This is a genomic window from Streptomyces sp. NPDC093795 (genome assembly GCF_044764665.1).
GTDB lineage: Bacteria > Actinomycetota > Actinomycetes > Streptomycetales > Streptomycetaceae > Streptomyces.
The window spans coordinates 229441-344783 of record NZ_JBIWIO010000009.1; the positions used below are offsets into that span (position 1 = coordinate 229441).

97 protein-coding genes, 1 tRNA gene and 3 pseudogenes (1 of these 101 running past the window's edge) are annotated in these 115343 nt (G+C 70.9%); 49 read left to right on the top strand and 52 right to left on the bottom strand.

Features of this window, described 5'->3' with window-relative positions; translation table 11 throughout:
- Positions 1–121 precede the first annotated feature (121 nt).
- Positions 122–1252 (bottom strand): MFS transporter, encoded by a 1131-nt coding sequence (locus ACIRB7_RS24320; protein WP_403602366.1) that lies wholly within the window; start codon positions 1250–1252, stop codon positions 122–124.
- 208 nt (positions 1253–1460) lie between these two features.
- Between ACIRB7_RS24320 and ACIRB7_RS24325 the strand changes: the two genes are divergently transcribed.
- The 3 genes from ACIRB7_RS24325 to ACIRB7_RS24335 all read left to right on the top strand — a co-directional run bounded on the left by ACIRB7_RS24325 (position 1461) and on the right by ACIRB7_RS24335 (position 4704).
- Positions 1461–2648 carry a low temperature requirement protein A gene (locus ACIRB7_RS24325; protein ID WP_403602369.1) on the top strand — a complete coding sequence of 396 codons (1188 nt, stop codon included), beginning with the start codon at positions 1461–1463 and terminating at the stop codon, positions 2646–2648.
- Between the two features lie 67 nt (positions 2649–2715).
- The gene (locus ACIRB7_RS24330) at positions 2716–3804 is read left to right on the top strand and encodes a P1 family peptidase (RefSeq protein ID WP_403602371.1); all 1089 of its coding nucleotides are present in this window, start codon (positions 2716–2718) and stop codon (positions 3802–3804) included.
- 51 nt (positions 3805–3855) lie between these two features.
- The gene (locus tag ACIRB7_RS24335; RefSeq protein WP_403602374.1) at positions 3856–4704 is read left to right on the top strand and encodes a DUF6227 family protein; all 849 of its coding nucleotides are present in this window, start codon (positions 3856–3858) and stop codon (positions 4702–4704) included.
- Between the two features lie 95 nt (positions 4705–4799).
- Here ACIRB7_RS24335 and ACIRB7_RS24340 read toward each other — a convergent pair whose 3' ends face one another.
- Positions 4800–5888 carry a glycosyltransferase gene (locus ACIRB7_RS24340; protein WP_403602377.1) on the bottom strand — a complete coding sequence of 363 codons (1089 nt, stop codon included), beginning with the start codon at positions 5886–5888 and terminating at the stop codon, positions 4800–4802.
- A gap of 289 nt (positions 5889–6177) precedes the next feature.
- Between ACIRB7_RS24340 and ACIRB7_RS24345 the strand changes: the two genes are divergently transcribed.
- Entirely contained in the window at positions 6178–7308 is a 1131-nt protein-coding gene (locus tag ACIRB7_RS24345; protein WP_403602379.1) for a hypothetical protein, read from the top strand.
- 103 nt (positions 7309–7411) lie between these two features.
- Here ACIRB7_RS24345 and ACIRB7_RS24350 read toward each other — a convergent pair whose 3' ends face one another.
- Complete coding sequence (locus ACIRB7_RS24350) at positions 7412–8950, bottom strand: MFS transporter (protein ID WP_403602382.1); 1539 nt, start codon at positions 8948–8950, stop codon at positions 7412–7414.
- A 62-nt stretch (positions 8951–9012) separates the two neighbouring features.
- Between ACIRB7_RS24350 and ACIRB7_RS24355 the strand changes: the two genes are divergently transcribed.
- The gene (locus tag ACIRB7_RS24355) at positions 9013–9972 is read left to right on the top strand and encodes a helix-turn-helix transcriptional regulator (protein ID WP_403602385.1); all 960 of its coding nucleotides are present in this window, start codon (positions 9013–9015) and stop codon (positions 9970–9972) included.
- A gap of 35 nt (positions 9973–10007) precedes the next feature.
- On the opposite strand, the pseudogene ACIRB7_RS24360 reads toward ACIRB7_RS24355, so the two are convergent.
- Positions 10008–10205 (bottom strand): annotated as a pseudogene (locus tag ACIRB7_RS24360) (sensor histidine kinase); the annotation flags it as partial.
- Positions 10159–11160: an RNA polymerase sigma factor RpoD/SigA gene (locus tag ACIRB7_RS24365; protein WP_403602387.1), complete on the bottom strand. Its 1002-nt coding sequence runs from the start codon at positions 11158–11160 to the stop codon at positions 10159–10161. The pseudogene ACIRB7_RS24360 and the gene ACIRB7_RS24365, both read right to left, overlap by 47 nt.
- Before the next feature lie 553 nt (positions 11161–11713).
- Here ACIRB7_RS24365 and ACIRB7_RS24370 point away from each other — a divergent pair.
- Positions 11714–12721, top strand: coding sequence for a questin oxidase family protein (locus tag ACIRB7_RS24370; protein WP_403602390.1), 1008 nt, complete (start codon positions 11714–11716; stop codon positions 12719–12721).
- Positions 12722–12736: 15 nt separating this feature from the next.
- Here the strand turns inward: ACIRB7_RS24370 and ACIRB7_RS24375 are convergent, their stop codons facing one another.
- On the bottom strand, positions 12737–13525 hold the full coding sequence (locus ACIRB7_RS24375; RefSeq protein WP_403602392.1) for a dioxygenase: 789 nt from the start codon (positions 13523–13525) through the stop codon (positions 12737–12739).
- Positions 13526–13630: 105 nt separating this feature from the next.
- On the opposite strand from ACIRB7_RS24375, the gene ACIRB7_RS24380 reads away from it, so the two are divergent.
- Positions 13631–14149, top strand: coding sequence for a MarR family winged helix-turn-helix transcriptional regulator (locus tag ACIRB7_RS24380; RefSeq protein ID WP_403602395.1), 519 nt, complete (start codon positions 13631–13633; stop codon positions 14147–14149).
- A gap of 81 nt (positions 14150–14230) precedes the next feature.
- Here the strand turns inward: ACIRB7_RS24380 and ACIRB7_RS24385 are convergent, their stop codons facing one another.
- Positions 14231–15766 carry an MFS transporter gene (locus tag ACIRB7_RS24385; RefSeq protein WP_403602398.1) on the bottom strand — a complete coding sequence of 512 codons (1536 nt, stop codon included), beginning with the start codon at positions 15764–15766 and terminating at the stop codon, positions 14231–14233.
- Positions 15767–15878: 112 nt separating this feature from the next.
- Positions 15879–16559, bottom strand: coding sequence for a TetR/AcrR family transcriptional regulator (locus ACIRB7_RS24390; RefSeq protein ID WP_403602401.1), 681 nt, complete (start codon positions 16557–16559; stop codon positions 15879–15881).
- 303 nt (positions 16560–16862) lie between these two features.
- Here ACIRB7_RS24390 and ACIRB7_RS24395 point away from each other — a divergent pair, with 303 nt between their 5' ends.
- Entirely contained in the window at positions 16863–18134 is a 1272-nt protein-coding gene (locus ACIRB7_RS24395) for a M6 family metalloprotease domain-containing protein (protein WP_403602404.1), read from the top strand.
- Here ACIRB7_RS24395 and ACIRB7_RS24400 read toward each other — a convergent pair.
- Positions 18121–19908, bottom strand: a complete 1788-nt coding sequence (locus ACIRB7_RS24400; protein WP_403602407.1) for a class I adenylate-forming enzyme family protein — start codon at positions 19906–19908, stop codon at positions 18121–18123. The genes ACIRB7_RS24395 and ACIRB7_RS24400 overlap by 14 nt on opposite strands.
- Before the next feature lie 81 nt (positions 19909–19989).
- Positions 19990–20481, bottom strand: a complete 492-nt coding sequence (locus ACIRB7_RS24405; RefSeq protein ID WP_403602410.1) for a hypothetical protein — start codon at positions 20479–20481, stop codon at positions 19990–19992.
- Positions 20482–20915: 434 nt separating this feature from the next.
- Here ACIRB7_RS24405 and ACIRB7_RS24410 point away from each other — a divergent pair, with 434 nt between their 5' ends.
- Positions 20916–21386 carry a hypothetical protein gene (locus tag ACIRB7_RS24410; RefSeq protein ID WP_403602412.1) on the top strand — a complete coding sequence of 157 codons (471 nt, stop codon included), beginning with the start codon at positions 20916–20918 and terminating at the stop codon, positions 21384–21386.
- 112 nt (positions 21387–21498) lie between these two features.
- Here the strand turns inward: ACIRB7_RS24410 and ACIRB7_RS24415 are convergent, their stop codons facing one another.
- The 7 genes and pseudogenes from ACIRB7_RS24415 to ACIRB7_RS24445 all read right to left on the bottom strand — a co-directional run bounded on the left by ACIRB7_RS24415 (position 21499) and on the right by ACIRB7_RS24445 (position 31146).
- Positions 21499–22611, bottom strand: coding sequence for an EcsC family protein (locus tag ACIRB7_RS24415; RefSeq protein WP_403602415.1), 1113 nt, complete (start codon positions 22609–22611; stop codon positions 21499–21501).
- 175 nt (positions 22612–22786) lie between these two features.
- Positions 22787–26193, bottom strand: a pseudogene (locus ACIRB7_RS24420) (HelD family protein).
- A gap of 93 nt (positions 26194–26286) precedes the next feature.
- On the bottom strand, positions 26287–26661 hold the full coding sequence (locus ACIRB7_RS24425) for a hypothetical protein (RefSeq protein ID WP_403602418.1): 375 nt from the start codon (positions 26659–26661) through the stop codon (positions 26287–26289).
- Positions 26658–29090 (bottom strand): AAA family ATPase, encoded by a 2433-nt coding sequence (locus ACIRB7_RS24430; protein WP_403602421.1) that lies wholly within the window; start codon positions 29088–29090, stop codon positions 26658–26660. Before ACIRB7_RS24430 ends, ACIRB7_RS24425 begins: the two co-directional genes overlap by 4 nt.
- Before the next feature lie 325 nt (positions 29091–29415).
- Entirely contained in the window at positions 29416–29976 is a 561-nt protein-coding gene (locus ACIRB7_RS24435) for a hypothetical protein (RefSeq protein WP_403602424.1), read from the bottom strand.
- Positions 29973–30533, bottom strand: a complete 561-nt coding sequence (locus ACIRB7_RS24440; RefSeq protein ID WP_403602427.1) for an RNase H family protein — start codon at positions 30531–30533, stop codon at positions 29973–29975. The genes ACIRB7_RS24435 and ACIRB7_RS24440 overlap by 4 nt, the downstream gene beginning before the upstream one ends.
- Before the next feature lie 151 nt (positions 30534–30684).
- The gene (locus ACIRB7_RS24445) at positions 30685–31146 is read right to left on the bottom strand and encodes a hypothetical protein (RefSeq protein ID WP_403602429.1); all 462 of its coding nucleotides are present in this window, start codon (positions 31144–31146) and stop codon (positions 30685–30687) included.
- A gap of 385 nt (positions 31147–31531) precedes the next feature.
- Here ACIRB7_RS24445 and ACIRB7_RS24450 point away from each other — a divergent pair, with 385 nt between their 5' ends.
- The 5 genes from ACIRB7_RS24450 to ACIRB7_RS24470 all read left to right on the top strand — a co-directional run bounded on the left by ACIRB7_RS24450 (position 31532) and on the right by ACIRB7_RS24470 (position 40449).
- The gene (locus ACIRB7_RS24450) at positions 31532–33670 is read left to right on the top strand and encodes an N-6 DNA methylase (RefSeq protein WP_403602432.1); all 2139 of its coding nucleotides are present in this window, start codon (positions 31532–31534) and stop codon (positions 33668–33670) included.
- 17 nt (positions 33671–33687) lie between these two features.
- Positions 33688–35310, top strand: a complete 1623-nt coding sequence (locus ACIRB7_RS24455) for a type I restriction-modification system subunit M (protein ID WP_403602434.1) — start codon at positions 33688–33690, stop codon at positions 35308–35310.
- A 55-nt stretch (positions 35311–35365) separates the two neighbouring features.
- Positions 35366–36535 carry a restriction endonuclease subunit S gene (locus ACIRB7_RS24460; RefSeq protein WP_403602737.1) on the top strand — a complete coding sequence of 390 codons (1170 nt, stop codon included), beginning with the start codon at positions 35366–35368 and terminating at the stop codon, positions 36533–36535.
- Entirely contained in the window at positions 36532–39810 is a 3279-nt protein-coding gene (locus ACIRB7_RS24465) for a type I restriction endonuclease subunit R (RefSeq protein WP_403602437.1), read from the top strand. The genes ACIRB7_RS24460 and ACIRB7_RS24465 overlap by 4 nt, the downstream gene beginning before the upstream one ends.
- A gap of 186 nt (positions 39811–39996) precedes the next feature.
- Positions 39997–40449, top strand: a complete 453-nt coding sequence (locus ACIRB7_RS24470) for a hypothetical protein (RefSeq protein WP_403602440.1) — start codon at positions 39997–39999, stop codon at positions 40447–40449.
- Positions 40450–40578: 129 nt separating this feature from the next.
- Here ACIRB7_RS24470 and ACIRB7_RS24475 read toward each other — a convergent pair whose 3' ends face one another.
- Positions 40579–42003 (bottom strand): hypothetical protein, encoded by a 1425-nt coding sequence (locus ACIRB7_RS24475; protein ID WP_403602443.1) that lies wholly within the window; start codon positions 42001–42003, stop codon positions 40579–40581.
- A gap of 390 nt (positions 42004–42393) precedes the next feature.
- On the opposite strand from ACIRB7_RS24475, the gene haaT reads away from it, so the two are divergent.
- The 4 genes from haaT to haaN all read left to right on the top strand — a co-directional run bounded on the left by haaT (position 42394) and on the right by haaN (position 47186).
- Positions 42394–45171, top strand: coding sequence for a cyclophane-containing RiPP biosynthesis TPR protein HaaT (haaT, locus tag ACIRB7_RS24480; protein WP_403602445.1), 2778 nt, complete (start codon positions 42394–42396; stop codon positions 45169–45171).
- 107 nt (positions 45172–45278) lie between these two features.
- Positions 45279–45470: a HaaA family cyclophane-containing RiPP peptide gene (haaA, locus tag ACIRB7_RS24485; protein WP_403602448.1), complete on the top strand. Its 192-nt coding sequence runs from the start codon at positions 45279–45281 to the stop codon at positions 45468–45470.
- A 13-nt stretch (positions 45471–45483) separates the two neighbouring features.
- Positions 45484–46638, top strand: coding sequence for an FxsB family cyclophane-forming radical SAM/SPASM peptide maturase (locus ACIRB7_RS24490; RefSeq protein WP_403602451.1), 1155 nt, complete (start codon positions 45484–45486; stop codon positions 46636–46638).
- Between the two features lie 74 nt (positions 46639–46712).
- Positions 46713–47186 carry a cyclophane-containing RiPP N-acetyltransferase HaaN gene (gene haaN / locus ACIRB7_RS24495; RefSeq protein ID WP_403602454.1) on the top strand — a complete coding sequence of 158 codons (474 nt, stop codon included), beginning with the start codon at positions 46713–46715 and terminating at the stop codon, positions 47184–47186.
- Between the two features lie 490 nt (positions 47187–47676).
- On the opposite strand, the gene ACIRB7_RS24500 is transcribed toward haaN, so the two are convergent.
- Positions 47677–48027, bottom strand: coding sequence for a helix-turn-helix domain-containing protein (locus ACIRB7_RS24500; RefSeq protein ID WP_403602457.1), 351 nt, complete (start codon positions 48025–48027; stop codon positions 47677–47679).
- Positions 48028–49265: 1238 nt separating this feature from the next.
- Here ACIRB7_RS24500 and ACIRB7_RS24505 point away from each other — a divergent pair.
- The 5 genes from ACIRB7_RS24505 (at position 49266) to ACIRB7_RS24525 (ending at position 53051) form a co-directional block, all read left to right on the top strand.
- Positions 49266–49559, top strand: a complete 294-nt coding sequence (locus ACIRB7_RS24505) for a hypothetical protein (RefSeq protein WP_403602460.1) — start codon at positions 49266–49268, stop codon at positions 49557–49559.
- A 241-nt stretch (positions 49560–49800) separates the two neighbouring features.
- Complete coding sequence (locus ACIRB7_RS24510) at positions 49801–50730, top strand: hypothetical protein (RefSeq protein WP_403602463.1); 930 nt, start codon at positions 49801–49803, stop codon at positions 50728–50730.
- Entirely contained in the window at positions 50727–52232 is a 1506-nt protein-coding gene (locus tag ACIRB7_RS24515; protein WP_403602465.1) for a hypothetical protein, read from the top strand. The genes ACIRB7_RS24510 and ACIRB7_RS24515 overlap by 4 nt, the downstream gene beginning before the upstream one ends.
- Positions 52233–52423: 191 nt before the next feature.
- Positions 52424–52496 (top strand) — tRNA-Arg (locus ACIRB7_RS24520).
- 114 nt (positions 52497–52610) lie between these two features.
- The gene (locus ACIRB7_RS24525; protein WP_403602466.1) at positions 52611–53051 is read left to right on the top strand and encodes a hypothetical protein; all 441 of its coding nucleotides are present in this window, start codon (positions 52611–52613) and stop codon (positions 53049–53051) included.
- Between the two features lie 16 nt (positions 53052–53067).
- On the opposite strand, the gene ACIRB7_RS24530 is transcribed toward ACIRB7_RS24525, so the two are convergent.
- Entirely contained in the window at positions 53068–54753 is a 1686-nt protein-coding gene (locus ACIRB7_RS24530; RefSeq protein ID WP_403602739.1) for an MFS transporter, read from the bottom strand.
- Between the two features lie 551 nt (positions 54754–55304).
- On the bottom strand, positions 55305–57590 hold the full coding sequence (locus tag ACIRB7_RS24535) for a D-alanyl-D-alanine carboxypeptidase (RefSeq protein WP_403602741.1): 2286 nt from the start codon (positions 57588–57590) through the stop codon (positions 55305–55307).
- Positions 57591–57785: 195 nt separating this feature from the next.
- Here ACIRB7_RS24535 and ACIRB7_RS24540 point away from each other — a divergent pair, with 195 nt between their 5' ends.
- The 3 genes from ACIRB7_RS24540 (at position 57786) to ACIRB7_RS24550 (ending at position 59925) form a co-directional block, all read left to right on the top strand.
- Complete coding sequence (locus tag ACIRB7_RS24540; RefSeq protein WP_403602468.1) at positions 57786–58484, top strand: GPP34 family phosphoprotein; 699 nt, start codon at positions 57786–57788, stop codon at positions 58482–58484.
- A gap of 197 nt (positions 58485–58681) precedes the next feature.
- Entirely contained in the window at positions 58682–59542 is an 861-nt protein-coding gene (locus ACIRB7_RS24545; protein WP_351216571.1) for a helix-turn-helix transcriptional regulator, read from the top strand.
- 182 nt (positions 59543–59724) lie between these two features.
- Positions 59725–59925 (top strand): DUF397 domain-containing protein, encoded by a 201-nt coding sequence (locus ACIRB7_RS24550; protein ID WP_403602471.1) that lies wholly within the window; start codon positions 59725–59727, stop codon positions 59923–59925.
- 131 nt (positions 59926–60056) lie between these two features.
- Here the strand turns inward: ACIRB7_RS24550 and ACIRB7_RS24555 are convergent, their stop codons facing one another.
- Complete coding sequence (locus tag ACIRB7_RS24555) at positions 60057–60896, bottom strand: hypothetical protein (protein ID WP_403602474.1); 840 nt, start codon at positions 60894–60896, stop codon at positions 60057–60059.
- A gap of 83 nt (positions 60897–60979) precedes the next feature.
- Between ACIRB7_RS24555 and ACIRB7_RS24560 the strand changes: the two genes are divergently transcribed.
- Both ACIRB7_RS24560 and ACIRB7_RS24565 read left to right on the top strand, forming a co-directional pair.
- Positions 60980–61762, top strand: a complete 783-nt coding sequence (locus ACIRB7_RS24560; protein ID WP_403602476.1) for an SDR family oxidoreductase — start codon at positions 60980–60982, stop codon at positions 61760–61762.
- Positions 61763–61948: 186 nt separating this feature from the next.
- Entirely contained in the window at positions 61949–63520 is a 1572-nt protein-coding gene (locus ACIRB7_RS24565; RefSeq protein WP_403602479.1) for a sodium:solute symporter family protein, read from the top strand.
- Positions 63521–63547: 27 nt separating this feature from the next.
- On the opposite strand, the gene ACIRB7_RS24570 is transcribed toward ACIRB7_RS24565, so the two are convergent.
- The 6 genes from ACIRB7_RS24570 to ACIRB7_RS24595 form a co-directional block, all read right to left on the bottom strand.
- The gene (locus ACIRB7_RS24570) at positions 63548–64666 is read right to left on the bottom strand and encodes an ADP-ribosylglycohydrolase family protein (protein ID WP_403602481.1); all 1119 of its coding nucleotides are present in this window, start codon (positions 64664–64666) and stop codon (positions 63548–63550) included.
- A 75-nt stretch (positions 64667–64741) separates the two neighbouring features.
- On the bottom strand, positions 64742–67366 hold the full coding sequence (locus ACIRB7_RS24575; RefSeq protein ID WP_403602484.1) for a bifunctional FO biosynthesis protein CofGH: 2625 nt from the start codon (positions 67364–67366) through the stop codon (positions 64742–64744).
- A 58-nt stretch (positions 67367–67424) separates the two neighbouring features.
- On the bottom strand, positions 67425–67556 hold the full coding sequence (locus ACIRB7_RS24580) for a hypothetical protein (protein WP_403602487.1): 132 nt from the start codon (positions 67554–67556) through the stop codon (positions 67425–67427).
- Complete coding sequence (locus tag ACIRB7_RS24585) at positions 67553–68014, bottom strand: prevent-host-death family protein (RefSeq protein WP_403602490.1); 462 nt, start codon at positions 68012–68014, stop codon at positions 67553–67555. The genes ACIRB7_RS24580 and ACIRB7_RS24585 overlap by 4 nt, the downstream gene beginning before the upstream one ends.
- A 40-nt stretch (positions 68015–68054) precedes the next feature.
- Positions 68055–68885 (bottom strand): LLM class F420-dependent oxidoreductase, encoded by an 831-nt coding sequence (locus ACIRB7_RS24590; protein ID WP_403602492.1) that lies wholly within the window; start codon positions 68883–68885, stop codon positions 68055–68057.
- 96 nt (positions 68886–68981) lie between these two features.
- Entirely contained in the window at positions 68982–69635 is a 654-nt protein-coding gene (locus ACIRB7_RS24595; RefSeq protein ID WP_403602495.1) for a hypothetical protein, read from the bottom strand.
- Positions 69636–69742: 107 nt separating this feature from the next.
- On the opposite strand from ACIRB7_RS24595, the gene ACIRB7_RS24600 reads away from it, so the two are divergent.
- Entirely contained in the window at positions 69743–70495 is a 753-nt protein-coding gene (locus tag ACIRB7_RS24600; protein ID WP_403602497.1) for a GNAT family N-acetyltransferase, read from the top strand.
- Between the two features lie 80 nt (positions 70496–70575).
- Here the strand turns inward: ACIRB7_RS24600 and ACIRB7_RS24605 are convergent, their stop codons facing one another.
- The 6 genes from ACIRB7_RS24605 to ACIRB7_RS24630 form a co-directional block, all read right to left on the bottom strand.
- Positions 70576–72141, bottom strand: a complete 1566-nt coding sequence (locus ACIRB7_RS24605; RefSeq protein ID WP_403602500.1) for an APC family permease — start codon at positions 72139–72141, stop codon at positions 70576–70578.
- Positions 72142–72403: 262 nt separating this feature from the next.
- The gene (locus ACIRB7_RS24610) at positions 72404–73855 is read right to left on the bottom strand and encodes an aldehyde dehydrogenase family protein (RefSeq protein ID WP_403602503.1); all 1452 of its coding nucleotides are present in this window, start codon (positions 73853–73855) and stop codon (positions 72404–72406) included.
- The gene (locus ACIRB7_RS24615) at positions 73852–75591 is read right to left on the bottom strand and encodes an amidohydrolase family protein (RefSeq protein ID WP_403602505.1); all 1740 of its coding nucleotides are present in this window, start codon (positions 75589–75591) and stop codon (positions 73852–73854) included. Before ACIRB7_RS24615 ends, ACIRB7_RS24610 begins: the two co-directional genes overlap by 4 nt.
- Positions 75592–75724: 133 nt before the next feature.
- Positions 75725–76849, bottom strand: coding sequence for an LLM class flavin-dependent oxidoreductase (locus ACIRB7_RS24620; RefSeq protein ID WP_403602508.1), 1125 nt, complete (start codon positions 76847–76849; stop codon positions 75725–75727).
- Between the two features lie 109 nt (positions 76850–76958).
- The gene (locus ACIRB7_RS24625) at positions 76959–77756 is read right to left on the bottom strand and encodes an SDR family NAD(P)-dependent oxidoreductase (protein WP_403602511.1); all 798 of its coding nucleotides are present in this window, start codon (positions 77754–77756) and stop codon (positions 76959–76961) included.
- 11 nt (positions 77757–77767) lie between these two features.
- Positions 77768–78685 (bottom strand): LLM class F420-dependent oxidoreductase, encoded by a 918-nt coding sequence (locus ACIRB7_RS24630; RefSeq protein ID WP_403602514.1) that lies wholly within the window; start codon positions 78683–78685, stop codon positions 77768–77770.
- Between the two features lie 195 nt (positions 78686–78880).
- Between ACIRB7_RS24630 and ACIRB7_RS24635 the strand changes: the two genes are divergently transcribed.
- Entirely contained in the window at positions 78881–79102 is a 222-nt protein-coding gene (locus ACIRB7_RS24635; RefSeq protein WP_403602517.1) for a type II toxin-antitoxin system VapB family antitoxin, read from the top strand.
- Positions 79099–79509 carry a PIN domain-containing protein gene (locus tag ACIRB7_RS24640; RefSeq protein WP_403602519.1) on the top strand — a complete coding sequence of 137 codons (411 nt, stop codon included), beginning with the start codon at positions 79099–79101 and terminating at the stop codon, positions 79507–79509. Before ACIRB7_RS24635 ends, ACIRB7_RS24640 begins: the two co-directional genes overlap by 4 nt.
- 54 nt (positions 79510–79563) lie before the next feature.
- Here ACIRB7_RS24640 and ACIRB7_RS24645 read toward each other — a convergent pair whose 3' ends face one another.
- A complete protein-coding gene (locus tag ACIRB7_RS24645; protein ID WP_403602522.1) occupies positions 79564–80781 on the bottom strand; it encodes an amidohydrolase family protein in 1218 nt (405 codons plus the stop codon).
- Positions 80782–81062: 281 nt separating this feature from the next.
- Between ACIRB7_RS24645 and ACIRB7_RS24650 the strand changes: the two genes are divergently transcribed.
- The 5 genes from ACIRB7_RS24650 (at position 81063) to ACIRB7_RS24670 (ending at position 87175) form a co-directional block, all read left to right on the top strand.
- Complete coding sequence (locus ACIRB7_RS24650; RefSeq protein ID WP_403602525.1) at positions 81063–84305, top strand: BTAD domain-containing putative transcriptional regulator; 3243 nt, start codon at positions 81063–81065, stop codon at positions 84303–84305.
- 215 nt (positions 84306–84520) lie between these two features.
- Positions 84521–84763, top strand: a complete 243-nt coding sequence (locus ACIRB7_RS24655) for a hypothetical protein (protein ID WP_403602528.1) — start codon at positions 84521–84523, stop codon at positions 84761–84763.
- Positions 84764–85069: 306 nt separating this feature from the next.
- Positions 85070–85906, top strand: coding sequence for a helix-turn-helix domain-containing protein (locus ACIRB7_RS24660; RefSeq protein ID WP_403602531.1), 837 nt, complete (start codon positions 85070–85072; stop codon positions 85904–85906).
- A gap of 82 nt (positions 85907–85988) precedes the next feature.
- Positions 85989–86459, top strand: coding sequence for a cupin domain-containing protein (locus ACIRB7_RS24665; protein WP_403602534.1), 471 nt, complete (start codon positions 85989–85991; stop codon positions 86457–86459).
- Entirely contained in the window at positions 86456–87175 is a 720-nt protein-coding gene (locus ACIRB7_RS24670) for an SGNH/GDSL hydrolase family protein (protein ID WP_403602536.1), read from the top strand. The genes ACIRB7_RS24665 and ACIRB7_RS24670 overlap by 4 nt, the downstream gene beginning before the upstream one ends.
- Positions 87176–87252: 77 nt before the next feature.
- Here the strand turns inward: ACIRB7_RS24670 and ACIRB7_RS24675 are convergent, their stop codons facing one another.
- Together ACIRB7_RS24675 and ACIRB7_RS24680 are read right to left on the bottom strand one after the other, a co-directional pair.
- Positions 87253–87924, bottom strand: a complete 672-nt coding sequence (locus tag ACIRB7_RS24675; RefSeq protein ID WP_403602539.1) for a hypothetical protein — start codon at positions 87922–87924, stop codon at positions 87253–87255.
- 178 nt (positions 87925–88102) lie between these two features.
- A complete protein-coding gene (locus tag ACIRB7_RS24680; RefSeq protein ID WP_403602542.1) occupies positions 88103–89653 on the bottom strand; it encodes a FadD3 family acyl-CoA ligase in 1551 nt (516 codons plus the stop codon).
- An 83-nt stretch (positions 89654–89736) separates the two neighbouring features.
- Here ACIRB7_RS24680 and ACIRB7_RS24685 point away from each other — a divergent pair, with 83 nt between their 5' ends.
- Genes ACIRB7_RS24685 through ACIRB7_RS24695 form a run of 3 tightly spaced genes read left to right on the top strand, consistent with a single transcriptional unit; the run spans position 89737 to position 92102 of the window.
- Positions 89737–90879 carry a lipid-transfer protein gene (locus ACIRB7_RS24685; RefSeq protein ID WP_403602544.1) on the top strand — a complete coding sequence of 381 codons (1143 nt, stop codon included), beginning with the start codon at positions 89737–89739 and terminating at the stop codon, positions 90877–90879.
- Between the two features lie 9 nt (positions 90880–90888).
- Positions 90889–91320: an OB-fold domain-containing protein gene (locus tag ACIRB7_RS24690; RefSeq protein ID WP_351216512.1), complete on the top strand. Its 432-nt coding sequence runs from the start codon at positions 90889–90891 to the stop codon at positions 91318–91320.
- Complete coding sequence (locus ACIRB7_RS24695) at positions 91317–92102, top strand: enoyl-CoA hydratase/isomerase family protein (protein WP_403602548.1); 786 nt, start codon at positions 91317–91319, stop codon at positions 92100–92102. The genes ACIRB7_RS24690 and ACIRB7_RS24695 overlap by 4 nt, the downstream gene beginning before the upstream one ends.
- Here the strand turns inward: ACIRB7_RS24695 and ACIRB7_RS24700 are convergent.
- Positions 92089–92712: a hypothetical protein gene (locus tag ACIRB7_RS24700; RefSeq protein ID WP_403602551.1), complete on the bottom strand. Its 624-nt coding sequence runs from the start codon at positions 92710–92712 to the stop codon at positions 92089–92091. The two genes, ACIRB7_RS24695 and ACIRB7_RS24700, sit on opposite strands and share 14 nt — an antisense overlap.
- A gap of 127 nt (positions 92713–92839) precedes the next feature.
- Between ACIRB7_RS24700 and ACIRB7_RS24705 the strand changes: the two genes are divergently transcribed.
- Positions 92840–93433: a hypothetical protein gene (locus ACIRB7_RS24705; protein WP_403602554.1), complete on the top strand. Its 594-nt coding sequence runs from the start codon at positions 92840–92842 to the stop codon at positions 93431–93433.
- Between the two features lie 5 nt (positions 93434–93438).
- Here ACIRB7_RS24705 and ACIRB7_RS24710 read toward each other — a convergent pair whose 3' ends face one another.
- On the bottom strand, positions 93439–95889 hold the full coding sequence (locus tag ACIRB7_RS24710) for a PQQ-binding-like beta-propeller repeat protein (protein ID WP_403602556.1): 2451 nt from the start codon (positions 95887–95889) through the stop codon (positions 93439–93441).
- 213 nt (positions 95890–96102) lie between these two features.
- On the bottom strand, positions 96103–96897 hold the full coding sequence (locus ACIRB7_RS24715) for a VOC family protein (RefSeq protein WP_403602559.1): 795 nt from the start codon (positions 96895–96897) through the stop codon (positions 96103–96105).
- Positions 96898–97273: 376 nt separating this feature from the next.
- On the opposite strand from ACIRB7_RS24715, the gene ACIRB7_RS24720 reads away from it, so the two are divergent.
- Complete coding sequence (locus ACIRB7_RS24720) at positions 97274–97921, top strand: TetR family transcriptional regulator (protein WP_403602561.1); 648 nt, start codon at positions 97274–97276, stop codon at positions 97919–97921.
- Positions 97922–98061: 140 nt separating this feature from the next.
- Here ACIRB7_RS24720 and ACIRB7_RS24725 read toward each other — a convergent pair whose 3' ends face one another.
- Together ACIRB7_RS24725 and ACIRB7_RS24730 are read right to left on the bottom strand one after the other, a co-directional pair.
- A complete protein-coding gene (locus ACIRB7_RS24725; protein ID WP_403602564.1) occupies positions 98062–98538 on the bottom strand; it encodes a nitroreductase family deazaflavin-dependent oxidoreductase in 477 nt (158 codons plus the stop codon).
- A complete protein-coding gene (locus ACIRB7_RS24730) occupies positions 98539–99834 on the bottom strand; it encodes an acyl-CoA dehydrogenase family protein (RefSeq protein ID WP_403602566.1) in 1296 nt (431 codons plus the stop codon). It abuts the gene before it with no gap.
- A 105-nt stretch (positions 99835–99939) separates the two neighbouring features.
- Here ACIRB7_RS24730 and ACIRB7_RS24735 point away from each other — a divergent pair, with 105 nt between their 5' ends.
- The 3 genes from ACIRB7_RS24735 (at position 99940) to ACIRB7_RS24745 (ending at position 102119) form a co-directional block, all read left to right on the top strand.
- Positions 99940–101109, top strand: a complete 1170-nt coding sequence (locus ACIRB7_RS24735) for a thiolase C-terminal domain-containing protein (protein ID WP_403602568.1) — start codon at positions 99940–99942, stop codon at positions 101107–101109.
- 66 nt (positions 101110–101175) lie between these two features.
- Positions 101176–101838: a pyridoxal 5'-phosphate synthase gene (locus tag ACIRB7_RS24740; RefSeq protein ID WP_403602571.1), complete on the top strand. Its 663-nt coding sequence runs from the start codon at positions 101176–101178 to the stop codon at positions 101836–101838.
- Positions 101839–101870: 32 nt separating this feature from the next.
- Positions 101871–102119, top strand: a complete 249-nt coding sequence (locus ACIRB7_RS24745; RefSeq protein WP_351216492.1) for an SCO4226 family nickel-binding protein — start codon at positions 101871–101873, stop codon at positions 102117–102119.
- Positions 102120–102161: 42 nt separating this feature from the next.
- Here ACIRB7_RS24745 and ACIRB7_RS24750 read toward each other — a convergent pair whose 3' ends face one another.
- The 4 genes from ACIRB7_RS24750 to ACIRB7_RS24765 form a co-directional block, all read right to left on the bottom strand.
- Positions 102162–103997, bottom strand: coding sequence for an AMP-dependent synthetase/ligase (locus ACIRB7_RS24750; protein WP_403602743.1), 1836 nt, complete (start codon positions 103995–103997; stop codon positions 102162–102164).
- Positions 103998–104151: 154 nt separating this feature from the next.
- Positions 104152–104826 carry a TetR/AcrR family transcriptional regulator gene (locus tag ACIRB7_RS24755; RefSeq protein WP_403602574.1) on the bottom strand — a complete coding sequence of 225 codons (675 nt, stop codon included), beginning with the start codon at positions 104824–104826 and terminating at the stop codon, positions 104152–104154.
- Between the two features lie 132 nt (positions 104827–104958).
- Positions 104959–106305 (bottom strand): dicarboxylate/amino acid:cation symporter, encoded by a 1347-nt coding sequence (locus ACIRB7_RS24760; RefSeq protein ID WP_403602578.1) that lies wholly within the window; start codon positions 106303–106305, stop codon positions 104959–104961.
- Between the two features lie 359 nt (positions 106306–106664).
- Positions 106665–106931 carry a DUF4229 domain-containing protein gene (locus ACIRB7_RS24765; RefSeq protein ID WP_403602580.1) on the bottom strand — a complete coding sequence of 89 codons (267 nt, stop codon included), beginning with the start codon at positions 106929–106931 and terminating at the stop codon, positions 106665–106667.
- A 159-nt stretch (positions 106932–107090) separates the two neighbouring features.
- Here ACIRB7_RS24765 and ACIRB7_RS24770 point away from each other — a divergent pair, with 159 nt between their 5' ends.
- On the top strand, positions 107091–107624 hold the full coding sequence (locus ACIRB7_RS24770) for a GNAT family N-acetyltransferase (RefSeq protein ID WP_403602583.1): 534 nt from the start codon (positions 107091–107093) through the stop codon (positions 107622–107624).
- A gap of 120 nt (positions 107625–107744) precedes the next feature.
- The gene (locus ACIRB7_RS24775) at positions 107745–108611 is read left to right on the top strand and encodes a helix-turn-helix domain-containing protein (RefSeq protein WP_403602586.1); all 867 of its coding nucleotides are present in this window, start codon (positions 107745–107747) and stop codon (positions 108609–108611) included.
- Between the two features lie 48 nt (positions 108612–108659).
- Here ACIRB7_RS24775 and mqnE read toward each other — a convergent pair whose 3' ends face one another.
- Entirely contained in the window at positions 108660–109823 is a 1164-nt protein-coding gene (gene mqnE, locus ACIRB7_RS24780; RefSeq protein ID WP_403602745.1) for an aminofutalosine synthase MqnE, read from the bottom strand.
- A gap of 64 nt (positions 109824–109887) precedes the next feature.
- Positions 109888–110343, bottom strand: coding sequence for an Lrp/AsnC family transcriptional regulator (locus ACIRB7_RS24785; RefSeq protein WP_351216478.1), 456 nt, complete (start codon positions 110341–110343; stop codon positions 109888–109890).
- Between the two features lie 114 nt (positions 110344–110457).
- Here ACIRB7_RS24785 and ACIRB7_RS24790 point away from each other — a divergent pair, with 114 nt between their 5' ends.
- Positions 110458–110595 carry a hypothetical protein gene (locus ACIRB7_RS24790; RefSeq protein ID WP_167537137.1) on the top strand — a complete coding sequence of 46 codons (138 nt, stop codon included), beginning with the start codon at positions 110458–110460 and terminating at the stop codon, positions 110593–110595.
- Here the strand turns inward: ACIRB7_RS24790 and ACIRB7_RS24795 are convergent, their stop codons facing one another.
- From ACIRB7_RS24795 to ACIRB7_RS24805, 3 genes are read right to left on the bottom strand one after another with little or no spacing between them, the layout of a single operon-like run.
- Positions 110596–111264, bottom strand: a complete 669-nt coding sequence (locus ACIRB7_RS24795) for a UbiX family flavin prenyltransferase (RefSeq protein ID WP_403602747.1) — start codon at positions 111262–111264, stop codon at positions 110596–110598.
- A 31-nt stretch (positions 111265–111295) separates the two neighbouring features.
- Positions 111296–112198: a menaquinone biosynthesis prenyltransferase MqnP gene (mqnP, locus tag ACIRB7_RS24800; protein WP_403602590.1), complete on the bottom strand. Its 903-nt coding sequence runs from the start codon at positions 112196–112198 to the stop codon at positions 111296–111298.
- The gene (locus ACIRB7_RS24805; protein ID WP_403602593.1) at positions 112195–113652 is read right to left on the bottom strand and encodes a menaquinone biosynthesis decarboxylase; all 1458 of its coding nucleotides are present in this window, start codon (positions 113650–113652) and stop codon (positions 112195–112197) included. The genes mqnP and ACIRB7_RS24805 overlap by 4 nt, the downstream gene beginning before the upstream one ends.
- Positions 113653–113741: 89 nt before the next feature.
- Here ACIRB7_RS24805 and ACIRB7_RS24810 point away from each other — a divergent pair, with 89 nt between their 5' ends.
- Together ACIRB7_RS24810 and ACIRB7_RS24815 are read left to right on the top strand one after the other, a co-directional pair.
- Positions 113742–114128: a PLD nuclease N-terminal domain-containing protein gene (locus ACIRB7_RS24810; RefSeq protein ID WP_403602596.1), complete on the top strand. Its 387-nt coding sequence runs from the start codon at positions 113742–113744 to the stop codon at positions 114126–114128.
- A gap of 34 nt (positions 114129–114162) precedes the next feature.
- A pseudogene (locus ACIRB7_RS24815) lies at positions 114163–115041 on the top strand (LysR family transcriptional regulator); the annotation flags it as partial.
- Here the strand turns inward: ACIRB7_RS24815 and ACIRB7_RS24820 are convergent.
- Positions 114950–115343: the final stretch of a DMT family transporter gene (locus ACIRB7_RS24820; protein ID WP_403602599.1), read on the bottom strand. It continues 590 nt past the right edge of the window; 394 of the gene's 984 nt are visible here — the last part of the coding sequence; its start codon lies off the right edge, out of view; it ends in the stop codon at positions 114950–114952. The pseudogene ACIRB7_RS24815 and the gene ACIRB7_RS24820 overlap by 92 nt on opposite strands.

Consider the following 115343-nt stretch of genomic DNA (forward strand, 5'->3'; position numbering starts at 1 on the left):
GAGCGGGGCGCCGGGTCGGTCGCGGAGCGGGGCGCCGGGTCGGTCGCGGAGCGGGGCGCCGGGTCGGTCGCGGAGCGGGGCGCCGGGTCGGTCGCGGAGCGGGGCGCCGGGTCGGTCGCGCTCACTTGAAGCCCTTCTTGACGTGGTCGAGGTAGGCGGTGCCGCGCAGGACGCGCTTGCAGCGGGGGCAGTACTCGGTCCACTCGTCGAAGCCGAGGTCGAGGTCGCGCATGGTGCCCTTGAGGTTCTCCACGTACGGGGCGGTGTCGATGGGCTCGTGGCAGCGGCGGCAGGTGAGCGCCTCCTCGTCCTTGCGGCGGGAGGTGTACTTGAAGAGCTGCATGCCGACGGCGGCGGGCCGCTGCACGATGTGGAAGAACTTCCCGAAGGGGATGTAGATGAGGGTGAAGACGACCGACACCATGTGGAGGATCGCGAGGAACTCGTAGCCTCCGCCGTGCAGGAAGATCGACGAGAAGGTGAGCAGGAGCCCGGTCACGGAGATGACGACGAGGGCGATCAGCGGCACCAGGTCGTAGGCGAAGCGCTGGCCGGTGACGGCCCCGCGGTCCTTCATGCGGCGCCGGAGGAAGTAGGCGGCGCCCGCGATGACGAGGACGGCGGCGATGTCGAGGCCGTGGAACATCAGCCAGCCGAGGACGCCGAGGGCGTCGAAGCCGATGATCTTGAGGCCCCAGATCCGCATCTCGTAGCCGGGGCCCGAGCCGGTGGCGGAGGTGAAGGTGAACCAGCCCCAGGTGAGCGGGAAGGTGATCGCGGCGGCGAGCAGGCAGCCCCAGAAGATGAGCTGGTGGGCGGCCCAGCGGGCGTGGGAGCGGGCGCCGAGGAACTTCTGGAAGCCGAGGTAGGTGGCGATCATCCTGGGCAGGGCGGTGGGCGCCTTGCGGAAGTTCGCGACGGAGAAGAAGGAGCGCCAGCCCTGCTTGAAGAGACGGCGGGCACCGGGTGCGGAGATCCAGACGGTGTAGCGGTAGGCGATGCCGAAGGCGAGGAAGACAGTGGCGACGGCGTAGGGCAGGAGGGCCGAGTCGAAGTCGCGGAGCAGACGGCTGCCGAAGACGATCGCGAGGATGAGGAGGGCGGAGACGACGACGCCGGCGAGGGTGGCGCGGCGGCGTACGGCGGCCGGAGTCTGCGGCGCGGGGGTGCCGGCGGCCGTGCTGCCGGGTGCGGGGCCTTGGGCGGGGCCCGGTGCGGGGGTCGGCTCGACTGTCTGCGGTGGCTCGGTCACGCGGATACGGTACGACCGTATGCCCCTTTTTGCCCTGTTTTACGGGGTGCCGGGGTGAGGGCGCGTCGCTCGGACGGCGGTCAGACGGGATGACATGGCGACCGGGCCTGGGTCCCGTCGCCGCGGGCGCCGGCTCCTCCGCGTGGCAGCGGGCTCCTCCGCGTGGCAGAGGAACAGGAGGGTCTCCGGCTCTGGTGTGCTGGGGCCCATGACACAACCGTTCCTGCCCCTCACCGCACGCTCCCGCGAGGAGTCCCACCGGGCCGCCACGCCCCTGGAGCTCTTCTTCGACCTGTGTTTCGTCGTCGCCGTCGCCCAGGCGGGCGCGCAGCTCGTGCACGCCGTGGCCGAGGGGCACGCGGGCGAGGGGATCATCAACTACGCGATGATCTTTTTTGCCATCTGGTGGGCTTGGATGAACTTCTCCTGGTTCGCCTCCGCTTACGACAACGACGACGTTCTCTACCGGGTCGTCACCCTCGTCCAGATCGCCGGGGTCCTCGTCCTCGCCGCCGGCGTCTCGCGCGCCTTCGAGGAGCACGACTTCCTCGTCGTCTACCTCGGCTACCTCGTCATGCGGCTCGCGCTCGCCACCCAGTGGCTGCGCGCCGCCCACCACGCCGCCGACAGCGCGGAACGGACGATGTGCCGGCGGTACGCGGGCGGGGTCGTCGCCTGCCAGGTCGGCTGGCTCGGGCTGCTCCTCGCGCCGGAGCCGGCCCGCCCCTGGGTGTTCCTCGTGATGGCGCTGGCCGAGATGGCCGTACCCGTGTACGCGGAGAAGGACGCGCCGAGCACCTGGCACCCGCACCACATCGCCGAGCGGTACGGCCTGTTCACCATCATCGTGCTCGGGGAGACCGTCGCCGCCGCGACCGTCGCCGTGAAGTCGGGCATCGTCGAGAACGACGCCCTCGGCGAGCTGCTGCCGATCGCCGCCGGCGGTCTGCTGCTCGTCTTCGCCGCCTGGTGGATCTACTTCGTCGTCCCCGCCCACGACCGGCTGACGTCGAGCCGCCAGGGCTTCCTGTGGGGCTACGGCCACTACGTGATCTTCGCGTCGGCCGCCGCCGTCGGCGCGGGCCTCGAGATCGCCGTGGAGCAGGCCGTGGGCAAGGCGCACCTCTCCACGCTCGCCGCCTCCGCGTCGGTGACGATCCCGTCGGCGATCTTCCTGCTGTCCGTATGGCTGCTGCACGCGCGCTACTTCAAGGTCGGCATCGCGCAACAGCTCGTCCTGCCCGTCTCGGCGGGCGCGATCCTGCTGTGCTCGTTCGCGGGCCGCTGGGCGGTCCTGGCCGCCGGCCTGGTCGCGGCGGCCACGGTCGCGGTGGGGGTGACGCTGACGGCCCGCAACCCGGCGACGAAGGCCGACGCGGGCCCGGAGAACGGCTGAACCGGCGCACCCACGACGGCTGAATCGGCGCACCCGCGGCGGCTGCCCCCCGTGGTAGGCAGGGGACATGACACAGCCCGAGGGGAAGAACGGCCGCGACTCGATCACCGACGTCGGCGGAGTGCGTGTGGGGCACGCGCGCGTGGAGGGGGGCGGGGCACTCAGTGGCACCACCGTGGTCCTTGGACCCGAGGGCGGGGTGGTCGCCGCCGTGGACGTACGGGGCGGGGGGCCGGGCACGCGGGAGACGGACGCCCTGGATCCGCGGAACGTGGTCCAGCGGATCGACGCGGTCGTCCTGACCGGCGGCAGCGCGTACGGCCTGGATGCCGCCGCCGGCGTGATGGCCTGGCTGGAGGAGCGGCACCGGGGCGTGCGGGTGGGGCCCGACCCGTCCCACGTGGTGCCGGTGGTGCCCGCCGCGTGCGTCTTCGACCTGGGCAGGGGCGGCGACTTCACGGCCAGGCCGGACGCGGCGACGGGTCGGGCGGCGGTCGAGGCGGCCGACGCGAGCGGCGACCACGCGCGCGTGGAGACGGGCGCGGTCGGCGCGGGCACGGGCGCGGTGGTCGGCGGCCTCCGGGGCGGCGTCGGCACGGCGAGTACGGTCCTGGAGTCGGGCATCACGGTCGGCGCCCTCGTGGTGGTGAACGCGGTGGGCTCGGCCGTCGACCCGGCCACGGGCGCGTTGTACGGGAGTTACCACGCCGCCGGCGGTCCGCCCGCCTTTCCCGACCCCGACGTGCACGCGGCGGCCGTGTCGCGCCTCGCGGAGGCGCACGCGGCGAGCGCCCCTCCCCCGCTGAACACCACGCTCGCCGTCGTCGCGACGGACGCGGTGCTGACCCGCGCCCAGGCGCAGAAGGTCGCGGGCACGGCCCACGACGGCATCGCGCGGGGCCTGCGCCCGGTGCACCTGATGAACGACGGGGACACCGTCTTCGCCCTCGCCACCGGCGTCCGGGACCTGCCGGAGGGCCCTGGTCCGCTCGCCCTGAACGAGATCCTGGCGGCGGGGGCGGACCTGGTGACCCGGGCGATCGTACGGGCGGTGCTCGCCGCCCCCGGCGGCCTGCGCGGGCCCGGCGGGGACTTCCCCTCGTACGGCGAGCTGTACGGGCAGAGGAGTGTCCGTACTCCCGGCGAGGGGCGGTGAGTTGGGGGAACTTCCCCCGCGCGCCCTTCGTTTTCCGGAACCCCGGACACGATGTCAGACCCAGGGACTACGTTAAGCAAGCACCGAGTGACATGCGGCGACGGCCTGGAGACCCTCTTGAACGATCCGCAGGATCCTCACGATCCGTACGAGACGACCGAGACGCACGTTGAGCGCCTCCTCGGCCGGGCGCTCAACTCCTTCGACCTGCCCGACTCGACCGTCGAGCGCCTCGGCACGGCGCTCGCCCACTCCAGCGCGCTGCACTCCTCGCACCACAGCGCGTCGCTGCACCGCTCCACCTACCGCCATACGTATCTGCTCGGCGACGGCAGCGCGCTCTCCCTCTGGGAGCTCACGCACAACGCCGGCCGGGACGGCGCCGAGCAGCACGAGCTGTACGCCGAGGAGTCCGAGGCCCGGCTCGCCGCCTCCCGGCTCCCGACCGGGCCGCTGCCGGGCTGGAGCGCGGAGCGCTCCGACGGCGGCGCCCTCGACGAGGGCGACGACGACGACCTGGCGCTCCTCGGGGCCCTGCTCGCCCGCCCGATACCCGCCCAGCCCCGGATGTACGTGCCGGACAACTCCGCCGACCACGCGCGCCGCGTCCTGCGGCGCGCGGAGAACGCGGACCGGCCGGGCGAGGGGACGGCCCGCAGGCTCCGGCTGGCCTTCGCCCACCACATCACGCAGGCCTTCGGGCGCCACTGCCCCGTGGAGGGGGGCCGGGACGCCGGCTTCACGCTCTACGAGCACCAGTTCCTGCTGCTCGACGGCAGCGAGGTCAGCCTCTGGGAGGTGGAGCACACGTCGACGCCGGACGGCCGACACATGTGCGAGGTGTACGAGTCGGAGCGCGCCGCCCGCGACGCGATGGAGTCCCGCTCCCGGGTCCGCTGACATCCCGCGCGTACGTGCTGACGCACGCGACCTCGCGCCGGTCCGCCTCCCGGGGTCGGACCGGCTCGGGGACGGACCGGCGCACCGGTATGGGGTCAGACCGGTGCGGGAGCGGCGGTCTCGGCGAGGCGGTCGACGGCGAACGCCCGGTTGGCCCGGGTCTGTTCGCGGTACTTCTCCGGCAGGTCGGGCAGGGCGAGCAGCCGGTCGCAGGCGGCGAGGGAGGCGGCGTGGTCGCCCACCCAGTACGCGGTGATCGAGTACTCGAAGAGCAGCCCCCACCGGTACACCCACGGCTGGGTGAAGAGCAGGTCGTCGGGGTGCTCCCGGTCCAGGACGGAGGAGACCACGGCGTGGGCGGCCCGGTAGCGGCCCATCCCCCGGAGTCGCGCCGCCAGCTCGTAACAGGCCTCGAGCCGCCCCGGCCGTGACTCCCAGGCGCGGGTGAGGGCGTCCATCGCGGCGGGCCAGTCGCCGGCGTCGGCGCGCAGGACGCCCGACTGGAGCAGGGAGTAGTAGACCTCCTCGCCCCAGCCGCCCATGGCCGCGCGCCGCTCGTAGAGGGCGACGGCCTCACCGGGGCGGCCCAGGTCGCGCAGGGTCTGCGCGAGGTAGAAGACCGTACGGGGGTTGGTCGGGTCCCGGTCGAGCTCGGCGCCCAGGAGCCGGGCGTCCCGCTCGAACTTGTCGTGCCGTGAGCCTCCGTCGGCGTAGTCCTCGACGACGAGGGCGTCCAGGTTCTCCTGGACGTGGTCCCGGTCGGCCGTCAGGTACTCATGGGTGACGCCCTCGTACCGCCACGGCAGATCGCCCCTGACCAGGCGTTTGATGCGGTACTCCAGGGCGCCCTCGTGGCGGATCATGTACGCGTCGGCGGTCAGCGCGGGCAGCGGTCCCTCCTGCCGGAGGACGAGGTCGGCGTCGAGGAGCAGCAGGTGGCCGGCCCGGCCACGGGCGTGCGCGATGTTCAGGCTGCGGTTGTGGCCGAAGTTCACCCACGGCTCCTCGTACAGCTCGCCGGGGATGCCGTCGAGGGCGGTCCGGATCAGCTCCTGGGTGCCGTCGGTGGACCCGGTGTCGGAGATGACCCAGGTGTCCACCAGGCCACGGACGGAGGCGAGGCAGCGCTCGATGACGGCGGCCTCGTTCTTGACGATCATGCACAGGCAGATGGACGGCTGCACGGCAACACCACTTCCGGTGGGGGCGGGAGGAGCGGTCGGTGGAGCGATCGGGGGGCGACCCTACGGAGGGCCCGCCGACGCGTTCGGGCGGCGCGCCGCCGGGCCGTTCGAAGTTCGCCGTGGCGTACGCATCCATTCGGTTGTCCGCGATAGGCCATGGCGTTGAGAGTGCCGCGCGACCGTCAAGACCGGGCCTGCGCGATCCGATGATCCGATTGTGGGAGCGACCATCGCTCCCCTCTCGATCTCGCTCACACCGGCCGTGAAGCCGGTGGAGGAAGGAGCATGCATGCGTCCTGATGCCAGGACCCGGTCCAAGCTCGGTCCCCTGCCCCGACGTCGCTCATGGCTCGGCGGCGGCGCCGCCGCCTCGCTCACCCTCGTGCTCACGGGCTTCGCGTCACCGGCGGTGGCCGGCACGTGGGAGGACGCCCCCCGTACGACGATCGCGGGGCCGTCCACGGGCGACCACTGCGAGGAGCGGCCGCCGCACCACCCGGACGGACCGCCCCCGCACCACCCGGACGGACCGCCGCCGCAGCACCCGGACGGGCCGCCGCCGTGGGAGCACCAGAACGGCCCGCGTCACATGGGCCAGGACGGGTCGGCGCCGACCGGTGACCTCCAGGCGTTCCTGGACCAGCACATCAGGCCACTGGTGGAGGGCCCGCAGTTCCGGACCCTGCCCGCGGCCCCGGCCGGCGGGGACGAGTGCCCGGTGGGCCCGACCGGACCGACCGGCCCGACCGGACCTCCCGGTCCTGAAGGACCGACGGGTGACACGGGCGCGACGGGCGCTACGGGTGCGACCGGGGCAACGGGTGCGACCGGCCCGACCGGGCCGGCGGGCGAGACCGGGCCGACCGGCGCCACGGGCGCGACCGGAGCAACCGGCGCCACAGGAGCGACCGGCGCGACCGGGCCCACGGGGCCCACTGGCGCCACAGGTGCCGCGGGTGTCACAGGAGCGACGGGAGCCACGGGCGCCACCGGAGCCACCGGCCCCTGCTCCGACATCGACGCGTTCAGCCACTCGAACAACGAGGACTTCCAGGCGGTGCTCACCGGCGGCAAGGCCTTCGTCGGGAAGGCGAGCGTGCTGGGCGGGACGATCGCCTGGCAGGACCTCACCAACGCCGTCGCCACCATGACGGACCCCGCGAACGCCAACTACCCGACGGGCGTCTGCGCCATCGCCATCGAGGCCAGGGGCAGCGACGCTTTCGTCAAGGTCGTCACGACCGGCGGCCAGGTCTGGCAGACGCACGGCGACCTCATGAGCAACACCTTCGTCTGGGACGAGGGCTGGTTCCAGCAGTCGACGCCCACCCCGCTGGCCCTCCGCGCGAACAAGTTCACGCGCGCGCTGCCTTCCGGGGCGGCACGGAACCTCGCCCTGCCGGAGGCGGCACGCCCCTGACGGGCTGATCCGGCCATGACGAAGGGCCCTGGCCACGGGAGTCCTCCCGCGACCAGGGCCCTTCGGACCGTTCAAGGCCCTTCGGCCCTGTCGTCGACGGACCTCAGTGCGTCAGCACCGGCTCCTTCTCGACCGCCACGCCGGTGTCACCCTCCTCGTCACCGCCGCCCTCCAGGTGCTGCTTCGGCTTCGACGGAAGCGCGAACATCACCAGGAAGATCACGGCGAGGACACCCGCGACCCAGCCCATCGCGTTCTGGAAGGCGTCCGTGAACGCCGCCCCCGCCTCGGCGGGCGACGTCGGGGCGGGCTTGTCGTCGATCACGCCGAAGAAGACCACCGACACCAGGCCGAGCCCGAGCGCGTTGCCCATCTGGCCCGTCGTGTTGATCAGGCCCGAGGCCGAACCCGCGTGCTCCTTCGGCACGTCCGAAAGGACCGCGTCCGTCAGCGGCGCCACGATCAGACCCATGCCGAGACCCATGACCACGAGCGGCGGGATCATCTGCCAGGACGCGATCCCGGTCCCGTAACGCCCGGCCTCGAAGAGGTAGAGCAGGACACCCGCGACCATCGTCAGCGCGCCCGCCTGGAGCACCTTCCGGCCGAAGCGCGGCACCAGCTTCTGCACCGAGATCCCGGCGGCCACCGACACGGCGATCGAGAACGGCACCCCGGTGAGACCGGCCTTCAGCGCGCTCCAGCCGAGCCCGACCTGCATGTACAGCGTCCACACCAGGAAGAAGATGCCCATCACGACACCGAAGGTCAGCTGCACGGCGATACCGGCGGCGAAGCTCTTCACCTTGAACAGCGACAGCTCGACGAGCGGCGAACCGTCCTTCTTCGTCTTGTACTTCTCGTACGCGACGAGGGCGCCGAAGACGAACACGCTGCCGGCCATCATCAGGTGGCCCCACAGCGGCCAGTCCAGCTCGCGGCCGCGCGTCAGCGGGTAGATCAGCATCAGGAGCGCGCCCGTCACCAGGAGCACACCGACCATGTCGAGCCGCAGCGCCTTCGGCGCCTTCGACTCGGTGATGAACTTCCGGCCGAGGAGCAGGCCCGCGATGCCGACCGGCAGGTTGATGAGGAAGATCGGCCGCCACTCGAGGCCCGCGATGTTCCACTGCGTGAGGAGCGCGCCGAGCAGCGGTCCCGAGACCGCGCCGAGGCCGATGATCGCGCCGAACATCCCGAAGACCTTGCCGCGCTCGTGCGCGGGGAACGTGACGTGGATGATCGACAGGACCTGCGGCACCATCATCGCGGCCGCCGCGCCCTGGAGGAGCCGGGAGGCGACCAGCATCTCCGGGTTCACCGCGAAGCCGCAGAGCGCGGAGGCGACGGTGAAGCCCGCCGTGCCGAGGAGGAAGAGGCGCTTGCGGCCGTAGATGTCACCGAGCCGGCCGCCGGTGATCAGACCCGCCGCGAAGGCGAGGGCGTACCCGGCGGTGATCCACTGGATGGCCCCGAAGTCGGCGCCGAGGTCCCGCTCGATGCTGGGGATCGCGATGTTGACGATCGTGGCGTCGACCAGGTCCATGAAGGCGGCGGTCATGACGATGGCGAGGGCGATCCAGCGCCGCTTGCCGTTCGCTTCGGTGGGGGCCGCGTCCGTGACGGCGTCGTGTGAACTCATACGAAGAAGATAGAAGTCATCTAGGTCAGCTCGTGTCCTAGATCGGCCGCATCCTGGAAGACATGACGGACACTCCGGCACGACTCCTGAATCTGCTCTCGCTCCTCCAGACCCCGCGCGAGTGGCCCGGAAGCGAACTCGCCGACCGGCTCTCGGTCTCCCCGCGCACCATCCGCAGGGACATCGACCGGCTCCGGGACCTCGGCTACCCCGTCGAGGCGACGCTCGGCGCGGTCGGCGGCTACCGGCTCGTCGCCGGTACGGCCATGCCGCCGCTGCTCCTCGACGACGAGGAGGCCGTCGCCATCGCGGTCGGCCTGCGGGCCGGGGCCGGGCACGCCATCGAGGGCGTGGAGGAGGCATCCGTACGGGCCCTGGCGAAGCTGGAGCAGGTGCTGCCCGCGCGCCTCAGGCACCGGGTCTCCACCCTCCAGAACGCCACGATCCCGCTGACGCGCGGCGACGGAGCCACGGTCGCCCCGGCCACGCTCACCGCCCTCGCGGGCACGGTCACCGGCCGGGAGAAGCTCCGCTTCGGCTACCGCGCGGGCGACGGCGCCGAGACGAAACGCCTGGTCGAGCCCTACCGGCTGGTCTCCACCGGGCACCGCTGGTACCTCGTGGCGTACGACCTCGGGCGCGAGGACTGGCGCACCTTCCGGGTCGACCGGGTGAGCGAGCCGCTCGCCACCGGGGCCCGCTTCACCCCGCGCGAGCTGCCGGCGGGGGACGCGGCGCAGCTCCTGCTCCGCTCCATGTCCCGCGCCCAGGCCGAACTCGACCTGGACGTCAGCTTCGAGGCCCCCGCCGACTTCGTCGCCGCGCGCCTCCCCTCCCACCTGGTCCCCACCGCGACGGGCCCGACCACCTGCCGCCTCCACGCGCGCGTGACGGACTCGGTCGAGTGGCTGGCCCTCCGCCTCGCCCTGGTGGACGCCCCCTTCACGATCCACGGCCCCGCCCCCCTCCATGACTACGTGGAGGACCTGGCGAGCCGCCTGGCGGCGTCGACACGGCGGTAGGCCCGTCAGGGCGCCCGGGGGGCGGCATGCCAGGGTCATGCCGGGGTCAGCGGGACAGCTGCGGTCAGTACGGTGCCCTCGCCGGGGGTCGATTCGACGGTGAGCGTGCCGCCGAGCTGCTGGACGCGGGCGCGCAGGCCGTGGCCGCGTACCCCGGGGTCCGGGGTACGCGGCCGAGCGAGCCCGCTAGGCCACCGCGTCGAAGCCCGTGTCGCGGGCCATCCTCTTGAGTTCGAGCAGCGCGTGCTTCTCGATCTGGCGGATCCGCTCCCTCGTCAGACCGTGCTGCTTGCCGACCTCCGTCAGCGTCCGCTCGCGGCCGTCCTCGATGCCGTACCGCATACGGATGATCGACGCCGTCCGGTGGTCGAGCTTGCCGATGAGGTCGTCGAGCTCCTCGCTGCGCAGCAGCGTGAGCACCGACTGCTCCGGGGAGATCGCCGAGGTGTCCTCAAGGAGGTCACCGAACTGCGTCTCGCCCTGGTCATCCACCGACATGTTCAGCGAGACCGGGTCACGCGCCCAGTCCAGCACGTCGACGACCCTCGCGGGTGTCGAGGCGAGCTCCGTGGCGATCTCCTCGGGCTCGGGCTCCCGCCCGTGCTCCCGGTTGAACTCGCGCTGCACCCGACGGATCCGGCCGAGCTCCTCCACGAGGTGGACGGGGAGCCGGATCGTGCGGGACTGGTCCGCGATGGACCGGGTGATGGCCTGGCGGATCCACCAGGTCGCGTACGTGGAGAACTTGAAGCCCTTCGCGTAGTCGAACTTCTCGACCGCGCGCACCAGGCCCGCGTTCCCCTCCTGGATCAGGTCGAGCAGCGGCAGTCCGCTGCGCGGGTAGCGCCGGGCGACGGCCACGACGAGCCGCAGGTTGGACTTGATGAAGAGGTCCTTGGCACGCTCACCCTCGGCGACCAGCGCTTCGAGCTCCTCGGGGGACGCGCCGCCCGCCTCGCTCTCCACCTGCCCGTCGAGGACCTGCTGGGCGTACACACCTGCCTCGATCGTCTGGGAGAGCTCGACCTCCTTGGCGGCGTCGAGCAGGGGCGTGCGCGCGATCTCGTCGAGGTACATGCCGACCAGGTCGCGGTCGGCGATCTCCCCGCCCACGGCGCGAACGCTGCTTGCCCGTGCGGCCCCGCTCGTGGCGGAGGTCTGACGACGGGCGACGGCACGGGTTGCCATGCGTGCTCCCTTGCTGAGTAGGTCGCGACACCCTTACGGGTGCCCTGCATCCGACGGAAACAACGACTGGAATCAGGACAGAATTCCCACCGGGCACATGGATTTTCGCGATCATGCAGTATCCTGCGCGGCCGCCGCCCCTGCGGGCATGGCTCCGACACCCACGGAGGCGCAGGTCAGACCGGGCACGGAGGGTGATCCGGCGCCGCTCGCGGGGTGCCCGACCACACTGTCGGTGAGACCGCGATCACATGCGGCGCCGTCTTTCCAGACGCCCGGACGGAGCAGACGGTTGCTTCGGGGCGCGGCCGGGGGGGCGACCCCCCGTCCTAGTCGCCCGGGGGCGCGGCCACCCGGCCCAGCCACCGCGCCCCGGCCGTCCCCGGCCCAGCCACCCCGCCCCCAGCCGTCCCCGGCCCAGCCACCCCGCCCCCAGCCGTCCCCGGCCCAGCCACCCCGCCCCCAGTCATCCCCGGCCTAGTCCTCCTCGGCCTCGCGGACTAGGTCCCGCGCCCGTTCCGCCCCGCCCCGCCCCCGCCCTAGCGTCCTCGTCATGTGCGACACCACCGGCACCCTCGACGAAGCCCTCGAACGCCTCCACGCCACCGGCCCCGAGCGGCACGGCCGCCTCACCAACCACGCCCCCATGGCCGTCGAGGCCCTGGTCCACCGCGGCCAGGCCCCGGCCGTGCACCGCTGGCTCGATCGCTACGCGCACAAGCTGGAGGAGCCACCGCCCCCGTCGCGCCCCGTCACGGCCGCCGACTGGCGCGAGGCGCTCGGTGACCCGGCCCGGGTCACCGACTGGACCACGTTCTTCACCCGCGAACTCGACGGGCGCCCCTGGCGGGAGGTCCTCGCCGAGTGGTGGCCCCGGCTGCTGCCCGGGATCGCGGGTGGTTCGGCGCATCCCGTGATCCGTACCGGTCATGCCGTACGGACCCTCCTGACGTCCCCGGAGACGGCCCCGCGCCGCGCCGAACTCGCACACGCCCTCGGCTACTGGGCGGCCCGCCACCTGCCGCTTCCCCCGCTCACCCCGCTGGCCGCGGCGCCGACGGCGGCGGCTGCCCTGGAGGCCGTACCGCCGGTCCCCGAGCAGGACGGCCCGCTGCTGGGGCGGCTCGGTCAGCTGACGGCGTTCCCGGTGTGGGGCACGGCACCGGACCCGGACACCGCGCGGGCGCGGCTCGTGGAGCTGGTGACGGCGGCGACGCACCGGTACGCGACGCACGGCCACGGCGAGCCGATCATGCTGGTGCACGCGGCGACCGCGCCGAACGCGGTCCTGCGCGCCCTGCCCGCGCTCCCCCGCGCGCTGTGGGCGCCGAGCCTGGCGGCGGCGTGGGCGGCGGCGGCCGCGGTGACCGCCGCGTACACACCGGCGGCGGCGGAGCCGTACGCGCCCACGTCCCTCACCCCACTGGAGGTCTTCGAGCGGGCGGCGGCGCACGGCGACGACCACACGATCAAGTTCACCGACACGGCACTCGACGTGGGCGACCCGCTGGCACTCGCCGCGGCGGTCCGCTCGGTCGAGCTGAACCCGCCGGTGTTCTGACGACCGTGTCACCCCTTACCCGAACTGCACCGACCGCTTCGCAAGCCCCATCCAGAACCCGTCGATCACCGACCGCTCCGCGTCGAGGTCCCCGGCCGCGTCCGCGGCGCCCATGGTGACGAAGAGGGGGGCGAAGTGCTCGGTTCGCGGGTGGGCGAGGCGTCCGGCGGGCGACTTGTGCGCGAAGTCGAGCAGGGCGTCGACGTCGTGCGCGGCGAGGGCCTCGTGGCCCCAGGCGTCGAACTCGGCGGACCAGCCCGGCACCCCGCCACCGGTGTGGCGGAGGGCGGCGAGGTTGTGGGTGAAGAAGCCGCTGCCCACGATCAGGACGCCCTCGTCGCGCAGCGGGGCGAGCCTGCGCCCGATGTCCATGAGCCGGCGCGGGTCGAGGGTGGGCATGGAGATCTGGAGTACGGGGATGTCGGCGCCCGGGAACATCTCGACGAGCGGCACGTAGGCGCCGTGGTCGAGGCCCCGGTCGGGGATGTCCTGCACGGGTGTGCCGGGCGTCCGGAGCAGTTTGCGGACCGTCTCGGCGAGGGCGGGCGCGCCGGGAGCCTCGTACTGGACCTGGTAGTAGTGCTCGGGGAAGCCCCAGAAGTCATAGACGAGGGGGATGGTCTCGGTGGAGCCGAGCGCGAGCGGGGCCTCCTCCCAGTGGGCGGAGACCATGAGGATGGCCGTGGGGCGCGGGAGGTCCGCGGACCAGGCGGCGAGCTGGCCGGGCCAGACCGGGTCGTCGGCGAGCGGCGGGGCGCCGTGGGAGAGGTAGAGGGCGGGCATCCGTTCCGGCGTGGTGTCCATGGCGACGGCCTCCGGCTTCACTTCCGACGTGGTTATTGAAACTTCAAGCTCACTCTCTCCGCAGCATAAGCCGACATAGTTCAACTTTCAAGGATGAGTCGTACGATGGGAACCATGGGAGACATGACCGAACCCCGCTGGCTCAGCGACGAGGAGCAGCACGTCTGGCGCGCCTATCTGCACGCCACCACGCTCCTCGAGGACCACCTCGACCGCCAGTTGCAGCGCGACGCGGGAATGCCGCACATCTACTATGGACTGCTCGTCCAGCTCTCCCAGGCTCCCCGCCGCCGCCTCCGCATGACGGAGCTGGCCAAGAGCGCCAAGATCACCCGCTCCCGGCTCTCCCACGCGATCGCCCGTCTGGAGAAGAACGGCTGGGTGCGGCGCGAGGACTGCCCCTCCGACAAGCGCGGCCAGTTCGCCGCGCTGACCGAGGAGGGGATGGACGTCCTGCGCCGGACCGCGCCGGGCCATGTGGCGGCCGTACGCCAGGCCCTCTTCGACCGGCTCTCCGCCGAGCAGGTGGAGCAGCTGGGCGCGATCATGCGGGTCATGGCGGAAGGCCTCGAACACCAGGGGCCGGACGCGGGCCCGGACGCGGACCTGCCCTGGCTCCGCTGAGCACACGGCTCGCGGAACCAGGGCAGGGAAGACCCACGGCGTACGGGGTCAGTGCACGACGACCGGCACCCTCAGCACGCGTCAGTGAACGATGACCGGCACCTTCAGCTCGTCGTCCGCGCCCTCGCCGGAGCCCGAACCGGCGAGGGCCCCGGTGTCCGGCTTCCCGGTGTTGATCAGGACGAAGGCGATCGCGGCCGAGACGACCAGGATGCCGACGGCCCACCAGATGGCAGCGGTGTAGCCCTCGACCATGCCCTGGAGCTGGAGCAGCTTCTGCCCGGCCGGGGTGGTCGCGCCCGCCGCGTTGTCGGTCAGGTACGCGGTGGTCGCCGAGGCGGCGATCGTGTTCAGGAGGGCCGTACCGATGGCGCCGCCGACCTGCTGCGAGGTGTTGACCATCGCGGAGGCCACACCGGCGTCCCGCGGGTCCACGCCGAGCGTCGCGAGCGACATGGCCGGCATGAACGCCGTGCCCATGCCCAGGCCCAGCAGCAGCTGCGCGGGCAGGATCAGACCGGCGTACGAGGTGTCGACCTCCAGCTGCGTGAGGAGCAGCATGCCGACGCCGGCGGTCAGGAAGCCGGGGGCCATGAGCAGCCGCGGCGGCACCCGGGTCATCAGGCGCGTACCGATCTGGGTGGAGCCGACGATCATGCCCACGATCATGGGCAGGAACGCGAAGCCGGTCATGACGGGCGAGTAGCTCTTCACGATCTGGAGGTAGTACGTCAGGAAGAGGAACAGGCCGAACATCGAGATGACGGCGAGACCCAGCGACAGGTAGACACCGCCGCGGTTGCGGTCGGTCAGGACGCGCAGCGGCAGCAGCGGGGCCTTCACCCGCGACTCGACGAGGACGAAGACGCCGAGCAGCACCACGGAGCTCACGAACATGAGGATCGTGCCGGTGTCGCTCCAGCCCTCGGACTCGGCGCGGGTGAAGCCGTAGACGAGCGCGACCAGACCCAGGGTGGAGAGGATCACGCCGGGGATGTCGAGCGTGGAGCGGTTGCGGCCGCCCGCCGGCTCACGGATCACGAGGTACGCGCCGACGGCGGCGACGATCGCGAACGGGATGTTGACGAAGAAGGTCCAGCGCCAGTTCAGGTACTCGGTGAGGAAACCGCCGAGGATCAGGCCCACGGCGCCGCCACCGCCGGCGATCGCGCCGTAGATGCCGAAGGCCTTGGCGCGCTCCTTGGCGTCGGTGAAGGTCACGGCGAGCAGCGAGAGCGCGGCGGGCGCGAGGAGCGCGCCGAACGCGCCCTGGAGCGCGCGGGCACCGAGCATCGTCGCCTCGCCGGTCGCGGCCCCGCCGAGGGCGGAGGCGGCGGCGAAGCCGATCAGGCCGACGACGAAGGTGCGCTTACGGCCCCACAGGTCGGCTATGCGACCACCGAAGAGGAGCAGACCACCGAAGGCGAGGGCGTAGGCGGTGATGACCCACTGCCGGTTGCCGTCCGAGATGCCGAGGTCCTGCTGCGCGGAGGGCAGGGCGATGTTCACGATCGTCGCGTCGAGGACGACCATCAGCTGGGCGAGGGCGATGAAGACGAGCGCTTTCCAGCGGCCCGGGTCGGCGTGGGTCACGGTGTGGTCGGGGACTTTCGGCATGGGGGTAGCCACCTCTTGGCGCGTACTGGTGAAAAAGGGCGTAAAGGGAGTGCTGGTCAGGTAAGCAAGTACGGGTGAACGCCCGCGTTCAACGTCATGACGTTCATGACGTTCATGACGTTCGCGACGGGCAGGAGTCGCGTCTCAGGCCCTCCAGGGTGGCGGCCGTGCCGGGCAGCTCGGAGCGCGCGGGCGCTTCCAGGCCGTCGAGGAACAACTGCAGATGACGGTGGACGAACTGCTCGAAGTTGGTTCCGCAGGCCGTACCCGGCAGCGGGCGGGTCAGCTGGGACACCGCCACCATCAGGTCCCCGACGCCGACGTCGGGGCGGAGCCGGCCCGCCCGCTGGGCGCGGTCGACGAGCGCCGTGACGGCTTCCTCCACGCGTTCCCGTTCGACGGTCAGGTCGGGGTGGTCGCTGTCGAAGGCCCCGTCGAGCATCGGGCACAGGGCTCCGATGCGTTCGTCGGCGGCGGCGTGGGTGAAGCGCCGGAGGGCGGCGAAGGTGTCGTCCTCCTCCTCGGCGGCCCGTACGGCGATCTCGGTGACCCGGCCCATGATCGAGAGGACGACCTCGTGGACGAGGTCGGCGCGCTCGGGGAAATTCCGGTAGAGCGTGGCGTTGCCGACGCCCGCCCGGCGCGCGATCTCGTCGTACGGCACCTGGGGGCCGAACTCGACGAACATCTCGCGCGCCGCCGTCACGATCCGCTCGCGGTTGCGCAGGGCGTCGGCGCGCGGGCGGGGTACACGGCGGGCGGGCACGGTGTCGGTGGTAGCGGTACCGGTCACGCCACAGCCTCCTCACAGTCGTCACGGTCATCCGGGTCGTCCGGCCATCCGGTCATCAGGCCATCCGGGGAACGAGTCCCCACTTCCTTCGACACAGGCGTAAACGGGGACGCGCTCCCCGGTTATTTCCCCGCACGCCTGTGACCCGCGTCACACACGAGCTGCCCGGGCGGGATACCCACGATCGGGCCACCCGGCGCGCGCGTCCGAACAGCTCGTCACAGGCTGATCGCACAGCGCGGCCCACCGCGAGACCGGGGAGGGACCGTGCCGCCGACCTGACCCCACCGGAGAGGCGTCCGTATGCAGCACCCCCGCCGACGGATACGCAGACCCGTCGCCCTGGCCGCGACCACGGCGCTCTCCCTCGCGCTGCTCGCCTCCGCGAGCACCACCCTCCCCGGGCCCGCCCCCGCCTCGGCAGGACCCGTGGCCACCGCGCCCGAAGCCGCCCAGCTGGGGCCGTGCCGCATCGCCACCACGATGGGCGTGCAGATGTCGGAGGGGCTGCCCACCGCCCCCGGGTACGTACGCTCCACGGGCCAGGTCAGGGCCCTCAACCTGATGGTCGACTTCCCCGACGTCGCCGGGGACGGCACGGCGATGGGGCGCTTCCGCGAGTTCTTCCCGCAGACCACCGACTGGTTCCGCACCAGCTCGTACGGACGCCTCACGTACAAGGCCGAGGCCCCGATACCCGACTGGCTGCGGATGCCCAGGGCGTTCTCCGCGTACGGGATCGAGCGCGGCTCACCGTACGAACCGGGCTACCGCTCCCTCGTCGAGGACATCGTGAAGGCCGCCGACCCGAAGGTGGACTTCAGCGCGTACGACCTGGTCAACATCCTGATCACACCGAACGCCGGGCCCTCCGCCCTCGACACCGTCCTGTCCGTGACGTTCTCCGGCAACGACGACGCCCCCTACGCCGACGGCGTACCGCTCGCCAACACGTCCTTCGTCTACAGCCGCCAGGACGACGGCTCCGGCAGCTTCGCCGAGACCGGCTACCGCGTCCTGCCGCACGAGAACGGCCACGTCTTCGGCCTGCCCGACCTGTACACCTCGGACGGCGGCGGGACCGTCGGGCACTGGGACATCATGTCCGAGGACTGGGGGGCCAACAACGACCTCCTCGGCTGGCACAAGTGGAAGCTGGGCTGGCTCGACAACGAGCAGGTCGGCTGCGCCTCCCGCATCGGCACCGTCGACCTCGCCCTCACCCCGCTCGCCGTCAAGGGCGGCCCCAAGCTCGCGGTCGTCCCGCTCTCCGACACCTCGGGGTACGCGGTCGAGGTCCGCAGCCAGGACGGCAACGACGAGGCGGTGTGCGAACCGGGCGTCCTCGTCTACCGGGTGGAGTCCGACGTGGACACCGGCCACGGCCCGGTGACCGTCTCGGACAGCGAACGCGCCAGCGGCGGCTGCACCCGGCGCGCCAACGTCCACGCGGAGCTGTCGGACGCCCCGTACCAGCCCGGCGAGACGTTCACGGACCGCGCCAACGGGATCCGGATCCACGTACTCGACGAGGACGCGAAGGGCACCTACCGGGTGCGTATCACCCGGAGTTGAACAGACCGTTCCGCAACTCCCGCTTGAGGATCTTCCCGGTGGCGTTCCGGGGCAGCTCCGACTGCCGTACGACGATCCGGGCGGGCACCTTGAAGGCGGCGAGGCGGGCGGCCACGTGCGCGCGGAGCCACTGGAGGTCGGGGTCGAGGCCTGGGCCGGCGTCGGGACCGGGGCCCGGTCCGGCGTCGACACTGGCGTCGAGGCCCGGGCAGGCGGCGGGACCGGGGCCCGCACCGGCGCCCAGGCCCGCGTCGGCACCAGGGCCCGCACCGACGCCCGGGCCCAGACCGGCCCCCGCCCCCGCCCGCGGCCCCGCCCCGGTCCGCAGCCGCACGACGGCCACGACCTCCTCCCCCAACAGGGCGTGCGGGACGCCGAGTACGGCGGCGTCGACGACGTCGGGGTGCTCCTGCAGAACGGCCTCGACCTCGACGCAGTACACGTTCTCGCCACCCCGGATCACCATGTCGGTGAGCCGGTCGACGATGCTGACCCGCCCGTCCTCGTCGACCCGGGCGAGGTCCCCCGTCCTGAACCAGCCGTCGTCGGTGAAGGCGGCCCGCGTGGCGGCCTCGTCCCGCCAGTACCCCCGTATCAACGACTGCCCGCGCAGCCACAGCTCGCCCACGCCGTCCCCATCGGGCCGGTCGATCCGCACCTCGGTGGCGGGCGAGGGCCGCCCGACGCTCCCCGGGTGGGCGCGGTACTCGGCGCCGACGTTGGACAGGACCCCCCCGCTGGTCTCGGTGAGCCCGTAGCCGTTACGGGGCTCGACGCGCTCCCCGTACCCGGCGCTGATCCCGGCGACGATGCCGGGCGGGGCGGCGGCGCCTCCGGTACTGAGCAGGGTGAGGCTATCCAGCGGGTCGCCGGTGGCGCGGGCGAGGTCGAGGAGCTGGAGCGCGGTGGTGGGCACGCCCGCGTAGTGGGTGACCCGGTGCTCCCGGATCAGCCCGAGAGCCTGGCCGGCGTCCCACTTCCGCATCATCACCAGCGTGCCGCCGGCGGCCATCACGGCGTAGAAGGAGGTGAAGGCGGCGACGTGGAAGAAGGGGAACGTGGTCAGGGAGACGGGCGCGGGCCCGGCCCCGGGGACGTCCCCGCGCGCGAGGGCGGCCGCAGCGGCGAAGTACCGGGGGTTCATGGCGGCGCCGGCCTGCGCGAGGTGGGTGGCGACGGCGCCCTTGGGGCGGCCGGTGGTGCCGGAGGTGTAGAGGATGGTGGAGTCGTGCTCGGGCAGGACGTCGACGGGCGGAGGCCCGAGGAGCGGATCCGTATCGGCGACGTACGGGACGAACCCCTCCTCGGTCTCGCCACGAAAGACAACCCCGGGCACCCGGTTCTCACGGGCCCACGCCCGGACCCGCCCGACCCGCTCGCCGTCGACGAGCAGCACGCCGGGTGCGCAGTCGTCGAGCGCGTACGCGAACTCGTCCTCGGTCCACCAGGCGTTGAGGGGTACGGCGACGAGCCCGGCGAGCTGCGCGGCCCAGAAGGCGACCTGCCACTCGGGAAGGTTCCGCATGGCGACGACGGCCCGGTCACCGGGCCGCAGGCCGTACTCCCCGACGAGCCGGCGCGCGAGCCCGCAAGCGGCGTCGAAGAACTCCCGATACGTCGTCCGCCCGCCCTCGGACACGAGGAACACCCGGTCCCCGTAGGCCCAGGTCACCTCGACGAACTCCCGCAGGGTGCGGGGCCCGCCGACGTACACCCCGCCCTCGACGGCGAAGGGCGCACCGGTCGCGGTCAGCCGCGCTTGCGCGTCGGACACGACCACGAGAACCTCCCGGGCGCTCGCTCAGCGCTCTCGACTACTCCAGCGCGGCGACGCTATGCGCCGCGATGTCCCGGGTCAACCCCGGCCTCCAACCCGCTGCCGACGCTGGTGGAGAACCCCGGAGGCCACGGCGGCGACGAAGGCGATCCACAACAGGAAGGCGAAAGCCGGGTTGATGTAGCCGGGGACGACGACCTCGTAGCCGGAGCCGTACGACGTCTCACAGACGAGCCGCAGCGGCAGAAAATCCCCCCGAAGCCCGACGAGCGCACCTTCCCCTCCGGGCCGCCGCAGCTCGCACTCCTGCCCCTGCTCCTGCCGCTCCGTGAGAAAGAGATGAAGGAGCCCCCAGGTATAGAGGGCGACCCCCGAGGCGACCGCGGCCAGGGACAGATCCCGGCAGGCCCGGTGCGGGGTGTACCGACGAAGATTATCCGGCGCGAGCCGCGAACACAGGTACACGATGAGCCCCATCAGGATCGCCGGCCCGACGAACAACAAGACGAGAAGAACACCGGGCTCGTGGCCCTGCCAGGGGTCGGATGCCATGCCGATGAAGCCTGCCATACGACTGTACGGCGACGGGGCTGTACGCCGATACGGGCCCCAGGGGGCGCGGGCTCAACCCCAGCTCCGGTCGATCACCTCCTCGACACCGCCGAGACAACGGCCGACGAACGCAAGCCCTCACCCGCCCACCCCCACCCGCTACACTGACGGCGGCGCGCCACTCCACCGGCCCGCCACGCCTTCGTGGGATCTGCAGGAAATTGGATCGCCGCAGGTCAAGGCGGATGTACTGGAAGGCCACCGAACGCGCCAGGGCGTTTTTCCCAACACGTTTCCAGGTTCGCGCAGGTAGCGCCAGGTCTCACACCGCCGACCGACTACCACTCCGAGCGCTGGCTGGAGCACCCGGGTCCGCCTCTCCAGACACGCCAGCTCACCCGTCTGGCGATCTAGAAGTTGCTACTCAAATAGCAGCACATAAGGCTTGAGGCGTGACTCTTCACGCCGCCCCTTGGGTGCCCTGGCCGCCCTTCGACCGCCGCGCGTACCTCCTCCTACTGGACGATCAGCACCGACTCCTGCTGTGCGGTGGATGTTGCGGCGGTTGGACCGTCCCGCAGGTCCGCATGGCGGGCAGAGCGCAGTTCATGGAGTCGGCTGTCCGATTCCTGAACGAGCAGTTCGGACTGACGAGTCCACGTTTCGGCTCCGTCTGCGGATTCCGCCAGACGCGCGCCGGCGACAACTGGGAGTTCGACCGTGTGACGGCGGCACGGGTCTTCATCGTCCGCATCAGCGACGCCGAGGGGGCTGCGATCGAGCAGAGATCGCCCACGCATGCTCGATGGGGTGTCGCGGACCTACGAAGGCGGAGGCGGGAGATCCACCCGGAGGGCATCGTCTTGTTGACCGCCGGATACGTCGAGGGATGGATTCCCGATGGACCCATCTCTCTTTGTTGAGCCCCGACGACTTGTAGGCATGGTTGCCGGGGCCAGCACTTCACCGAGGCGCCAGAACAAGACCTACCCAGCTCTCTCTCGACCGGTGCCGGGACATGTGAACCGCGTCGGTTCAGCGGAGGTCGGGGCCGCCCGCCTCTGCGAGCTCGCCAAGCAGGCTGATCTCCTCGTCGGCATCGTCCTGAGCCTCCGGGCCGACATCAGGGAACGATTCGGATTCTTCCCCTTCACCGAGATGTGGGTACTTCTCAAGGAGGAACCGCCGCCGGTAGGCCGTGTCAGCGGCGTCGACGATCGCCTCCAAGGTGGTCCAGTTGAGGGTGCCTCCGACGATAATCCCGAACGCGGGTACAGCCTTGCCCAGTCCCTTCTTGGTGAGGCGAAAACCGAATGCCCTCGCGAACTGCTGGGAGACCTTGGTGACAACCGCCTCGTTCAGGACGTCCCACGCCTTGCCGCGGACCAGTGCCTGGGTGAGCCGTGAGATGTCGGCCATCGCAGCGCTCTTGGCAGTAGCCGACGTCGCTGTCCCCGCATTGACGACAGACATCACGAAGAGCTTCTCCGCAGGCTCTTCCGGGTCGTAGCCGTAGAGCAGCGAGATCTGGCCGACGGAGCGGGACGCGAGTCCGAGGACAACCGCGGCATCAGCGGTGAAAGCGCCGACGATCGCGCCTCCCGAGGGTGCTGCCGCTGCGCCGGCGGAGGCGGCGACGGCGAGCTGCCCTCCGGAAATCACAAGCCCTGCGCCCGCTCCCGAGAGCGCTGCTGCGGCCGGGTAGTACCAACTCGATGCTCGTCCACGGACAACGTCGATCTGCTCGAGATCAAGGCGGCGTAGATCGGACAGGGATGTGATGTCGTGCCCGCGCTTATTGTGGAGCGCCACCACGCGTTTGAAGGAGAGCCCCGCTCGCGAGACACGTCCCACCGTCTGCCGTACGGACTGAAAGGCGGTGCCGCTCCAGTCGGGGAGGGCGTCGGTGGCACCGCGAGCCCCGGCACTGACCTTGCGAGCACCCTTGGCGGCGATCTCCTGCCCACGCGAAACCGCCGACTGGGCCCGTGGGTGGTTCTCCAAGTACTTCGTGGCACGCTTGCCGAGCTCCGAGGCGCCGGTGGCCACTTGTTCGCCAGCGCTCCTCATCACTCGTGACAGAGGGCGGCCCTTGAACCGTTGGATGTCACGCCATGCCGCGAGCTCGTAGTCCGAGGGATCTGCCATACCGCGATGGTAAGGGCCGAGGCCTACTCATTGTGTCGTAATGCCGAACATCAGATCACGCGCACAACAGAACCTCCACTCTGTCGACTTCGCCACCAACCGACGCGGCAACACCTGCGCCTACTTCGCCTGCTCCGGCAGGCGCAGGAGCGAACCGAACGGCGACTATTGGTAATTACTCAAGTCCAGACGAGCCAAAGGCGGTGTGCGCGCTCTCGCCGCCCCAACCGGTCGGGCTGCGCCAGATGACATTGACACGGAAGACATCGCGAATCGTGTCTACAGACCAGTCCTCGACCGGCGGTTCGGAGAGGACAAGGTAGAGACCGTCGGCCGGCGCGGGCAGCGTGTGGTTGATCTCGAGCAGCCGGGTCGCGCCCTCACGGAGGTCCGCGTAGGTGGAGCGGTCCGCGCCCAGGGCCTCGTAGAGGAACAGACCGTGCTCGGTGGCGCAGCTGACGTCGACGACCGGCGAGTCGGTGGGCTGGAGATCCGCCCAGAGAAGTGATGCCTTCAGCGCATGACGAACCGCTTCGTGCTTCTTGCACGCGCGGTCGGTGCCGGCGGCCGTCTCCAATGCGTGAAGGAGGCTGTCCTTCGTGGTCGCGGTCGGTGTTGCGGCGGTGGCGTCCGCGGTGGTCATCTGCACTTCTTCCTTCTGATCGGGTTGCGGCGGGACGACGACGACCGCGCCGTCGGAGTTCGGCTTCGTCGCCGTGCCGAAACGCTCCTGGAGCTCTCGCCGCGCTTCGGCGAGGGGCCCCGCCCAGCCGGAAGCTGCCAGCCCTTCCATGAGCCGACCCGCGTCGAACGTGCCCTCCTTGAGCGCGCGGTTGGTCGTCGCGGCGAGGTCGCGAAGAACTCCGAGTCGTTCCCTGTCCGGATCGCCGAACAGGTGAAGCACGTCGACCCAGTCAGCCTGGTCCCGGCGAAGGATGCGGTTGGCCATGCCCTGGAGTTCGGAGAGGCGGCTGCGGGCGTCGGAGACGTCGCCGTCGCTGCCGGTCAGCTCTCCCAGCACGTCCAGCGCCGCGAGATAGCGCCCCGCCATCCGCTCCGAGACGGGCGACCGGCCACGCTGATCGGCGGTGAGCACCGTCTGACTCGTGTCGTTCGCGAACACCCAGCAGTCCAGCTCGTCACCCCGGCGCGGGGGAACCGAGCCCTGGCGGACGGTGAGCACGAGCGGTCGGTCGATCACCGGAGACAGCGGCCTGACCTTGTACCGACCGCCGGAGACGTGGCCCACGACCTCGACCCGGACATCGCTGCCGATCCGGGGAAGGCTTTTCGCCGCGCCCGCCGGCCAGGCGTCCGGTGCCGCGGGTTCGGTATCGTCCGCGGCGGCGGTGAGCGCCGCCGGCAGCGGGGCGGTGTGCAGGACGGTGAGGCTCTGGGTGCTGCGGGTGAGGGCCACGTACAACTGGCGCAGCCCGGCGGGGCCGCGGTCGGCGATGGTGGCGGGCTCGATGACCAGGACGTGGTCGTACTCCATGCCCTTGGCCTGGGCGGCGGCCAGCACGGACACGGCCTCGCGGTGCTGCTCGCCGACGGCGTCGCCCTCGTCGATCCCGCGGCTGATCGCCTCCAGCCAGTCCGAGTCGTCGGGAACAATGACCGCCACGGACCGGGGGCTGCTGCCGTCGCTAGTGCGCACGAGCCGGGCCACCTGGTCCACGGTGTCGTCGAGTAGCTTCCACGGCTCGGTCGCCACGGTCCGCACGGCGTCCGCTCCCGCCTCACGGACGGCCCGCGGATACGGCAGGGACGGGGCGATCGTCCGTGCGAGAGGGGCTACGAACTCCATGATCTCGGCGGGGACGCGGTAGCTGGTGTCGAGCCGGGCGACGCTCCAGTCGCCGTGGTCGGAGAGGAGCGCGCCGAGCAGGTCCCAGCTCGTCGGGATGTGGGCGCCCGTCGCCTGCGCGAGGTCGCCCAGGACGGTCATGGAGCCGCCCGCGGCACAGCGCCGCCGCAGGGAGTGGGCCTGCATGGGCGTGAGGTCCTGGGCCTCGTCGACGACGATGTGGCCGTATCGCGGCGGGGTGTCCCCGCTGATCAGCACGCCGAGCTCTTCGAGGCAGACCTGGTCGTCGAGGGTCCACAGATCGGCGTCGGCGCTGGCGGCGCGGGCCCGCAGCAGGGCCGCCTGCTCGTCCTCGTCGAGGATGCCGTCGGCGCAGTCCCGCAGGAGGTCGGCCGAGTCGTAGAGGCTGCGCAGGGCCTCCCGGGGACCGGGGGACGGCCAGACGCGTTCGACGAGGCGCTCGACCCGGCGGTTGCGCTCCAGGTCACGGCGGATCGTGCCGGCCTGCCCACGACGCGGCGCGACGTCGGCGAGTTCCTGGAGGAGCCGGTCGACGAAGAGGCCGCGGAACCGGTCGCGCCGCTCCTAAAGGGCCCCTCGCCGGCGCGGGCTCGGTCGAGGAGGGCGAGGACCTCGGACTTCGGCACGCGCAGGGTTGTACTGCCGGCCGTGACGACGATCCCGGGCTCGTCGCCCTCGAACGAGGGCTCGACGGTGAGGGCGTCGAGAGCCTCGGGGCGGTAGTCGCTCTCGACGCGGCGCCGCAGCACGGCCGCCATGCGGTCGTCCGACTTCACCAGGCGCGCCTTCGGCGAGTCGGCGCCGAGGATCTCGCCCTCCCACAGCCGGTCCAGCTGGACGGCGTTGACGTCCCGGGTGCCGAGGGTGGGGAGGACCTGTCCGACGTAGTCGAGGAACCGCTGGTGGGGGCCGATGACGAGGATGTCCTGGGCCTTGAAGTGCTCGTTGTTGACGAGCCAGGTCACCCGGTGCAGACCGACCGCCGACTTACCGGTACCAGGGCCACCCTGCACAACGAGGATGTCCGAAGGGGAGCCTGTGACCAGCTCCATCTGGTCCCGGCGGATGGTCTCGACGATGTCCCGCATCCGCCCGCCGCGCGACCGCTGGAGCTCCCGCAGAAGGAAGTCGTCCGGCTGGAACGCCTTCCGCCGCTGCCGCCGCACGACGTCACCGGGGGTGGGGGCGGGCGGGCGGTCCGGGCCCTGGGGCGCCTCCGTCTCCTCCGCCACGCTGTCGTCGGCGGCTTTGCGGGGTTCCGGTACGGCGGCGAGCTCGGGCTCGGGCACGACCAAGGGCGCGGGAACGGACGCCGACGAGGAGATCTCGTCGAAGTAGCTCTCGACGACCTGCCGCACGCAGCGGAGCTGCCGGCGCAGGACCACCTCGCCCGGGGCCTCGGGCCGGGCCTCGATCCAGGTCTTCGCCAGGGGACTGGTCCACGGCAGCACCACCAGCTCGTGCGAGGCGTCATGCACGCTGCGGCGTCCGATGTACCAGGGCCGGGCCTCTCCGCCCGGGTCCTCCGGCGCATCGACGCGGGCGAAGACCAGCGCCTCTTCACCGAGCCCTCCGTACGCCGCCGCGCGGGCCTCCGCCTCGGCCCGGTTGGCGATCCCGTCCTTGCCGCTCGCCGAGGCGGTGGCTGCCGAAGTACCGCTCAGCTCGGCCAGCTTCGCGGCGTAGCAGTCGTATGCGTGGTCCACCGCCCGCTGCTCGCCGGCGAGGATCTCGTCCCGAGTGGTGGTGCTCATGTGCGTCCTCCCTGCGGTGTCGGGGGACACCGCCACGGGCATGTGCCCGTACCCCGCTGAAACAACTATCAGAAACCGGATGGTGACGAACAGTCAGTGGATCAGTTCTCGGACGAGGTCGTCGGCCTCGGTCCGCCAGGCCCGTACCTGGTCGTACGTGGGCCCGAGCTCGTACAGGTGGTAGTGGCACCCCAGACTCAGCTGGGACCAGAGGGCCTTCGCCCGTCGTGCCGTCTCCGCCGGCACGACGGAGTGCAGGAGGAGCAGCTTGGCGCGCCCCGTGGTGCGGGACAGCCCGGGCGTCGCGGCTTCCAGCACCCGGTCGACGCGGATCTCCAGCGCGGTCCGCAGCGCGAGGCAGGCGCCGCGGTGCCGGCCGGCGGTGGTGGCCTCGGCGAGTTCACGTTCGAGGAGGCGGTCGGCGGTCAGCAGCAGACCTTCGACGGAAACGGGAGAGGCGGTGGTCATGCGGTCACCTCCGGCTTGCGGATCTTCTGCGCCAGGTTCTCGACGTCCGTGACGAAGCGGTGGGGGTTGGGAATCGAGGCGCCGTCGGGATGGGCTCCCTTCTGGCACTGCTGGATCAGGGAGCATGCCGGGCTTCCGTAGCGGCGGCGCACCTCCTCCTTGACGTCGCCACCGCGCTTCACATCGCCGAAGAGGGCGAAGGCCGCGACCTCCTGGAACCTCTCCGCGCCGTCAATCGCGGCCTGGAGGTCGTGCTCCGATCCGCCGGTGCGGTGGTGGCGGATCCACGCGGCCTCCAGGAAGGCGTTCTCCAGGGCGATACGGCACAGGCCGGGCAGCACGTGGCTGTACGTCTCGGGGCGAAGGCCCGGGGTGGAGGCGATGGCCCGAGCATCGCCGATCGCCTGGGCCACAGGGTCGTCGACGCGCTCGACCTTCACCCGGGACCTCTCGCCACGCGTCACCTGGAAGACCATGACCGGCAGTTCCTGGTCGGTGAACGCCTTCTGCAAACGGGGGTCGTGGGTGAAGACGACGATCTGCCGGTGCCTGCCGATCTCGTGCAGCACCTGGGCGAGTCCGTGCACCTTGGTCGGGTCCATGGACTGCACGGGGTCATCGATGACGAGGAAGCCAAATGGGCTGTCCGCAGTCGTGGCCCTCGGCAGGAAGAGGGAGAGCGCGAGGGAGTGCAGCTCCCCCTGGCTCATGACGTCGAGCGCCGGGGCGTCCTGGCCGTCGACGGAAGCCGCCATGACGAGCTTGCGGACGTTCGCCTTCTCGCTGCCCTTCAGGCTCACGGCCGTGAGGTCGACGTTGCTCTCCTGTCGCAGGCGCTCCCAGATGCCCTGGGTGGCGTCGGTGAAGCGCTCCATGCGCTGCTCCCGCAGCTCGGTGGAGAGGCTCTTGAGCCACCGCACCGCCTTGCCGAGGTCGGTCCGCAGGGACTTGTCTCGTTCGACCCCACGCGCCTTGTCCGCCCAGGCGGCGAGCCGGGTGACGAGCGCGCGCCACCGTTCGTCGCGCTCCTCCAGTTCGCGGGCCGCGTGCCTCCTGACGGTGTCGCAGGCGTCGGTGAGAACCACGGCGGCCTCCTCAGCGCTCCGGGCAAGCTCGACGGGGTCGGTGATCTGCCGGCAGTCGGTCCACGCCTTCCACGGGTCGGTCAGGGCCGCGGGGATCCGCGCGGGACGCTCGATGAGGTTCTGGAGGTTCCGCGCGCCTGTCCGTACGGCGGCGCGCGCGTCCTCGGCAGTCTTCGCCTCGCGGCGCAGCTCCACGATCTGCCGGGAGGCACGGTCGTACCACTCCCGCCCGAGGACCCGTTCCGTTCCGCACGCCGGGCAGACGTCGTCGTCGGGGTGCCGGTCGGCGTGGGCAAGGGCCTTCTCCAGCAGGTCGGCCCACAGCCGGGCGTTCTCGGCGTCGGTGCCGTGGAGGTCCTCCACGTCGGCGAGGGCGATCCGCAGCCGCTGGACGGCCTCCCCGACCTCCGCCAGGTCGGGCCCGTGCACCCCGGCCTCGATCTGGAGCTCGGCGAGCCGGCTGTCGTCGGCCGGGGGGAGGCCGGCGACGAGCGCGTCGATGGTGTCGAGGTCCAGGGCTCCCGGGGTGTCCACGGCGAGCAGGGCCTGTACGGCGCGGTCGTCGTCCTCCAGCGCGTAGAGGGCGTCCTTCAGACCGGGCAGGGCATCCCTCGTCTCCTTCGCGGTGGTGGCGAGGGCCTTCTCCCGCGCGCTCAGCCGGCTGGTCGCGGTGGAGAGCAGGTCCATGCCGAGGATGGTGGCGATCGCGTCGTACCGCTCGGACGGCTTGCCGTTGAGCATGAGGTCGAGGTCGGTGTACGAGAGGAACGGCCGGTGGTCGGCGATGGCCGTGTCCCAGCCGGCCTCGGCCAGGGGGACGGCTCCGTGGCCCGGGCGATTGAAGGTGGCCTCGGAGCTGCCGAACTCCTCGCTCGTCCATGTGCGAGTGAGGGTGCTGTTACCGGTGTCGCCCTCGATCACGAGCTTGAGCTCGATCTTGGGGCTTTCGGCGTTGTGGAGGTTGGCCCAGTGGCCGCCACGCGTGGCGTCCTGGCCCGGCCGGTGGGCCCGGGTGCCGGTGAAGCCGACCTCGATGGCGTCGGCGAGGCTGGACTTGCCGGAACCGTTGCGGCCCACGACGAGGTTCACACCGGGGCGGGGGCTGAGGCTCAGCCGGGCGCGGGGACCGATGCCACGGAAACCGTTGACGGCGAGGGAGTCGAGGTAGACGCGCCCGGAGGCGGCGGACGACGTGGTGGTGGTGCCAGCATCGGCGGTGTCGCTGCCGAATGCGTCGCGGAGAAGGGCCTTGACGGGCTCGGGGAGAGCCGACTCGGCCAGGCGCGTCGTCACCGTCTCGGCGAGGGGAAGCGCGGTCTGCTGGTGCTGTTCCGTCTCGGTCACGAAGGGCCTCCTGCGCGGTGTGGCGGGGATGAGGCGGTGTCATGCACCACCTGCTGACAGGACGGAACGTTAAAGAGAAAGCGAGACTGACTCTCTACGATGCACTGGTAACCCGGGTTATCAACTTCCGCTTTAAATACGCTAGTTGAGCTCGCCGCCACCTCCCTCTCACCTCTTGGCATGACGAGGCCCTGGCGCCGGGCGGCTCGACGGAGCCGCAACTCTGGGGCCAGGGCCTCGCCGCGACGGTGATCGTCGCCGCCGCCGGGCCGGCACATAGGTGCGCCGGTGGCCCGACAGCCCGTCGCCCGACCGGTGTCGTCGTTCAGTCGTTGCCCAGGGTGAACACAAGCCCCCCGGAACGGAGTTCGTCCTCGGTCTGGGTGAGGCCGCCGCGGTGGGACACCTCCACCGTGTAGAACTTGGAGCCCTGAGGTATCCCTTCGATCGCGAACGGGAACTCGCACCCGAGCGCGGTCTTCTTTCCGCCTTCCAGCTCGCTGGTGGCGACGAGAGTGCCGTCCGCGCCGGTAACGTTGACCTGCGCACCTCGCTGGATGTCCGAGTAGCCGTCCAGCCCGGTGCAGTCTTCTCCCTCCGCAAGGAGGGAGAAGGAGGAGTCGGCGAGGGTGAGCGTGCCTCTCGTACCGAACGTCTCCCCGGCGGGGGACGCGTCGCCATCGGCCAAGGAGACGGCCAGCCAGCAGCCGCCCATGACCGCGGCACCGAGGACCACGCCGACGGCGAGGACCGCGAGGCGGGGCAATCGGGCCCAACGCGCACCGGCCGCCGCGGCGTCGGAAGCGGGAGCCGGTCCTTCTCCCCCGGATGCGGGCGGTTCCGGAGGCGGCGGGATGCTCGGAGGCTGTTCTGGCGGGACGGTCATCGAATGCTCCTTCCATCGGGGGTGCGGCGGTACTCGTCGAGCGCCGCGGCGGCCCACAGGGGGACGAGCCGCGGGAGCTCGTCCGGGGGAACGGTGCCGCGCACGGCGCGCAGGCCGAGCTTGGCCAGGGAGTCGGCGGCCTCGTTCAGGGGGTTGCCGACGTGGGCCTTCTCATGGACGAAGGTCAGGTTCGGGGTGTACTCGACGCACATCTGGAGCTGGACAAGGCTGGGGCTGCGACCCTGGGACCGCAGCGCCGTCTCGTACCCCTCCGGCATCCGAGTACCGCCGGCCTGCCAGGCGCGGAGGTAGCCGAGGGCGTCGAGGCTGTCGACGCGCACTTCGACGGGGCTGCCGGGGCGTGCGGCGAGTACAGGCTTCAGCCCCCAGTGGACCGCGCGCAGTTCGGAGACGGTGACGCGGGTACGGGGGCGCGCCAGGTGCTCCGGGTATTGGTGGGCGCGAAGTCCGGTGTGGCCGGTCGTGGCGAGGAAGCCGATGGAGGCGTGCTTCCTGTCCGCGGAGGCGTCGGTGGCGAGGACAACGGGCCCGGGCACGGCCTTGGTCTCCTGGTCGATGGCGATCCCCCGCCGGCCACGGGACGCGGGGCGAGGCGGACGGGCGAGGGGAGAACGATGACCCACGGTTCCTCCGGCTTGGGACGAGGGGAGCAATCACTTCGCGGGGGCCGCAGCCCCGATCGGTGGCTCAGCCGGCCTTCTTCCATGGCATGCAGCCCTTGACCTCCAGGTACTCGCCCTTGCGGACGGTCACCCGGGTCTGCCCCTGGACGTTGCCGTTGGCGATGATCGACGTGAGCTCGCCGGAGGCGTCCTTGTGGCGGGCCCAGTAGCAGTTGGGGATGAGGCTGTCCGCCGCGCCAGCGGTCTTGTACGTGCCGGCCGCGATGTCCTCGCCGACCAGGTACTGACCGTCCCCCTCGAAGGAAGTCGCCGGGCCGGGCTTCGGCTTGGGAGACGGGGGCGGGGTGCTCGGGGCCGTCGTGCGCGGCGCCGACTCGGTGGCCGGGGACTCGGGTACACGCGTGGTCTCGGCGGCCCGGGAGGGTGCGGTGACGGTGGGCGCGGGCCGCTCCCGGCCTGCCTTGCCCTCGGTGTCGCCGGGGCTGCCGATCGCCACGCCGACGATCAGGGCGACGAACGCGGTCACGCCATGGGTCAGCCAGGCCTTCCCACGGGACGGCCTGCGAGCAGGGGCCGGCGGCATCGGCGGCGGGACAGGACCCCAGCCGGGGCCGGGGTCAGGGGATCCGGGCTGTATGGGGGACGTGCCAGTCATGACGAGGCTCCCTACCTCCGGGGATCGCGTGGTCGTCACGCGATCGGCCTGTGGACGAGGAAAACCTGTCACTCCAAGTGAAGGATTCTGCTCCCTTGTTTTGATAAGAGGGGTTATCAGGCAAACAAGGGATCTTTTCTTGATCGGCGGTAGGCTTCTGCCATCCGTCGCTGACGGCTCTGCCCGGAGCTGTAGCGGCGGTCGCGATTCCACGGAGCTCCGTGGACGTACACGAGAGCCCACGGGAGGGTGACCGATGAACAGCCTGACACCGGTCGACGGCTCCCCCATCCTGCCCGGCCCGCTGTCCTGGCGTATCGGTTACGCCGAGATTGCCGCCCTCGCCCAGGTGAAGCGGCCCGTCCCCACCACCTGGAGCCGGCGCCACTCCGACTTTCCCGCGCCGGTGACCCGCGAAAACGGCAGCCCGCTCTTCGACGCCCGGGAGGTCGTGGACTGGCTGGTCCGGACCGGCCGCGGCAACGCGGAGCCCCGCCGCCTGCGGGCAGAGGCGGCCCTGCACACCCTCTCCGCCTGGCGGTCCTGTCTCTCCGCCCCCGACCTGGTGGGTGCTTTGACGACCCTGATCTGCCTGCGCCAGCAGCACGACGCCCCCGTCGGAGAGAAGGCCTGGGACGACCTCCTCTCTCAGGCCGCCGACCTCGACGCGGAGGACACCTTCCTCCTCTCCGAGTTGCAGGCCGTCCCCGACCCGGACCGCCTGGGCCCGCCCCTGGGAGCGCTCGCCGACGAGCTGACCGAGGCCGCCTACACCCCCGCCGAAGCGTTCGACTGGGTCCTGGAGGCCCGCCGCCGCCTCGGCTCCCACGATCTGGCCGCCGACGAGCCCACCCCGGCAGTGGCGCACGCCCTCGCGGCCGTGGCCGGTATCGACAGTCTGCCCGACGAGTCCGTCCTCGCCACCCCGTACGCCCGCAGCGGTGACCTGCTCGCCGCCCTGCACGCGACGGCGGCCGAGGACGCCGGCCACACCTACCTCGCGGCCGAGCCCGACCCGGCGCTCGCCCGTCTCGTCCGGCGCCGAATGCTCGTCCGGGGCGTGTACGAGTTCTCGCTCGATGTCGCTGAGGGCGAGACACTCTCCACGGAGGACTGGGGCGACCCCGACGTGCTGGTCTGCGCGCTCCCGTACGAGGCGGGCGAAACCCGCAGCGCCCGCCAGGCCTTGGAACGGATCCAGGACCTCACCGACTACCTCGGTGACGGCTCGACGGCCGTCGTCCTCGGCCCGGCCGACGCGCTGGTCCGGCCCCTGCCCCGGCACGGCGATGCGGACCGGCTGCGCCGCTCTTTCCTCGACGAGGGCCTCCTCAAGGCGGCGATCAGCCTCCCCGACGGAGCCTTCGCCTACCGCCCCGGCTACCGCACCGCCGTCTGGATCCTGGCCCGCACACCCGAGGAGGAGCGCACGGGCCGCGTCCTCCTCGCCGACTACTCCGCCCAGCCGCTCACCGAACCGGTCCTCGACGCGCTCGCCGAGGACGTCACCATCTGGCGGGCTACGGGATGGCGCGGGGACCGCCGTCACGAGCTCCGCCACGCGGCTGTCGTGCTGGCGAAGGACCTCGACGATCGGCCGGGCTCGGCCTTCACCCCCCAGCACCGCTCCCCCGAGGCCCGGTACACCCGGACCGTCGTGGAACGCCCGGCCCGCATCGCCGACGTGGAACGGCGCCTCGCCGAACTCGACGAGCGGGCGACGCGCCAGACCGGCGTCGACGGCTCTCTGCAGACCGGGGCGGTCCTCCGCCCCGAGGACCAACAGGTCCGCCGCACGACCGTCCGCCGACTCCTCAAGGACCGCCGCCTGCGCCGCCGCCCTGGCCACCGCGTCGCCCGCGAGCACCTCTCGGCCGACGGTCACTACGCGGTGATCGGCCCGGAGGAGATCCTCGGCGCCGCACGGTTCGGCAGCCGCCGCATCGACCGGGGCCTTGTCCTCACGGCGTACGAACACGTCCAGTTCACCGAGCCGGGCGACCTCGTCGTCACCACCAGCCCGCACTTCGGTGTCCACGTCGACACCGAGGGCCTGTCCGTCGTCGTCGCCCCCGCCCGCATCCTGCGGGTCCACCCCGACGCCGACCCGCCGGTACGCCCCCGGGCCCTGGCGGCTCTCCTGCGGGCCGCCGCCTCCGAGCACGGCCGCACCAGCGGAGCCGTACGGGCGTCACGCGGCATCGAGGACCTGAGCGTCCCGGACCTGGGGCTCGAGGAGCTGGAGCGGTACGAGGCAGTGCTCGCCAAGATCGAACGCCGGGCCGAGCTACTGCGCCAGCAGTCCCAGGCCCTTGACGACCTGGCCCGCATCACGGCCGCTGGCATGACCGACGGCACCCTGACCATCCAGAACTTTCCCGAAACCGCCAGCTGAAGGAGACGGCCCACCTCATGCCTCCGCGCAAGAAGAAGCCCACCGAGCAGGAGGAGCTGTTCAGCGCCTCCACCGCCAAGGAGATCCAGGCGATCCTCTGGAAGGCAGCCGACAAGCTGCGCGGCTCGATTGACGCCGCGCAGTACAAGGAGTTCGTCCTCGGCCTGATCTTCCTGAAGTACGTCTCCGACGCCTTCGAGGAGCGTCGTAACGAGCTGGCCAAGGAGCTCGCCGAGGACGGCATCTCCGAGGACCAGGTCGGTGACTTCCTGGAGGACCGCGACGAGTACACCGGCGCCCACGTCTTCTGGGTCCCGGAGACGGCCCGCTGGTCCTGGATCGCAGCCAATGCCAAGAGCCAGGGCGTGGGCAAGCTCCTCGACGAGGCCATGGACGCGGTCATGCGGGAGAACGCTGCCCTGACTGGCGTACTCCCGAAGATCTTCAACCGCGACAACGTCGACCAGAAGCGCCTGGCCGAGCTCGTCGACCTCATCAGCGACGCGCGCTTCGGCGGCACGGAGGACAAGCCGGCGCAGGACGTGCTCGGTGAGGTGTACGAGTACTTCCTCGGCAACTTCGCGCGCGCTGAGGGCAAGCGGGGCGGCGAGTTCTACACCCCGCAGTCGGTGGTCCGGCTCATCGTCGAGATCCTGGAGCCGTACAACGGCCGGGTGTACGACCCGGCGTGCGGCTCAGGTGGCATGTTCGTCCAGGCGAGCAAGTTTATTCAGGCTCACCGGGGTCGTGGCCACAAGGCCGACATCGCGGTCTACGGCCAGGAGCTCAACGAGCGCACCTGGCGCCTGGCCAAGATGAACCTCGCGATCCACGGCATCGACGGCAACCTGGCGGCGCGTTGGGGCGACACCTTCGCCGACGACAAGCACCCGGACCTCAAGGCCGACTTCGTGATGGCCAACCCGCCGTTCAACATCAAGGACTGGGCACGGGACGAGAGCGACGCCCGCTGGAAGTACGGCGTTCCGCCAAGGAACAACGCCAACTACGCATGGCTCCAGCACATGGTCTCCAAGCTGGGCGAGCGAGGGACGGCTGGCATCGTCTTGGCGAACGGCTCGCTCACCGACCAGCAGGGTGGTCAAGGAGAGATCCGACAGTCCCTGATCGAGGCGGATCTGGTCGCGTGCATGGTCGCGCTGCCGTCCCAGCTGTTCAGGACGACGCAGATCCCGGCATGCCTGTGGTTCCTGGCGAAGGACAAGTCACCGCAGGGTACGAAGGGCTTGGCGGACCGACGCGGGGACATTTTGTTCATCGACGCCCGGGAGCTGGGCGAGATGTCGGACCGCACGGAGCGCATCCTTACGGAGGCAGACCTCGCGAAGATTACTGGTACGTACCACGCTTGGCGCGGAACGGCCTCGGCCCGCGAGGAGGGGCTGACGTACGAGGACGAACCTGGCTTTTGCTTCTCGGCGGACTTGGAGGCAGTCCGCGAAAACGGGTACGTGTTGACGCCACCGCGCTACGTGGGGGCCGTGGAATCCGATGAAGAGGACGCCGAGGCGGTGGCGGCCAGGATCGCCACGCTGACGGAAGAGCTGTACGGATTCTTCAAAAAGTCATCAGACCTGGAACAGACGGTTCGCGAGCAGCTTGGGAGGGTCGGTGTCTGAGTGGAATTTCGTCAGCTACGAGTCCCTTACTTCTACTGCAAAATCATCGTTCTCTATGGGGCCTTTCGGGTCGAAGATTACGAAGGAGAACTATGTGAGTGACGGAGTCCCCGTGATTCGCGGCGTCAACCTCGCACAGGGAATCTTCGTGGATGATGACTTCGTTTTCGTAACGAGTGAAAAGGCGGATGAAATCATGTCCGCTAACGTAGAACCAGGGGATCTGATCTTCACGCATCGCGGAACTATTGGACAAGTTTCCATGGTTCCACGGAAGCCTCGATTTGATCGCTACGTGATCGGATCCAGTCAGGTTAAAACTCGCCTTGACGAAAAGAGGGCTGTTCCGGAGTTTTACTACTACTGGTTTCAGTCCCCGGGGGGCCAGCATTCGATCCTGGCGCACGCCTCGACGGTCGGCGTACCGGGCATCTCAACTCCGCTCACTTCTATCCGTAACCTCAAAGTGCCGCACCCGAAGCTGTCGGAACAGCAGGCCGTGGTTGAAGTTCTCGGCGCACTGGATGACAAGATCGCCATCAATGAGAGCATTGCGGCTACGTCCCGTCAGCTTGGCCTTAAGCTCTTTTCTCAGGCTGTGCTTGCCGGTGAGGCTGTCGAAGTGGCGGTCGAGTCGGTCTCCGCCGCCCTGACCCGAGGCATCACTCCCAAGTACTCGGAGCATGCAGACGATCTCGTAGTTCTCAATCAGAAGTGCATCCGTGATGGCCGTGTGAGTCTTGCGCCTGCACGCCTCACGCTTCGTGAAAAAGTCAGGGAGCCGAAGCTTCTTCGCCGTAACGATGTGCTGGTCAACTCCACCGGTGTCGGGACCCTCGGTCGAGTCGCACGATGGACTTCTGATGACATGGGAACCGTCGACTCACATATCACGATCGTGCGCTTTGATGAGAAGGAGGTCGACCCGGTCTGTGCAGGGTTTGCGATGCTCCAGTCCCAGACCGAGATCGAGGCGATGGGCGAAGGTAGTACTGGCCAGACGGAACTTCGACGCGCCCAACTGGGCGGACTCGAGATCAGGCTACCTAGCAAGGCTCAACAGCAGCGTCTGCGCGCCAGGCTCGACGCGTTGGAAGAGCGGGCTGATCAGGCCCTGACTGAGTCTGTGTCACTTTCCGCCCTCCGCGACACCCTCCTCCCCCAGCTCATGTCCGGCCGCCTTCGCGTCCGTGACGCCGAGAAGATTGTCGAGGACCACGTATGACCAACGCCCCCGACGACAGACAGAACCACCGCCCCCACGAGTCCGACTGGGAGCTGCTCGCCCTTGACGAGCTGGCCGAGCTCGCCTGGGAGCCCGCCCCCGGTAATGAGTTCGCGCCCGGTTCCGGGCACCGGAAGTCCTGGGATGACCTGATCCTGTACCCGGACCTCCAGGACGCGATCGAGCGGCTCAACCCGAACCTGCCGCCGGAGGCCGTCCGGGGCGCGATCGGCGCTGCGACGACACCCGGCTCCCAGGACACGTACGAGGAGAACCGAACCGCCCACGGCTACCTGACCGCCGGCATCCGGTCCGTCACGTACACCGACGCCTTCGGGGCCGAGCACAACCCCACCATTCGGCTCGTCGACCTCGACGACCTGAACGGGAACGTGTACCGCGTGCTCAACCAGGTGACCGTCATCGACGGCGAGAAGCGGCGCCGTTTCGACGTCGTGCTGTACGTCAACGGGCTGCCGCTCGCCGTCCTGGAACTGAAACGCGCCGGCGACGAGGACGCAACGCTCCAGGATGCGCACACCCAGGTCACCCGCTACGTGGAGGAGTTCCCGACCGCGTTCCGGTACAACGCGGTCGTCCTCGTCTCGGACGGGATCACGGCCAAGTACGGCACGCCGTTCACCCCGTACGAGCACTTCGCACCGTGGAACACGGACGAGTTCGGCGAGCGCGTCGACCCGTTCTCGGCCGAAGGTATATGGGACTCGGGCCAGAACCTGGCCCTGCACGGCCTGTTCACCCAGGACCGGTTCCTCGCCCTCATCAAGTCCTTCATCAACTTCGTTCCGTCGAAGCGCACGAAGCGGATCGCGAAGCCGCACCAGTACTACGCCGTGACCCGCGCCGCCGAGGCCGTACGCGTCGCGGCCGCAAGCGATGGGAAGGCCGGCGTCGTCTGGCACACGCAGGGCTCGGGCAAGTCGGAGGAGATGGTCCTCACCACCACCATGGTGATGAAGGACCCGGCCCTGCTGAACCCGACCGTCGTCGTCATCACGGACCGTACCGACCTCGACGACCAGCTGTACTCGACGTTCCTGGAGAGCGAGATCCTCCCGGAGGAGCCGAAGCAGGTCCTCACCCGGGCCGAACTGCGCGAGAAGCTCGCGGCCAAGCGCGTCGGCGGCATCCTCTTCACGACGCTGCAGAAGTTCGGCCGCACCAAGGAGGAGAAGGAATCCGGCGCTGACCACCCGCTCCTCTCCGACCGCCGCAACATCGTCGTCGTCGTCGACGAGGCGCACCGCAGCCACTACGACAGCCTCAACGGCTATGCCCGCCACCTGCGCGACGCGCTCCCGCACGCCACCCTCCTCGCCTTCACGGGTACCCCGCTCTCCCAGGCTGACCGCAACACCCGCGAGGTGTTCGGCGACAAGGGCGATTACAACGGGTACATCGACGTCTACGACCTCAAGAGAGCCGCCGACGACGGCGCAACGGTCAAGGTCTTCCACGAAAGCCGGGTCATCCAGCTCGTCATCAACCGGGACGTCGACCCGACGACCATCGACGAGGAGGCCGACCGGATCACCGACGGCCTCGACGACGTCGAGCGCACCCGCGTCGAGCAGGCCGTCGCCACGATGAACGCGATGTACGGCGCGCCCGCCCGCATCCGGGACCTCGCCGCCGACCTCGTCCAGCACTGGGAGACGCGCCGTGCGGCGATGCAACCGTTCGTCGGCGTCTCCGAGACGGGCGGCGCGCCCGGCAAGGCGATGATCGTGTGCGCGACCCGCGAGATCTGCGTCAGCGTGTACGACGCCCTGCGCGAGCTGCGGCCCGAATGGCACAGCAACGACTTCGAGAAGGGCGCGATGAAGATCGTGTTCTCGTCGAACACGCGCACGGATGGCCCCCGGCTGCTCGCCCACGCCCTGAGGGACAGTCGCCGCAAAGCCGTCATCAACCGGGCCAAGGACCCGGAGGACGAGCTCCAGCTCCTCATCGTCAACAACATGCTGTTGACCGGCTTCGACGCGCCGCCCGTCCACACCATGTACCTGGACCGGCCCCTCAAGGGCGCCGGACTGATGCAGGCCCTGGCCCGCGTCAACCGCCGCTTCCGGGGCAAGGAAGACGGCCTCCTCGTCGGGTACGCGCCGCTCACCGAGAACCTCCAGCGGGCGATCGCCGAGTACACGGACGCCGACCAGCAGGACCGTACGCTCGGCCAGGACCTCGACCGGGCGCTGGACGAGCTGCGCAACGAGTACGACATCCTGAACGACATCCTGCGGGGCTTCGACTGGCGGGCCAGGCTGGACATGCCCTCCAAGACGGCGTTCATCGACGCCGCACTACGGGCCGCGAACTACCTCCTCGACCCGGCCACCGCAGGCAACAACCCAGAGACCCTCGACGATCCCCGTCAGACGCTCGGCCGGCGGTACCGCGAGCACGCCCACCGCTTGGAGCGCTTCTACGCGCTCTGCGGCAGCTCCACCGACATCGGCGAACGCTTCCCGGACCACCCGGCCTGGCGGCGGGACATCCAGTTCTTCGTCGAGGTCCGCGCCTACATGGCGAAGATCGACGCGATGAACCGCGAGGCCCGCGGCCTCCCCGTCGCCCGCGACGTCGAGCTGTACCTCGCGCAGCTGACGTCCTCGGTCGTCGAGACCGGCGGGGTGACCGACCTCCTCGCCGAGGCCGGCCTGGAGACCGCCGACCTGACCCACCTCAACGACGCCCTCGTCGCGAAGCTGCAGAGCAGCGAGACCCCGCACCTGGCGGCGGAGGCCCTGCGGCGGCTCATCGAGCAGAAGATGCGCGAGGTGACCCGGCACAACATCGTTCGGCGCACGACCTTCTCCGAGCGGCTGCAGGACCTCATGGTCCGCTACATGCGGCAGCAGTGCACGAGCGCGGAGCTCATCGCCAAGCTCGTGGAGATGGCCAAGGAGGTCATGGAGGACGCCCGACGCGGCGAGAAGTTCGAGCCACCGCTGGACTGGCGCGAGCTCGCCTTCTACGACGCCGTCGCCGACCACGGCACGGCACGCTCCGTCATGGGCGACGAGGTCCTGGCCGGCATCGCCCGCGAGTTGGTCGCGGAGGTCCGTAGCAAACTCAAGCCGGACTGGATCGCCCGCGAACCGGTCCGCGCCCGCCTCCGCAGCGCCATCAAACGCCTCCTGGCCCGCCGCAACTACCCGCCGGACGAGGCCCCGGAGGCCATCGACCTGGTCCTGAAGCAGATGGAGCACTTCGCCAACGAGTGGTCCACGAACGGCACCCAGGACAGCTGACCAAGGTGGGAGACGAGAGGACCGGTACGTGGCAGCAGGACCCCCTCGTACTGGTCCTTCTTGCTTCTTGGACGCTGCTCTCGGACAGCGGAGCTGATCGCCTTCCGGACCCTTGCGGTTTCGTAGACGAGTCCATGCCGTCAGGGGCGTATAGATTCGTCTACGAAGTCGAAACTGAGGGCTCTCATGGACCACCCGACCATGCGCGCGGCGGTCGTCGCCGCACTCGCCGACGTCGAATCACTCCACACCAAGCTGACCGGCCTGCTCGCCGACATCGACGGAACCGACGTCGTCGTCGACCTCGGACGCCAAGGGTTGTGGACGAAGGCGCAGGTCTCGCTGCTGTGGAGCAGGGTGAATCACCTTCCCGGCGTCCGCGCGCTCTTCGAGGTCACCGCCGAACGGCCCGACGAGAAGATCACCTTCACTGAGGTCCTCCAGCGCTCCGGACTCCAGGAACGCCAGCAGAGCAACGAGCACGCGGCCCTCAGCCGTATCTCTTCCCAGCTATTCAAGGAGAAGCGTTGGCCCATCGACAACAGCCAGGGTGGTTCCGACAGCACGACAGGCAAAGCCGAAATGCTCTACTGGATGGACAGCCGCGTCGCCGAATGGTGGCGCGACATCATCCAGTAGAGCCCGGGCAGAAGAGATCAGTGTCGCTGGCGGAATGGACCGTCCACTATGCCTTGGCGGATATGAGGAGCGCTCAGTGGATAGACGGTCACGGTAGGGCTACTCGCCGGGCAACCGGAGATGCGGGTTTCAACGTTCACGCCGCAGCGAAACCCGTACGTTCAGATCGTCGTCACGATCAAGAAACAGGCCCGACCCGTTCACGCTGGTGAGGTACGGAACGCGCACGCCTGTACCGAGAACCTTCGGCTCCCCTGCACTGGTTGTCAGATCCAGCTCGGCGACAACCGCTTCCGATCCGCTGGCCGCCGACTTCCCCAGGACCGCCCCGTACGCCGTGCCGTCGTCACGGATCGCGGCGACCGCGATCGTCTTGCGGTCGCCGTCGCCCTCCAGACAGATACCCTTGCCTTGCCTCAGGTCAAAGGCGACAGGGCCGGCTGCTAGGTAGCGTCCGTCCGGCGACGTAATCACGGGGTAGTCGCGAGCTTCATTGGAGTCGGCAACATCGGACGCGCAGGTCATGCTGGCCCGGAGCCGCCCCGTTCGCGCATCGTGTACCGACCACAGCGGGTCGTTCGGAGCGCCGAACTTGCCGCCCGTCGACCAGCCGACGAGAAGGTTGCCGCCAGCGACGCCGTACGCATCGCCATTCCAGGAACCGACGAGCCCTGTCTTCGCTTCGAGGCCGTGCGGGCGCACGTCGTCGCTGAACCAACGGCCCGGGACGCCGAAGCCCCCGGTACCCATACCGACCAGCGGGCCGTCCGGCGTGGCTGCCATCACGCGGGTGCTGGAGCACGCCACCGCCGTTGCGCATTGGGAAAGCAGCCCGCTCGGCTTCTGGTACGAGTCGACCCTTCCGGTCGCCACGTCCACCGCCGCAGCCGAGCGAGGAAAGGCCTCATTCCCACCCCAGGCGACGAGGACCCGCCCACCAGTCGATCCCACACGCACCTCACCGGGGTCCGCCGAGACGGGGACATCGATCTCCCGCAGCGGCTTAACCAAAGTGTCCGAGGCGTCGGCGGCGTACACGGCGAGCCGCACCACCTCCGCTCCCTCGTGGAGAGGGTCCTTACCCCGCATTCCGTGCGCGTACGCAAGCACGTACTCACGCCCGTCCTGCTCGACCGCCGTCACATCCGGGATTTCTCCCATCTCACCGGACTCCGCGTTCCCCTCCGCGCCCTCAACCGGCGTGGGCGGGTTCCAGGGCGCGGAGTACCAGCGAGCCTCGCCGGTGTCGGCGGCCTTCGCCTCGACGGTGTAACCGTTCGAGGCGGCGTGGAGCATGGCGATCACACCGGAGCGCGGCGCGGCGGTCACTGGAATCGTCCGCACTACGCCTGGAACCCAGTTCAAGGTTGCGTCCCAGCCTTTGGCAGGGTCGTAGGCCGACGGCACGTTCAGCTCCGCGAGCGGCTTCGCCTTCTGGTTCGGCTGGGCGAACCCGTTCTTGCCCTGGTCGACGTTGCCACTGTTGCCGCCGCTACAGCCCGCCACCAGGACGGCCGCCAACAGGACCCCGCCTACCGACGTGGCCACACGCATGTTGCTCTCCCTCTTCGCCCCCTTGGCAGCCCTCCCGGGCGCCCGTGATCAAGCGTTTGGCGACGCTACCAGGGGTGACTACACAGCCGTCGTGGGCGATCACTCTCTGCTCGCCACCAGCAGCACGTTCACCTGCGTCTTCTGGCTGACTCCGTGGAAGCGGCGTTAGCCCGCCCAATCCAGAGGCACATACAGATTGGCTGATAGGGGCCGCTGTATGGCGGGGAGCCGACCTTGACCAGGTTCCGCGAGAGCTGGTCCGCTTGTGCGCGTCGAGGCGTCGGATTCGGGGGTTGCCTTCGTGACCAGATCCAAAGCGGTTGGGCTATGCCGTGTCACAGGTGACCAGCCAAGGCGAGACAATTCCTGCTCCGGCAAGGCGACCCAGGCATGAGACTTCGGCGAGGGATCACGGTCGCGGTCGTGGCCGCCGGCGGAGCCGTGACGACGCTGCTAATCGGGCTCGTCACGAACGCGGTGTCCGAGTCGGAGTGGCCCGGATGGCTCGGGTGGTTGCAGCGCCATGCCTGGTTCTCGTTCGCTGTACTGGGCGGAGCTTTGGTCGGGCTGACCGTACTTCTTGCGGCGCTGTCGGAATCAGGGGCGCCGGAACGTCCCGCTGATCCGGCGCCGCGGCCAGAGGAAGGCGCGGAGCCTCCGGGTGCCGCGCTCGTGCTGCGGGCTTTGCCACGCGATACCACCGCGTTCACCAATCGGACCGCCGAGCTGGAGGCGTTGGTGCGGTCCGTACAGAACTCACAGGAGAGTGGCGAAGCGCTGCCTGTGCATGTGATCGACGGAATGCCAGGAGTAGGGAAGACGACGTTCGCCGTGCACGCGGGGCATGTGCTGTCGGAGCGGTTCCCGGACGGCCAGCTCTTCGTGAACCTCAACGGGCACACGACGGGCAGACCGCCCGTACAGGCCACCGAGGCGCTGGCCTCCTTGCTGGCGGCGTCCGGGGTGCCGGCGCAGCGGATCCCCGTCGGCGACGACCTGGGTGCGGTCACCGAGGCACGGGCGGCCATGTGGCGGAGCCAGCTCGCGGACAAGAAAGCGCTCCTCATCCTCGACAACGCGGCCAGCTATCGGCAGCTGGAGCCCCTACTCCCCGGCGGAAGCGGTTGTCTCGTGCTGGTGACCAGCCGGAAGCGGCTGGCTGCGTACGAAGAGGTGGTCCTGGCGGTGGAAGCGCTGCCACCGGAGCATGCGATCGACCTGTTCGTACGACTCAGTGGGCGGCCGGCGGCCTCACTCGATCGTGTCGTCCTGGAGCAGCTGGTGGCTCTGTGCGGATACCTGCCACTCGCGGTGTCACTGCTCGCCGCGCGGCTGCGCCATCATCCGTCGTGGGGCGCCGAGGATCTGCGTACGCGCCTGGCCGCGACCCGGGACCGGTTGGGGGAGCTCCGGGCCGGGGAACGTGGGGTCGCCGCAACGTTCAGCCTGTCCTACCAGGACCTCACACCTGAGCGGCAACACTTCTTCCGGTGTCTCGGCCTCTACCCTGGCACCGACCTCGACGCCTTCTCCGGCGCCGCGCTCGGCTCGGTTTCAGTGGTGGTGGCGCGCGAGCGACTCGACGGGCTCTATGACGCCCATCTGATCGACGAGCATCCCGGGAGCCGCTTCCGGCTTCACGATCTCCTACGCGACTACGCCCGCGGTCTCGCCGACGAGGGAGGCAACATGGAAGCTGTTCAGGCCGTTCAACGCGTGTGCACCTACTACCTGGCCACCCTCGCTGTCGCGAACCGCCACATCGGCCGCAGTGGCGCGACCTACTCAGCACCTCGGAGTGGCGCCACCCTGGTCGAGACCCCGCCCATCGAGTCGCGGACAGCGGCCCTGCGCTGGCTGGAAGACGAGCGAGCCAACGTGCTGGCCAGCATTCGGCGGGCAAACGACCTCGGGCTGCACGAGCTGGTGATCCACATGGCTGCGGCAATGGCACCCTTCCTGCGCCAGGCCGGCCCCTGGGACCAGGCCGTTGGCCTCCACCGAGCAGCCGCCGAGGCCGCTCGGCACACTGGCAACAGACGGGCGCTGGCGGACGCGCTGGCCGAGCTCGGAGTCGTACGGCGATTCATGGCGGCCTACCCCGAGGCCATCGAGGCACTGAACGAGGCGGTGACGGAGTACCAGGTGGTCGGCGAGAAGCAAGGCAAAGCCGACGCCCTGAACCAGGTAGGCATCGTCTGGTACATGATCGCGGACAACGAAGCATCCGCACGAGCCCAGATCGATTCCCTCGCGCTCTACCGCGAGCTCGGCGACCGGCTCGGCCAGGCGAACGCACTCGCGGACCTCGGCATGGTGCGCCGACAGACCAGCCGCTTCGACGCGGCGGTGGAAGCGCAGACCGAAGCGCTGTCGATCTACCGTGAGCTGGGAGACCGGTACGGGGAGGCCAACTCCCTGCGGGACCTTGGAATCGTGCACTGCCTCCTGGGCGAGTACCGGCTGGCCGCGCAGCACCATCGTGAGGCGTTCGACATCTACCGGGAGCTCGACGACCGGGTCCATCAGGCGTACGCCCTCAACGAGCTCGGAGTCGTGCGGCGCCTGACCGGCGATCTCGTCGAAGCGCGGGAGGCACACACCCGGGCGCTGGAGTACTTCACTGAGCTCGGCGAACGGTTCGGGCGCGCGAACAGCATCCGCCACCTCGGGGTGCTGGACCGCATGGACGGGAACGTCACCGAGGCGATCCAGCTGTTGGCTGAGGCCTTGGGCTCGTACCGCGATCTCGGCAGCCGTGGTGGGGAGGCCGCCTCGCTGGGCGAGCTGGGTGTGGCGCGAGGGGACGCTGGAGAGCGGGACGGTGCCGTCGAGTCGTTCCGGCGGAGTCTGGAGATCCTGCGGGAACTCGGCGATCGGTGCGGCGAGGCGGAGGTCCTGAACCACTGGGGGGCACTGCTGCGGTCCTCCGGTGACTGGGCCGCCGCACGCGAACTCTTTGGGCAGGCAGTGGGGCTGGCCCGGGACATCCGCTGCCCGCTGGAAAAGGCACGGGCCCTGGAGGGGATCGGCCGTTGCGACTGGATGGCCGACGAGCGGGCGCAGGCCGAGGAATCGCTACGTGAAGCACTGGATGTATACCGGCAGTTGGGCATGGGCGGGGCGGCAGATGCCATCGAGAGATTACTTGCGCCGCGGGCCGGGTGAGCCGGGCACGTGGCCTGATTCGGTATGCCGACGAGGCTGCCGGTGCTGCTACGTTGCGGGCTGGTCTGCTCACTCAATTGCCGTTGTACTGCCTCGAGGAGCGTCGAATGCCGTCACGCACGCCGGTTCCCGCGCAGCACGTCTCAGCGCCCCTCGTCGCGGAACCCGCGCACGGTTCGGTCGTCCTGGACCATGTCGCCGTCCGCGTACGGCAACGGCTGGCAGCCGAGCAGTCCGCGTCCAACCGTGTTGGCGAGGGTGGCCACCAGGCTTCGCTGATCTGGACCTGGCCTCTGTGAGCCCTACCCCGCGATGACACCTCGCGAGAACATCGCCCCCTTCCGGTCGTTCATTCTCAAGGTCGCCAACCGCTGCAACATCGACTGCGACTACTGCTACGTCTTCAACTCCGCAGACCAGGCGTGGCGGCATCTGCCCGCCCGGATGAGTGTGGCCGTGGCCCACGCTGCGGGGCGGCGGATCGGTGAGCACGCGGCAGCACACGGTCTGCGAGACGTACATGTCGTGTTGCACGGCGGTGAACCCTTGCTCACTGGCACCCGGCACATGGCGGACCTGCTCGACGCCATACGGGCAGGTATGCCGACAGGGGTGGCTGTCCGTTTCGAACTACAGACCAACGGGACCCTTCTCACGAATCTGTGGCTGGACCTCTTCGAGCAGTACGAGGTCGTCGTGGGCGTCAGTCTCGACGGGCCGCCTGCTGCGAACGACCGGCATCGGTTGACTCACACCTCACGGTCGAGCGCTGCCTCGGCCGTCCGTGGAATCGAGCTGCTGCGGTCTCGACCGCACCTGTTCGCAGGGCTACTCGCCGTCGTCGACCTAGCCAACGATCCGGTCGAGGTCCACGACTACCTGGCATCGTTCGAGCCGCCTGTGATCGACTTCGGCCTGCCGCACGGAACTCACGACGAGCCGCCGCATCGCGACGATCCACGCGTGCCCGAGTACGGGCTGTGGATGAGCCGCGTCTATGACGCCTGGCTCACCCGGCCTGAGAATCGGCACAGCGTGCGAATACTGGAGGACATCGTGGGGCTGATCTCCGGCGTGCGCGGCTCGGTGGAGTCCCTCGGCCTGGCCCCACCGACGAGCGTCGTGGTCGAGTCGGACGGAACGATCGAGGGCGTGGACACCCTGAGGTCCGTCGCGGAGGGTGCCTCCTGGCTGGGGCTCGATGTGTTCGGGCAGTCCTTCGACGAGGTCGTTCACCATCCGAAGCTCCTCCACCGGCAAGGCGGGAAGGCCACACTCGCCGGACAGTGCCAGAGCTGTCCTCTGGTGGAGGTATGCGGCGGGGGCTACCTGCCGCACCGCTTCAGTACCGACCACGGCTATCGGAATCCCTCCGTCTACTGCGCAGACCTGGAGTACCTCATCCGGCATGTTCAGGGCTCCCTGCGCCAGCACGGCTGGGCGCCGCACACGGCGACGCCCCCGTAACCACAAGCCGTGCCGTCACAGCAGGATCATGCGTTGGAACGAGCGAGTGAAGCGAAGAGCGACAGGAGATCTCGATGACCGTGAGGATTCGCCCGGCCCATAGGAGCGACATCGAGGCCTTGGCCGAACTGATCGAGGAGATCGAGCGGTTCTATGGATCGACCGAGATCCAGCCCCTCGAAGAACGCCGCTCCCAGGTGGAGGACGCGCTCTTCGGCTCTCCACCGCTGGCCTCCGCGCTCTTGGTCGAGGACGAAGCCGGCGCTCTCGTTGGACTCGCCGCCTATTCGTTCCTCTGGCCGGCGGCCGGCTCCTCCCACTCTCTGTTCCTGAAAGAGCTCTATGTCCGCAGCACTCTCCGCCGTCAGAGCGTCGGCGCCCGGCTTATGGGCGAGCTCCGCACCCTGGCCGCCGCACGTCCCGGATGCAGCCGGGTCGAGTGGATGACGGACCGCGACAACTCTGGAGCACGGGCCTTCTACAAGTCATTGGGGTTCACGGAGTTCGACGGGAAGATCGTCTACCGTGTGGACAGCGGTACGAGGTAAGGGTGGGGCGAATCTGTGTCGGAAGTACGTTGCGATCGCTGTGATTTCGTCATCGGTCTGGGCTGTGCGTGTCCGCCCGACGGATCCACACCAAGGGCGCGGACAGCGGCCTCGCCCCGACTGTCGTGGCAACACTTCGCTGCGGACACGATTCTGATCTCCCCTGCGCAGTGCGCACACCTTCCCGGAGCCTGCACCCACCTGACCGAAGATCTGGTCACCGCGCCACGCTGGGGCTGGATCCCCTCACCACCGGCCGGGCTCTGGGACCGGCTGAGCAGCAGCCATCCGGCGACCGCGACAGAAGGAAACACGGCACGGCAGGCGGTACGGCGGTGCGAGGATTGCCAGACAACGCTGGCGTGATACGAGCTGCCGCAGACGCAGGCGCAGGGGGACGCCTTGAGCTTGCCGGGCGAGCCCTCGCAGCGACGCTCCCCTCAGACGTTCCCGTCGCAACCGGCCATGCCCCAAGGGCCGCCGACCTCGCTTACCCCACGCTGTCTGGTGCGCTCGAACCTGCGGCGGACGCCTCCTCCGCCTCATCGTTGTAGCCCTCGGGAGCCTCGTCGGCTGCAGGGATGCGCCACTGCACGTGATCGGGCCACAGGATCACACCCAGAGCACCTTCCAGGTCGATCACGGTCAGCGTGTCGGCCCAAACTGTGCCGTTCAGGACGTTGGCGATCACCTGTCGATTGACGCCGCTCCTGCGAGCAAGGGCATTGGCACTCAACCCTTGGTCCGACATCGCCTGGGCGAGTTTCCGAGCGATGGCCTGTGCGACGAGGGCGCCACGGTGCGGCTCCATCATGGCATGCGGCCATTCGCCGCCGACCACGTATGTGTTCGGCCTCTGCGCACGTCTCGTTCCTCCAGGCACCTGACAAGTGTGACGGAAGGGCGCTCGGAATGCGGACCCACCTCACCCATGCTACTGATATAGCACCCTTGGAGGAGCGGGTCCGGAAAGGAATCTCTAGTGATCTTTCACGCGCGACCGAGCTGCATCTCACGCTTGGGGCGGCCGCCTCGCGCGGCCTATCCACACGCAGCGCAGATGACACCCAAAACCCACCGCCAGCGCTGGCGTGGATCAAGTTATTAGCGTCACGCCTCACCCCCTACAGCATCGCCGAGCTGCACCATGACGACGTCGCAAGAGGCGTCACCTGGCGAGCGAAGGGGCTGACATGCCAGCGCAGCTCAACTCCGGCCGCTGGCAGCCGTGTTGCTTGGCAACAAGATCCATAGATCGCCTGCGCCAGGCGACGACTGTGTTCTACGCTGCGCACGCGCCAACTCTCGCACGGCCCCTGGAGGACGCCTTGGCCAGCAAAGGTCAACACTCGGCACAGGCCGAGCCGGCGAAACCGCTGCCTCACCCTCGCGTGCCTGCGTCGACGTACTGCGACCTGATCCCCATAGCAGGGAGGTTCACCGAGCAGTTCCACGTCAGCGCGCTGGATGAGGCAACTGACATCGGTCCGTGGCGGATCGGGATCTCCATGAAGTTCTTGGCCGACTGTGGTCTGGTCGAGAAGATCTCCGCCCGGGGCATCTACCAATCGTCACTCGAGCGCTCAGGAGATCGCCCACGCCTGGGCAAGCGGTCGGGCAGAGGGACTGAGTGCCCTCCGCACCGCCTGGCAGAAGCTGTGGTTCGTACGTTCCGCACGAGAGCGTCTCGAGCAGGGATCCGCGCCCCGGGTCGCGCTCAGGCTGAAGTTCCTCCGACAAGTGCGAACGCGTGGTCACGAGAAGGCAGTCGACCGACTGCTCGACCTGATGGTCACGACAGGCTTTCTCATCGAGGAGCCTGACGGCCTCGTCCGGTGGTACGAGCAAGTAGCGCCTGCCTCTGACAGCGCCGCGGCGCCCGGGGTACCCACCGCCCAGACGGGTCCGGGGCAACGCTCCACCACCGGGGAGCCTCAGACAGACGAGCCAGCTGGCGATACCGGACCTTCATTCTCCCCAGGCCCCAGCGCCGATACCCCCCGCCGTTCGGACAAGGACGAGCCGACCGTCCCCGGCCCCCGGAGAGAAGGCGAATCCGACCCCCGCCTTGGCCCCGACGTGGACGTCGAGAAGCTGCTGTCGGCACACCTCGGCATGGGCGAGGCGTGGCACATGAATCCCGACGAGGCCGCCGCTCTGCATGACCACATGACCGGGCTGGTCACTGTGCTGTCTGCGGTGAGCGCTCGCGCGCAGACGAGCGAGGCCCCTCTGAAGGCCGAACTCCTCGTCCCGTTGTGGCCACTGGCGGCCATCGCGGCGATGGACCGTGGCGAATGGCTCGACACCCATCGGCTGATCCAGCAGCTGGGTTCCGCCGCGCCGCTGCGAAAGGAGTCCATGAACAACTGAGAGCTGGGTCCGGAGGCGCTCTCTCCTTGGCCGGTTCGGCGCCTCCGGACCCCCACCGAAAACCCACCACTTCCCCGCGGGCAAACAGCCCACGAGAGAGGGGGCTTTGGCGTGCCCTCCCACAAGGCGAGAGCCACCAGTCACCGTAGCGCGGCTGAGCCGCACACCCCACACGTTTCGTCGAATCCAGTGATCATGACCGCTGTCCAGCGGTACTCCGGCGAGCGAGCGGGAGGTATCCATGCCTAGGATCACTCTCCGCTCAGCCTTCCTACGCGTCGTGCACGAGTGGGACACGGCGGTCCGGCAGGGGCGCCTGAGCGCCCAGACCGCCGAGTCCTACATCAAGGTCGGCGAGCGCCTACTGCGGTTCACCGCAGCCCTGGGCGTCACTCGGCTGGACGACATCACGGACGTCGTCGCTCAGGCCTTCGTGGACGCGCCAGGACACGACCGGCAGGGGCGACTGATCACGACACCCGCCGACAGCACGCGCCGCGTCCGCAAGTCGGGGGTCGACGCACTGTTCGCGGAGGCCCGGCACCTCGGCCTGACGCCGAAAGCCCCGTTGCTCGATCTTCCGCCGATCCCGCGGTCCGCGCCCCGGCCCGCCGGCGCGCTCTCCGACCGCGACATCGAAGCGCTACGGTTCCACGCCGAACGCGGCATGCCCCAGACCCGGCACGCCACCGTCCTCGGCCTGCTGCTCTCCGGCCTGCACACCGGCGAAATCGGCTACACCACCGTCAGCGATCTCGATCTCCCGCACGCCCGGGTCTGGGCCTGCGGCGCCACCCACACCACAGCCCGCTACTGCCCGCTCGACGACGACTGGAGCATCAGAGTCCTGCGCCTGCGCGCCGACTGCATCGTCAAGCACTCAAGCGCGGACGGCTCCGAAACCCTCGCCACCATCGCGGCCTCACCCACCTACCGGCGCCAGGCCAGCGTGTGCACCGCCTTCGGTGAGATCGTCCGTAGTAGTGGCATCGCGGCTGAGGGACGCTCGGCGGCCCCGCGAGACGTCTCCAGCTGGCTCGCCGCGAAGACCTTCGAGCAGACCGGTCAGATCGCCGACGTCGCTCTCCGCTTCGGCCTGTCCTCCCTCGATGGTGCAGCCCGGCTGGCCGGCTACCAGTGGCGACCCTCCGCAGAGGAGGGCGACACGTGAGCCCGTCCACCAGCGCCCCACGCAAACTCAAGAAGGCCATCAAGACCAAGAAGAATCCCGACTGGATTCTCGGCCCCACGCCTCGGGACATCTTCAGCCCGGCCAGCCTCGATCCCGAACCCAAGGGTCCCGAAGCGCGGAACATCCCAGAGATCGAACGGCTGGAGCTCGTCGTCGCCAACCCTGCCCTGTATGAGGTGGCCACCGCCGTCCTCCCCCGGAAGGAGCCGGGGACACGCGGACGCACCCCCCACTATCCGCCCTACGTCTTCCTCATCTACGTCTGCGCCATCTCTGTCTTCAACACGGCCCGCTCCACCGAAGCCAACCTCCAGCACAAAACGATCTGGGAAATCGTCCGCGAAGGAGTACGCCGGTGCCTGGGCGACGAGGAGGCCGACTCCCTCCCCGAAACCGGCCCCCAACGCCATCACTGGCTGCAGTACCGGCACAAAATGCTCGACGCCCTCCCTCAGCTGCGTGAAGCCTCCCGGGACGCCTGGATCAAACAGGCGATCGCTCTCGGCTACCTGTCGGAGGAGAGACCCCGCGGCTGCTGGCTGCGCCCCGACCGCAGCCAGGTGATCAACGGCGACGCCACCGTCGTCAGACCTCCTTCGGACCAGACCGAGGAGTTCACCCGCGACGAGAAAACCGGCGAGATGCGACGGCGCAGAGTCGATCCGGACGCCGGAATCCAGATCGAGGGTGGCGACAGGGCCGTCTACGGAAAGAAGATCGTCTCCTTCTCTGTGCGCCTGCCGGAGAGAGCTCACAGCCGGATCATCCTGAACGCCGACGGCGCCCGCCACCGGTCCCCGGAAGAGGACCCGGATAGGGAAGAGGAGGCGAGCACGGCCTTGCGCCTCGCCCACGAGATCCTCGACCGCGCGCCAGGTGTCATCGCCGCCGTGTTCGACACCGCCTGGCGCGGAACCCACCGGGCCAGACTCGTCGCCCGGGGAATCGTCGTCTACACACCACAGCACGACGGAATCAGCCCCAGGCCACTGAACAAGTACCGCTATGACCACTGCATCCACGACGTCTACGCGGCAGCGGGCCGGTCATGCGAGCGACGCATCTCCGTCGACGGGCAGACCATCTACACGCCGCTCCCCGTGCGAGAACTCCCGATGCGCTCCGGAGTGAACAGCCGCCGCTTCTACCACGCAGTCGAAATCCCCTGCAGGAACGGACCGCACATCGAGCTGATCCCCGTCTACGAGACGAAGGAGGACAGGACGCTCGACCCCAGAACCAAACGACCGAAGTTCAACCGCTGCGAGCACCTACGCCAGATCCCACCGAATACTGACCTCGGGGACCGTCTCAAAGGATTCCGCCAGGACAGCGAGTCCACCAACTGCACCCTCGACTACTCCCACTGGGACAAGCGCCTGCCGGCCTACGGCGCCCCCGGAGCCCTGCTCATCTACCTCGGCTTCGCCTGGATGATCAACTCCATCGCCCTCGGCACCGTGGGTGAGCCACGCAGGTGACTCGCTGGCTGACCGGCGGCCGGTCAGCCGTCCATCCGGCGCCGGGCGGGTAACCCCCTCACCTGCGCACCCCCACCCGCTACACTGACGGCGGCGCGCCAGTCCGCTGGCGCACCGCTGGATCAGTGGGCCGATGTGTCCGGGATCGTGGCTTCCGCCGCAATTTCCTGCACATTTTCCTACAGATCCCCGCCTTCGTAGCTCAGGGGATAGAGCACCGCTCTCCTAAAGCGGGTGTCGCAGGTTCGAATCCTGCCGGGGGCACAGGAGTGTTGTTGAGTGAGGGTCCTTTCGCTGTGGCGGGAGGGCCCTTGTTCTGTGTTCGGGGTTGCTTGTCGGGGGTGGGGGGTGGCGGTAGTTTCGGGGGGTGATCACTTCATGAGTTCGCTGCCGTTCGTCGACGAGCACGTCGTCGTCGTGGAGGTCGGGGCCGAGGAGTTGTGGCAGCGGCTTCTCGTGCGGGTGGAGCGGTCGCTCTCGCGGGGTGCTGGGGCGCGGTACGCGCGGCTTGTGCGGGCTGAGCCTCTTGGGGTGGGTGGGCCTCGGCCGCTTGCCGTCGGGTCCGCGTTTCCCGGGTTCCGGGTCGCCCGGGTCGTGCCGGGGAAAGAGCTGGCCCTGGAGGGCGGGCATCGGTTCTCCGCCGCTTACAGTCTCGTCTTCCGGGTCGACGAGCTGGCGGACGGGCGCTCTCGGTTGCGGGCCGAGACCCGGGCCGCCTTTCCCGGGGCGGCGGGGCGGGTCTATCGGCTCCTCGTCATCAGCAGTGGCGGGCACGCCTTCGGCATGCGGCGGATGCTCGCCGGTTATCGGCGGCCGTAGCCGCCCCCCTCAGTGGTCAGCGGAGTTCTTCCGGGCACGGCGTGCCCCGCGACAACTTGTACGGGGCCGCCAGGCGGTACACGCCCGCCTTCGGGGCGAGCAGTTCCGTCCACTCGTCGCCCTCCGCGTCCGCCTCCGCCTTGAACAGGCAGCCCTTCTCGTTCGCGAAGATCTTCACGAGTTCCGTCTCGGACTCCTCGCGGGCCAGTTTCGAGGCCTCCGTCTCCTGCGGCGCCTCGATCTTGCCGCCGTTCTCGTCCACGAGAGCCAGCCACGGCGAGTACGGGACGCGGATCAGGACCCGGCCGGGGCGGTCGACGCTGATCACGACCTCGTTCTCCTCCGCGCTCCGCACCTCGGCCGGCGGGTCCGCGAGCGGCGTCGGGTTCTCGACCTCGTACAGCCGCCAGTTCTCGTCCGACCACACCTGCTCCAGGTACGGCAGGCCCTCGGCGACCAGTTCCGCCTCCTGCTCCGCGCCCGAGTCGGGGGCGCCGGTCGGCAGCACCACGTAGTGGACGGCCCAGCGGTCCAGCCACTCCTCGTAGTTCACGGCGTTCAGGGTGTCGTCGTAGAAGAGCGGGTTGCGCTCCATGTCGGCCTGACGGTTCCAGCCCCGCGCCAGGTTGATGTACGGGCTCAGCGCCGAGGACTCGCGGTGGCTGGACGCCGGTACGACCTCCACCCGCGCCTTACCCGCGCCCCGCACCTGGAGCTGGTTGATCAGCGGCGCCAGCTCCCGCGCCCAGGAGGCGTCCGGGGCGGTGCGGATCACGTCGTCGACGCCCTTGAAGCCGATCCAGAAGTTCAGCCCGGCGAAGGCGAGCAGCAGCGCGTACCAGCGGCGTGAGCGCGGCGCCGTGTACGGCAGGGCGGCGAGCAGCACCACACCGGCGAAGAGCATGGGGAGCCGCGAGATGTTCGAGCCGATCTGCGAGTCGATCAGCCACGTCAGGAGCGTCCCGATCGTGTAGACCGCCGCCGCGGTACGGACCGTCCGCCAGTCCTTCGGTACGAGCAGGAAGATCAGTACCCCGAAGGCCAGGGGCAGCGCGGTCGAGCCGAAGGCCATCGGCTGCGTACCGGAGAAGGGGAAGAGCCAGGACGAGAGCGCGACCACGGCCACCGGCGCCAGACCGAGGGCGTACGCGCCGGGGCGCCGCTTGTTCAGGAAGAGCGCCGCAGCCGCCACCCCCAGGAACAGCCCCGCGACCGGGCTGCACGCCGTCGCGAGACCGGCGAGCGGGGCGGCCACCACGGCCTTGGCCCAGCGCTTGCGGCGCCAGCGGTGCGGCCAGCAGAACACGGCGGCGACCGCGCCGAGCGCGAACATCATGCCCAGGCCGAAGGTCACCCGCCCCGACAGCGCGTTGCAGAGGAACGCGAAGACGGCCGCCACCGAGCACGCCAGCGGATTACGGACCGCCGGCACCCGCACCAGGATCAGCGCGGTCAGCGCGGCCGACAGGGTCCCGGCGACCATCATCGTGCTGCGCACGCCGAGCAGCGACATCAGATACGGCGACACGACGCTGTACGAGACCGGGTGCATCCCGCCGTACCAGGCCAGGTTGTACGCGGAAGCCGGATGCCGGCCGACGAACTCCGCCCACGCGTCCTGCGCGGCCAGGTCCCCGCCGCTGTTCGCGAAGAAGAAGAACCAGAGGACGTGGGTCACGGCCGCCAGGCCGGTGGCCGCCATCACCGTGTAGCGACGCTTCCGCCGGGGGGCCGAGGGCGTCGGCGTCGGCGCGGGCGTCGCGGTCGGGGTCGGGGCCTTGGAGGGCGGGGTGTTCCGCTGCGCCGGGAGCATTATTCGCGGGTGCGAAGACGGACCCGCGTCGGGGGCCGTGTCCGGGTCGGAGACGTGGTCGGATGCATGGTCGGGGCCGGCTTCTGCGCGGTCGAGGGGGGTAGGGGGGCAGGAGCGGGAGTCGAGAGGGGAGTCCGGGTAGGGGTGGGGGGCGAGAGGGCAGTCCGGGTGGGACTGGGAGTGGGAGTCGAGAGGGGGGTCCGGGTGGGGCTGGGAGTCGGAGTCACGGTCGGGTCCTGACTCTGCGCGATCAGCGCGGTCGGCGCGGTCGGCGCGTGTCGGCTCGGCGGTGGTCACTACGGCCCTTTCCCGTGCTGCCCGTCTCACTTCTCACGTGTGTCACGCGTGCTACTCGTCCCCCGAAGACGCTAACAGCCGGGCGCCCCGGAGAACCGGGGCGCCCAGCCAAGCGGGTGGCTTCTCAGCCAGGCGAGTGCTTCTCAGCCCACGCGGCTCAGCTTCTTGTCGAAGCCGGGCTCCACCAGATCCGTCCGGAGGGCGACCGGCGCGCTGACCTTCCCGGCGCCCGTGCCGATCGACACCTGGCCGACCACGTCCCCCGCCTTGCCGGCGTGCGGGACGGCCTTGCCGCCGTCGGTGAGCTCCAGCTTCACCTGGAGTCCCGGCCAGCCGATCGCCTTGAGCTCCTTGGTGGCCACGACCGGCGTCCGGCCGCCGAGGCCGTCGTCGACGTACCCGAGGACCTGGCCCTTGCGGACCACGGCGGCCGACGTGACGTCCTTCTGGGCCTGCTTGATCAGCTCGTAGCTGTAGTCGATGGAGAGCTGGAGCTTCTCGCCGAGCTGATCGGCGTCCTTGGCCCCCATCACGATGCCGAGGACGCGCCGCACCTTGCCGTCGATGACGGTGTTGGCCGACCAGAGCAGATTGCCGCCGGCCGGGGTGGAGGAGCCGGTCTTGATGCCGCTCACCCCCGGCTTCAGGAGGATGTTGTTGTTGTTCTCGATCTGGCCGGGGATGCCGTCGACGGTCAGGTTCGGCATGTTCACGATCTCCCGGAACACGTCGTACTGCATGACCGCCTTCGCCAGCTTCAGCTGGTCCTGCGGGGTCGACATGGTGCTGTCGAGGAGGCCCGACGGGTCCGTGTACGTGGACTGGGTCATGCCCAGGTCCTTGGCGGCGGCGTTCATCTTCGCGACGAACGCGGCCTCCGAGCCCGCGTCCCAGCGGGCGAGGAGCCGGGCCACGTTGTTCGCGGACGGGATCATGAGGAGCTGGAGCAGCTCCTTCTCCGAGTACGTCTGCCCCTCCTGGACCGCCGCCGTCGACTCGTGCTCCGCCTTGCCCTGATCGGCGGCCTTCTTGTCGATGGTGATCTCGGGGCCCTTCTGCTTCCCCTTGAGCGGGTGGTCGCGCAGGATCACGTACGCCGTCATCGTCTTCGTGACGCTCGCGATCGGGGCCGGCTTCTGCGCCCCGTACGTGCCCATGGATCCGACGCCCTCGACCTCGACGGCGCCCTGTCCCTCGGTGGGCCACGGCATCTTCAGCTCACCGCCCTCGAAGGTGAAGGTCGGCGCGGCGGAGAGGGTGAGCACGGGCGCGGGCAGCGGGCGGACCATCTGCACGATCGCAAAGACGATCAACAGGAGGAGGACGAGCGGCGTCCAGATCCGGACCCTGCGCATGGTCGTCCGCAGCGGGGTCGGAGGCGGCGGCGGGGTGTTCGTCAGCTCGGCGAGCAGGTCGAGCGGGGGCAGCGGCGGCAACGGCTGCTGCCGCGTCCGCTCCGCCTCCGCGAGAGCGGGGGCCGGGGCCGGGGCCGGGGCAGGCGCCTGGGCCCGGGACGGGGCCGGTGCCGGTACGGGGGTGGGCGTGGGGACCTCCTGCGCCTTCTCGGCCTTCTGCTCGGCCGGGATGTCCGCACGCAGCGGTACGAAGGTGCTGGTGCGCTCGCTGTCGGAGTCCGCGCCCAGGGAGGACGGAAGCTTCAGCGCGGTCGTCGGCTGGTCCACGGCGGGCGCCACGGGCGGGCGGACGGCCCGGAACATGGTCGTCGGCTGGTCGGCGGGCTCGGGTTCCGGCTCCGGCTCCCCGTCTTCGGCATCCTCGGTGTGCGCGGCGTCCTCGGCGTCGCTCGCGTCCTGCGGGCCGGACGCGGGCTCGGGCGCGGTCGGCCCCGAGGGCTTCTCGTCCGCCCCCGGCTTCCGCGCCGCGAACCAGGACTCGGCGCCCGGCTCATCGCCCTCGGGCTCGTCGCCCGCCGGCGCCGCAGCCGCCGACTCGGCATCCGTCGGCGCCGCATCCGCCGACTCCGCATCCGCCGGCTCGTCATCCGCCGGCTCGGCCTCGGCCTCAACCGACTCCGACCCCGACCCCGACTCCGACGGCTCAGACTCGTCCGCGTCCGCGCCCGCGTCCTCCGGCTCCTCCGCCGTCGCGACCCACGCCGCCACCGCCGCCTTCAAGCGCTCGCTCTCCGGCTCCACGGCCGCCGGCGCGTCGTCCTCCGGGGTCCTCGGCGCCAGGTTCTTGAAGACGGCCGTCGGCTGGTCGACCTGAACCGACGAAGCCGAGCCCGACGTCGTACCCGAAGCCGACGACGAACCCGAACCCGAACCCGAAGCCGAAGCCGAACCCGACGACGAGGCGTCTGACTCACGGAGCACGGAAAGCCGAGGATCCCGGCCGCCGCCGCTCGAGGCCGCCGTCTCCTGCGACGGCCCCTGCTGCTCCGCCCTGTCGGGGGACTCGCCCGCCACCGTGCCTCCTCCATGCGTCATGCGTACGTACGGGCCGTGTACCGGTCCGCGTACCAGTGTCCTGTGTGAACCCCTTGGCCCCCGTGCTAGACGAGAACGACATACCTACTGGTTCCCGGATGAACCACCCAGGCACTCTCGACAGATGAATGTGAGAGGGGTCACCCTGTCATTCATCCACGCGGGGAGGCATGGATGGGCAGGAGCCGCAGAAGTATTCCGGAAGAGCTTCTGTTGCTCGCTCTGGACCCGACCACGGGTACCACAGCGCAGCCGCAGTCGCTCGACCTCGGCCTGGCCGGTGCACAGCTAGTGGAGCTGGCATTGGCAGGCCGGATAGCCCCTGACGGGGATCGTATCGCCGTGGTGATGCCACGGCCGACCGGAGATCCGACCTTGGACTCCGCACTGGAACTGCTGCGCAGGCGTGGCAGTCCGGTCCGGGCCGTCCACTGGATCGGCGGGCCCCGACTGGGGCTCCGCCAGACGTATCTCTCGCATCTGGAGCGATGCGGCATGGTGCATGCCGTGGAGGGCCAGATGTGCGGGGTGTTGCCGACGACTCGCTACCAGGCGACGGACACGGCGATCAGTCGGGAGATCCGTTCCCGGCTGGACAGTGCGATCCGCACCGGCGTACCGCCGGACCCGCGGACCGCGGCGCTTGCCGCGCTGGCCCACGCGGTCGGTCTCGGGAAGCACCTCTACCCCGGTAACGAAGGACGGTCGTCGCGGTCCCGGCTGCGCGATCTGATCCGGCACGACCCCATGGGCGGACTCGTGGCGCACGCCGTGATGGACGTCCAGAACGGCGCGGCGGCCCAGCCGCGCCGGAGCGCCCCGGGTGTCCCGGCGCAGCCACGCGGCAACATGGCCCGCGCAGCGGCGCACTAGGACGACTCCGAGGACTCCGAGGTACCAGCCCGGGAGCCGCACAGGTGGGCGGGGCGGTCAGGACGACCGCCCCGCACACGTGCGGCCTCCGCGCATACGTTGTGGTCATTTTCCAGCGCACACCTGGCCTTTGGTGGCAGTCTGCCAAGCGGTAGATACTCACAGCTACGCAGCAGAGAGCCGGAGGTGCAGTTTCCGTGGCGTCCAACGTCAACCCCACCGTCAGGCGACGCCGATTGGGCCAGGAGCTGCGAAAGCTCCGGGAAGCGAAGAACATGACGGCCGAGCAGGTCGCCGAGCGTCTTCTCGTCTCCCAGTCCAAGATCAGCCGCCTCGAGAACGGCCGTCGCTCCATCAGCCAGCGTGATGTCCGTGACCTGTGCGGCGTGTACGAGGTCGAGGACGAGCGCATGGTCGACTCGCTCATGCAGATGGCCAAGGACTCGCGCCAGCAGGGCTGGTGGCACGCCTTCGGCGACATCCCGTACAGCGTCTACATCGGTCTGGAGACGGACGCGGAGAGCCTGCGGATGTACGAGCCGCAGATCATCCCCGGGCTGCTCCAGACCCACTCCTACGCGGAGGCCGTGATCTCCGGCGCGCTGCCGGAGTCGACGCCCGCGGACATCGAGAAGCGGGTCACGGTCCGTACCCGCCGCCAGGAGCGCATCCGGGACGAGGAGCGTCCGCTGCGGTTGTGGGCGGTCATCGACGAGGGTGCGCTGCACCGGATCGTCGGCAGCCGGCAGCTGATGGTGGAGCAGCTGGAGCACCTGCTCGAGCAGTCGCATCTGCCGCATGTCACCGTGCAGGTGATCCCGTTCGAGATGGGTGCGCATCCGGGGATCAGCGGCCAGTACTCGATCCTGGAGTTCCCCGACACCTCGGACTCCAGCGTCGTCTACATCGAGGGTGTGACGAGCGATCTGTACCTGGAGAAGGCGCAGGACGTCGGCAAGTACAGCGTCATGTACGAGCACCTCAGGGCGCAGGCGCTGAACGTCGAGCAGACCCGCGACTTCATCTCCGAGATGGCCAAGAAGCACGCTCGGGGCTGACTCCGGCCCGGCCGGGGCAGGCACCGTACACCTCGTGATCGCTCCCACGGAAGCCGAGTTGGAATATGCCACTCGGACGTGTGAACGCCGGTCCCGTCGACGGGGACCGACCAGTAGCGTCGATCACGCCGCCAAGAAGGTCGGTGCGACACACCCCACACGCAGAACCGGAGTTGAGCGTAATGGCGATCATCCAGGGTGCAACGGACATGTGGACCAAGTCTTCGTACTCGGGCGGGAACGGAGCCTGCGTCGAAGTGAAGTCCCCCCTCGTGGCCGCGATCGCGGTGCGGGACTCCAAGTCCCCGGAGGGCCCGTCCCTCTCCTTCGGTCCGGGATCGTGGAACGCGTTCGTCGGCGAGGTGAGCAACGGGGCCCTCTGAGCCCCGATGCGCACCCGCCCCCACCAGCAGTACCCGAAGAGCCCTCTCGTCCGGTCCGCCGTCCTGGCCGAGGGGGCTCGGTCTTTGCCCGGACGACTTCCGGTACGACTACCCGTACGCCCGCATCCGGATCAGCGCAGCTCGTCCACGTACCGGTCCGTCCCCGGCACCGTCGGGATGAACGGCGCCACCAGCTCGACCCGGCCGCCGGAGCCCCCCAGCGACTCCAGGTCCGCGAAGTGCTCCGTCCAGCACTCCCGGGGGTCGCGCTCCAGGAACCAGAGCAGTGTCAGCCGGGTGTCGACGCCCTCGACCTGCTTCACGTACGTCATGCGGTCGCCGGGCAGCGGGGTCGGCCGGAAGACCGTGACCATCGCCGCGGGTGAGCCGGCGAGCCGCCGGGGCAGCTCCCGGGTCCGCAGCCGGTCGAGCAGCGCCGCCCGTTCCTCCGGGCCCTCGGCGTCGACGACCTGGAGGATCAGCCCGGCGTAGGGGTGGTCGAGGGCGTGGAAGTCGCGCGGGCCGGCCGCGCCGTCGCGGTACACGGTCGCCTCGTGGTCCTGGAACGCGGTGAAGACGTGCGTCCGCTCCTGGTGGACGCGGGCGTCGCGGTTGAGCCGTTTGTTGATGCCGACGGTCCACTTCATGTGCTCGTCGTAGCGGCCTTCGGTGATCCAGTACGTGGAGAGGTAGCAGCCCGCCGTGACCGGCTGGGCCACCGCGGACTTCTCCGGCCGCCGCAGCTCCTGGAGCTCCCGGGTGGCGACCCAGCGCCGGCCCGCGTACATCCAGGGCATGGCCATGGCGCCGGCGTAGTAGTGGTCGTCCTCGTACCAACGGTTGTACGCGTACTCGTGGCCCGGGTGCGGCTCGACCATGGTGATCAGCGCATGGCCGGGCCGGACCCCGTACGGGCCGACGGCCGCCAGTTCCGCGTACATGGCAGTGTCACTGGACGTCTCCTCGCTCACTCCCGTACCCCTTCCCTAGTCGGTGACGGGCACCTACTCTGACGGACCGTCAGATACTTTGGCCAGGGTCGAGGAGGGTCCGGATGCTGCTTCAGGGGAAGACGGTCGTCGTGTCGGGCGTCGGTGCCGGGCTCGGGCGCCGGATCGCCGAGACGGTGGTACGGGACGGGGGCAACGCGGTGCTCGGGGCGCGCACCGAGGCCAATCTCGCCAAGTCCGCCGCCGAGATCGACCCGGAGGGGCGCCGCACCGCGTACCGGGTCACCGACATCACCGACGAGGAGCAGTGCGAGGCCCTCGCCACTCTCGCCGTCGCACGCTTCGGCGGCATCGACGCGGTGGTCCACGTCGCCGCCCTGGACTCCTACTTCGGCGGCCTGGAGGACGCCGACTTCGCGACCTGGCAGCAGGTCCTGGACGTCAATCTGCTCGGCACGCTGCGGATGACCCGGGCCTGCCTGCCGGCGCTCAGGGAGCGCGGTGGTTCGGTGGTCCTGATCGGTACGCAGTCGGCGGTGGCCGCGCCCTCGCAGGTGCGGCAGGCGGCGTACGCGGCGTCGAAGGGGGCGCTCACCTCGGCCATGTACTCGCTCGCGCACGAACTCGGGCCGTACCGGATCCGGGTCAACACGGTGCTGCCGGGCTGGATGTGGGGGCCGCCGGTACAGGCGTACGTCCGGTTCGCCGCGCACGGCGAGGGCGTGCCGGAGGCGGAGGTGCTCGCCCGGCTGACCGAGCGGATGGCGCTGCCGGAGCTCGCGACGGACGGGGACGTGGCGGAGGCGGCGGTCTTCCTCGCCTCGGACCGGGCGCGGGCGATCACGGGGCAGTCGTTGCTGGTCAACGCGGGTGAGCTGATGCGGTGAGCCTGCCCCGGAGAGGGCTCCGGACCACAGAGACAAGTTCATAGACATGAACAAGGGTCAGTAAGTAGAACGATTTTACTGTCCCTTGACCCTCCATTGCATTGTCCCCGCCGGACAACACGCCACACCATGAACGGCGTTCACAAGGGCGTCCACAAGGCGGACCAGACCCCTGGAGGGGGCTTCATGAACAGTCTCGACTGGGCCGTGCTCATCGGCTATTTCGGCGTGATGGTCGCGATCGGCGTCTGGTCCCACAAGCGGGTGGACACCGTCTCCGACTTCTTCACCGCCGGCGGCCGGATGCCCTGGTGGCTCTCCGGCATCTCGCACCACATGTCGGGCTACAGCGCCGTGATGTTCACCGGGTACGCGGGCATCGCCTACACCTACGGCGTCACCTCCTACGTCACCTGGTCCTTCCCCATCGCCATCGGCATCGCGATCGGCGCGAACCTCTTCGCGCCCCGCCTCAACCGGCTGCGCTCCCGGCTCCGGGTCTCCTCCCCGCTCGAATACCTCAAGGACCGCTACAACCTCCCCACCCAGCAGGCCCTCGCCTGGTCCGGCGTCCTCCTGAAGATCGTCGACGTCGGCGCCAAGTGGGCCGCCATCGCCACCCTGCTCTCCGTCTTCACCGGCATCTCCCTCAACCAGGGCATCCTCATCACCGGCGTCGTCACCGGCATCTACTGCACGGTCGGCGGGCTCTGGGCCGACGCCCTCACCGAACTCGGCCAGTTCGTCATCCAGTTCTTCGCCGGAATCGCCATGCTCGTCGCCGTCATGGCGAAGCTCGGCGGCTTCAGCGCCCTGTGGACCGTGTGGGACCGGCCCGAGCTCCAGGGCCACACCGCGCCGACGGCCGGCCCGTACACGATGACGTTCCTTCTCGCGTACCTCTTCATCAAGACCTTCGAGTACAGCGGCGGCATGTGGAACCAGGCCCAGCGCTACATGGCCACCCCCAACGCCCGCGCGGCCACCCGCTCCGGCCGGCTCTCCGCCGCGCTGTGGTTCGTGTGGCCGCTCGTCCTCTTCTTCCCCATGTGGGTCGCGCCGCTGCTCGTCGACCCGAAGAAGCCCGACGCCTCCGACAGCTACGCCCTGATGACCGAGCAGCTGCTGCCGCACGGACTGCTCGGCCTGGTCGTCGTCGGCTTCTTCTCGCACACCATGGCCATGTGCTCCTCCGACGCCAACGCGATCGCCGCCGTCTTCACCCGGGACATCGCGCCCGTCCTCAGCAAGGCCGCGCGGAGCTGGACGCAGCAGGCCGGGCTGCTCGCGGCGCGCTGGTCGACGATCGCCTTCCTCGCCCTGTCGATGGCGGTCGCCACCCAGGTCAACTCCCCCACCTTCAAGGACATCATCACCGTCGTCATCAAGTGGGTGGCCGGTCTGATGGGCCCGATCGCCATCCCGTTCATGCTGGGTCTGCTGAAGGCCTTCCGGAAGTCGGGGCCGACGGCCGCGCTCGTCTCCTGGGCGGCCGGGCTCTTCGTCTTCTGGTTCACCAACTACGGCCTCGACGGCGTCGAGCTCCAGATCCAGATCGTCTCGCCGCTCGCCACCTCGCTCGTCCTGTACGTCCTCATCGGCTTCGTCCGGCCCGAGGACACCCCGGAGCGGGACGCGCTCCTGCACCGCATCGGCACCGACCCGGACGGGGACGAGGACGGTCACGGTGACGGGACCGGCGTCGCCACCGTGCCCACGCAGGGCGGCCCCGAGCGGAGCGGTCAGCCCCGCGGGTAGCGCGCAGACCGGGCCGACCGCGGCCCGTCAGCCCCGCGGGTAGCGCGCCAGCCAGCCCGGGGAGGCGCCCGTCGGGCTGTGCAGGGCCGGGCCCTGCGTCATCTCCATCGCGAAGTCGTCCGCGAGCTCCAGGACCGTCGCACGGCCCTCCAGTTCGGCCAGCCAGGCCGGCGGGAGGGCCGTCTCGCCGTGCAGGGCGCCGAGCAGGGCGCCGGTGAGCGCCCCCGTCGCCGCCGAGGGCCCGTCGTGGTTCACGGCGAGCCGCAGCCCGTGCCGTACGTCCTCGCCGACCAGGGCGCAGTAGACGGCCGCCGCCAGCTGCCCCTCGGCCCGGTCCTCGTCCGCGCCGAGGGCCGCCACCCGCTCCGGGGTCGGCGCTCCTTCCCGTACGGCTCCCAGGGCGCGGCCGAGCGCCTCGGTGACCGGCTCGTGGCCGGGGCGCGCCGCCAGCAGCTCCACGGCCCGGTCCACGGCCGCCTCCACGGAGCCGCCGCGCGCGAGACCGTGGACGGTGACCGCGAAGGCGCCCGCCGCGAGGCCGGCGGCGGGGGCGCCGTGGGTCTGCACCGCGCACTCCACGGCGAGCTGGCAGACGAGCTGCGGCTCCCAGCCGACGAGCAGCCCGAAGGGGGCCGAGCGGACGACGGCGCCGGAGTCGGTGGCCTGCGGGTTCTTGGGCTTGTCGAGGGTGCCCAGATGTTCGTCGCCGAGGCCGGTGAGGCAGGCGCGGGGCGGGTTGCGGCGGGCGTAGAGCCACTCCTCGCGGGCGAGCCAGCCGTTGTCCTTGCGGCGCTCGTCGGGGCCCCAGTCGCGCTGGGTGGCGGCCCAGCGGAGGTGCGCCCGGTGGACGTCGGTGGGCGGGTGCCAGACGCCGGTGTCGCGCCGGACCTGGGCGCGGATCAGGCCGTCGACGGTGAACAGGCCCATCTGGGTGGCGGCGGTGACGGCGCCCGGGCGGCCGAACGCGGGCGCGGGCTCCGTGAGTCCGTCAGGTCCGTGGGCGTCCTGGATCGCGGCGAGGGTGAGCCCGTCGACGCCCGCCCCCAGCGCGTCGCCGAGGGCTCCGCCGAGCAGACAGCCCCGTACGCGGGCGCGGAAGTCCTGCTGTTCGGCGCGGCCCCACACGGCCGCGGCTGTCGTGGCCACGTCGTGCCCTCCCCCCGTAGACCGGTCTGCGCAGCACTGTAATCGACCGGGTACGTCCGTTCGGGGGCCGGAACGTTATGTGATCCGACGCCCTTCAGGCCGCTTTTGACCGGGCTCGCCACCCTCGATCACCGGCAGCAGTTCGGGAAGGTGGCCGTCGGAGGCGCGGGCGGTGTGCTGCCGTTCCTCGGGGACCTCGCCGTACAGGGTCGTGCGGGGTTTTGCCGGGCGGCCCGCTGCCTCCGCGATGGCCTCCAGGTCGCGGATCGAACGGTACGAGCCGTAACTCGACCCGGCCATGCGGGAGATGGTCTCCTCCATGAGCGTGCCGCCGAGGTCGTTGGCGCCCGAGCGGAGCATCTCGGCGGCGCCCTCCGTGCCCAGCTTGACCCAGCTGGTCTGGATGTTGGGGATGTGGGGGTGGAGGAGCAGGCGGGCCATGGCGATGACCGCGCGGTTGTCGCGGGCGGTCGGGCCGGGGCGTGCGATGCCCGCGAGGTAGACGGGCGCGTTGGTGTGGATGAAGGGGAGCGTCACGAACTCGGTGAACCCGCCGGTCTGTTGCTGGATGCGGGCCAGGGTGCGGAAGTGGCCGAGCCAGTGCCGGGGCTGGTCCACGTGCCCGTACATCATCGTGGAGGACGAGCGGATGCCCAGCTCGTGGGCCGTGGTGATGACCTCGATCCACGTCGCCGTCGGCAGCTTGCCCTTGGTGAGGACCCAGCGGACCTCGTCGTCGAGGATCTCGGCGGCCGTGCCGGGGATCGAGTCGAGCCCGGCCTCCTTCGCGGCCGTCAGCCACTCGCGGATGGAGAGGCCGGTGCGGGTCGCGCCGTTCACGACCTCCATCGGGGAGAAGGCGTGCACGTGCATGCCGGGGACCCGTTCCTTCACCGCGCGGGCGATGTCGAAGTACGCGGTGCCGGGCAGGTCGGGGTGGATGCCGCCCTGCATGCAGACCTCGACGGCGCCGACCTCCCAGGCCTGCTGGGCGCGGTCCGCGACCTGGTCGAGCGAGAGCGTGTACGCGTCGGCGTCCGTGCGGCGCTGGGCGAAGGCGCAGAAACGGCAGCCGGTGTAGCAGACGTTGGTGAAGTTGATGTTCCTCGTGACGATGTACGTGACGTCGTCGCCGACCACGTCACGGCGGACGTCGTCCGCGATGCGGGTGAGCGCGTCGAGGGCCGGTCCTTCGGCGTGGAGCAGGGCGAGCGCCTGGGCGTCGGTGAGCTTCGTCGGGTCGTCGGCGGCCGTGCTCAGCGCCTCGCGGACGTCGGCGTCGACCCGCTCGGGGACCATTCCGGGCGCGGCGGCCTCGCGCAGCGCCTCCCAGTCGCCGTACACCTCGTCGAAGTCGTCGCGCCGGTCGTGGGTGCGGCCCGTGGTGTCGATGGTGCGGTGCAGGTCGGTCCGGCCGGCGGCGGTGAACGCCTCGTCGGGCTCCTGCCAGGGCAGGCCGCGCACGGGCGCGTCGGGGTTCGCGAGGCCGGTCTCGGGGTCGGCGAGGGCGCGGACGTGCGGGAGGAGTCGGGGGTCGAGCCAGGGTTCGCCCCGGGTGACGAACTCGGGGTAGACGCAGAGACGTTCGCGCAGCTCGAACCCGGCGGCGGCGGAACGGGCGGCCAGCTCCTCGATCTGCGGCCAGGGCCGCTCGGGGTTGACGTGGTCGATGGTGAGCGGGGAGACACCGCCCCAGTCGTCGATACCGGCGGCGATCAGCCGCTCGTACGCGGAGTCGACGAGGTTCGGCGGGGCCTGGAGGCAGGCGGAGGGGCCCAGGATGAGACGGGCGACGGCGACGGTGGCGACGAGGTCGTCGAGTTCGGCGTCGGGTGTTCCGCGCATGGCCGTGTCCGGCTTGGCGCGGAAGTTCTGGATGATCAGCTCCTGGATCGAGTGGTACGCCCTCGACACCCGGCGCAGCGCGAAGAGGGACTCGGCCCGCTCCTCCAGGGTCTCCCCGATGCCGAGGAGCAGCCCCGAGGTGAAGGGGACGGAGGACCGTCCGGCGTCCTCCAGGACCCTGAGCCGGACGGCCGGTTCCTTGTCGGGGGACCCGTAGTGGGGGCCGCCGGGTTCGGACCAGAGGCGGGTCGCGGTGGTCTCCAGCATCATCCCCATGGAGGGCGCGACCGGCTTGAGGCGCTGGAAGTCGGTCCAGGACAGGACGCCCGGGTTGAGGTGCGGGAGGAGCCCGGTCTCCTCCAGGATGCGGATCGCCATGGCGCGTACGTACGCGATGGTGTCGTCGTAGCCGTGCGCGTCGAGCCACTCGCGGGCCTCGGGCCACCGGTCCTCCGGCTTGTCGCCGAGGGTGATGAGGGCTTCCTTGCAGCCGAGTTCGGCGCCGCGCCGGGCGATGTCGAGGACCTCGTCCGGCGACATGAACATCCCGTGGCCGTCGCGGCGGAGCTTGCCGGGGACGGTGACGAAGGTGCAGTAGTGGCACTTGTCCCGGCAGAGTCGGGTGAGCGGTATGAACACGCTCTTCGAGTACGTGATGACCCCCGGCCGCCCGGCGGCGTCGAGCCCGGCGTCCCGCACCCGCCCGGCGGAGGCGACCAGATCAGCCAGGTCGTCCCCCCGCGCCCACAACAGCACGGTGGCCTCGGTGACATCGAGCGCCACCCCGTCCCTGGCCCGCTTGAGGGCACGGCGCATGGCGTTCTCGGTGGGTCGCGCTGCCTGGTGATCCGTCATGGACCGAGCATACGAGCGGGTACGGCGGGGAGGGCCCGGGTCCGCGCGGGAAGGCCGGTCAGTCGGTGTCCTTGGGATGCCGGGGCGCGGCGTACACCAGGTGCACCGTCCTGCGCGGCTCGTCGACGAGATACCGCACGCGACCACCGACCGGTGGCGGGGCGACGTCGTCCCCGCGCTTCGGCGTCACGGGGCCGTCACCTCTCCGTGGTCCTCGTCGGGGAGGGGGCGGGTGAGCTGGGCCGTGAGACCCGGGTCGGCGAGGACGCGCGCCGTCGCGCGCCACTCCACGATCGTGCGGTGGAGGGGGGCGTGGACGTCCAGTTGTGCGGCGTCGTGCGTCGCGTCCAGCAGGTCCTGGGCGAACTCCCTGAGTTCGTCGGCGGACAGATGCCGCACCCAGGGGAAGACCGAGGGAAGGGCGCGCCCTATCACGCGCGCGCCGTCGTCGGCGGCGAGGAGAGCGGCGAGGAGACGGGCTGTGACGTCGGCCGTCTCCTCCCGGTCCTGGTCGTAGGCGGCGGTCGTGAGGTAGAGATCCTGCCCGTCGCGGCGCGTGACGAGCAGGCGGTACTCGCTGTCGAGCCTCTCGGCGACCCGCTTCGAGTTCTTGGAGAGCTCGGAGAAGGAGACGGTGGGGGTCAGCATGGACCGACGGTACTTCGGAACGTGTTCCGAAGTCCATCGCTCACAGGTACCGTGCGAACGCGTCCAGCACCCCCAGCACCTCCGTCTCACCCCCCGGCGGCAGCTGGAGGACGACCTCCTCGCAGCCCAGTTCCTCGTAGCGGGCGAGCTTCCCGGGGTTCGGCAGCACCGCGTACGGGACGACCTGGAGGGCCTTCGGGTCGCGGCCCGCGCGCTCCCAGACCTCCCGCAGGACCGGGAGCGACTCCGTCAGGCCCCGGCCTCCGATCGGCATCCAGCCGTCGGTCCGCGCGGCGATCTCCGCGAACAGCTTCGGCCCCGCCGCCCCGCCCAGGAGGATGCGGGGCGCCCCTCCGGCCGGCTTGGGCCAGGCCTCGGACGCGCGTACCGAGTGGCCGAACCCGCCCTCGTACGCCGTCGGCTCCGGCGCCCACAGCGCCCGCATCAGGTCCAGGCGGTCGCCGGTCAGGTCCCGGCGGGTGGACCAGTCGACACCGTGGTCGGCGGCCTCCTCGCGGTTCCAGCCGTAGCCGACGCCGAGGGTGAAGCGGCCCCCGGAGAGGTGGTCGAGCGTGGCGATCTGCTTGGCGAGGGCGATCGGGTCGTGCTGGGCGAGCAGGGTGATCCCCGTCCCGAGCCCGAGCCGCTCGGTGACGGCGGCGGCCTGCCCGAGCGCCACGAACGGGTCCAGGGTGCGCCCGTACTCCCGGGGCAGCTCGCCGCCCGCCGGGTAGGGCGTGGCCCGTTCGACGGGGATGTGGGTGTGCTCGGGGAGGTAGAGCCCGGCGAAGCCGCGCTGCTCCAGCTCGCGCGCGAGCCGCACCGGGGTGATGGTCTCGTCGGTCAGGAAGATCGTGGTCGAGATCCGCATAGCGGCACGGTAGGCCGTGCGGCACGGTTTTCCGAGGGGTACGGCACGGGCGGCGCCCGGCAGGATGTGCCGGGGAGTACGGACGGGCCGTGTCCGTCAGGAACGGCCCGGGTCCACCGCCCGCTGCTCCGCCGCCAGATCTCCGTACCCGCCGTGCTCCCAGACCTTCTCGCGGAAGCGCTGGAAGGTGAGCGGGGTCCGGTCCTCGCCGGGCACGCCCTCGAAGTGGACGGTGCCGCAGCGGTGGCAGTACCAGCCGTGCGACCAGAGTTCCTCGGCGACGTGGCGCCTGCGCGTCACGCGGGCGAAGGCGGTCCGGCGGCGCAGCAGCATGGTGAACACCAGGACGGCGGCGAGCAGCGCGAACGCCGAGATCCAGCCGAGGAACTCGAAGGCCGGCGGAGGATCGGCGGGGTGGTCCTGCGGCATGTGCCAGCCGCTCAGCTCGGGCGGCTCGTGCGCGGGCTCGTCCCGGAACCACTTACCGGCCAGGGCCCCGCCCAGGAAGGTGCCGAAGGAGACGGCCGCGGCGAGGTAGCCGAGGCAGCCGATGGCGTAGCTCGGCCGCTGCGGCACGGGTGCGAGCGCGTCCGAGAGCCCCGTGGTCGCCGTCCGTGTCACGGTCCGCATGTCGCCGTCCGAGTCCCGCTCGCGGCTGGTGACCGCGTCCCGGCCCGCGAGGTACACGGCCGGCACGGCCTGCACCCGGTCGTCGCGCCCGCAGCCCGGGCACGTGTGTGTCCTGCTCATCATCGGCTCCCCCAGTCGACAGAAGTGACGGGATCATGCCACCCGCGGTTCCTTCCCGTCCGGGAAATACACCTGCGCCGCCGCTCCCCGCCCTCTACCGTTGCCCGGTGCTGAAGCAGATCGAGACGTACTACGACGCCGTCCCCCGCTCCTCCGCCCGAGCCGAGGACTTCGGGCCGCTGACCCTTTTCGTACGGGAGGGCCCGGGCTGGCCCTTCTACGCCCGCCCAGCCCTCGGGACCACCGGTGACATCCCGGTCGAGGCCGTGGACGAGGTGAGGGCCCGGCAGCGGGAGCTCGGCGTGCCCGAGGCCTTCGAGTGGGTCGCGGAGACGACTCCGGGGCTGCGGGCGGCCGTGGAGGCGAGCGGGCTCACCGTGCACGAACACCCGCTGATGGTCCTGGACGGCGACGGGCTCGCCGTACCGGAGCCGGAGGACGTCACCGTCCGGATGGTCGGCGCGGACGACCCCGCCCTGGAGAGCGCCGTCGCGGCCCCGTTCGCCGCCTTCGGCGCCGCCCCCGAGCCCGGCACCGCGGCACGGACCGGCGCCAGGATCGAGGCCGGGTGGACCCGGCTCGCGGCGGCCCTCGACGGCGCGGGAGGCGCGCTCTCGGCCGGCCAGCACCAGCCCGTCGGGCCCGTCTCCGAGGTCGTCGGCGTCGGTACGGTCCCGGCGGCCCGGCGGCGGGGTCTCGGCCTCGCGGTGACGGCCGCCCTTGTCGCGGACGCCCGCGCCCACGGGGCGGAGCTCGTGTTCCTGTCGGCGTCGGACGCGGCCGTGGCCCGGCTGTACGGCCGGCTCGGCTTCCGTACGGTCGCGACGGCGCTCATCGCGGAGGCGGAGGCGGGGGCGTAGGCGTACGACAAAAACGAAGGTGGCGGGCCCCCCACGGGCCCGCCACCTTCGCGTTCGTATGACTCAGGAGCGCACGACCGTCAGTCGGCCACCACCAGCGACGGCGTCTCCTTCGTCAGGACCTCGCCCCGGAAGAAGGCGGGGCTCCTGCGCTGCATGACCAGCATGATCACCACGCCGAGGAGCAGCAGCCCGACCCCGATCACGAAGACCGAGCCGACACCGAGGACCGCGGAGCCGGAGCCGTACGCCGGGTCCCACATGTCGTACAGCGTCTTGCCGAAGACGGCGGTCAGCATCAGGCCGCCGAGCAGCGGCATGAGGCCCTTGTAGGCGAAGTTCCGGCCGGAGCGGAAGAGCTCGCCGCGGAAGTACCAGACGCAGGCGAAGGCCGTGAGCGCGTAGTAGAAGCAGATCATCAGGCCGAGCGCGTAGATCGTGTCGACCAGGACGTTCTCGCTGAGCAGGGTCATCACGGTGTAGAAGACGCCCGTGGCGACGCCGGCCACGATCGTGGCCTTGCCGGGGGTCTTGAAGACCGGGTGGACCTTGGTGAAGGACTTCGGCAGCGCCTCGTACGTCGACATCGCGAGCACCGTACGGGCGACCGGGATGAACGTGGTCTGGAGGCTGGCGGCGGCCGAGGCCAGGACCGCGACGAAGAGCAGGATGCCGAGCGCGGGGCCCATGACGGGGCCGGCGAGCGCGGCGAAGACGTTGTCGGAGGTCTCCGGGTTGGCGAGGCCGAGGCCCTCCTCGCCGGAGCCGACGACCATCTGCGCGGCGATGCCGGTGGCCAGGTAGGAGGCGACCAGGACGACCATCGCGATGAGCGCGGCGCGGCCGGGGGTCTTCGCGCTGCCGGTGGTCTCCTCGTTGGTCGCCATGCAGGCGTCCCAGCCCCAGTACATGAAGATCGAGAGGGAGAGCCCGGCGGTGAAGGCGGCGAAGGACTGGACCGCGAAGGGGTTCATCCAGGACCAGGAGAAGGAGACCGAGGTCTCGAAGTCGCCGGCCTTCGAAAGGGCCATGGCCACGAAGACCACGAGGACGACGAGCTGGAGGCCGACGAGGGCGTACTGGACGCCCTTGGTGGCGGTCATGCCCCGGTAGCTGATCGCGGTGGCGACGGCGATGAGCGTGAGGCAGGTGAGGATGTGGACGGCCTTGTTCTCGTCCAGGGCGGCGATGGACTCACTGCCGCTGATCTCACCCGCGAGGAGCCAGAAGTAGGAGGTCGCGACGCCGGCGAGGTTGGAGAGCACGATGATCGTCGCGATGACGAGGCCCCAGCCGCACATCCAGCCGATCTTGGGGCCGAAGGCCTTCACGGTCCACGTGAAGGAGGTGCCGCAGTCGGGCATGACCCTGTTGAGCTCCCGGTACGCGAAGGCGACGAGGAGCATCGGGAGGAAGCCCGCGAGGAAGATGGCCGGCATCTGGAGGCCGACCTCGCCGGCCGTGGAGCCGAGCGTCGAGGTCAGACAGTAGACGGGGGCGACCGTCGAGATGCCGATGACGGCACTGCCGAGGAGGCCGACGGAGTTTCCTCCGAGGCCCTTGGTGCGAACGCCGTGGCTGTCACCCGGGGCGTTGACGCCCCTTACCGTGTCTCCGGCCTGAGGCCGTGCTTCCACCTGAGTCATGAACAGGACGTTAAGTGCTGCGGTTTCCACATCCGGAGGTCTTGACTCCGCAAGACTCGCCGCTTCTCCGCCTTGCTTTGAGAGGCGGAAGCGGGACACGTGCCAATGATTGAAAGATCGACGACCACGAGGGGTCGACCAACCGGTAGGTCGATCGACTCCTCGTCCGATATGCGGGAACCGCAGCTGGGCCCGGAATGTCCGTTTCTAAATTTTCCCGAGGAATTTTCGCGGAGGTCGTACGGACGCCCTCGACCCGGGCTCAGCCCGGCCACACCAGGGCCTGCAGCTCGCTGTACGCGTGCAGCGCGTACGAGCCCACGTCCCGCCCGACCCCGCTCCGCTTGAATCCGCCGAACGGCGCCTCCATGTTCCGTCCGATCGTGTTCACCCCCACCCCGCCGGCCCGCAGCCGGGCCGCGATCCGGAAGGCGCGGGCCACGTCGCCCGACCACACGTAGTCGATGAGCCCGTAGTCGCTGTCGTTGGCGAGCGCGATCCCCTCCTCCTCGTCGTCGAAGGGGACGACCACGACGACCGGACCGAAGATCTCCTCCCGGACCACCCGCATCTCGGGGGTGCAGTCGGCGAGCAGCGTCGGCGCCACGTAGAAGCCCTTGGCGAGGTCCGGGCGCTCGCCGCCCGCCACGACCCGCGCCCCCTCCTTACGGCCGAGCTCGACGTACGACTCCACCCGGTCGCGGTGGGCCGCCGAGATCACAGGCCCGACCACCGTGCCCTTCGCCGCCGGATCCCCCACCTTCATGAAGGCCATGTACCCGGTCAGCTTCTCGACCAGCCGCTCGTAGATCCCGCGCTGGGCGAGCACCCGGGTCGGGGCGGTGCAGATCTGCCCGCTGTAGAAGGAGAACGTCGTCCCGATCCCCATGACCGCCGCGTCCAGGTCCGCGTCGTCGAGGACGAGCGCGGCGCCCTTGCCGCCCAGCTCCATCAGCTGCCGCTTGAGCTCGCGGCCGCAGACCTCGCCGATCGCCTGCCCGACCGCCGTGGAGCCGGTGAACGAGACCATGTCGACGTCCGGGGAGTCCACGGCCGCCTGCCCGGCCTCCACCGAGGAGCCGGTGACGACGTTGACGACACCCGGCGGGACGCCGGCCTCCTCCAGGGCGCGGGTCATCGCGTACACGGAGAGCGGGTCCTGCGGGGCGGGCTTCACGAGGACCGTGTTGCCCATGGCGAGGGCCGGGGCGATCTTGCCGGCCGGGTTGGCCCAGGGGTTGTTGTACGAGGTGATGCAGGTGACGACGCCGACCGGGCGCCGTACCGCCACCGCGCCGAACACCCCGGCCCTGCCCATCGGGCCCGCCTCGTTGATCTGCGGGGGCAGCGCCTGCTCGACCGGCTCCATGGCCCCGCGCGCGTACCGCCGGAAGCGGGCGGCGCCGACGGCGACCTGCATGCCGCGCGCGGTGGCGGTGGTGGCCCCGGTCTCGGCGCGTGCGAGCGGGACGTTCTCCTCGGCGTCCCTGGCCATGAGGTCGGCGGCCCGGTCGAGGATCGCCGCCCGCTCCTCCGGCCGCGTACGGGACCAGGAGGCGAAGGCCTCGCGGGCGGCGGCGGCGGCCTCGTACACCTGGTGTCTGCTCGCCTCCGGGGCGAGGCCGACGACCTCCTCGGTGGCCGGGTCGATCACCTCGTAGTGACCGCCGTCGGGCTCGACCCACTCGCCGCCGATGAAGAGCTGCTGGTTCACCTGGTCGCCACCGTCCTCGTGTCGCGGCCGGAGCGCAGGACCTTTCCGGGGATCGCGCCGGTCACCTCGTCGTCCCGTACCGTCTCCACGCCGTTGACCCGCACCGACACGATCCCGACCGCCCGCGAGTCGAGGCGCGGGCTGTCCCCCGGCAGGTCGTGCACGAGGGTCGCCGGGCCGGCGTCGATCCGCTCCGGGTCGAAGAGGACCAGGTCGGCGTGGAAGCCCTCCTCGATCCGGCCGCGCTCGCGGAGGCCGAAGAGCCGGGCCGGGTCGTCGGTCAGCATCTGCACGGCCCGCTCCAGGGGGACCAGCCCGCGGCCTCGCAGACAGTCCCCGAGGAACCGGGTCGTGTACGGGGCGCCGCACATCCGGTCCAGGTGGGCGCCCGCGTCGGAGCCGCCGAGCAGGACGTCCTCGTGGTCCCAGGTCTCGCGGCGCAGGGCCCAGGAGGCCGGGTCGTTGTCGCTGGGCATCGGCCACAGGACGGTCCTGAGGTCGTCGTTGGCGCAGATCTCGACGAGGCACTGGAAGGGGTCCTGGCCGCGTTCGGCCGCGATGTCGTCGACGACGCGGCCGGTGAGGCCCTCGTTCTCGCGGCTGTACGTGTCACCGATGACGTACCGGCCGAAGTGCGCGAGGCGCCGGAAGACCCCGGCCTCCTTCGAGTCGGCGCGCCGCAGCATCTGCGCCCGTACGTCGGGGTCGCGGAGCTGCGCGAGCCGCTCGGGGAGGGGGAGTCCGAGGATCTCGCCCCACCCCGGGATGAGGTTGAGGGCGCAGAACGTGCCGAGGGACATGTTCATGGGGGTGAGGATCGGCATGGTGAGGGCGACGATCCGGCCGCCGGACTTACGGGTCCGCTCGGAGGCGGTGAGCTGGCGCGGGACGCGTTCGGGGACGGCGGCGTCGATGGTGAGGACGTTCCAGTTGAGGGGTCGCCCGGCGGCGGCGCTCATCTCCACGAACAGGTCGATCTCGTCGTCCGAGAACTGGTCGAGGCAGCCGGCCAGGATCGCCTCGATCTGGGTGCCCTCGTGTTCGCCGACGGCCGTGGAGAGGGCGATCAGCTCGGCGGGGGTGGCGTGCCGGGAGGCGACGGGGGCGCCGTCGCCGTCGGAGTGGGTGGAGGACTGGGTGGTGGAGAGCCCCCAGGCGCCCGCTTCCATGGCCCCCTTGAGCAGGTCCACCATCTGCCTCAGCTGCTCGGGGGTGGGCCGGCCGCCGACGGCGTCGGCGCCCATCACGTACCGGCGGAGGGCGCAGTGGCCGACCATGAAGCCGGCGTTGACGGCGATCCGCCCGTCGAGGGCGTCGAGGTACTCGGCGAAGGACGACCAGCTCCAGTCGACGCCCTCCTCCAGGGCCGTGAGTGCCATGCCCTCGACCTTGGACATCATGCGACGGGTGTAGTCGGCGTCCTCGGGCCGGTCCGGGTGGAGCGGGGCGAGGGTGAAACCGCAGTTGCCGCCGACGACGGTGGTGACGCCGTGGTTCATGGAGGGGGTGGCGTACGGGTCCCAGAACAGCTGGGCGTCGTAGTGGGTGTGGGGGTCGACGAAGCCGGGGGCGAGGACGAGGCCGGTGGCGTCCTGGGTGGTACGGGCGGGCTCGGTCGCGGTGCCGGGTTCGGCGACGAGAGCGATGCGTCCGTCGCGTATGCCGACGTCGGCGGGGAAGCCGGGGGCGCCGGTGCCGTCCACGACGGTGGCGCCCTTGATCAGGTGATCGAGCATGACGTTCCCTCTCTGGACGTGGACACGGGTGCGCCCCGGACCGGGGCCGCCGCGGGGGCCTCCGGCCGGGGCGGATACGGGGCGACGGTCCGGGAAGACGCCACCCCGCGCTTCGGATGCCGGGGCGCCCCCGTCAGGAACCCGCGGCCTGCCGGAAGCGGGTCGTGCGGTGGACAGGGTCCGTGTCGATCTTCGGGATCACGTGCTCACCGATCAGCCTGATCGAGTTCATCGTGTCCTCGTACGAGATCCCGATCGGAAGTCCGAAGGACAGCTGATCCGCCCCCGCCTGCTCCCACCGCTTGCACTGGGCGAGCACCTCCGACGGATCGCCGCAGATCATCAGCTCCTCCTGGATGAGGAGTTCGATGATCTCGGCCGAGTACTCGGGCAGCAGCTCCGGCCACTCGGGCACGCCCTCGGGCCGGGGGAACGTGTCGTGGTAGCGGAAGAGCAGCGACTGCAGGTAGTTGAGCCCGCCGCCCACCGCGATCTCCACCGCCTTCTCGTGCGTCTCCGCGCAGATCGCCGTCGACGTCACCATGACGTTGTCGTTGACGAAGTCACCGACCGCCCGCGCCTCCTTGATCGCCGTCTTGTACGACTCGACGACCCACTCCATGTCGGAGACCTTCTGCACGCTGAAGCCGAGGACCCCGAGCCCCTTCTTCCCCGCCATCGCGTACGAGGAGGGGGACCCGGCCGCGTACCACATCGCCGGGTGCGACTTCCCGTACGGCTTGGGGAGGACCTTGCGCGGCGGCAGCGACCAGTGCTTGCCCTGGAAGCCGACGTACTCGTCCTGGAGCCACATCTTGGGGAACTCGGCGATCGTCTCCTCCCACAGCTCCTTCGTGAAGTTCATGTCGGTGACGCCCGGCATGAACCCGAGGATCTCGTGGGAGCCGGCACCGCGCCCGGACCCGAACTCGAAGCGCCCGCCGGACAGGTGGTCGAGCATCGCGACCTTCTCGGCGACCTTGACCGGGTGGTTGACCGGGGCGAGCGGGTTGAAGATCCCGGAGCCGAGGTGGATCCGCTCCGTCGCGTGGGCGAGGTAGCCGAGGTAGACGTCGTTGGCGGAGAGGTGGGAGTACTCCTCCAGGAAGTGGTGCTCCGAGGCCCAGGCGTACTTGAAGCCGGACCTGTCCGCCTGGATGACGTACTCGGTCTCCTCCATGAGGGCCTTGTGCTCGGCTTCGGGATCGGTCTCGGCGCGCTTGCCGACGTATCCCTGTACGAAGATCCCGAATTCCAAGGGGGTTCACCGTCCTCGTCGTCACCCAATGAATTCTGACGTACCGTCAGATTCTCGATGTGCCCGACTGTCGCACCACCCGACAGGGGCGTCAATACCTGATGGTGCGTCAGAAAAGGCTGACCCCGGCCAGCCAGCCGCCGTCGATCACGAACGGCTGGCCCGTGATGTACGCCGACTCGTCCCCGGTCAGGAAGAGCGCGAGGGCCGCCACCTCCTCCGGACGCCCGATCCGCCCGAGCGGCACGAGCGTGCGGTACAGCTCGGCCGTGGCCGCCGGGTCCACACCCTCCGGGTTGCTCATGGGGGTGTCGATCGCCCCCGGGCAGAGGGCGTTCACCCGGATCCCCTTCGCGGCCAGCTCCAAGGCGGCGACGCGGGTGAGCCCGAGGACGGCGTGCTTGGAGGCCGCGTAGGCGCCGACCCCGGCCATGCCGGTGAGCCCGGTGTACGAGGCGGTGTTGACGATCGTCCCGCCGCCGGCCGCCGCGATCTCGGGCGCGACCGTCCGGATGCCCAGGAAGCAGCCGGTCTGGTTGACGGAGACGATCGCCTGGAACTCCTCCAGGGGCGTGGAGAGCAGCTCGTTGAAGCGGAGGATGCCCGCGTTGTTGACGAGCCCGTCGATCTTCCCGAACCGCGCCTTGGCGAACTCCACGGCCGCCGCCCAGTCCTCCTCCCTGGTCACGTCCAGGTGGACGTACGCGGCCCGCTCCTCCCCCGACCCCGCCGACTCCCCCAGCCCGGCCCTCTCCCCCAGCTCCTTGGCCAGCGCCTCCCCGGGACCGTCGAGGACGTCCGCGAGCACGACCCTCGCCCCTTCCCCCGCGAACAGCCGCGCCTCCTGCTCGCCCTGCCCGCGCGCCGCGCCGGTGACGAGGACGACCCGCCCGTCGAGCTTGCCCATGTCCGTACTCCCTACAGGTGGGGGGCGACCTCCGTACCGAAGGCCGCCATCTGGTCGATGAGTTCGGTACGGCTCCGGGAACGGAACCGGACCTGGATCTGGTCCACGCCCATCTCCCCGTACGCGCGCAGGGAGGCGGCGATCTCCTCCGGCCGGCCGCTCAGGGTGCGGCGGCCGACCCCCCAGCCGGGCGTCCCGACGTACAGCGGCTCGGTGATCGCGCCCACCGTGATCGGCTCCGCGATCCCGGCGTCCGCGCGGAGCCGCAGCAGCCGCCGGATCTGCTCGGCGAGCCGGTCGCGCGGATCGCCCTGCGGCAGCCAGCCGTCACCCTTGAGCGCGGCCCGGCGCACGGCGGCCGGGGAGGAGCCGCCGACCCAGAGCGGGACCCGCTCCTGCGCGGGCCGGGGCAGCTGGCCCAGCTCCTTGAAGGTGAACAGCTCCCCCGAGTGCTCCGGGTACTCCTCGGGCCCGAGCGCCGCCCGCAGCGCGTCGACGGTCTCGTCGAGCACGGCGCCCCGGCGCGCGAAGTCCACGCCGAGCGCCTCGAACTCCTCCTGTACGTGCCCGGCGCCGACCCCGAGGACGAGGCGGCCGCCGGAGAGGTGGTCGAGGGTCGCGTACGCCTTGGCGGTGACGAGCGGGTGGCGCAGCCCGACGACGGCGACGTGCGAGAGGAGCCGGACCCGCTCGGTGGCGGCGGCGAGGAACGAGAGCGTGGCGACCGGGTCGTACCAGACGGTGCTCATGGCCTCGGCGAGCCGGCGCGGGATGGCGACGTGGTCGCAGCTCGCGAGGTAGTCGAAGCCGTGCGCCTCGGCGGCCCGTGCGACGGCGAGCAGATCCCCGGGCCCGGCACCCGCCTCCCAGGGCTCGGCGTAGAGGGCGGACTGCGACTGGACGGGCAGCTGCATCCCGTAGACGACCATGGGGTCCCCTTAACTGACGGTACGTCAGATGTGACGAGGGGGCCCATCGTCACCGGTGACGGGCGAGGAGGCAAGGGGTGGGGCGGGGATGGACCCGGTCGGGCGCCGGGCCCCGGGCGGACCGACAGGCAGCCGAAATGTTGATGCAGTACAATTTTTTGTACATAGCCAACATCAGGCGCCGGGAGGTACGGCATGGCCGTGACCCAGATCGACATTGACGATGACGCACTGCAGCGCGCCATGGCCCTGTCCAAGGCCAGGACCAAGAAAGAGGCCGTCAATCTGGCCCTCCGGTTCTACGCCGACCAGCAGGACCGCGCCGCACGCATCAGTCGCCACTTCGAGCGGGCCGCGCGGTGGGGAGCGGTCGAGGACGCCGAGCGCCGCCATCAGGCCGAGAAGGACAGTCGGTGATCTATCTCCTGGACACGTCCGGCCTGGTCCGGCTGCTCAGCGATCCCAAGCTCCAGTCCGCCTGGCATGACGCCATCGCCGCCGAGGCGATCGCCTCCTGCTACCCGCAGCGCACCGAGTTCCTGTACAGCGCTCGGAACAGCCGCGAGTACGACGAGATCGCCGAGATGTTCACCGACCTCTACCCCGACGTGGCCGTACCGAAGAACGCCGGACGCTGGATCGGTTCCGTCCAGCACCGGATGGCGAGGGCCGGGGAGCACCGGAGCGCCTCGGCCGTCGATCTGATGATCGCGGCCACCGCGGCCCATCACGGCCTGACCGTTCTCCATGACGACGTCGACTACCGCACCATCGCCCGGCACGCGGCCGACCTGAGCGAGCACAGCGTCCACGACGTCGGGTAGCAGCCGGGCTCGACGTCGGGCAGCGGCCGGGCTCGACCGGGCGCCCGGCCCCCGTCACGGCCGCCAGAGGCCCTCCGGCGACAGCCCGAGGAGGTCGATCGCGTTGCCGCGGACGATCCGCTCGACGACGTCCGGCGGCAGGTGGCCCATCTGGGCCTCGCCGACCTCCCGCGACTTGGGCCAGGTGGAGTCCGAGTGCGGGTAGTCCGTCTCGTACAGGACGTTCCCCGCCCCGATGGCGTCGAGGTTGCGCAGCCCGAAGGCGTCGTCGAAGAAGCAGCCGAAGACATGCCCGGCGAAGAGCTCGGACGGCGGGCGCAGGACCTTCTCCGCGACCCCGCCCCAGCCCCGGTTCTCCTCCCAGACGACGTCCGCGCGCTCCAGGATGTACGGGATCCAGCCGATCTGCCCCTCCGCGTACATGATCCGCAGGTTCGGGAAGCGCTCGAACGTGCCGCTCATCAGCCAGTCGACCATCGAGAAGCAGCAGTTCGCGAAGGTGATGGTCGAGCCCACGGCCGGCGGGGCGTCGGCGGAGGTGGACGGCATCCGGCTGGAGGAGCCGATGTGCATGGCGATGACCGTGCCGGTCTCGTCACAGGCGCGGAAGAAGGGGTCCCAGTGGTCCGTGTGCACCGAGGGGAGCCCGAGGTGTGGCGGGATCTCGGAGAAGGCGACGGCCCGGACCCCTCGCGCGGCGTTGCGGCGCACCTCGGCGGCGGCGAGCTCCGGGTCCCAGAGCGGGATGAGGGTGAGCGGGATCAGCCGCCCGTGGGCCTCGGGCCCGCACCACTCCTCCACCATCCAGTCGTTGTACGCGCGGACGCAGAGCAGCCCGAGTTCGCGGTCGCCCGCCTCGGTGAAGGTCTGCCCGCAGAAGCGGGGGAAGGTGGGGAAGCAGAGCGCGGACTGGACGTGGTTGACGTCCATGTCGGCGAGGCGGTCGGGGACGGAGTGGGAGCCGGGCCGCATCTGCTCGAACGTGATGACTTCGAGGCGGATCTCGTCGCGGTCGTAGCCGACGGCGGTGTCGAGCCGGGTGAGGGGCCGGTGCAGGTCCTCGTAGACCCACCAGTCGCCTATGGGTCCGTCGTCACCCTTGGCACCCATGACCGGGGCGAACTTGCCGCCGAGGAAGGTCATTTCCCTGAGGGGCGCCCGGACGATCCGGGGGCCGGTGTCGCGGAAGCGGGACGGGAGCCGGTCCCGCCAGACGTGCGGGGGCTCCACGGTGTGGTCGTCCACCGAGATGATCTTCGGGAAGGTCTCCATGGGTTTCACGGTAGCGCTGATCTGACGATGCGTCAGCTATCGTGCGGCAGATGGGAGGTGGGGTGGGTGAGCGGGTCTCGTTCGTACGCGGCGCCGGCGGCGGTACGAGGCAGCGGCTCGGGCGGCGGTACGGGGCGGCTCGGGCGGCGGTGCGTGCGGGATGCGGCGGCTGTATGGGGGTGCTGTGACGGGCTGTAGTGCGATCGACCCGATGCTGACGGACTCCCTCCGGACAAGGCAGACTGTCCTGGGCGAAACCAGCGGTACGGGCAGGGGGAGCGATGGACCGTGAGAACGGGCCGCGAGTTCCGGTGCAGCGGACACCGAAGACGGACGCGGGTGCCGACTCCGGCGCGGGCGCGGGTACGGGTACGGGTACGGAGATGAGCCGGGGCGCGGGCGCGCGCGGCGACGGGGGCGTAGGCGCGGGGGCCGCAGCGAACACGGGCTCCGGCGCAGGACTCGGCGCCGACGGAGGCACCGGCGGCGACTCTGGCGCCGGCAGCGGCGCGGTAGCTGGTACTGGCACCGCCGGTGACCCCGGCACCGGCACCACTGCCACCGCGACCACAGGCACCAGCCCCGGCACCGCCACCCACACCAGCCCCTCCAGCCCCACCACCCCCACCCAAGGCCTGCGTTTCGCCGTGCTCGGGCCCGTGCGGGCCTGGCGGGACGGGGAGCCCGTGCCCACCGGGTCGCCGCAGCAGCGGGCCCTGCTCGCCGCCCTGCTCCTGCGGGGTGGGCGTACCGCCACCGCGTCCGAGCTGATCGACGCGCTCTGGGGCGAGGAGTCGCCCTCGCGGGCCCTCGCGGCCGTACGGACGTACGCCTCCCGGCTCCGCAAGGCCCTGGACCCCGAGGTCCTCGTCAGCGAGTCCGGCGGCTACGCCCTGCGGACGGCCACCGCCGCCCTCGACGTCACCACCGCGCAGGAACTCGCCGCCAAGGCCGAGCAGCTGCGGTCCGCCGGGGACCGCGCGGGCGCCCGCGACCGGCTCGCCCAGGCCCTCGACCTGTGGGACGGCGAGGTGCTGGCCTCCGTACCCGGCCCGTACGCCGAGACCCAGCGGACCCGCCTGGAGGAGTGGCGGCTCAGCCTCCTGGAGACCCGGCTCGACATCGACCTGGAGGTCGGCGCGCACGCCGAGGCCGTCTCCGAGCTGACCGCGCTGACCGCCGCGCAGCCGCTGCGCGAGCGGCTCCGCGAGCTGCTCATGCTGGCGCTCTACCGCAGCGGGCGGCAGGCGGAGGCGCTCGCCGTGTACGCCGACACCCGCCGGCTCCTCGCCGACGAGCTGGGCGTCGATCCGACACCTGAGCTCTCCCGGCTCCAGCAGCGCATCCTCCAGGCCGACGCCGAACTCGCCCGCCCGGTCGAGGAGGCGGCCCCGGCGGCGGCGCCCGTCGCACGCCCGGCCCAACTCCCGGCGACCGTGCCCGACTTCACGGGACGGGGCTCGTTCGTACGGGAACTCGGCGCCCGGCTCGCCGCCGCCGAGGGCCATGTCATGGCGGTGTCGGCGCTCGCGGGCATCGGGGGCGTCGGCAAGACGACACTGGCCGTGCACCTGGCCCACGAGGCGAGGCCGCACTTCCCGGACGGCCAGCTGTACGTGGACCTCCAGGGGGCGGGTTCGCGCGCCGCGGCGCCGGAGACGGTCCTCGGTTCGTTCCTCCGCGCGCTCGGCACCCCGGACTCCGCCATCCCGGACTCGCTCGACGACCGGGCGGCGCTGTACCGCTCGACGCTCGACGGCCGCCGGGTCCTCGTCCTCCTGGACAACGCCCGGGACGCCGCCCAGATCCGCCCGCTGCTCCCCGGCACGGCGGGCTGCGCGGCCCTGGTGACGAGCCGGATCCGGATGGTGGACCTGGCGGGGGCGCACCTGGTGGACCTGGACGTGATGTCCCCCGAGGAGGCGCTCCAGCTCTTCACGAGGATCGTCGGCGAGGAGCGCGTACAGGCGGAGCGGGAGGCGGCCCTGGACGTGGTCGCGGCCTGTGGCTTCCTGCCGCTGGCGATCCGTATCGCGGCCTCCCGCCTGGCGGCCCGCCGGACGTGGACGGTCTCCGTCCTGGCGGCGAAGCTGGCCGACGAACGCCGTCGCCTGGACGAGCTCCAGGCCGGCGACCTCGCGGTCAAGGCGACCTTCGAACTCGGCTACGGCCAGCTGGAACCGGCCCAGGCGCGCGCGTTCCGGCTCCTCGGCCTCGCCGACGGCCCGGACATCTCCCTGGCGGCGGCGGCCGCCGTCCTCGACCTCCCGCTCTGGGACACGGAGGACCTCCTGGAGGCCCTGGTCGACACGTCGCTGGTGGAGTCGGCGGCGCCGGGCCGCTACCGGTACCACGACCTGGTCCGCCTCTACGCGCGTGCGTGCGCGGACCGCGACGAACAGCCCCCGTCGGAGAAGGAGGCGGCGCTCTCCCGGCTCCTCGACTTCTACCTGTCGACGGCGGCGCGCGTCTACGCGATCGAACGCCCCGGCGACCGCCTGGTGGACCACCTGGAGCCGACGGGCTACGAGGGCCTGACCTTCACGGACCGCCACGAGGCCCAGGACTGGCTCTACGCCGAGGCGAACTGCCTCCTGGCCACCGTCCGCCAGTCCGCCGCGTCCCCGACGACCCTGCGCAGGGCGGTGGACCTGCTGTGGGCGTCGCTGGACCTCGGCGAGTCCGGGGCGAACTCCAAGGAGTTCGAGGCGACGGGGGCGGTCGTACGCGACGCCGCCCACGCCCACGGCGACGACAGGGCCGAAGGACGGGCGTTCACGGTACTGGCGGGCGTCCACCACACGGCGGGCCGCTTCGAGGAGGCGGACCGCGACGCCGAACTCGCCCTGCCCCACGCCGATCGGGCCGACGATCCGGTCCCGGCCTGCTGGTCCGCCAACGCCAGGGGCATCATCGCCCTCTACCAGAACCGCTTCGCGGAGGGCGAGCAGTACCTCACCTCGGCGATCGAGCGGTTCCGGGGCATCGGGGACGAGCCGGGCGAGGCGAGCGCCCTCTGCAACCTGTCGCGCATCCACCTGGCCACGGGTCGTACGTCGAGCGCGATCGCTCTCGCCCGGCAGGGCACGGAGATCTACGACTCGATGGGACACACGCTGCGGGGCGCCAACGGGCGGTACGCCCTCGGCCTGGCGCTCACCCAGGACAACCAGCTCACCGCGGCCGGCGACCGGCTCCGTGAGGCGCTGGCCGTCTTCGCCGACAGCAGACAGCGGCTGTGGGAGGGCATGACCTACTTCCGTCTTTCCGAGGTCGACCTCGCGGCCCGGCGTCACGCCCAGGCGGCGTCGAACGCCGAGATGGCCCTCACGGTGCTCCGGGGCATCGGGGGCGAGTGGCGTCGGGGCAACGTCCTCACCGTGCTCGGGCGGGCCCTCTTCGGCATCGGCCAGAGCGGCCGGGCGCTGGTCTGCTGGCGGGAGGCCCTCGGCATCTTCGAGGAGCTCGGGGCGCCGGAGGCCGCGGACGTCCGCGCGCTGCTGGCCCCCGCGACGGCCGCATAGGCCGGTGGCCAGTACGTTCATCGTTCGTTTATCGCCGCCCGGCATGCTCTGCCACATGACGATCCGCCGCGTCGGGGGGCAGACGGGTCGCCGATGAGGGCCACACCCCGGGGGGACTAGGGTGACCGGCCCCGGAGATTCGTCCAGCCGTCCACGGGGGAACGACTGGACGAATCTCCTCACATCTCGGACATCACACGCAGGAGTTGACGAGCATGACCGACCCGAACAAGCAGGACCCGCTCATCACCACCAAGGACATGCACGCCACCTCCGAGCCGGCGGTCGGCGCGATCACCGAGAAGATCACCGGCGGCAAGGAGGCGACCATCACCACCAAGGACATGCACGCCACCTCGGAGCCCGCGGTCGACGCGATCACCGAGAAGATCACCGGCGGCCACGAGGAGTCCATCACCACGATGGACATGCACGCCACGACGGAGCCGGCCAAGTAGACCACTCCCGACGGGGAACGGCCGCGGCGGCGACTTCGGGGGAGCCGCCGGGGCCGACCAGGGAGGTCCGGTCGACGGGGGAGCACACGGGTTCGGGGGACACCCGACGGCACCAGGGGGGAGCCGTCCGGGCAGCGCCCGTGCGCAACGCGATCGGACCACCGCACGTAGGAGGGGCCGGGCAACTGCCCGGTCCCTCCTACGTGTTGGGGTGGCGGTATAGAACCGTGTCATCAGCCGCGAACGGCGGTGACCGGTCCTTGGAAGGTGGTCTTGCCGGACCGGACGGCTCGTACACTGACGACAATGGAGGACCACACGGCCACCGGGATCGGTGCACGTCCGGCGCCCGCCTTACGGCAGTACGTCGACTCGTATGTCGGCTTCGACCTCCGCGGGCTCCCGGCGGGGGTGCACTGCGGCCCGCCGAGCCGCGCGCTCACCGCGGTGATCAGCCTGTCGGATCCTTTGGAGGTGGCGGCGGGCGTTGACGACGGTTCACCGGTCACCCGCTTCAGCAGCCTGGCCGGCGGCCTGATGCGCCGGTCCGTCGCGATCCACCACGACGGGCGCCAGCACGGTGTGCAGGTATCACTGACACCGCTCGGGGCCCGGGCCGTCTACGGCACGCCCGCCGCCGAGCTCGCCCACCGGCTGGTCCCGCTCGACGAGCTTCTCGGAACGCTTGCCGTCGAGCTGGTCGACCGGCTCCGATCGGCGACGACATGGGCGGCGCGGTTCACCGCGCTGGACGAAGTGCTCCTCCGAGCCGTCGACCGTGGCGCCCGCGACGACCCTGTGCGCCGGGTACGCCCCGAGGTGGCCGAGGCGTGGCGCCGCCTCGTCGCCGCACGGGGTCGCGTCCAGGTCGGTGCGGTCGCCGCGGAACTCGGCTGGAGCCGCCGGTACCTCACCGAGCGGTTTCGCGGTGAGGTGGGCCTGTCGCCGAAGACCTTCGCCCGAGTCCTGCGCTTCGAGCACGCGCACGAACTGGCGGCGACGCGGGACCCGCTCCCGTGGGCCGATGTGGCGACCGTCTCCGGCTACGCCGACCAGGCCCATCTCGTGCGGGACTGGCGTGAGTTCACCGGCCGGTCGCCGACGGCCTGGCGTCGCGGCGAAGTCCTCCTCGGAGCCGGGTAGCCGCCGACCGCCTGCCCGTCGCGTCGGCTTCTCTTCCCTTTCCTTCAAGACCGCCCGATCACTGTCGTGGACGATCGTCGGCATGAGACTCGTCAACCACGAACGCAACGCCATGGACCTGCGGACCACCCCCGTGCACCTCGGACTGGGATCGCGAGCGAAACCCGTCGAGGGCTTCGCCTGGGACCCGGAGGTGCTCCGGGCCTACAGCGCCGCGGTCGCGGCGGACGGCGCGGAGGGCCGGATGGTGATGATCTTCGAAGGCGACGGCCCCGGCGACCACTGGGAGAGCCACCCCGCGGGCGACGAACTGGTCGTCTGCCTCAGCGGGTCGGTGACGGTCACCCGCGACGTGGACGGGGTGCCCGACCGCGTTCTGCTCGGGCCGGGCGAGGCCACCATCAACCCGGCCGGGGTATGGCACGTGGTCGACATGGAGGGGCCGACGTCCCTCCTGTCCATCACCGCGGGCCTCGGCACCGACCACCGTCCTCGGACCGACACCTGCCCGACCGAACGTGACGGCACGACCGGCCCGGAGGAAGCGCCGTGACGACACGCGTCGCGTGCCTCGGCGACAGCATCACCCGCGCGCAGTTCAGCGTCGACTACCTGGATCTTCTCGGACGACGCCACCCTCCCGGTGACGTGCGGCTCGCCCGCTTCGGCGCCAACGGCGACTTCGCACACAACCTCTTGCAGCGCCTCGATGCCGTCATCACGGACCCGCCCGATGTGATCACCGTGTTGATCGGAACCAACGACGCCCGAGCGAGCCTCGCCGGCTACCCCGTCGAGCAGGCCATGAAGCGCAAACAGCTTCCCGATCGCCCGTCGGCCGACTGGTTCCAACAGTGTCTGGGAGCTGTCGTCACGCGGCTGCGGGCGGAGACCGACGCGACGATCGGTCTGCTGTCGCTACCGGTACTCGGCCAACAACTCGACGGAGCGGCGGCACAGGCATCGCAGGCGTACAGCCGGATGATCGCCGAGGTCGCCGCCACCGACGGGGTGGCCTACCTTCCGCTCCACGAACGCCAGATCGAGGAACTGCGCCGAGCGGACCCGCCGCCGATTCCGTACCGGGAGGTGACGCCCGCAGCAGTCGTCGGCGTCCTCGCCCAGCACGCGGTACTGCGCCGCAGCCTCGACACGATCTCGCGGCGCCGAGGTCTCGTGCTCACGACCGACCACATCCACCAGAACAGCCGCGGCGCCGGCCTCATCGCCGAGGTCATCGACGCCGGTCTGCTGACCCGGAGCGCGTAGCCGTTCCGGCGCCCGGCCGGCCGGACGCCGTCCACCGCACGGAGGCGGCGTCCGATCCGGGCGCTCGCGCGGGCGGGTCAGCGGGCGTAGGAGCCGAGGCCGATCAGGCAGTACACGTACTCGCTGACGACGGAGCCGTTCATCGTGTAGCGGTGCGAGAAGGCGTACTGCGTCTTGGGGTTGGAGTTGCAGTTGTCCATGTCGGAGGTGAAGGGGAAGGTCTGGATCACCTTGTAGTGGGCGTCGGCCGCCGAGCAGGGGACCTCCTCGACGTCGTCGACGGTCTGCGCGGTCGTCGAGTCGGGGAGGGAGCCGTTGAGGCAGGTGCCCTTGTCGTAGGGGTCGGGCTCCTCCTCGGTGGGGGTGGCCGTCGCCGTGGCCGTGGGGTCGCCGAGGACGGGCGGCGGCTCGAACGAGAAGGTCGGCACCACCACCGGGCCCGGGCCCTTGGAGCCGGCCGTGCTGTCCTCGCCGTCGCTCAGGAGGGATATGCCTCCGATGATCGCGCCGATGACGAAGAGGGGCACCAGACAGCCGAGGATCCCGGACTTCTTGGCGGGCTGCGCCGCACCGGCGACCGTGATGCGCAGATACACGGTGCCCTCGCCGAACCGGGCCGCGACGAGCTCGCCGTGGCGGCAGGGGCGGACGGTGATGTGAGCGGGGCCGGACGGCAGCTGGACGGTGAGGATCACGCCCTGAGCGGCCTGCTGAGGGGTGAGGGTCAGGGGAATCTCTTGCGTCGACACCGGCTGCTCCTGAGGAGGGGAGGGGTGGGAGGTAGAGGTGCGGGACTGACCATATGACGTGTACACGGAGGGAGTTGGTTGCGCACCGGCCGCGCGGGGCGCGCGGGGCGCGCGAAGCACGGGAGGCGCGGGAGGCGCGGTCAGCGATTCCGGCACCCCCTCCTTGGACGCCCCCCACCTACCTCCCCTCCCTCAACACCCCCTTCACCACCTTCCCGCTCGCGTTTCTCGGCAGTTCGTCCACGAACTCGACCTGTCTCGGCACCTTGTAGTTCGCCATCTCCCGCCGCGACCAGGCGATCAGGTCGTCCGCCGTGACCCTCGCCCCCGGTCGCCGTACCGCGAAGGCCTTGCCCACCTCCCCCAGTCTCGCGTCGGGGACGCCGATCACGGCCACGTCCGCGATGTCGGGGTGGAGGCCGAGGAGTTGCTCGATCTCGGCCGGGTAGGCGTTGAAGCCGCCCACGATGAACATGTCCTTGAGCCGGTCGGTGATGCGCAGGTTGCCGGCCTCGTCGAGGACGCCGACGTCCCCCGTGCGGAGCCAGCCGTCCTCGTCGATCGCCGCCGCCGTCGCCTCCTCGTCCTCGAAGTAGCCGCTCATCACGTGGTGGCCCCTGACCAGGACCTCACCGGTCGGGGAGAGACGGACCTCGGTGCCGGGGATCGGGCGGCCCGACGTCATGGCGACGGTCTCGTCCGGGTCGTCGCGGCGGCACATGGTGACGATGCCGCTCGCCTCGGAGAGGCCGTACGCGGTGAGGACCGTGCCGACGCCCAGGTCGGCGCGGAGGCGTTCGACGAGCCGGAGGGGGACGACTGCCGCGCCCGTCACGACGAGGCGGAGGGAGGTGAGGTCGTGGGCCGGGCGGGCGGGGTGGTCCAGGAGCGACTGGTGGAGGGTGGGCGGGCCGGGCAGGACCGTGATGCGTTCGGCGGCGATGTTGGCGAGGACCGTGTCGACCGTGAAGACGGACTGGGGGACGATCACCGCGCCCCGCATCAGGCAGGCGAGGATCCCGGCCTTGTAGCCGAAGGTGTGGAAGAAGGGGTTGACGACGAGATAGCGGTCGCCCTCCCGGAGGCCCGCGAGCTCGGACCAGACCGCGTAGCAGCGCAGGCTCTGGGCGTGGCTGATGACCGCGCCCTTGGGGCGGCCGGTGGTGCCGGAGGTGTAGATGATGTCGGAGGGCGCGCCGGGGTCGATTCCCTCGGCCCGGGCGCGGACCCGGGCCGCCGGGACCGTGTCGCCCTCCGCGAGGAAGGCCTTCCAGGTCGTCCAGCCCGCGTCGTCCGGGGCGGTGTCGCCGAGGACCACGACCCGCTCCAGGTGCGGCAGCGCCACTCCGCAGCGGCGCAGGGAGGCCACGTACGAGGTGCCGAGGAAGGTGCCGGTGACGAAGAGCAGCCGGGCCCGGGAGCGCTGGAGGACGTGGGCGGCCTCGGTGCCCTTGAAGCGGGTGTTCAGGGGGACGAGGACGGCGCCGGCGGTGACCGCGCCGAGCGCGGAGACGATCCAGTCGAGGGTGTTGGGGGCCCAGACCGCCACCCGGTCGCCGGCCCGGACGCCGGTGGCGAGGCAGGCGGCGGCGGCCCGCTCGACGCGTGCGCCGAGTTCGCCGTAGCTCACGCGGGTCCGGCCGTCGACGACGGCCTCCCGCGCGCCGTACCGCTCGGCCGCCGCCCGTACGAGACCGGGGATCGTGCCCCACTCCAGGTCGCCGCGCATACCCCACCTCCTGTAGCTGACTGTTCGTCAGATTAGTTGTAACCTGACGCGCTGTCAGCAGTGCTGTCGCATCGGGAGGTTCCGTGCTCAAGGACGCCACCGCCATCGTCGGGATCGGGCAGACCGCTTTCGCGAAACAGCTCCCCGAGACCGAGAAGGCCCTCGCCTGCCGGGCGATCCTCGCCGCCCTCGACGACGCGGGGATCGATCCGTCCGAGGTCGACGGCTTCGCCTCGTACACGATGGAGGAGACCGACGAGGTCGAGGTCGCCAAGGCCATCGGCGCCGGCGACGTCACCTTCTTCTCCAAGGTCGGCTACGGCGGCGGCGGCTCCTGCGCGACCGTCGGCCACCTCGCCGCCGCCGTCGCCACCGGTCAGGCGAGCGTCGGCGTCGCCTGGCGGTCGCGGAAGCGGGGCAGCGGACCGCGCCCCTGGAAGAACACCGCCGTCCAGCTGCCCACCCCCGGCCAGTGGACCCGGCCCTTCGGCCTGCTCCGCCCCGCCGACGAGATCGGCATGCTCGCCCGCCGCTACATGCACGAGTACGGCGCCACCCGCGACCACCTCTTCAACGTCGCCCTCGCCTGCCGCAACCGTGCCAACCAGAACCCCGACGCGATCATGTACGAGCGCCCGCTGACCCGCGAGATGTACATGACCGCCCGCTGGATCAGCGAACCCCTCTGCCTCTTCGACAACTGCCTGGAGACGGACGGGGCGCTGGCGTGCGTGATCGTGAGCGCCGAGCGGGCCCGCGACTGCCGCCGGAAGCCGGTGTACGTCCACTCCGCCGCCCAGGGCCTGCCCGCCCAGCACCACGGCATGGTCAACTACTGGAACGACGACCCCCTGTCAGGACCCGCCTGGACGGCCGCCCGCCACCTCTGGAAGCACGCCGACTTCGGCCCCCAGGACGTCGACGTCGCCCAGATCTACGACGCCTTCACCCCCCTCGTCCCGCTCTCCCTGGAGGGCTACGGCTTCTGCGAGCGCGGCGAGGGCGCCGCCTTCACCGAGGGCGGCGCCCTGGAGATCGGCGGCCGGCTGCCCCTCAACACCGGCGGCGGCGGGCTCTCGGAGGCGTACGTCCACGGCTTCAACCTCATCACCGAGGGCGTGAAGCAGCTCCGCGGCACCTCCACCGCCCAAGTCCCCGACGCCGCCACCTGCCTCGTCACGGCCGGCGAGGGCGTCCCCACCTCCGCGATCCTGCTCAGGAACTGAGGAGTCGAGATGCTGACCCCCGTCACCGACACCGACGGCGCCCCCTTCTGGGAGTACACCGCCCGGGGCGAGCTGCGCGTCCAGGCCTGCGCGGCCCCCGACTGCGGCGAGCTCCGCTTCCCGCCCCGCCCCTGCTGCCCGCACTGCCGCTCCTTCGACAGCGAGTGGCGGCTCATGTCCGGACGCGGCCGGATCTGGTCGTACGTCCTGCCCCACCCGCCGCTCCTGCCCGAGTACGCCGCCCAGGCCCCGTACAACGCGGTGCTCGTCGAACTCGCCGACGCCCCCCGCATCCGCCTCGTCGGTAACGTCGTCGCCGCCCCCGACGCGCCCCTGAACTCGGTCGACCCGGGGCGGCTGCGCATCGGCGCCCCGGTGAAGGTCGCGTTCACCGAGCTCGACGGCCTCGCCGTCCCCCGCTGGCTCCTGGAGCGCGGATGAGCGCCCCCGGCATCACGGTCGACCGCGACAAGGAGACCGGCGTCGCGGTCGTCACCCTCGACCGACCGGAGAAACACAACGCGCTCACACCGGCGATGGCCCGTGAACTCGGCGCCGTCTGGCGGGCGTTCCGGTACGAGGACGAGGTCCGCGCGATCGTCGTCACCGGCGCCGGGGGGCGGGCCTTCTGCACCGGGATCGACCGGGCCGCCGTGGGGGACACCCCCCAGCCCTCCTCCCCGTACACGATCGACGACCCCCTCCTCACGATCGGCCCCAAGGCGAACGACCTGTGGAAGCCGGTGATCGCCGCCGTCGAGGGCATGGCCTGCGGCGGGGCCTTCTACCTGCTCGGCGAGTCCGAGTTCCTGATCGCGGGCGAGGACGCCACCTTCTTCGACCCGCACACCACCTACGGGATGGTCAGCGCCTTCGAGACCGTCCACATGGCGCAGCGGATGCCCTACGGGGAGATCGCCCGGATGGCGCTGATGGGCAGCGCGGAACGGATCTCGGCCCGGCGGGCGTACGAGACGGGGCTGGTCAGCGAGGTGACGGAGCCCGGCGGGGCGCTGACCGCCGCCCGCGAGGCCGCCGCCGTCATCGCCTCGTACCCGACCGAGGCGGTGCAGGGCACGGTCCGGGCCCTGTGGTCGGTGAAAGAGGCCGCCAGGGCCCAGGCGCTCGCCCACGCGCCGCACCTGGTCGCCCTCGGAAACCTGCCGCCGGAGCGGCAGGCGGAGCTGTTCGGGCGGCGGGGGCCGGGGTTCAGGACGCGGTAGGCGAAGGGGTGGAGGAGGGCGTGGTCGAGGCGGTGGCCCCCGGGACCTCGCCCTCGTCGAAGGCGATGCACTCCCTCACCCGGTCGACGGCCCCCGGGTGCGCCATCTTCACCTCGAAGGTCTTCGTCCCCCGGCGCTCGACCGTGACCGTCGTCTCGGCCTCGTCCACCACCTTGTGACCCGCCCCCTCGAACCGCACGACGACCCGGAACGTCTTCTCCTCCCACGCGTCCGAGGTGATCCTCACCGTGGCCGTGGTGTCCGCCTTGCGGGCCGGCTTGCCCTTGCGCTTCTTCTGCGCTGGCTTCACACAGTCGACGACGGAGACGTGGACGTCCGCCGTCGGAGAGGCGGTCGGCGTGGGGTCGTACGTGTACTCGTCGGCGGCGGATCTGCCCGAGCCGTCCGAGCCGCTGTAGTCGTCGTTGCTCTTCTCGTCGCTGGAGCAGCCGCCGCCGGAGCCGTCGTCGTCCGAGCGGCTCTTGCTCTTCCCGCTGCCGCCGCCACTGCTGCTTCCGCCGCTGCTGCCGCCCTTGCCGGTGTGGAATCCGGTCAGCGCGAGCACCACCACCGTGAGCGTCGCCGCGAGCTTCAGGCGCGTACGTACCATCGCTGCTCCCGCCCCTTCTGTCGTGTCCGCGCCACTCTAACGACGCCCCCGGTGCCGCGTGGCGGGCCCCTCCCACCGGGCGTAGCGTCGGGAGCGAGAGCGCCCGGACCGTCAGGAGGCCGCATCGATGATTCGCAACGTCGTCGGCTCGGTCCTGGCTCTCGCCGGAGCGACGGCCGCCGTCCGGAGCCCCTTCCGTGCCTGGTACGACGGCCGTCACGGACGCGACTACGCCCTCGGCGACCTGTTCACCGGCATCACGGGCGACAAGGCCGGCGTACTGGGCTCGATCCTGCTGCCGTTCCTCCTCGCCGCCCTCCTCACCCTCGTCGGGGTGGTGCTGCGCTCCCGCCTGCTCGTCGCCCTCGCCGGGATCGTCGTCCTCGGCTTCACGATCCTGTGGATGGTGCGGGTCGGGCAGGCCGAGGGCGGCCTCACGGTCGGCGGTGACGGTACGGGGCTCGGTGACGGCGTCGGATTCGCCTTCGGCGGCGGCGTCCTGCTGCTGCTCGGCGCGCTCGTCATGTCCGGCAGGACCCGGGCGCACCGGGTGGACGGGGAGCCCCACCACCAGCACCCGCCCCTCGGCGGCCCGCCGCGGGACGACACCCCGGCCGATCCCCGTCGGCACCCCCAGGCCTCGACGCCGTACGCCGCGACCCAGACGTACGACGTACCGACGTGGGACCCGGACCGGGAGAACCCGCCGCCACGGCAGTAGCCCCGCTACCGCGCGGCGGCCCCCCGGCCGGTGGCCGTGCCCTTCACCGCGTCGAGCGCGTACACGCAGCGGTCCTTGCTGCACGCGTACACGACTCCGCCCCTGGCCACCGGCGAGCCGGTGATCTCGCCGCCGGTCGCGAGCTTCCAGCGCAGCTGACCGCCGGTCGCGTCCAGGGTGTAGAGGACGTGGTCGGCCGAGCCGAAGTGCACCCGTCCGTCGGCGACGACCGGGGAGCCGACCAGCTCGCCACCCGCCGCGAACCGCCACCTGGGCGTGCCCGTGACGGCGTCGAGCGTGTAGAGCGCGCTGCCGCTGCCGACGTGCACGTTGCCGTCGGCCACGAGCACCGGCTCGGCCGACTGGCGCGGCTCGGTCGCGATCCGCCAGCGGTCCTGCCCGGTGGTGGCGTCGATCGCGTACACCGTGCCGAGGTGGTCGGAGAGGTACACCCCGCCGCCCGTCACGGCGGGCCCCGGCGCGAACGCCGGCGGGGACAGGAAGACGGCCGGCGCCTCGAAGTGCCAGCGGACGTGCCCGGCGGCGATGTCGATCGACAGGACCCGCGTCCCGGCGGAGACGTACACGCATCCGTCCTCGGCGGGGGCGACCCGGACCGGCACGTTCGCGCAGGAGGCGGCGTCGCCGATGGGGTACGACCAGCGCTCGACGCCCGTACGGGCGTCGAGGGCCTGGAGCCGGGCGTCCCGCCACACGTACACGGTGTCGCCGTGCACGGACGGCCCCGCCTCCGGGGTCTCGAAGTCGGTCTGGGCGCCGGAGATCTCCCACAGCTTGGAGCCGTTGGAGGCCTCCCAGCCCTGCACCCCGCCGCCGCGCGTGCCGGTGACGACCGTGCCCCGGTCGACCTGGAGCGAGTACACCCAGGCGTCGGTCCGCAGCCGCCAGCGCTCGCTGCCGTCGGTCGCGTCGAGGGCGTAGAGCGTGGGCCCGTCGGAGGCGTGGATACGGCCCGAGGCGACGGCCATGGACCAGGCCACGTCCCGGGTCTTGAACTGGCGCCGGCCGCTGCCGGTGTCCAGGGCGTGTACCTCGAACGAGGTCACGTACAGCAGGTCGCCGTCCACGACCGGGGTCCCCCACACGTCGTTCGACATGCGGAAGCGCCACGGCCGCCAGGGGCCGGGCTCGGCCGGCTCGGAGCCCTGGGAGGGGACGTTCACCGGGCGGGAGCCGGGCGGCGGGCCGGGCTCCCCCGCGTGCGCACCCGGGTCCGCGCCGTGGGGGCCGCCGCCGGGCGGACGGATCCAGCCGGTCGCGGGACCGGGACCGGCGTCGGCGCCCCGGCCGACGGCGAGCGCGGCGCGGGTGTCGGCGACCCGGGGGCCGGGGCCGATCGGGACGGTCACGCCCGCGAGGCGTACGGGGCCGCCCGCGCTCTCGGCGGGCCCCGCGTGCCGGCCGCCACCGACGGGCGCGGGCTCGGGACGACGGCCACCGCCGCCGCGCGCGGCCTCGGGGAAGCGCGGGTCGCCGCCACCGCCGCCGGGCTGTCGCGGCGGGCGCGGCGGCATCGGCGGCGCGGTCGGCGCCGGGGCGGGGCGGCCGCCGCGGCGGGTCTCGATCATGGCGGTGGCGCTCTCCGGCAGCCAGGCCGACGCCGTACCGCTGTCGTCGCTGCCGGGGCCGAAGAGATGCGGGGCGAGCTGCGCCTGGAGGTCGGCCGGGGTGGGCCGGCGGGAGACGTCCGTCTGCATGCAGGAGGCGATGAGGGGCCGCAGCTCCTCGGGCAGGCCCTCCAGGTCGGGGTTCTCGCGGAGCAGCATGAAGACGGTCTCGACCGGATTGGCGCCGTGGTACGGCGCGTGGCCGGTGGCCGCGAAGACCAGCATGGAGCCCAGCGAGAAGACGTCGCTGGCGCCGGTGACGCTGCGCGAGTCGCGGGCCTGCTCGGGCGACATGTAGGCCGGGGTGCCGACGGCGACATTGGTCATGGTCAGGCGCGTGTTGGAGACGCCCGACGCGATGCCGAAGTCGATCACCCGGGGGCCGTCCTCGACGACGAGGACGTTGGAGGGCTTGAGGTCACGGTGGACCAGGCCCGCGCCGTGGATGGACTGCAGGGCCTCGGCGACGCCGGCGGCCAGCCAGCGCACGGCCTGGGCCGGGAGCGGCCCGCACTCGTTCACTATCTCTTCGAGCGAGGGCGCGGGAACGTAGGCGGTCGCCAGCCAGGGCACGGCGGCCCGGGGGTCGGCGTCCACGACGGCGGCCGTGTAGAAGCCGGAGACCGCCCGCGCGGCCTCCACCTCCCGGGTGAAGCGGACCCGGAACAGCTGGTCCTCCGCGAGCTCCGTGCGCACGGTCTTGATCGCCACGCGCCGGCCCGAGGCCGAACGCGCGAGATAGACCAGGCCCATCCCGCCCGCGCCGAGCCGGCCCAGCACCTCGAAGGGCCCGATACGTCTCGGGTCGTGCTGCGTCAGCTGTTCCACTTGCCTGTCACCTCCCCGTACGGGCCATGAGTACGGCCCCGTGGCCCTGATTCTTCCTGTCCGAGGGCCCGGTTGCGAACCCGGGGGCGGATCGGGGTGTCGCAGGTCGTGGGGGGCGGTCCTGTCGGGGGTGGGTACCCGCCGGTACGGCTCAGTCCAACCCGGCTCTTACGGGTCGGCTCGTACCGGCCCGTACGGCTCAGCCCGTACGGCTCAGCTCCCGTCGGCCGGCTTCGGTTCCGCGAGGACCGCGAAGCGGGCGCCCTGGTTGTCGTGGAGGACGGCGATGCGGCCGTGCGGGGTGTCGAAGGGCGGGGTGGCGACGCGGCCGCCGAGGCGGACGGTGGTCGCGCAGGCCTCGTCGCAGTCGTGGACGACGAAGTAGACGAGGACGTGACCGGGCATCTCGGCGGGGAAGTCGTCGGTGATGACGGCGCGCCCGCCGAAGGCGGCGCTGTCGTCGCCGGGCCGGGAGCCGGGAGGCGACCAGACGCGGTAGTCGAAGCCCTCGTCCCTGCCCTCCTCCTCGGCGTCGGTCTGGCGGCCGAGGTAGCCGAAGACGGTGGCGTAGAAGGTGTCGACCGCCTCGGGACGGCGGGTGTACACCTCCATCCAGCAGAAGGCGCCCGGCTCGTTCGTGATCTCGAACCCGTCGTCGTCGCCCGCCTGCCGGAGTCCGAAGACGGCGCCCCCGGGGTCGGCGGCGAGGGCGAGGACGCCGAACGGGCCGACGGGGTACGGCTCCATGACCATCTGCCCGCCGGCGGCCTTGATCCGGGTGGAGAGGGTGCCCGCGTCCCGGGTGGCGAGGTAGAGGGTCCAGGTGGTCGGCATGCGGCCGTCGCGCTTGGGGAGGAGCCCGGCGACGCGTCGCCCGTCGAGGAGGGCCTCGTCGCGTTGGGGGTCGAAGGTCCAGCCGAAGAGCTCGCCGTAGAAGCGCTTGCCGGCCTCCAGGTCGGGAAGCTGTGCGTCCACCCAGCAGGGGGTGCCCTCAGTGCGTGCCGCCATGGGGCCACGCTAGGTCGCCGGGGGCGGCGCCGCACGCTCCGATATACGAACAAAGAGACGATTCAGCCCGCTACAACCCTTGGGGCGCTTGACTTGTCCACCGAAGTTGTCCACAGGCTGTTCATAAGTCTATTCGGGTACGGGTCTCCCCCGTGGGGTTTCCCCGGAGTTCCCCAGGGGCTCCCCGGGGGCCGCCCTGGAGACTCCCCCGGCCTCCCCCGCCGACCCGGCAACGCCACCGCACTGGCTTGAACCCGCCCCTGCGCACCGAGCCGCAACACGCGAGCCGACCTCGCAGAACGCTCGCGGAACAGGGTCGCACCCCATTTGCACTCGGCCGAATCGCGCGCCGACCCCCCCTCGGTAAGCTGACGGCATGACAGGACAAGTACGCACCGTCGACGGCCGCGTGGCCGGACGACGCGGTCAGGCGACGCGGCAGAAGCTGCTCGACTGCCTCGGTGAGATGCTCAGCTCCTCGCCCTACCGGGACGTCAAGGTCATCGATGTGGCCCGGAAGGCGGGTACTTCACCCGCGACGTTCTATCAGTACTTCCCGGACGTCGAGGGAGCGGTTCTCGAGATCGCGGAGGAAATGGCCAAGGAGGGCGCCGGGTTGACCGCGCTGGTCTCCGGCCGCTCCTGGGTCGGTAAGGCCGGCTGGCAGACTTCCGAGGAACTCGTCGAGGGCTTCCTGGACTTCTGGCGGAAGCACGACGCGATCCTCAGGGTCGTGGACCTCGGTGCCGCCGAGGGCGACAAGCGGTTCTACAAGATCCGCATGAAGATCCTGAACTCGGTCACCAACTCCCTCACGGACGCGGTGAAGGAGCTCCAGACCAAGGGCAAGGTCGACAAGGAGGTCAGCCCCGCCGCCATGGCGGGCTCGCTCGTGGCGATGCTCGCCGCGGTCGCCGGCCATCAGAAGGGCTTCACGACCTGGGGTGTGAAGCAGGCCGAACTCAAGCCGAACCTCGCCCTGTTGGTGCATCTGGGCATCACCGGCAAGAAGCCGACCAGATAGCCCCGACCCCCTCCTCCACCCGTCCTGTCGTCGACGCCGACGGCGGCCCGCCCCCACGGACCGCCGTCGGCGTCGCCGTGTCTCCGGCGGGGACGCCGCACCGCACCGGGCGGGACGCCCCCCGCCACCGGCCGGATGGCTCACCGCCGGGTGAGCCGGAAGAGTCTGATCTCGCGCTCCACCCGCGCCTGGTACGTGGCGTACGGCGGCCAGAACTCCAGCGCCGCCCGCCAGGCCTCCGCCCGCTCCTCCCCCGTGAGCAGCTCCGCCCGTACGGGCACGTCCTCGCCCCGCCAGTTGACCTCGGCGTCCGGGTGGGCGAGCAGGTTCGCCGTCCACGCCGGGTGTCCGGGGCGGCCGAAGTTGGAGCCGACGAGCAGCCAGCCGCCGTCCGGCTCCGGCATGCAGGCCAGCGGGGTGACCCGGGGCAGCCCGCTCCTCGCACCCCGGGCAGTGAGGACGACCCCGGGCAGCATCTGGGCGCTGAGCAGCACTTTTCCCCGAGTGAGCCGGTGGACGGCCCGGTCCATGGCGGGGATGACGTGGGGGCCGACGCGGGCGAAGGCCCGGGTCGAGGAGATCTTCTGCACGAGTCCGCGTCCGCGTCCGACGGGCATCTACGCCGCCACCTCTCCGAAGAGTCCGGTCCGTTCCGCCGCCCGGGCGCGCAACCGCCGCACGGGACCGAAGAGCAGCTCGTCGGACGTGGCCCGCTCGAAGAAGAGGAGCGGGTCGTGTTCCGCGGCGGAGCCGTCGCCGCCGTGGATCCGCAGGGACTCCTCCGCGGTCGCGCGCAGGGCCTCCAGGGCGTGGGCGAGCGCGAGCGGCCCGCTCTCCGGTCCGGGGCCGGGTTCCCGTACCGCGCAGGAGGTGAGGGAGCGGGCGGCCTCGACCTGGACGTGGAGGTCGGCGAGCCGCTGCTCGGCCGCACAGGACGAGACGGCTCGGCCGACGGCGCGGTCCGCGGCGCGGTCGACGATGCGCTCCGCGGCGCGGTCGAGGGCCTCCCGGGCCGCGCCCACCGCCTCGGCGGCGAGCATGACGGCGGCGGTGCGGCCGGTGGCGGCGAGGGCGCCGAGGACGTCGGCCGGCTCCTCGCCGAGGAGTTCGGCCCGGGTGTCGCGGAACTGGACGGTGGCCCGGGGCCGGGTCCGGTCGAGGGCGGGCGTCCGGGTGCGGACGAGACCGGGTACGTCGGCCCCGTCGGTCCGTACGAGGAAGAGGAGCGTACGGCTGCGGGCGAAGCCTCCCGTGTGGGCTGCGACGAGCAGCAGTCCGGCGCTGTGCCCGTCGACGACGTGGGCGGCCTCGCCGTACAGCCGCCAGCCGCCGTCGGCGGCGCGGGCCTGGACACCGCCCGCGCGGCCGCCGCCGGACCAGTCGCCGGCGGTGTTGTCGCCGGTGAGGCCGAGGGCGAGCGCGAGGGAGCCGCCGGGGACGGCGAGGGCGCAGGTGAGGGTGGCGTCGGCGAGGCGGGGGAGCAGGGCGGCGCGCTGGGCGGGGGTGCCGAGGGCGGTGAGGAGCGGGGCGGTGAGGACGCTGGTGGCGAGGAGCGGGGAGGGGGCGAGGGCGCGGCCGGTCTCCTCGCAGACGAGGGCGAGCTCGGCGGGCCCCCGGCCGGCGCCTCCGTACTCCTCGGGGAGGGTGAGCCCGGCGAGACCGAGGGCGCCGGACATGCGGGTGCCGAACATGCGGGCCCAGAGCTCGGGGTCGTACCCCTGGGGGCCGGCGACGGCCGCGCGGTTCTCGCGGGGCCCGGCGCGTGCGGCGAGGAGCTCGCGCAGGGTGCGGCGGATCTCCTCCTGCTCCTCGGCGAACGGGGCGGTGGGCGGGTCGACGAGCGGGGCAGTGAGCGGGGCGGCGATCCGTTCGGTCCCGGTGGCGGCGAGCGGCGCGCGTTCGGCGGCGTCCATGAGGCTCCCTCCGTATCTGACGGAGCGTCATGTTAGGACCGGGCGGCACTACTTGCCCAGAGAAGCACCGGACCGGTTCCGCAAATCTGATGTACCGTCAGATCCATGGCGCCCACCCTGTCCACACGGAGCTCCCGCCGCGTCACCGTCGCCGGCGTCTCGCTCGCCGACTGCGGCCGGGTCGACGAGGCCACCCCGTACGCGCTGCACGCCCAGGCCGCCCGGCGCGCGCTCGCGGACAGCGGCCTGGACCGCTCGGTGATCGACGGCCTGGCCTCGGCGGGCCTCGGCACGCTCGCCCCGGTCGAGGTCGCCGAGTACCTGGGTCTCCGGCCCCGCTGGGTGGACTCGACCGCCGTCGGCGGCGCCACCTGGGAGGTCATGGCCGCGCACGCCGCCGACGCGATCGCCGCCGGGCACGCGAACGCGGTCCTCCTCGTGTACGGCTCCACCGCGCGCGCCGACATCCGCGCCCGGCGCCGTACCGCCAACCTCTCCTTCGGGGCGCGCGGCCCGCTCCAGTTCGAGGTCCCGTACGGGCACACCCTGATCGCCAAGTACGCGATGGCGGCCCGCCGCCATATGCACCAGTACGGGACGACCCTGGAGCAGCTCGCCGAGGTGGCGGTACGGGCGCGGGCGAACGCGGCGCTCAACCCGGAGGCGATGTTCCGCGACCCGATCACCGTCGACGACGTCCTGTCCGGGCCGATGATCGCGGACCCGTTCACCAAGCTGCACTGCTGCCTGCGCAGCGACGGCGGCTGCGCGGTGCTGCTCGTCGCCGAGGAGTACGTCCAGGACTGCCGTACGGCCCCGGTCTGGGTGCTCGGCACCGGTGAGCACGTCTCGCACACCACGATGTCGGAGTGGGAGGACTTCACGGTCTCCCCGGCGGCGGTCAGCGGCCGGCTGGCCTTCGAGCGGGCGGGGGTGACGCCCGCGGACGTCGACCTGGCCGAGATCTACGACGCCTTCACTTACATGACCCTGGTGACCCTGGAGGACCTGGGCTTCTGCGCGAAGGGCGAGGGCGGCCCGTTCGTCCAGGAGAAGGACCGGCTGCCGGTGAACACGGACGGCGGCGGACTCTCGGCCTGCCACCCGGGCATGCGGGGCCTCTTCCTGCTCGTGGAGGCGGTGCGGCAGCTGCGCGGGGAGGCGCCGGGCCTCCAGGTGCGACGGGCGGACGGTTCGCTGCCGGAGGTGGCGGTGGCGTCGGGGACGGGAGGCTGGTTCTGCTCGTCGGGAACGGTGGTCCTCGGCCGGGGCTGACCCTCACTCAAGAAACTTCGACCGCCCCGGGAACCCGACCACCACCCCGCGCCCTACCGTGGCCGCATGACCGACTTCCACCACGCCCTCCGCTCCCTCCGCGTCTGGGACACCGAGCTGCCCTCCTTCGACCCGGCGGGCGCCCCGCCCGAGCCGCTGCCGCTTTTCCACGACTGGTTCACGGCGGCGGTCGCGGCCGGCCAGACCGAACCGCACACGCTCTCCCTCGCCACCGTGGACGAGGACGGCAGACCCGACGTCCGTACGGTGATGCTGCACGACGCCGACGCGCGCGGCTGGCACTTCGCCTCGCACGCCACCAGCGCCAAGGGCCGCCAGCTCGCCGCCCGCCCCGAGGCCGCCCTCCACTTCTACTGGCCGGTCCAGGGCCGCCAGGTCCGGATCAGGGGCCACGTCACCACCGGCACCCCCGAGGAGGCGTACGAGGACCTCCACGCCCGCACCACCGGCGCCCTCGCCTCGGCGCTCGTGGGCCGGCAGAGCGAGGTCCTGGACTCTCCGGAGACCCTCGCGGAGGCGAGCGCGGCGGCCTGGCGGCGGGCCGAAGCGGAACCGGACGCCCAGGCGCCCACCTGGACCCTGTACGTCGTCGAGCCGGCCGAGGTCGAGTTCTTCCAGGGCGACGGACACCGCCGCCACCTGCGCCTGCGCTACCGCCGCGACCCGGCGACCGCCACCGGCTGGCTGCGCGAGCTGCTCTGGCCGTGAGGGCGCACCATGGAAGTGGAGGTGGGTGAACGATGGCAACGTACATGGACGTGCACCGGGGCATGATGGGCATCACGGCCGAGCAGCTGAACGAGGCGCACCAGGCCGACCTCGCCGTCGAGAAGGACGAGGGAGTGCACTTCGAGAGGGCGTGGGCGGACCCGGAGTCGGGGACGGTCTACTGCCTGTCGCACGGCCCGTCGGCCGAGGCGGTCCAGCGGGTCCACGCCCGCACGGGCCACTCCGCCGACGAGATCCACGAGGTGTCCCTCATGGTGTGAGGAGCGCCGCGCGTACGGGCGGGCCCCCACTCGGGCCCCGCCCTACTCCGCGTCGGCGCCCCCCGCCCCGTACATCTCCTCGATCTCCCGCGCGAAGTCCCGCAGCACGGCGCGCCGTCGGAGCTTGAGCGACGGCGTCAGATGCCCTGAGCTCTCGGAGAACTCGGCGGTCAGGACGCGGAAGGCGCGGATCGACTCCGCGCGCGAGACCAGCCGGTTGGCCTCGTCCACCGCGCGCTGGAGCACGCCGAGCAGCTCCTCGTCCCGGGTCAGCTCCCAGAGCGCCAGATGGTCCTTGTGCCGCATCCGCCGCCAGTGGGTGAGGCCCTCGTGGTCGAGGGTGATCAGGGCGGTGATGTACGGGCGGTTGTCGCCGAGGACCACGCACTGGGCGATCAGCGGATGGGCCCGCAGCCAGTCCTCGAGGGGGGCGGGAGCGACGTTCTTTCCCGCCGAGGTGATGAGGATGTCCTTCTTGCGGCCGGTGATCCGCAGATAGCCGTCGGCGTCGAGCGACCCCAGGTCGCCGGTGGGGAACCAGCCGTCGTCGGTGTACGGCACGGCCGCCCCGCGCTGGGCGTCCCAGTACCCGGCGAAGACGTGACCGCCCTTGAGCCAGACCTCGCCGTCGTCGGCGATCCGCACGGCCGTGCCGGGCAGCGGCCGGCCGACGGTGCCGGTGCGCGGCCGCTGCGGCGGGGTGACCGTCGACGCGCCCGTGGTCTCCGTCAGGCCGTACCCCTCGAAGACCTCGACGCCGGCGCCCGCGTAGAACTCGGCGAGCGGCGCGCCGAGCGGGGAGCCGCCGCAGATCACGTACCTGACCCGGCCGCCGAGGGCGGCGCGGATGCGCCGGTAGACGAGCGGGTCGTACAGCGCCCGTGCGGCGCGCAGGGAGAGCGAGGGCGTGTCCTCGTGCCCGTACCGGCGGGCGACCCGGGCGGCCCGGTCGAACGCGGCGGCCTTCCCGCCGCGTTCGGCGGTGGCGCGGGCGGAGTTGTAGACCTTCTCCAGGACGTACGGGATGGCGAGGAGGAACGTGGGGCGGAAGCCCGCGAGGTCGGCGAGGAGCTCCTGGCCCTCGACGGAGGGGGCGTGCCCGACGCGGACCCGGGCCCGCACACAGCCGATGGCGACCATCCGCCCGAAGACGTGGGAGAGCGGCAGGAAGAGCAGGGTGGCGGCGGGTTCCTCGCTCTCGGCGACGAAGACGGGGTGGAGGAGCCGGACGGCGTTGTCGACCTCGGCGAAGAAGTTGGCGTGGGTGAGGGCGCAGCCCTTGGGGCGGCCGGTGGTGCCCGAGGTGTAGACGAGGGTGGCGAGGGTCTCGGGGGTGAGCAGCCCCCGGCGGGCGGTGACGGCCTCGTCGGCGACGCGCGAGCCGGCGCGGCGGAGCTGGTCGACGGCGCCGGTGTCGAGGACCCAGAGGTGGGCGAGGCCGGGCAGTTGCCGCCGCTCGGCGGAGACGAGCCGGGCCTGCTCCGGGTCCTCGACGACGCAGGCGGTGGCGCCGGAGTCCTGGAGGATCCAGCGGGTCTGGAAGGCGGAGGAGGTGGGGTAGACGGGGACGGTGACGAGTCCGGCGGCCCAGGCGGCGAAGTCGAGCAGGGTCCACTCGTAGGTGGTCCTGGCCATGAGCGCGAGCCGGTCGCCGGGGCGGAGGCCGTGGGCGACGAGGCCCTTGGCGACGGAGTGGACCTCGGCGGCGAAGGCGGAGGCGGTGACGTCGTACCACTCCCCCTGGGGTCCCTTACGGGAGAAGAGGACGGCTGCCGGATCCTGGCGGGCGTTGTCGTACGGGAGGTCGGCGAGCGACCCCCGCCGGACGGGCGCGACGAGCGCGGGCACGGAGACCTCCCGCACCACTCCGTCGACCAGGACCTTGCGCGGCTCGACCGGCTCACTCGCGGACGGCTCGTTGACGACGGACACGTGCGGCTCCTCGGTCTGCGCGATGAACTGAGGTCGTACGTCGGTGCGTTGCCCTCTCCACGAGGAGTGACTAGCCGGTAACCTTACTGCGAGGTAAGAGTCAACGGGGAGACCAGCGCTCGCTTTTCATGAGGTTCCCGAGCCCGGACCACGCGAAGTTCATCAGCGTCGCGGCCGCCTCCTTCGCCGTCACCCCCGGTGTCTCGTTGGCCCAGCTCGCCAGCGACTCGGCGGACCCGACGAGCGCCTGCGCCAGCGCCGCCACGTCCCGTTCGGTGATGTCCGCGCCGCCCCGCGCCTCCCGCGCGGCCTCACCGATCAGGCCGGCCACGAACGCGGTGATCTCGTCCCGCATCCGGGCCGCCTCCCCGGCGAACGGCTCCCCCTGCGTCCGCGCCTGCCGGCTGAGCACCGCCCAGGAGTCCGGGTGCTCGGCGGCGTACGTGAAGAAGGCGAGCAGCCCGGCCCAGAGCCGCTCGTCGGGCGGCGCGCTCCGGTCGCGCGGCTCCTCGGACGACGTACTCCGGTCGACGACGGCCTCGGCGACCACGGCGAGCAGCGCCTGCGCCTCCCGCCGGATCACGGCGGTGAAGAGCTCCTCCTTGGAGTTCAGATACAGGTACACCAGCGGCTTGGAGACCCCCGCGAGCTCGGCGATCTCGTCCATGGAAGCCGCCTGGTACCCGCGCCGCGCGAAACTCCGCACCGCCGCGTCCATCATCTGCCGCTCCCGCACGGCCCTCGGCAACCGCCGCGCCTTCGCACCACCGGCCATGGCGCCCCACCCCTGCTTCCAAGATCCACTGGATGCCCCGCAGAAGCGTACGTGCCCCCTGCCCGGACGGGGCAGGGGGCACGTGGGACGCGCTGCGGAGGTGTCGCAGTGGACGTGTCGCAGTGGGACGTGTCAGGCCGCGACCGGCACCGAGACCTTGCGCTCGGCCTCGCGGCTGTCGGCCAGGTCGTCGATCGGGGACGACGAGGCGTTCTCGTACGCGGTGAGGTCGAGGATCTTCTCGCGGGCGGAGACGATCACCGGGACCAGAGCCTGGCCCGCGACGTTCGTGGCCGTCCTGATCATGTCCAGGATCGGGTCGATCGCCATGAGGAGGCCGACGCCCTCAAGGGGGAGACCGAGGGTGGAGAGGGTCAGGGTCAGCATGACCGTCGCGCCGGTCAGGCCGGCGGTGGCCGCCGAGCCGACGACGGAGACGAAGGCGATGAGCAGGTAGTCACCGATGCCGAGCTGTACGTCGAAGATCTGCGCGATGAAGATCGCGGCGAGCGCCGGGTAGATCGCGGCGCAGCCGTCCATCTTGGTGGTGGCGCCGAACGGGACGGCGAAGGAGGCGTACTCCTTCGGGACGCCGAGGCGCTCGGTGACCTTCTGGGTGACCGGCATCGTGCCGACCGAGGAGCGGGAGACGAAGGCCAGCTGGATGGCCGGCCAGGCGCCCTTGTAGAACTGGACCGGGTTGACCTTGGCGACCGTGGCGAGCAGCAGCGGGTAGACGCCGAACATGACCAGGGCGCAGCCGATGTAGACGTCGGCGGTGAAGGTCGCGTACTTGCCGATCAGGTCCCAGCCGTAGTCGGCGATCGCGAAGCCGATGAGGCCGACGGTGCCGAGCGGGGCGAGGCGGATGACCCACCACAGGGCCTTCTGGAGGAGCTCAAGGACCGACTCGGAGAGCGTGAGGATCGGCTTGGCCTTGTCGCCGAGCTTGAGGGCGGCGACGCCGGCGACGGCGGCCATGAAGACGATCTGGAGGACGTTCAGCTCGGTGAAGGGCGTGATGACGTCCGTCGGGATGATGCCGGTGAGGAAGTCGATCCAGGAGCCCTCGCGCTTCGGCAGCTTGCCGTCCTGCGGGGTGAGGCCGGTGCCGGCGCCCGGGTTGGTGATCAGGCCGATGGCGAGGCCGATGGCGACCGCGATCAGCGAGGTGATCATGAACCAGAGCAGGGTGCGGGTGGCGAGCCTGGCGGCGTTGTTCACCTTCCGCAGGTTGGTGATCGAGACCAGGATCGCGAAGAAGACGAGCGGCGCGACGGCCAGCTTGAGCAGCTGGACGAAGATGTCGCCGACGTGACCGAGGGTCTCCTTCAGCCAGGACACGTCCTGGCTGCGGGCTATCCAGCCGAGCAGGACGCCGAGGACGAGACCGGCGATGATCTGGGCCCAGAAGGGGACCTTGGGTATCCGGGACGAGGGCTTGGTCTCGTTCTCGGGCGTGGTCGCGGACGCGGACACAGACACACTCCACAGGTGCGTATCGGGCAATACGGGGACGGGGGTGCGGCACACACGCGCTTTCACGCGGGCCGCTGCATGATGCCGGGTCAGAGCGCGCGGCAACAGACCGCGGACATACAGCGGCACAGATCGACGTGCAGGCGCGCCACGAGCGGGGTGCTCACGGCGTCGAAGGGGCGCACTGCTGTCGTCATGACGGACACGTTAACACTTGAACTTTGAGAACCTCAAAGCCCTTCTTTGGGATGCAGGGACGCCTTCCCGCCTCCGAAACGCAGAACGCCCCAGACAGGAGCCTTGGAAGCTCTTGCCCGGGGCGGGTGATCTGTGAGGAAGCTTACGCAGCCTTTACGGCTCTACAGCGCATCCTCCTGCGACCGGTTCGCCGCGAGGCGGCCCTTGGCGCGGTCGACCTTCTCGACGACCGCGATGCTCGCCTCGTCCCGCACCTTGCGCAGGAGGACGAAGCTCAGCGGGGCGGAGATGACGAGGGAGAGCATGAGGACCCAGAGCAGGTTCGAGTCGCCGAGGCCGCGCGGCAGCGCACCGACGTAGACGAGACCCCACAGGGCGAGGAAGCATCCGGCGAAGATGCCGAGACGCATCAGCGTGTAGCGGAGCATGTCAGCCCACTCTTCCGTTCCGACGTTCCGAAATTGTTCGTTCCGAAAAGTGCCCAAGATCCCTTACGGGACCGACGCCCCTCCAGTGAAGCACGGAGGGGAGAGCCTCCCGGGACCGGGCCACTTGAGCACCTCGCGAGTAATATCTACGATCGCTCCATGACCCTTACGTTCGAGGTGGACCCGTCGGCCGACCGCGCCCTGCGCGACGGCTTGCTCTCCCTCTGGGCCGACGTCTCCAACGCCGGTGGCTCGGTCGGCTTCGTCCCTCCCGTCACCCCCGAGGACATCCGTCCCGCGCTGCTCAAGCACCTCGTCGGGATGACCGAGGGCGGCACCCGGCTGCTCGTCGGCCGTGACGAGGACGGCGAGGTCGCCGCCACCGCCTTCTTCACCTTCAACACCCACCCGCTGATGACGCACTGGGTGTGGCTCTACACGGTGATGGTCCACCCCCGCCACCAGGGCCGGGGGTACGGCCGCGACCTCTTGGCGGCGGTCGAGCACACCGCCCGTACCGCCGAGGGCTTCGAGGCGATCGAGGCGATCCGGCTGACCTGCCGGGGCGGCACCGGCGTCGACGGCTTCTACGCCAAGGCCGGCTACAAGGAGGTCGGCCGCGTCCCCGACGCGATCCGGGTCGCCCCTGGCGACGACCGCGACGACATCATCATGCTGCTGCCCCTGACCTGACCCGTCGGATCCGACGGACCCGACCGGACCGGACCCGACCGGATCGGGCACAGGATGTCGGGTGCGGGGCCTCCCGCCCTTCCTACGGTGAGGACAAGGAAAAAGGGAAGGACGGACCACGTGCTGGACCGGCTCAACCAGGCACTCGACCACATCGAGGAGCGCCTCGACGGCGACCTCGACACGGCCGAGCTCGCCCGGATCGCGACGACCTCCGAGTACCACCTCCGGCGTCTGTTCTCCGCGCTCGCGGGGATGCCCCTGTCGGAGTACGTACGCCGCCGGCGGCTCACCGTCGCGGGCGCCGAGGTGCTCGCCGGGGAGCGGACGCTCCTTGAGATCGCGGTCCGGTACGGCTACGGCTCCGGGGAGGCCTTCGCCCGCGCGTTCCGCGCGGTGCACGGGGTCGGCCCCGGCGAGGCCCGCCGCACCGGGGCGGCGCTGCGCTCACAGCCGCGGATGTCCTTCCGCCTCGTCGTCGAAGGGAACAGCACCATGCGGTACAGGGTCGTGGAGAAGGAAGCCTTCGGGATCATCGGGCGCGGGGCCCGGGTCCCCCTGGTCCACGAGGGGGAGAACCCGGCGATCGCCGCGCACATCAGGTCCATCGGCCAGGAGGCCCTGGACCGGCTCGCCCGCCTCTCGGACGGGGAGCCGGAGGGGATCGTCTCGGCGGTCACGCACCTCACGGAGAGCCGGGAGGAGGGCGCCGAGCTCGACTACTGGCACGGGGTCGTCAGCGGCGCCGAGGTCCCGGACGGGTTCGAGGTGCTCGGCGTGCCGGCCGGCACCTGGGCGGTCTTCGAGAACGAGGGCCCGTTGCCGACGGCCATCCAGTACCTGTGGCGGGACGTCTTCACCCAGTGGTTCCCGTCCAACCCGTACGCGAGCCGGCCGGGCCCGGAGATCCTGAGCGTCCGGCCCTCGGCGGACTGGACGACGGCTCGGGCGGAACTGTGGATCCCGGTGGAGCACACGGGGGCATGAGGAAGGGCCGGTGGGCGAACCCCACCGGCCCTTCTCCGTACGAGCGACTCAGACCCGCATCGCCTGCGGCGTCTCCCGCAGCTCCGTGTCCGGGCCCGGGTACTCGCGGATGATCTCGTACCGCGTGTTCCGCTCGACCGGCCGGAAGCCCGCGTCCCGGATGAGTTCGAGCAGGTCCTCGCGGCCCAGCTTGTTCGGCGTGCCGTAGTTGTCGGCGTCGTGCGTGATCTTGTACTCGACGACCGAGCCGTCCATGTCGTCCGCGCCGTGCTGGAGCGCGAGCTGCGCCGTCTGGACGCCGTGCATGACCCAGAAGACCTTGACGTGCGGCACGTTGTCGAAGAGCAGCCGGGAGACCGCGAAGGTCTTCAGGGCCTCGGCGCCGGTCGCCATCGTCGTGCGCGCCTGGAGCTTGTTGCGGATCTTGCCGTCCTGCATGTCCACGAAGTCGTGCTGGTAGCGCAGCGGGATGAAGACCTGGAAGCCGCCGGTCTCGTCCTGGAGTTCCCGCAGCCGCAGCACGTGGTCGACGCGGTGCCGGGGCTCCTCGATGTGCCCGTACAGCATCGTGCTCGGGGTCTTGAGCCCCTTCTCGTGCGCGAGGCGGTGGATCCGGGACCAGTCCTCCCAGTGGGTGCGGTGGTCCACGATGTGCTGGCGGACCTCCCAGTCGAAGATCTCGGCGCCGCCGCCGGTGAGGGACTCCAGGCCGGCCTCGATGAGCTCGTCGAGGATGTCGGAGGCCGACATGCCCGAGATGGTCTCGAAGTGGTGGATCTCGGTGGCGGTGAAGGCCTTGAGGGAGACGTTCGGCAGGGCCTTCTTGAGCTCGGAGAGGGAGCGCGGGTAGTACCGCCAGGGCAGGTTGGGGTGCAGCCCGTTGACGATGTGCAGCTCGGTGAGGTTCTCGTTCTCCATCGCCTTCGCGAGGCGCACGGCCTCCTCGATGCGCATGGTGTACGCGTCCTTCTCGCCCGGCTTGCGCTGGAAGGAGCAGTAGGCGCAGGAGGCGGTGCAGACGTTGGTCATGTTCAGATGCCGGTTGACATTGAAGTGCACCACGTCGCCGTTCTTGCGGGTCCGGACCTCGTGGGCCAGACCGCCGAGCCAGGCGAGGTCGTCGGACTCGTACAGGGCGATGCCGTCCTCACGGCTCAGCCGCTCACCGTCCCGGACCTTCTGCTCCAGCTCGCGCTTGAGCCCCGCGTCCATACGGCCGCCTCCCTCTTTCTCCGTCATCCAGACTTCGTCGTTCACCGTACTCTCAGCGGTTCCGTCAGCCCTCTTCGGGCAGCTCCCCGACCCGGTTCTCCCACTTCGTGGAGAGCACGATGGTCGTACGGGTGCGGGAGACGCCCTTGGTGCCGCTGAGGCGGCGGATCGTCTTCTCCAGGCCGTCGACGTCGTTGGCGCGCACCTTGAGCATGAAGGAGTCGTCGCCCGCGATGAACCAGCAGTCCTCGATCTCGGCGAGGTCCTTCAGGCGGCGGGCCACGTCCTCGTGGTCGGCGGCGTCGGAGAGGGAGATGCCGATGAGGGCGGTGACGCCGAGGCCGAGCGAGGCGGCGTCGACGGTGGCGCGGTAGCCGGTGATGACTCCGGCGACCTCAAGGCGGTTGATGCGATCGGTGACGGAGGGGCCGGAGAGCCCGACGAGCCGGCCGAGCTCGGCGTACGAGGCACGTCCGTTCTCGCGTAGAGCCTGGATGAGCTGCCTGTCCACGGCGTCCATAGGTATGAGGCCTTCCATTGTCCAGCGATACCGCAAGTTTAGGTATAGAATCTAAGGTACACAGGGGTCGACACCCTGTGAATCTTTCAGCAGATCAAAGACGATCTTTCAGGAGTGGTGTTCACCGTGTACACGATCGAGATGGCCTACGCCCGTATGCGCGAGCTGCAGGACCTGGCCAACCGCTCGCGTGCCCACCAGCCGACCGCCGCCTCGAAGCGTGCCGAGAAGAAGCACGCCAAGAAGCGCTGATCAGACCGGGCGGGTCGCTCCACCGAGCTCTCCCTCCCAACGGCGGTACAGCCCGTGCGGCACCCCTGCCGCGTCGAGCACCCGCCCGGCGACGAAGTCCACCAGATCCTGGATGTGCGTCGCCCCCGCGTAGAACGCCGGAGAGGCGGGCAGCACCACGGCGCCCGCCTCGTCAAGGGCCACCATGTGCTTGAGCGTCTGCCCGTTCAGCGGGGTCTCCCGCACGGCGACCACCAGCGGCCGCCGCTCCTTCAGCGTCACGCTCGCGACCCGCTGCAACAGGTCCTTCGAGAGCCCGAGGGCCACTCCCGCCACCGCCGCGGTCGAGGCCGGCACCACGAGCATCCCCTTCGCCGGGTACGAGCCCGAGGACGGCCCCGCGGCCAGATCGCCGGCCGCCCAGTACCGCACAGCGCTCACGTCGACCGCGAAGGTGTCCGGCTTCCCGTCGGCGCCCCGCGCCAGCCACGTCTCCAGGTCCTCGCGCCAGTGCGCGTCCCGGAAGGAGATCCCCGTCTCGTCGAGCAGCGTGAGCCGCGAGGCCCGCGACACGACGAGGTCGACGCTCTCCCCCGCGGCGAGCAGCCCCCTCAGTACGGCGGCGGCGTACGGCGTACCCGACGCCCCGGAGACGCCGACGATCCAGGGAGTGCGCTTGCCGTCGTCCATGCCGTCGAGCCTATCCGTCATCAGACCGGCGCTACGGGGTGAGCCCGCGGACCAGCAGATCCAGCAGGGCGCACACGAAGAGGCTGATGCCGATGAAGCCGTTCGTCGTGAAGAACGCGCGGTTCAGGCGGGACAGGTCGTGCGGCTTCACGATCGAGTGCTCGTAGCAGAAGGCGGCCGCCACGATCACGAGCCCGGTCCAGAGGAAGACACCGGCGCCGGTCGCCAGGGCGTACCAGACGAGCAGGCCCGTGGTGACGACCGCGGAGGCGCGGGCGCCCCACAGCGCGGCCGGGATGCCGAAGCGCGCCGGGACGGACAGCACGCCGTGGGCGCGGTCCGCCTGCACGTCCTGACAGGCGAAGATCAGGTCGAAGCCGCCGATCCAGACGCCGACCGCGAGGCCCAGGATCACCGCGTCCCAGGACCACTCGCCGGTCACCGCGATCCAGGCGCCGATCGGCCCGATCGCCTGGGCGAAGCCGAGGATGGCGTGCGGGAAGTTGGTGAACCGCTTGCCGTACGGATAGACGACCATCGGGATGACGGCGAGTGGCGCGAGCGCCAGACAGAGCGGGTTGAGCAGGGCGGCGGCGCCGAGGAAGACGACGACGGCGACCCCGGCCCCGGTCCACGCGGAGCGCACGGACACCGCGCCGGTCACCAGCTCGCGGTTCGCGGTGCGCGGATTACGCGCGTCGATCTCGCGGTCGATGATCCGGTTGCAGGCCATGGCGAAGGTCCGCAGGCCCACCATGCAGACGGTGACGAGGAAGAGCTTCCACCAGTGGATGTTCCGGTCGAGCTGGAACATCGCGGTGAGCGAGGCGGTGTAGGCGAAGGGCAGCGCGAAGACCGAGTGTTCGATCATCACGAGCCGCAGGAACGCCTTCGTACGCCCCGGCTGGGCGCCCGGTACAGCGGCCGTGGTCACAGCCCGTACTCCTTCCAGCGACGGTCCACGAGGGCGGCCGTCGCCGGGTCCGACTCGACCATGTCCGGCCAGCCGCCGTCCCGGGTGTAGCCCTCCTCGGGAAGCTTCTTCGTGGCGTCGATACCCGCCTTGCCGCCCCAGAACTGCTGGTAGGAGGCGTGGTCGAGGTGGTCGACCGGACCTTCGACGACCGTGAGGTCACGGGCGTAGTCCGTGTTCCCGAGGGCCCGCCAGGACACCTCGTGGAGGTCGTGGACGTCGCAGTCCTTGTCGACGATCACGATCAGCTTGGTCAGCGACATCATGTGCGCGCCCCAGATGGCGTGCATGACCTTCTGCGCGTGCTTCGGGTACTTCTTGTCGATCGAGATGATCGCGCAGTTGTGGAAGCCGCCCGACTCCGGCAGGTGGTAGTCGACGATGTCCGGCACGATGATCTTGAGGAGCGGCAGGAAGAAACGCTCCGTCGCACGGCCGAGCGGCCCGTCCTCGGTCGGCGGCCGGCCGACGACGATCGACTGGAGCAGCGGACGCTTCCGCATCGTGATGCAGTCGATCTTCAGCGCGGGGAAGGGTTCCTGCGGGGTGTAGAAGCCGGTGTGGTCGCCGAAGGGGCCCTCCGGCAGCATCTCGCCCGGCTCCAGCCAGCCCTCGACGACGACCTCGGCGTTCGCCGGGACCTGGAGCGGGACGGTCTTGCAGTCAACCATCTCGACCCGCTTGCCCTGCACGAAGCCGGCGAAGAGGTACTCGTCGATGTCGCCCGGCAGCGGGGCCGTCGAGGCGTACGTCACGGCCGGCGGGCAGCCGAAGGCGATCGCGACCGGCAGCCGCTCGCCCCGCTCCGCCGCGACCGCGTAGTGGTTGCGGCTGTCCTTGTGGATCTGCCAGTGCATGCCGATGGTGCGCTTGTCGTGCCGCTGGAGCCGGTAGAGGCCCAGGTTCCGCACGCCGGTCTCGGGGTGCTTGGTGTGGGTGAGCCCCAGGTTGAAGAAGGAGCCACCGTCCTTCGGCCAGGTGAAGAGCGCGGGGAGGAGGTCGAGGTCGACGTCGTCTCCGGTGAGGACGACCTCCTGCACGGGTGCCGCGTCGGACTTCACCTTCTTCGGCGGCACGTGGACCATGGAGCCCAGCTTGCCGAAGGCCTCGCGGACGCCGATGAAGCCCTGCGGGAGCTCGGGCTTGAGCAGGCCGCCGATCTTCTCGCTGATCTCGGCGTACGACTTCAGGCCGAGGGCCTTGAGCAGCCGGCGGTCCGTCCCGAAGACGTTCATCGCGAGGGGCATCGAGGAGCCCTTGACGTTCTCGAAGAGAAGCGCCGGGCCTCCCGCCTTGTTCACCCGGTCGACGATCTCCCCGACCTCCAGGTACGGGTCGACTTCGGCCTTGATGCGCTTGAGGTCGCCTTCGCGCTCGAGGGCCCTGAGCAGCGAGCGGAGATCGTCGTAAGCCATAGGGGCAAGTATCGGTCACCGGCTAGGCTTGACCTGTCACCGGGGCCTTCGAAACGAACCCCGTCACCGCATCCAGGGGGCTGCACCACATGCTCAGGGCACTGATGTACATCCTGCCGCTGGCGCTGACGATCTACGCCTTCATCGACTGTCTGAACACCCCCGAGGACGAGGCCAAGCACCTGCCGAAGGTCGTCTGGGTCATCATCATCCTGCTGTTCTGGATCGTCGGCCCGATCGTCTGGTTCGCCGCCGGCAAGATGCGCCGCGCGCCCGCCGGAGGCCGTACGCCCTCCGAGTGGCACCGCAACCACCGCACCGAGTGGGTCGCCCCCGACGACAACCCCGAGTTCCTGAAGTCCCTGAAGGACGAGAACGACAAGGACGAGGCCGTCCTCAAGGACTGGGAGGCGGACCTGCGCCGCCGCGAGGAGGAGCTGAAGAAGCGCGAGCGCGGCGAGGACACCGAGGGCTGATGGCACCGGAGCGGGGCGAGGGGCGGGAGGGCTGATGGAGCTGCGGCTCCTCGCCACCTTCGAGAAGGTCGCGGCGGTCCTGTCCTTCACCCGGGCCGCCGCCGAGCTCGGTTACGCGCAGTCCAGCGTCACCGGCCAGATCCGGTCCCTGGAGTCCTCGCTCGGCGTGGAGCTCTTCGAGCGGCTCGGCAGCCGCATCCGGCTCACGGAGGCGGGCGAACGCCTCCTGCCGTACGCCCGCCGCATGGCGGACCTCGCGGAGGAGGCCCGTACGGCGGTGGCCGACGCCGGCGCCCCCTCGGGAACGATCGCGGTCGGCACGATGGAGTCGCTGACCTCCTACCGGCTGCCGCCGCTCCTGGAGTACTTCCACCACCGCTACCCGGCGGTGCGGCTGACGCTGCGGCCCACGCTCGGGGACGAGACCCGGCAGGCGCTGCGGCAGGGCACGTACGACGTCGGCTTCCTGATGGAGCCGGAGACGGAGCACGAGGGCCTGGAGTCGGAGGTCCTGGCGCCGGAGCCGCTGGTGCTTGTGGCCGGGCCGGGGCACGCCCTGGTGGGACGTACGGCCCTGACGGCCGCGGACCTGGCGGGGGCGCAGCTGGTGGGCACGGAGCCCGGCTGCCCGTACCGGGACCTGTTCGAGGCGGAGCTGCGGGAGTGGGCGCCGCCGTTCACGGAGTTCGGCACGATCGAGGCGACCAAGCGGGGAGTCGCGGCGGGCCTCGGGGTCGCGCTGCTGCCCCGGGTCGCCGTCTCCGGGGAGCTGGCGTCCGGGGCACTGGTGGAACTGGCCTGGGAGGCCCCGTTCACCCTCTTCACACAGCTCGCGTGGAGACGGGGGAAGCAGCTTCCGGCGCATGTCCGGCTGTTCGTGGAGCAGGCGAGGCGACTGGTGCGGGAGCAGAGCCCGAGCGGGAGTGCGGCCCCGAGTCCGAGCGGGAGCCCGAGCGCGACCCCGACAGGGTGACCTTGAGGCTCGCGAGCACGATGAGGGGCACGCCGAGGGCCTGGACGAGCCCGATGTGATGCCCGTACACCGCCCAGTCGACGCCCATGGCGACGGCCGGGTAGGTGAAGGCGAGGACGGCGATCTTGGCGGTCGGCAGCTTGGCGTAGGCCGCGTACATGAGCACGTACATCAGCCCGGTGTGGATCAGCCCGAGCCCGACGAGCCAGGCCCATCCGCTCCCGAGCCCGCCGACGGCGCCG

Coding starts and splice junctions, on each gene's coding strand:
- ACIRB7_RS24565 (WP_403602479.1), top strand. CDS start 61,949: ATGAACAGTCTCGACTGGGCCGTGCTCATCGGCTATTTCGGCGTGATG.
- ACIRB7_RS24380 (WP_403602395.1), top strand. CDS start 13,631: ATGGGAACCATGGGAGACATGACCGAACCCCGCTGGCTCAGCGACGAG.
- ACIRB7_RS24385 (WP_403602398.1), bottom strand. CDS start 15,766: ATGCCGAAAGTCCCCGACCACACCGTGACCCACGCCGACCCGGGCCGC.
- ACIRB7_RS24735 (WP_403602568.1), top strand. CDS start 99,940: ATGGCGCCCACCCTGTCCACACGGAGCTCCCGCCGCGTCACCGTCGCC.
- ACIRB7_RS24810 (WP_403602596.1), top strand. CDS start 113,742: ATGCTCAGGGCACTGATGTACATCCTGCCGCTGGCGCTGACGATCTAC.
- haaN (WP_403602454.1), top strand. CDS start 46,713: ATGACCGTGAGGATTCGCCCGGCCCATAGGAGCGACATCGAGGCCTTG.
- ACIRB7_RS24585 (WP_403602490.1), bottom strand. CDS start 68,014: ATGCTGACCCCCACCGTCTCCTTCTCCGAGCTCTCCAAGAACTCGAAG.
- ACIRB7_RS24805 (WP_403602593.1), bottom strand. CDS start 113,652: ATGGCTTACGACGATCTCCGCTCGCTGCTCAGGGCCCTCGAGCGCGAA.
- ACIRB7_RS24765 (WP_403602580.1), bottom strand. CDS start 106,931: ATGCTCCGCTACACGCTGATGCGTCTCGGCATCTTCGCCGGATGCTTC.
- ACIRB7_RS24325 (WP_403602369.1), top strand. CDS start 1,461: ATGACACAACCGTTCCTGCCCCTCACCGCACGCTCCCGCGAGGAGTCC.
- ACIRB7_RS24655 (WP_403602528.1), top strand. CDS start 84,521: ATGACCGACCCGAACAAGCAGGACCCGCTCATCACCACCAAGGACATG.
- ACIRB7_RS24465 (WP_403602437.1), top strand. CDS start 36,532: ATGACCAACGCCCCCGACGACAGACAGAACCACCGCCCCCACGAGTCC.
- ACIRB7_RS24635 (WP_403602517.1), top strand. CDS start 78,881: ATGGCCGTGACCCAGATCGACATTGACGATGACGCACTGCAGCGCGCC.
- ACIRB7_RS24690 (WP_351216512.1), top strand. CDS start 90,889: ATGCTGACCCCCGTCACCGACACCGACGGCGCCCCCTTCTGGGAGTAC.
- ACIRB7_RS24475 (WP_403602443.1), bottom strand. CDS start 42,003: ATGCGTGTGGCCACGTCGGTAGGCGGGGTCCTGTTGGCGGCCGTCCTG.
- ACIRB7_RS24755 (WP_403602574.1), bottom strand. CDS start 104,826: ATGGCCGGTGGTGCGAAGGCGCGGCGGTTGCCGAGGGCCGTGCGGGAG.
- ACIRB7_RS24725 (WP_403602564.1), bottom strand. CDS start 98,538: ATGCCCGTCGGACGCGGACGCGGACTCGTGCAGAAGATCTCCTCGACC.
- ACIRB7_RS24370 (WP_403602390.1), top strand. CDS start 11,714: ATGTGCGACACCACCGGCACCCTCGACGAAGCCCTCGAACGCCTCCAC.
- ACIRB7_RS24650 (WP_403602525.1), top strand. CDS start 81,063: ATGGACCGTGAGAACGGGCCGCGAGTTCCGGTGCAGCGGACACCGAAG.
- ACIRB7_RS24730 (WP_403602566.1), bottom strand. CDS start 99,834: ATGGACGCCGCCGAACGCGCGCCGCTCGCCGCCACCGGGACCGAACGG.
- ACIRB7_RS24625 (WP_403602511.1), bottom strand. CDS start 77,756: ATGGGCAAGCTCGACGGGCGGGTCGTCCTCGTCACCGGCGCGGCGCGC.
- ACIRB7_RS24590 (WP_403602492.1), bottom strand. CDS start 68,885: ATGCGGATCTCGACCACGATCTTCCTGACCGACGAGACCATCACCCCG.
- ACIRB7_RS24715 (WP_403602559.1), bottom strand. CDS start 96,897: ATGGCGGCACGCACTGAGGGCACCCCCTGCTGGGTGGACGCACAGCTT.
- ACIRB7_RS24470 (WP_403602440.1), top strand. CDS start 39,997: ATGGACCACCCGACCATGCGCGCGGCGGTCGTCGCCGCACTCGCCGAC.
- ACIRB7_RS24665 (WP_403602534.1), top strand. CDS start 85,989: ATGAGACTCGTCAACCACGAACGCAACGCCATGGACCTGCGGACCACC.
- ACIRB7_RS24525 (WP_403602466.1), top strand. CDS start 52,611: ATGAGTTCGCTGCCGTTCGTCGACGAGCACGTCGTCGTCGTGGAGGTC.
- ACIRB7_RS24450 (WP_403602432.1), top strand. CDS start 31,532: ATGAACAGCCTGACACCGGTCGACGGCTCCCCCATCCTGCCCGGCCCG.
- ACIRB7_RS24645 (WP_403602522.1), bottom strand. CDS start 80,781: ATGGAGACCTTCCCGAAGATCATCTCGGTGGACGACCACACCGTGGAG.
- ACIRB7_RS24350 (WP_403602382.1), bottom strand. CDS start 8,950: ATGAGTTCACACGACGCCGTCACGGACGCGGCCCCCACCGAAGCGAAC.
- ACIRB7_RS24435 (WP_403602424.1), bottom strand. CDS start 29,976: ATGACCGTCCCGCCAGAACAGCCTCCGAGCATCCCGCCGCCTCCGGAA.
- ACIRB7_RS24575 (WP_403602484.1), bottom strand. CDS start 67,366: ATGACGGATCACCAGGCAGCGCGACCCACCGAGAACGCCATGCGCCGT.
- haaA (WP_403602448.1), top strand. CDS start 45,279: ATGCCGTCACGCACGCCGGTTCCCGCGCAGCACGTCTCAGCGCCCCTC.
- ACIRB7_RS24700 (WP_403602551.1), bottom strand. CDS start 92,712: ATGGTACGTACGCGCCTGAAGCTCGCGGCGACGCTCACGGTGGTGGTG.
- ACIRB7_RS24795 (WP_403602747.1), bottom strand. CDS start 111,264: ATGGACGACGGCAAGCGCACTCCCTGGATCGTCGGCGTCTCCGGGGCG.
- ACIRB7_RS24605 (WP_403602500.1), bottom strand. CDS start 72,141: ATGACTCAGGTGGAAGCACGGCCTCAGGCCGGAGACACGGTAAGGGGC.
- ACIRB7_RS24595 (WP_403602495.1), bottom strand. CDS start 69,635: ATGAGCAGGACACACACGTGCCCGGGCTGCGGGCGCGACGACCGGGTG.
- ACIRB7_RS24455 (WP_403602434.1), top strand. CDS start 33,688: ATGCCTCCGCGCAAGAAGAAGCCCACCGAGCAGGAGGAGCTGTTCAGC.
- ACIRB7_RS24680 (WP_403602542.1), bottom strand. CDS start 89,653: ATGCGCGGCGACCTGGAGTGGGGCACGATCCCCGGTCTCGTACGGGCG.
- ACIRB7_RS24740 (WP_403602571.1), top strand. CDS start 101,176: ATGACCGACTTCCACCACGCCCTCCGCTCCCTCCGCGTCTGGGACACC.
- ACIRB7_RS24745 (WP_351216492.1), top strand. CDS start 101,871: ATGGCAACGTACATGGACGTGCACCGGGGCATGATGGGCATCACGGCC.
- ACIRB7_RS24510 (WP_403602463.1), top strand. CDS start 49,801: ATGCCTAGGATCACTCTCCGCTCAGCCTTCCTACGCGTCGTGCACGAG.
- ACIRB7_RS24395 (WP_403602404.1), top strand. CDS start 16,863: ATGCAGCACCCCCGCCGACGGATACGCAGACCCGTCGCCCTGGCCGCG.
- ACIRB7_RS24405 (WP_403602410.1), bottom strand. CDS start 20,481: ATGGCAGGCTTCATCGGCATGGCATCCGACCCCTGGCAGGGCCACGAG.
- ACIRB7_RS24425 (WP_403602418.1), bottom strand. CDS start 26,661: ATGACCACCGCCTCTCCCGTTTCCGTCGAAGGTCTGCTGCTGACCGCC.
- ACIRB7_RS24345 (WP_403602379.1), top strand. CDS start 6,178: ATGCGTCCTGATGCCAGGACCCGGTCCAAGCTCGGTCCCCTGCCCCGA.
- ACIRB7_RS24770 (WP_403602583.1), top strand. CDS start 107,091: ATGACCCTTACGTTCGAGGTGGACCCGTCGGCCGACCGCGCCCTGCGC.
- ACIRB7_RS24560 (WP_403602476.1), top strand. CDS start 60,980: ATGCTGCTTCAGGGGAAGACGGTCGTCGTGTCGGGCGTCGGTGCCGGG.
- ACIRB7_RS24550 (WP_403602471.1), top strand. CDS start 59,725: ATGGCGATCATCCAGGGTGCAACGGACATGTGGACCAAGTCTTCGTAC.
- ACIRB7_RS24705 (WP_403602554.1), top strand. CDS start 92,840: ATGATTCGCAACGTCGTCGGCTCGGTCCTGGCTCTCGCCGGAGCGACG.
- ACIRB7_RS24355 (WP_403602385.1), top strand. CDS start 9,013: ATGACGGACACTCCGGCACGACTCCTGAATCTGCTCTCGCTCCTCCAG.
- ACIRB7_RS24335 (WP_403602374.1), top strand. CDS start 3,856: ATGTCAGACCCAGGGACTACGTTAAGCAAGCACCGAGTGACATGCGGC.
- ACIRB7_RS24530 (WP_403602739.1), bottom strand. CDS start 54,753: ATGGCGGCCACCGGCCTGGCGGCCGTGACCCACGTCCTCTGGTTCTTC.
- ACIRB7_RS24615 (WP_403602505.1), bottom strand. CDS start 75,591: ATGCTCGATCACCTGATCAAGGGCGCCACCGTCGTGGACGGCACCGGC.
- ACIRB7_RS24695 (WP_403602548.1), top strand. CDS start 91,317: ATGAGCGCCCCCGGCATCACGGTCGACCGCGACAAGGAGACCGGCGTC.
- ACIRB7_RS24720 (WP_403602561.1), top strand. CDS start 97,274: ATGACAGGACAAGTACGCACCGTCGACGGCCGCGTGGCCGGACGACGC.
- ACIRB7_RS24630 (WP_403602514.1), bottom strand. CDS start 78,685: ATGGTCGTCTACGGGATGCAGCTGCCCGTCCAGTCGCAGTCCGCCCTC.
- ACIRB7_RS24660 (WP_403602531.1), top strand. CDS start 85,070: ATGGAGGACCACACGGCCACCGGGATCGGTGCACGTCCGGCGCCCGCC.
- ACIRB7_RS24375 (WP_403602392.1), bottom strand. CDS start 13,525: ATGGACACCACGCCGGAACGGATGCCCGCCCTCTACCTCTCCCACGGC.
- ACIRB7_RS24785 (WP_351216478.1), bottom strand. CDS start 110,343: ATGGACGCCGTGGACAGGCAGCTCATCCAGGCTCTACGCGAGAACGGA.
- ACIRB7_RS24490 (WP_403602451.1), top strand. CDS start 45,484: ATGACACCTCGCGAGAACATCGCCCCCTTCCGGTCGTTCATTCTCAAG.
- ACIRB7_RS24330 (WP_403602371.1), top strand. CDS start 2,716: ATGACACAGCCCGAGGGGAAGAACGGCCGCGACTCGATCACCGACGTC.
- haaT (WP_403602445.1), top strand. CDS start 42,394: ATGAGACTTCGGCGAGGGATCACGGTCGCGGTCGTGGCCGCCGGCGGA.
- ACIRB7_RS24460 (WP_403602737.1), top strand. CDS start 35,366: ATGGGGCCTTTCGGGTCGAAGATTACGAAGGAGAACTATGTGAGTGAC.
- ACIRB7_RS24540 (WP_403602468.1), top strand. CDS start 57,786: ATGGGCAGGAGCCGCAGAAGTATTCCGGAAGAGCTTCTGTTGCTCGCT.
- mqnE (WP_403602745.1), bottom strand. CDS start 109,823: ATGGACGCGGGGCTCAAGCGCGAGCTGGAGCAGAAGGTCCGGGACGGT.
- ACIRB7_RS24415 (WP_403602415.1), bottom strand. CDS start 22,611: ATGGCAGATCCCTCGGACTACGAGCTCGCGGCATGGCGTGACATCCAA.
- ACIRB7_RS24365 (WP_403602387.1), bottom strand. CDS start 11,160: ATGGCAACCCGTGCCGTCGCCCGTCGTCAGACCTCCGCCACGAGCGGG.